This is a genomic window from Paenibacillus ihbetae (assembly GCF_002741055.1).
Classification (GTDB): domain Bacteria; phylum Bacillota; class Bacilli; order Paenibacillales; family Paenibacillaceae; genus Paenibacillus_AQ; species Paenibacillus_AQ ihbetae.
The window spans coordinates 288,357-403,699 of record NZ_CP016809.1 but is presented as its reverse complement, the minus strand read 5'-3'; the positions used below and the strand labels follow the sequence as shown (position 1 = coordinate 403,699).

Genomic DNA, 115,343 nt, shown 5'->3' with positions numbered 1-115,343 from the left:
GGAGGCAGCTATGAGTTTTAAGGAGCAGTACGAAGAAATTGCGCAAATCGCCCGGACGATATTCGAGCATCCTGAGCTCGGGTACAAAGAATTCAAGACAAGCAAGCTGGTTGAAGAATTTTTGAAAAAAGTAAATCCGGAAGTCGAGCTTCAGCCGTTCAGCACGACAGGGCTGCGGACCTCGCTCGGGGCCGGGAAACCGCTTAATATCGCATTTATTGCAGAGTTGGATGCGGTGTATGCACCTTCCCACTGGCGTTCCGATCCGGCAACCGGTGCTGCGCATAATTGCGGGCATTATACTCAGGTGGCAATTGCGCTGGCATTGTACAAGCACTATGTGGAGACCAAGGCTTATGAAAACCTTGACTATACGCTGACGTTCATTTTCGTTCCTGCGGAAGAGTATCTGGATCTTGCCTACCGGGACGAGCTCCTTACGAAAGGAACGATCTCGTATTACGGCGGAAAACCCGAAGCGATGAAGCTTGGGGTCTTCGACGATATTGATATCGGACTGTGCGTTCACGCCATGGGCGGGGAGTTCGATAAGCGGACGATCGAAATCAACTGCGACCTGGCAGGTTTCTTGTACAAGCAGTATACATTTAAGGGCAAAGCAACGCATGCCGGGTTCGATCCATTCTCCGCCAAAAATGCCTACAGCATGTCTACGCTGTTCAATGTTGCGCTTGGACTCAGCAGGCAGCAGATGAGAGACAGCGAGAAGGTCCGAATGAACCCGATCGTTCTTGAATCGGATATGTCGACGAATGTCGTTCCGAACCGGATCACGGTCGGAAGTGATTTGCGGACCCTTTCCGTGGAGTATATGAAGGAAGCCGCAGACAAGATGGACGATGCGGCGAGGGGAAGCGCGCTGGCGCTGCAGGGCGAGGTTGACATCAAGACGCAGATGGGATATCTGCCGTTCGTTCAGGATCGATATTTGTCGGAATTTGTAATGGAGGCATTCCAGCGCAATGATGAAATCGAGGCGATCTGGAACAACAATGCCATCAGCGCGGCAGGCGATATTGGAGACCTGGCGTTTATGATGCCATGCATACAGATCGGTTACAGCGGCTTTACGGGAACGATTCACGGGGATGATTTCAAAGATATCGACCCCGAGTATATTTATGAGGTGTTCCCAAGATTCCTGACCCAGGTGCTGGAAGGGATGAGCGGCCGAATCGATCGCTCGAAGCTGTACCGCAGATCCTTTGCCGAGTACGAGCAGCTGCTGGCGTCCATTGTGAAGGTAAAGTCGATAAACGGAAATGAGGTCAAGTCATGAAGTCGAAACAATCATTCCTCTATTTACTCGCATTCGTGCTGATCGTCATTGCGGTTTCCGAGTTTATCGGGATTCAAGCAGTGAAGGTCGGCTCTGTAAAAATAAGCTTGCTGCCGCTGGTGTTCGCGATACTGATTACGATGATCCTTGGCTTGTCCATCTTCCGGAAAGGCTTCATGAAGAAGATCTACAGCGAGGCGAATGTCGGCTTCTCCAGCAAGTACCTGATCTTTATCATGCTGCCGCTGATGGCAAGATACGGAGCCGATGTCGCTCCGAGAATCGAAGAGATATTGAAGGTCGGCTGGGTGTTTATCATCCAGGAGATCGGCAACCTGGGGACGATTCTGCTCGGGCTTCCAATCGCCATCCTGCTCGGCCTCCGGAGAGAAGCGATCGGCTCGACGCTGGGTCTCGGGCGCGAAGGCGAGCTGGCCTACATATCCGAAAAATATACGCTCGACTCCGACGAGGGACGGGGCGTGCTATCCCTTTACATTATCGGCACATTGTTCGGAACGCTGTTCTTCAGCATCATCGCACCGATTATGTATGCCACCGGATTCTCGATTGAAGCGCTGGCCATGGCTTCCGGTGTCGGATCCGCCAGCATGATGACTGGCTCGTCGTCAGCTCTGATCGCTACCGCGCCTGATATGGAACAAACCATCAACAGCTATGCCGCAGCGAGCCAGCTGCTTACAAGCTTCCTGGGAACCTACACGATGGTATTCCTGGCCGTGCCGCTGCAGCGGTTCATGTACAAATTGTTAGTCAGAGGTGATAAATGATGAGCACCGGCATGAATAAGTATGCGAAATACGCCCTCGTCCTCCTGCTCAGCGTCAGTCTTATCCTGTTTACGGAACAGATGAAGTTCATTAAGAGCGGAGAAGGCCATATTACATTCGGAACGATTACAGGCTTGGCCGTATTGTGGCTGTTTTCCTTTATCGGGGTCGTCATCTCAACGTTAATGAAAAAAGTGCCGGTAAAGTTCTTGCAGGAGTTTCCGGTCCTCGGCTGGGTATCCATCGTGTCGCTCATCTGCTGCCTGATCTCGGACGTATTCGTTGACGCTATTGCCAATGTCAATTTCCTCTCCATCACGACGCCTATTCTGGCTTTTGCGGGCATCTCCGTTGCCGACCGGTTGGCCGATTTGCGCAAAACGTCATGGCGTGTCGCTATCGTTGCGGTCTTTGTATTTACAGGAACCTATGTGGGGAGTGCTCTTTTGTCGGAGCTCGGTCTTTACTTATCTGGAAAATAACATCCATAGGACTTAAGAACAACCCGGCTTATCCATCGATAAGGCGGGTTGTTTGTGCTTGCAGCGGGCAGCAACATGTCCTTATTCCATTTCCTTCGGTTTGTCGCCGATCAGACCCAGCAAAAACATTTGGGAGTAGGCGTAGCCTTTATAGATTTTGGTTACGCACGAAGGGATGGTCAGATCGAGATCCATGTAAGTCGTCAATATTTGCTGCGTGAACTCTTTCTGGTCCGTCAAGGAATATTCCTGCAGCCGTTTGGCGAAATCCTTGCTGACATGTGCTCTTCCGCCAAGCGCTTGCTGCAATCGGTATCCTGCCAGGTATAACTCTGAAGCGACCGCTTCATCCGTGCCCCGATGCTCGGCAACATAGCTTCCGATCCAGTCACGAACCAGAGAGGAAGGGTCCGTGTTATTCTCCTTCGCAATTTGTTGGAAGCTCTCTTTCAGCTCTTTGGAGATTCGGATATGCAGATTGGTATCCATCGTCAAAGCCCTCCTAGTGATAGTGAGGCTATTGTATCTAATTTATGATGATAATGTCAACACAACGTATACACAAATGTTCAAAAATGAGATATAGGCTAGGCATAAATAGCAATCTATAGTGAAGGTTCGACTCACTGCGGTGGAAGCAAGCAAAATCATAGGCAGGGCTTTTTTTGTTTTTTAGGTACATTGGTTCGATCTGGATACGATTTAACCTCTTTGGGATATGCTAACTTCATCCACAATCGAAATTTGGAATTCAATATGTCCGAAATAGGGTATACATGAGTACATTCCAAGTTTGTACAGGAGGTTGGCGAAGTGAGATCATCGACCATTGCGATCTTGGGGATGGGGACTTCCCTGCCCGTCCACTCGGTTTCACAGTCCGATATTGCGGATATGATTGCCGCATCTATACAGGATCGACCGGATTTGGCCCGATTTGCGAAAAGGGTCTTCAAGTCATGCGGCGTAGAGAGACGGTATACCTGTGAACCCAGTTACCTAGGGCGGCTTGAGGATTGCCGTTATTTGCCGCTCCGCGAGGGATCGGCGGTACCGACCACGGAGGAGCGCATGCGCACCTACCAGCGAGAGGCGCTCCCGCTTGGATTGGAGGCGGCTGAGAAGGCACTGAACGATGCCGGCATCCCCCGTGAAAATATCTCGCATATCGTTACAGTCAGCTGTACGGGGCAATTTCAACCGGGCCTGGATATCATGCTGATTCGGCGCTTGGGTCTATCGCCACGGGTCAATCGGCTGCCATTGATATTTCAAGGGTGCGCCGCGGGGCTGAAGGCGATTCAGATGGCGCGGGATGTCGTTAAGGGTGACCCGGGAGCCAATGTGCTGGTTGTATGCGTGGAGCTGTGTACGCTTCATTTTCAGCCGGTGAAAGAGAGGGAGGCATTGTTTGCCGCTTCGTTCTTCGGGGACGGAGCGTCCGCCTGCGTCATCGGCTGCCCGGAGGCTTGGCATCAGCATGTTCTGGAGCTGGGCTGCGGTTATTCGGTACTTCTTCCGGATTCAACGGAGGACATGACATGGGAGGTTGGGGATATCGGCTTTGATCTTTATTTATCCCCCCGGATTCCTAAGCTGCTGGCCGCTCATCTTGAGGAAGAGCTTCGGCTCCTGCTCGATGGGGACCAGCAGCCTGATTTGTGGGCGATCCACCCGGGCGGAAGAGGCATCGTTGATGCGGTGCAGGAAGTGATGCGTCTAAGTGATGAACAGACACGATACAGCAGAGAGATTTTAAGAGAGGCCGGCAATCTCTCTTCCGTCACCATTATGTTCGTGTTGAACGCGATGCGCCTGGACATGAAAAACCGGCATGAGGCCGCTGCAGAAGGGGTTGCCATGGCGTTCGGCCCCGGACTTACGGCCGAGCTTATGCGCTTCAGCTACGTTCCGGCATATTCTTCATCCACAAGCGAGCAAGAGCATGTCCTTCTTTAGACCATTGTCCATGCGGGCACAGGAAGAGGAACTGATGGATGATTTTTCCCTCGGCGGTAATGATTTAAGCGAGGCGCTCAAGCACTTAAGACGACTGAACAAACTGTTTGCTGCGCCGGGACCGACGCTGGCCGGGGTGGATCAATTATGGAAGCGCATCGGAAGTCCAGGCAGCCTCAGCATCCTGGATGTAGGGGCAGGCTCGGGCGATATTAACCGGAAGCTGATCCGATGGTCTGAACGTAAGGGGATCCGGCTGACGATAACCCTGGTCGATTTGACGGAGGAAGCATGCGAGGAGGCTAGGCGATTATTTTGCCGGGAGCCAAGGGTGCGAGTACAGCGGGCGGACGTGAGAGATCTCCCTGAAGCCTCCGCCGATATTGTGACAGGCTCTCAGTTCGTCCATCATTTTGACGGCGAGCAGCTGGCCGAAATCGTATCTCACATGCTGCGGGCCTCCATTCACGGGGTCGTGATCAATGACATCCATCGCCATCGGGTGTCTTATACAGCCGTATGGTTGGCAACGCGTCTCATTTCCCGCAACCGGTACATCCGGCATGATGGTCCGTTGTCAGTCGCCAAGGGCTTCAACGGCAGCGATTGGGAGGAGCTGAAACGGCGATTGGATCATGAGACGATGACCTATGAATGGAGACCGTTGTTCCGCTATTCGGTTATTATCCCTAAGATATGAGGTGCCAAGCGACTCCAATATTGCAGGAAGCGAATCCTTCGGTTTATGCGCATGACGAAAGGTGGTGTGTACCCATGGCGGTAGAAACGGACGTTATCGTTATCGGAGCTGGAGTTTCGGGCACCAGCTGCGCGCTGCAGCTCGCCAGGAAGGGCCACCGCACCCTCCTGCTGGACCGTCAGCATTTCCCGCGCCATAAAACTTGCGGCGAATTCTTGTCGCCCGAAACAAGGGAGATGCTTGAATACTTAGGCATCCGGCCCGATAAGCTAGCGCTGGGAACGAGTATCATGGATCACGCCCGAATTATTATGCCTCACGGCGGCGAGATCACAGCTCCGTTACCGGGGCAGGCATACGGCATTAGCCGTTATGAGCTGGATCGGCTCCTGCAGCAGCATGCCATGAGCGCGGGCGCGGATATTGTCACGGGAACGACGGTGACGAACATTCGGCAGCTGGCTGACCGTCGGTACGAAGTAGATGCGAAGCAAGGGAACGAACGCGTTCGATATGCTGCGAAGGCTGTTATCGGTGCACACGGGACCAAAAAGCCGCGCGGCGTTCCTTCCCCTGATGTTGAGGGGGATGTCACCGTATTCGTCGGAATAAAGTCCCATTATCAAGGCGTGACGCTGCATCCTCGGGTTGAGCTGTATTTTTGCGAGGGAGGTTATGTCGGAATTTCTCCGATTGAGAACGGGAGGGTCAATGTGGCTGCGCTGATGACCTTGAAATCGGTGCAGGGAAGCGGGAAATCGGTGCCTGAAATTCTCCGATCCGCTTCGCGCACGAACAAAGGGCTGGCTTATCGGTTGGCAGAAGGAGAGCCTGTTCCGGGAACTCAGGTTTCGATTGCCCCGATTCGTCTATCCGACCTGCCCGAGCCATGGTCGCAATATCCCCACATTGGGGATGCCATGATGATGCTGCCTCCGCTTTGCGGGGACGGAATGTCCGTTGCGCTGCGCTCCTCGCGACTATGCGCTGACTGGACCGGCAAGTATTTGGACGGAGACATTCAGTTCAATGAATGGAAACATCAATATTCGCTCGAAGCCAATGCCGCGTTTACCCAGCTCCTTAGAAGAGCGAGGAGAATTCAGAGCCTAGCTTTTGCCAGAACCAATCGCTTCTATCCGGCCATTGCTAGAATGATTCCAGGACTGGCAGCTTATTTGGTAAAAGCGACCCGGCTGTCCGAATCGGGGATCGGCACAAGGTAAAAGCCGTTATCATACGGCTTTTTTTAATTTGCGGCTTTAGCCAGTTGAGATCGCGAAGCGTGCGAAACCTAAAACCATCCGTTGAGGACGGACCTTCGAACCTGACATGCTTCTTGGTAGGCTCATTAGATTTTCTATGCATTATGCCTGCGCTAGACTTTCGTTCGGATTATCTATTGACATATAGACAAACATTACAATAATATGTTTGTTAATGCATAGATTTTATGTAATGTTGTTTGTTATTTGAAAGAAGGTGAATCGTATGGCTGGTACCCATCCGGCAAATCCAAGTGGCATGATTCGCAGCACGCTCGATTTTCAGTTCCAAATGGCTTGGCAGCTGCTCGATATGCATCTAACCGGGCTTGAAGACGAGGAGTTTCATTGGCCACCTGGCTCGAAAGGGCTTCATGTGCACCAAGACAACGGAATATGGCGTGCGGATTGGCCGGAATCGGAAAATTATGATATCGGTCCACCGAGCGTAGCTTGGCTGACCTGGCATATTACCTACTGGTGGTCGATGGCACTGGACCATTCGTTTGGCAGCGGAACATTGGCTAGGGAAGAGATTCTTTCGAGCGGCGGCATACAGGAGACCCGAGACAGGATCAACCAATTGCGAAGCGAATGGAACCGGGAAGTATCGGCGCTCACGGATGAAGAGTTCCTGTCTTCGGAACGAACGCGGTGGCCGTTTGCGGAGAGACCCTTTCATGAACTGGCGGCATGGCTGAACGTCGAGCTGATGAAAAATGCGGCGGAGATCGGCTATTGCCGTTTCCTGTACGCCGTTAGAGACAGATAATCTTATCTTGCTAATATGTGTGAACCCATTGCCCGCTTTGGCCGCTTAGCCACGCGCCTTTGTTTCCGATACGTTATTTTTTGCGCCAGGCGGGTGCATAGGTCGTCTTCGGGGCGGGAAACTGGTGGATCCAGTTAATGATCCTTGTCGACATCCATTGGCATCCCACGGCAAGGATTATAATTTTCCAATCAATCACATAGGCGGTCAGGGCAAAGATGATGCCGTTCATCCAGAACAACGATGTTCCGGGGTTGATCCCCTTGTATTTATAGATCGCCAGGGCTACAAAACCGATTCCTCCGTTCGAGACCCGCTGCCTGATCAGCATGGCGACGCCGGTACCGAGAATGACTGAACCGAAGAGCAGATCAATCCACACATTTTTGAACGGCGGATCTACAAACACCTCGAAGAAATTGACGGATACGGAAGTGACCGTTATGACATACACGGTTCCGAAGGCGCTGATGCTGCCAAGATATTGGACGGTGAAAACAAGAAAAATCGTATTGGCAAACCACAGCCCGAAGCTCATCGGGAGGCCGAAGGCATGGTTTAGCAGCACCGCGATCCCCGCGCCTCCTCCGGAGGGAATGGCGTGAGGAAACAAGAATACGGCCATGGCGAAGCCCTGTATGACGGCTCCGGCCGTAATGAGGAGAAACCTTATCGCGGTTCGACGAGTAAACAGCAGTCTCCATCGGTAGGGAAAGAACGGAATGCTCACACTGAAATCTCCTTCATTAGTTGAAGTGACAAGCCTATCCTGATATTGTAGTGTATGCTTGTCAGTTGAAGGGGATGCCGAGATTTCGTAAAAGGCTATGCCGCATGAGCTCCTCTTCGATGTGCCATCATGCTGCCGAACGTATACCAAATGGGCAGCCCGGAATCAATTCCGGGCTGCCCTTATTCGTAATCGCCGAGATTTCGGCTAAAGGTTAAATGACATAACAAAACCGATCCGCTTCCTGCGCTCTTACCCCAAGTTCAAACGTATCCTGACGAAGCCCGCGGCGCATCGTTTCCAGCGCGAGAACCTCGGAAGGCGGAATATTCCCTAAATGTACATTGGAACCGAACTTGCGCAAAAGCATGGCCTGCTGGTGTTTAAGTGGCGCTTCCCAGATCAGCTTTCTTGAATCCGGAATGAACTTAATGATATCGTCAATCACTTCTTCCCGACATTCGCCTTGCTTATCGAAAATGCCGACACCCATTCCCGATTCGCGGGCTTCAATCGTTATAAACTCGGCGCCTGCGGACAAATCCGTTTCCATCGTTTTGGCAAGCATGGCGGCATCTATAAGGGAACCGGACAGCTTCTTGCCATACTCCGTAAAAACGCGAAATCCCCGTTGTTTGCCTTCCCGGATCAGTGCCGTCCGTTGTTTGCGGGACAGCTCGATGGTACCGTCGGATACTTCGACGGCATTGAAGCCGAGGCTGCATATGGAATTGAAGAAAGCAGGGACAACATCCTGCTGCACGGCGGTCTCGAGAAGGGTTCCGCCCGGCATGACCATGATCCCGTGCTGTTTGGCCAGACTGATTTTATATAGCAGCATATCCATTTTATACAGCGGAGCCGTACCGAAACCGAACTTGATGCAATCGATGTAATCCGAAGAGGTTTCGATCAGATCGGTGAACGCATGACGGCCAAGGCCCTTATCAATGACCATCGTAATCCCGCGGCCTGTGCCCCCATAGGCGTCGCGGTCTTTTTTTCCCATTGCGGGATTGCTGCGCTGCCCGCTCGGGTCACTTAACTCCGTGGGCCAAACTGCACGCAGGGAATTGTTCATGTTAAAATCTCCCCAATTCATTTTTGATTTGTCGATATTCCAGCTGACACTGGTATCATATGCGCAACCCTAGAGACAGGTGCCCATCTTTAACCATATTGGAATGCCGATCAGGCGATCTTGCGTGGGGGCTTAATCAAGAAGAACACAAGACCTAATGTCACCAAAGAAAGGGAAGATACCGTGATAAACACCACATGATCGGATTTGTCCATCATCCACCCGAATAAAGGGGGGCCCGCTGCCACACCCAAAAACCGCAAGCTGTTATACAGCGATGTAATCATACCCCGTTCACTCTTCTCGACGGCGCCGGTAATGATGGTATTCAGGCAGGGGAGAAGCAGTCCGGTTCCAATGCTGCTAACCGTCAGCAATGCAATGAATACATAGATGTTCTTCAGAAAGAACAGGGTAGCCGCTAAGGAAACCGTCATGGCAACTAAACCGATGTTCATTAACCAGCGCATGAGCAGCCCTTTTTTCTTGATCAGGCTCCCGGTCGTATAGGAAGTTATAACCATGCCCAGCAGCGGAATGGCTAGAATTAACCCCTTCATCACGCCATCGATATTGTAGGGCTTCTCCTCAAGGATGTTGGACAGGTAAAACAGGATACCGAACAAAATAAACAGCCCCAACGAGCCGGCAAAGAACGCAGTGATGAGCCAGCGGCCTTTCTCTTTGAAGATATCCTTGATATTCCCCAGATATTTCTTGAGCTCCTGCTTTTGGTTACGCTTCGGCTCTTTAATCAAGAAGATCACGGCCAGCAGCGATAAAGCGCAGAAAACGGGAAAAGCGAAAAAGGAAGCATACCAAACGATCAGCATCAGCAGAGAGCCTATTATGGGGCTAAGCACTTTGCCTGAGCCGTTGGATGCCTCGATGAGGCCCAGTGCTTTACTTTCGGTTCCGCCCTCGTATAAATCGCCGACGAGCGCCATTGCAATCGGAGCGGTCCCGGCAGCTGCGAACCCTTGAATTGCTCTGGCGGAAATAATGACCGCATAAGAATTCCATATCGCGCCGAACCCGGCCAGGATTCCGGCTCCGCCGTATAGGATCAAGGCGGGAATGATGATCACCTTGCGGCCGAACCGATCCGACAGATACCCGATCAGCGGAATAAACAGGCCTGCCGCCAGCGAGAAAATGGTGATGATCAAGCTGCTCTGGAATTTACTGATGCCAAGCTCTCTTTGCATCTCGGGCAGCCCCGGAACCAGCATCGAATTGCCGAATACCAGCACGATCGGAATGGTCGCCAGCGCAATGAATTCCCAGACCTGTCCCTTGGAGCTTCCTGCTGAATTGGATTTGGACTTGGAGTCTTCGTCTTTTGTTTCCGGGGAGTCCTCCAGGTCGATATCGCTTTGGAAGCTGATATTCAGTTTTCGTCTTTTTGTTTTTTCCATGATGTAGCTCCTCGATGTGGAGATTTAAAGGACACAATTACAGGTTGTGCAGATGGCGTACATATCATCCTAATTATGACCACAATCGGATTATATATTCCGCCGCTACTTTCGAGTCACGGATACGATGAGCAGCGGTTTGCGAATAGACGAATCACCTCTTATGCTGGCGAAAATATACTGTTTATTAAACTGCCTGTATTCGGGTAAGGGGGAACCAACATGAAGATTCGAATAATGCAGGGACACAACCGGCCGCCCGAGCCGGCGCAGATCAATGTAGTCATTGACGTAATTCGCGCATTTACGGTGGCTCACTATGCATTTCTAAACGGGGTCCAAGGCATCATTCCTGTAGCTGGAGTCGATGAAGCTATGAAATTAAAAGAGTTACACCCTGATTTCATATTGGCCGGCGAGATTAAGGGGTTGTTGATTCCGGGATTTCAATTGGATAATTCGCCTGTTCGCTTGCAGCAGTTCGATCTCCAAGGGGAATTTCTGATCCAGAAGACAACGAACGGGGTGACTGCAGCTTTAAATGCCATGAATGCAGAGCATGTTCTTGTTACAGGCTTCTCGAATGCCAGGACAACCGCACAATTTATTAAGGAGCGGTTGCTTGGCCATGAAGAGATGAGCATAAACATCATTGCCTCCCACCCAACGGGGGATGATGACCTGGCATGCGCGGAGTATATCGCAGATATCCTCCGGCAGTCAGGCTATGTAACGCCGGAGTTGACCATTGATCGGATTCGAAGCTCAGAGGCGGCCATGAAGTTTTACGATACGGGGCAGCCTGAGTTTTTGGAGGAGGATATCTCGCTGTGCACCCTGGAGCTACCGTCCGATTTTGTGATGAAAGTGAACATTCGAAACGGGATGCCGTTGATTGAAAAGGTGAAGGCGGGTTCCATTCATGCACATGCAAGATGAAGGGTTCTAATAGCGGCCCATGGTTATACCAGCAGGATTCGAGCGGATAAATTCCGCCAATGCCGTCTTTTTCAGGAGGCCCCACTTCTTGGCGTTTCGGAGTTTACGCAGTCCAGCTTGACGAGCAGGGAATATTTGGCTATAATCTTTTTATTCTGACCGTACAGTATAAATAAACGGGAGAGATAAGGTTATGCCAAAGATCGGAATGGAACCGAAACGCCGGGCGGATCTCATCAACGCTACGTTAACCTGCATCAGCAGGCATGGTATAGACGGCATGACGCTGGATAAGGTTGCCGAGCAAGCGGGCTGCTCCAAGGGGGTTGTGACGTATTATTTTCAGAACAAGGAGCATTTGACGATCGAAGCCTTCAAGACGTTCCTTGCTTTCTACGGGCTCAAGATTGAATCGGACATCAGCAGCGGCATGACAGCCATGGAGATGATGGACGTGACTATGAAGCATCTATTGCCCCCTTACCGTGAAGAAGAGGCGACGAGCATTAACGTATCGCAGCTGGATGGGATTGAGAAGATGCATATTCCTCATATCGATCAAGCCAGACTGTTTGTTCAATTTTTCTCGAAAGCCGCATTGGACCCGAAATTTCAGGAAGTCGTAGCCGAGAGCTACAGCAGGGATTTCCATGGAATTGCCAAGATTATTGCGTACGGCAATCAGACAGGGGAGATGTCCGTAGCAGATTCCTACAACGCAGCCTACGGACTCCTCGCGATGGTGATCGGTTTAAGCTTCTTTAGAGTTGCTGACGTACCGCCGATTCATGGGGGAGATAACCGGACGATTGGGGAGGATTTCGTGCGAGCATTTACCAGTCACAAGGGGATGTAGGAATTTGCAGTGCATGCGATTTAACACCTACGTCCAACGACGTTGAAAAATACGATCCCTTGGGGAGGGCTAAAAGATGAAGATAACGAAACACGAGGCCGGCAGCAGGGACATTGCCGTTGTAACCGGCACTGATGTAATAATTGATGATGTTCAGTCCGCACTGGATCTGATGGCAACCGTACAATATGAGACGGGCAGCGATCGGATTGTTATACATAAATCATTGATCAGCGAGCGTTTTTTCGATTTAAGCACACGCCTGGCCGGCGACATCCTGCAAAAGTTCATGAATTATCGAGCAAAGCTTGCCATTGTCGGGGATTTCTCCGTCTATTCTAGCCGAAGCCTTCGCGATTTCATTTATGAAAGCAACAATGGCAGCGATGTTTTCTTTATGCCGACTGAAGAACAGGCGATCGAGAAGCTGAGCTCCATTAAGTAAAATAGGGGGATCCAAGGATGACGCAGCTCCACCCACACGAAGAATCTTACCCTATGGTAACGATTCCTGCGGGGCAAGTTAACTTAAGGGACGACCGAATCAAAAAGACATGGACGGTGGAGCTGGATTCTTTTTGCCTTGCAGCCGTGCCGGTTACTGTAGCGCTTTATGCTGCGGTCGTGCATACGACAGACCAAGCGGTTCGCGGCTCCACGATCCCTGTCACTAATATATCTTGGTATGATGCTATTCGTTTCTGTAATGCATGGTCACGGACATCCGGCCTGAAGGAATGCTACTCGATAGCCGATGGTGGTGAACAGATTCATGTTGATCGCGAAGCGAACGGCTACCGTCTTCCTACTGAAGCGGAATGGCAATATGCATGCCTTGCAGGAACGATCGGCTACAGATATGGCGAGCTCAATGAAATCGCTTGGTATCAAGGCAACTCCGGAGGGAGAGCGCATGCTGTCGGTACTAAGGAGCCGAATGCTTGGGGGCTGTTCGATATGATCGGCAATGTGTGGGAGTGGTGCTGGGACCAATATGATCCCCTGGTATACGGCTCTTATCGATCATTTCGGGGAGGGAGCTGGGCCGAGGAGGCCAGGGGCTGCGGCGCGACATGCCGCCGTCGAAGTCATCCTACGTTTAAAATTGACGATCTGGGCTTCCGCTTAGCAAGGACGAGATGAAACGATGGAGCATGCGATGACGAAGACAACGGCTTCGCGGTCATCGAAGCCAAATGATAAATCTACATAACCTAAATTAGCGAAGCTGCCGGGTGACCGGCAGCTTCGCTTCCGTTAAAACTCGAAATTTCCTCCTTGCAACCTTCAATCCTACAGAATGAGAGGGGCTGCTTTAAGCCACAAGCTGTTTGTTTGACAAAGGCGTACCGGCTTCTCTATAATTTAAATGAACAACTGTTCAATAAATATGTGGAGGGATCGTTATGCGGTTGAAGGATAGAGTGGCTGTCGTTACAGGTGCTGCGTCGGGGATGGGCAAAGCCATTGCGGAGCTGTATGCACAAGAAGGAGCCAAGGTGATTGTTTCCGATTTAAATAAAGAAGGCGCGGAAGCGGTTGCAGCCGGGATCAAGGCCTCGGGTGGAGAAGCTATCGCCATAAGAACGAATGTAGCGGAGCTGGAAGATATCAACGCGATGATCGATACCGCCGTTCAACAGTACGGAACCCTGGATATTCTTGTGAATAATGCCGGGATCATGGATAACATGGCGGCAATCGGTGAAGTGGACGATGAGAAATGGGACCTGATTTTCGATATCAATACGAAAGGCGTCATGCGTGCCATACGCAAAGCGATCCCTATTTTCCTTGAAAAGGGGAAAGGCGTGATCGTAAACACAGCTTCGACGGGCGGATTCAGCGGGGCGCATGCCGGAGCAGCCTATACGGCTTCGAAGCACGCGGTGATCGGTATCACGAAGAACACCGGATTCATGTATGCCCAGAAGGGGATCCGCTGCAATGCCATTGCTCCGGGTGCAACGATCACCAATATCGCCTCGACGATGAACAATGTGGACGAGTTCGGTGCTTCCCGCACGAAAGTGACCCAAGGGGTCATTCCGCGGACCGGCCAACCGGAAGAAATCGCTCAAGTTGCTTTGTTCCTGGCATCCGATGAATCCAGCTTTATCAACGGTGCCGTGATCGCCGCAGACGGAGGCTGGACGGCCGGCTTCTAATCGATTGAGAATAACCCTAACCTTATATCGGTCAAAATACGAAGAGAGCTTCCCCAATTGTAGATGCTTCTACTGCGGGACGCTCTTTTTTTCTTGGTTGTTGTTTACGGACGTTAATTGGTATGTTTGTCCTCATCCTTTGATCAGCATACGGATATAAGTGTACGGAACGAGAAACGGCTTCATATAGGTGGGAGCATTTAGTGGAACAATCCGTGGGACGTATAGTGTACTTTTTGCGGCAATCGGTTTATAATTCTTCTCATTATCCCCGTTATTGAACAGATTATCGAGTGAACGTTCATTAACAATACGAGGAATGCATGCATAGGTGTGTGCGGCGAGAGGGTGAACAAGCGATGAACGAAAATGATTTAAGGGTCATCAAGACCAAGAAAGCACTGCATCAAGCATTATTGGGTCTATTACGGACGAACACGTTGGAATCGATCTCGGTGTCGGCGCTTTGCCGTGAAGCGGGCGTCAATCGGGGTACCTTCTATTTGCACTATAAAGACGTCGGGTCACTATTTGACGAGCACCTCCATCATTTGCTTAAAGATTTGGAAGAATCCTATTATGAGCCTTATCGGCATGTAACCATGCTGGATCCCGACCATCTTGATCCTTCGACGATCCGCATCTTCCACCATGTGAAGAAATACCAGCCGTTCTATGAGATCGTGTTTGATAAGAAATCCTCATTGTCTTATTACTATTCGTTGTTTGAAAAGATCAAAGGCTTAATGCTGGAAAGCACATCCGCACATCATCCGGACTCCATCGACATCCCGCTGGTCATCGCGTATCAGGCCAATGCCATTATGGGATTGCTGATCCAATGGTCAGAAGACGGCTTCACCCGCAGCCCGGAATATATGAACGAGCAGCTCACGAATTTCCTGAAGCTTAAAAATAGGCAGCATTAGCAATCGCCAGCTCGGCCAGCAAGGCTCTGTTCTTCTCCTTATCCGGCTTCTCATCCGGGCGTCCTGACCATTCTGATTATTCGAACAGCCACATAGAATGTATGGACAAGCGAATTCAGAAATGAACAAAGGATGGGGAGGAAGCATTGTGAAGCTGGATCAAATCCATGTCAGCGGAATGACTTGCGCGGCTTGCGCAGCGCGGATCGAAAAAGTCCTTCGCAAGTTGGACGGCGTACAGTCGGCCCGCGTCAGCCTCGCCTTGTCGCGGGCAACGATTCATTATGAGCCGAAGCGGGTCGGCATGAATACCATCCTGGAAAGGATCGAAAAGCTTGGCTATGGTGCGACCGACCAGCTGTCGAATCCGCATACAGGAATCGAAGCGGAATCGGGAGCGTACCGCTTCCGCTTCATCATCGCCGCTTGCTTGTCCCTCCCGCTCTTATGGGCGATGGTGGTCCATATCGTCGACTTGCCGATGGGGTGGACGCCGGCTTTGCTGATGAACCCTGTATTTCAATGGGTGCTCGCTACGCTGCTTCAGTTCGGTGTAGGGTATCCTTTCTATTATGGCGCCTATCAGGCGTTGGTTCACCGTACGGCCAATATGGATACCCTTGTGGCCTTAAGCACCTCCGTAGCGTACTTTTACAGCCACTATGTGATGTTCCGATCCATGCACGATCAGGCGCATACTATGCTGTATTTTGATACGATCGCCATGGTCATGACCACGGTTCTGCTGGGGAAGTGGCTCGAAACGGTAGCGAAAGGCAGAGCGCTGAAGCAGCTAAGCGCCCTGTACGAGCTTCAGGTTAAATCGGTGAGAGTCATTCGCGGTCATGGAGAGGAATGGATCTCCATGGATCAGGTGCAGACCGGAGACCGAGTCCGCGTGAATCCCGGGGAATGGATTTCCGTTGACGGGTACGTACATGCGGGAACCGCCGATGCCGATGAATCCATGCTGACGGGGGAAAGCGCGGCAGTGGCCAAAAACGCAGGCGATCGGGTCTATGCCGGAACACGCTGCCTCATCGGAAGCTTGAACATTGTCGTCGATAAACAGCATGAGAATACCCGCTTATCGCAGATGATCGGACTTATTGAGTCCGCGCAGCAGGGCAAGCCGGAGATTCAACGTGTCGTTGATCGAATCGCGGCGATATTCGTTCCTGCGATGATCGCGATTGCTGCCCTTACCTACGCAGGATGGCTGATGCTGTCCAATGGCCATGATGCTTCCGAAACCGCCATGCGCCACGCACTGTCCGTATTACTGATCGCATGTCCTTGTGCGCTTGGCTTGGCTACGCCGGTGTCCATCCTGATCGCTACCGGTTCCTCCGCCCGAAGCGGAATTCTATTTAAAGAAGGCAGCTCTCTGGAGAGACTTCGACAGACCGATGTCATTTTGATGGATAAGACTGGCACGTTGACGGAAGGGTGGCCGCACCTCAACGGGATTCACGCTTACCGGGGTGGCAGCGCATACGTGCTTTCCACGGCGGCAGCGCTGGCTGTTCAATCCGCTCACCCGTTAGCGCAAGCCATCGTAAGAGCCGCGCGGGACAGGGGAACTCTTCTGCCCGAGGCGCAGAATTTCCATGAGCGGGCGGGGAAAGGGATGGAGGGCGTTGTAGAAGGTAACCGCATTCGTGTAGGAAATCGAAAATGGCTGCAGGAGCATGGGATCCATGTGCAGCGCCATGAAGATCTGCCGGGTCATACAAGACTATATATCGCCGTGAACGAGGCGTGCGCCGGATCCTTTGTATTGAGTGACAAGCTGCGCCAGGATGCAAGGAAGGTTGTACGAGAACTGAAGAAGAGGGCGGATGTGTGGATGGTTACCGGGGACGAAGAGCCTTCTGCAGCAGCGGTAGCTGCAGCGGCGGGGATAGATCAGGTTCGTGCGGGGATGCTTCCCGAAGACAAGCTGGCGTTTATTCAAGAGCTTCAAGGACGCGGCTTGAAGGTAGCGATGATCGGCGACGGCATCAACGATGCGGCAGCCTTGGCTGCAGCCGATGTCGGCCTGGCGATGGGGGGCGGAACGGATGCGGCGAAACAGTCCGGTGATGTCGTTTTGACCGGGAACAGGCTGACCAGCATCATCGGGGCCTACAAATGGAGTCGACTAACCATGCGGAATGTTCATCAGAATCTGCTGTTCGCCCTGCTGTACAACGCGGTAACCGTACCTTTAGCTGCCCTGGGATTTCTGGACCCGCGCATCGCTTGCATCGGAATGGCCGCAAGCTCGCTACTTGTGGTCGGAAATGCGCTCAGATTGCAGCATCAAGCCGAAAAAAGCGTATCGCATCGATGAATGGTCGCTGATCCCCCTATCGGGATCAGCATGACGTGAGCGGAGAAGATGCTTCCTCCTGGCTGTCCGGATTGGAATCGTCCGGCCGATATGTAAAATACGTCTGGGCGGGATGATCCGCATGTAAGGCTAGAACCGCCCTAATAAATGCCCGTACCGATATCCAGGCAGCCATGAGCGAGATTTCGTTCGTACGCGCTGCCTGGATTTTTTATGACAACAGATGAAGCTTTCCCCATTCACCTGCTTGTAGATATGATAAGATTTATCATAGAGAAATTTTAGGCAAGCAGACTAGAAGGAGAGTGACCCTTGTGCGTGAAACCTGTGTTCCTACTGGCGTTAACCCCCGAGACACCGGCTTTGGATATACGCTGTCCTTGATTGGCGGTAAATACAAGATGATCATTCTGTATTGGCTGGCCGAAAAAAAGGTGATGCGGCATAATGAGCTGAAGCGAAGCATCGGTTCGATATCCTTCAAAACGCTGAGCATCATGTTAAAGGAGCTGGAGGAGGATGAGCTGATCGTGCGCACGGAATATCCGCAGGTCCCGCCAAAGGTGGAATACACGCTGTCGGAACGGGGGCTTTCCCTCATTCCGGTGCTGCATATGATGTGCGAGTGGGGAGAGAACCACATGCCCGCCCCCGAATCCGTACCGCAAGAGGCTTGACGTTAGATGGATTCAAAAAAAAGAAGTATTCCTTAAATGAGGAAATACTTCTTTTTATCATTTATCCCGGTACCCGGATCACAGGTTGTCGATGAACTTCAAATAATCGCGTGCGCTCGCTTCCAATGCCCTTTGAGCATGGCTAAGCTCCATGCCAGGGACGTTCCCGCCGGGTTCATTTTCTTGGCCGTAAAACGCATAGAATGATCGGTAATCCGCATCGCAGTATCGGAAGGTCGTCTCAAACGGCGTCAGGAGCTGTTCAAGTGTATAGCGATACCTTCCTTCTTTCCGGTAGTCTTCTTTTCTAATGCCGGCGGATACCGCCAGTGCAACCTTACGCTTCTTTAATTTATCACCGCCATTGGAACCATATGCCCACCCGTAGGTAAAAACATCATCAAGCCATTTTTTGAGAAGCGGCGGGCAATTAAACCAATAGATGGGGAACTGCAGCACAAGATTGTCGTGCGCTTCAATGAGCTGCTGCTCTTGTTTTACATTAAGGATGCCGTCCGGATAAACCTTATGCAGCTCGTGAACGGTGTATTTTTCGGGATATTGCCGGAGCTCTTCGACCCATCGTTTATTAATGACCGAAGCTTCCAGATTAGGGTGAGTTACGACGACTAGTGTTTTCAAAGCATTGTCCTCCTTGCAAGATGAATTGTTTTGAGTATAAAGCGATAGACGGAATCATGTAAGTATGCACTTTTAGTTCAGGTACTTACCAAAAGGTAAGTGTTGTGATACCCAAATTTTGATATATAATTTGGATTGGCTGTATTGGAAGCCCCCCGCTTGGGTACATATTCTCTAGATGTCTCTAACACAAGCCGGCATATACAAGCAGGGATTAGATGGGGAAACCCTATCTTTCATTAGCATAATCACTTACATAAAAAGGAGCTCATCCATAATGGTAGATGTATTTATGAATTTGAATCCCATTGTCCAAGCACTGCTCGCTACCTTGTTTACATGGGGAATGACCACATTAGGGGCGACGCTCGTTTTTGTGACCAAAACCTTGAACCAGCGCTTATTGGACAGCATGCTGGGGTTTGCGGGCGGCGTCATGATCGCGGCCAGCTACTGGTCTTTGCTGGCTCCGGCCATCGAAATGTCGGAAGGCAATCCGATCGGGAACTGGTTTCCGGCTGCCTTCGGATTTTTATTAGGAGGAGTCTTCATTTGGGGAATCGATAAGATTTTGCCGCATCTTCATCCTAATGCCCCAATTGGAGGAGCGGAAGGATACAATCACAAAATGAGAAAACGAAGCACGCTGCTGGTTCTGGCCATCACCCTTCATAACATTCCGGAAGGGCTGGCGGTTGGGATCGCATTTGGCGCGCTAGCCAACGGGGGGACCGAAGCTTCTCTTGTCGGCGCGATGACATTGGCGCTTGGCATCGGCATTCAGAACTTCCCGGAGGGCGTTGCGGTATCCATGCCGCTGCGCGGTGACGGGATGTCGCGGAGAAAGAGCTTCTTCTATGGGCAGTTCTCCGGCATGGTTGAACCGATCGCGGCGGTCATCGGCGCAGTAGCCGTATCCGTTATTGAGCCGATGCTGCCTTATGCATTGAGCTTTGCAGCCGGAGCGATGATCTTTGTTGTCGCCGAAGAGGTTATTCCCAGCTCTCAGGAAAAGGGCAATCGAGACTTAGCCTCGATGAGCCTAATGTTCGGTTTCGTATTGATGATGATCCTGGATGTAGCACTGGGATAATGTTGAAATTTGTCATTTTCCAATATACGGATTAGCAAATATCGGATAAAATAGGAAAGGATCGGGCCTGGTTGCAGGTATTGGCCCAATAAGCTTATGGGAGGAAACGATGGAAACAGAGAGAAAAAATGTGTTGGATGAAGTAACAAAAACAATGAAGCAGGTGGATGGCTATTTCATCCTGAATCTGCTGAAGAATCCGTTGAACGGCATCCATTTGACGGAAAAGCACTTCATTTACGGGATTCTGGGGCTTGCTAGCTCGCTGGTAGGATTTCTTTTATGGGTGCTGCTGATGGGGAAACGGCTCTCAGCGCTGTTCTTCGGGATGTTCGGCTTCGGAGGGGGAAGCATGTTTCGGGAGCTTCCATCCTCTGTGTTTGGTGAAGTGTTCGGCAGAATGCTCTTGCTCGGGCTGCTCTCAACCGTTGCCCTGCTGGCGGCTGTCTGGCTGATCGGCTGGTGGAGAAGCGGGACGCAGCCGGCGCTGAAGCTGTTCATTACGCGTGTCGGCGCTGCGCATTATATAGGGGCTGTCGGCTTTATTTTGGCAGGCATTCTGTCCTTCAGCTTTAATCTTTCCTTCTTATTGCTGCTCATAACGCTGTTGTCGCTCCTTGCTTTAACGCTGCAAGCGGGTATGGAAGCGAGCGGAGTCGTGAAGGAGCGCAGCGCCGGCTATTTGATTTTATCCGTGTCAGCCTATGTCTTGCTGATGAGTATTCTAACCAAATTGATCATGTAATTGTTTTGAAACAAGCATCTACATAAGGCAATTTCCAGTAAATGCTGTACATAATGAGAAGCGATTTCAAAGATCAAAGAAAGGAACGGTCCCCGAGGTGATGTTCGGCTTGGGGGCGGTTCTTTTTTTCGTGTTTTGTTCCAAAGGACATATCATATCCCCATCCGGTGTCGGCGGCAAGCCTGGTGCTTCCCGTAAGTGTGCAGACGCGTCAGCGACTCGGGCGGCATGTGCGTACTGGACTTAAGTCGGGGTTTCAATCATTCGCGGGACTAATGTTCATGCTGCTCTTGCGTGCTATACTGAACAGGAATCGGAAACCTGGAAAGATAGAGAGAATATGGAATGACGGAAGGAATGAAGGTAAACGAAAATGAAGAGACGTACTGGTGTGTGGATCGTGGTGGCGGGCGTGTTGCTGTTGATTTTTACGTGGAATCCCCTGAATATCTTCTCAAATGTTAACTTTGGCTTCTCCTTCTCTACGAAGGAAATTCACGAGGAACAGGCGGTCAGCCCGGAAGAGGTCCAGAGGTTGGATATTCGAACGGGAAGCGGCGATATTGAGGTCGTTCAGGGAAGCTTGGATGAGATCGTGATCAGGCTGGATGGGAAAGTGAGCAAGCAGATTGCGGACCAAGTCAAATTGAAGGTGGAGACGAAGGGCGAAACGCTGAGCGTGGGGATCGATGCACCGGATCATATCGGTTTCGGCGTGCGGATTATGGATACGGATTTAACGGTGGAACTGCCTGAGAAAATGTGGTCGGCAGCCGACATTGAAGCAGGCAGCGGCGATATAGAGATTGCGGGATTGCAGGGAGAGGATATCTCCGTCAAAGTGGGCAGCGGTGATATTCATATCGAGGATATTGATGCGGTTACGATCGGCTTGAAGTCGGGCTCCGGCGATATATCGGCTGAACGCTATAAGGCTTCCTTGATGAAGTTCGAGGCAGGCAGCGGCAGCGTTGATCTGCAGGATGGAGAAGCTGAACTGCAAGGCGAGGCGAGTTCCGGCAACATTCAATTGGAAGCGGATGAGCTGCTGCAGGATGCCGACCTGCGGGTGGGCAGCGGCGATGTGACCGTTGATTTGGATCAGGAGCCATCTTCCCTGACCGTTGATTTTAAAGGCGGTTCCGGCACCGGTAAGGTTAGCTGGGACGGATTCCAATCCGAGGAGAAAGACAAGGATAAAGGCGTACTCAGAGGAACGTTCGGAAGCGGCGATGTGCTGCTGAAGGTACGCACGGGCTCCGGTGATTTCAACCTGGAATAATAATGGGATTATGCTTCTTTAATATTTGTAAGAACGACCGCCATCCGGCGGTCTTTTTTCTTTGGGTGAAGGAACTTCCAACCCAATCATCAATTACATCATGTTGACTTAGCCGCGCTCACGGAGCATTTTGTTTGAATAACTTAAGTCGATTCTTATAACAATAAACCTTGGACTCCATATTTGAACTTCAGATAAGGAGCTATTCCGAACAGCCATAATCCGGCTATCAAGTTGATGCATTGGAAATAAGGCTAAAATATGAGGAGGTTATACGCATGCAATTCCAACAGCCGCAAAATCACCAAAACATTGAAACCGGTATGGTTCCTCCGCAATTGAACCATGGCGGTCACGAAATGTTCGATGTCCACGAAGTGTTGGCCGGGGCCATCAATACGATCGATACTTATACGATGCTGAGCGGGCACGTACAAGATCCGGAGCTTCGGGATATTATGCAGCGCCAGAAGCAATTTATGGCTGATGAATACAACATCACCCTCGAGTGCTTCAAATCAGGACAAGACCCATCCAAGCCGACCCAAAGCTATAAAATGAAGCAGGGGAATGATTTTACTTACGGGATGAAGCCATCCCAGCCGAAGAAACCAATGCAGTCGACGGCAGAAATAAACGATGAGTTCATTTCCCAATGCATGCTGAATGCGGTTAAAGCCGGTGCTACCGTAAAAACAAATGCCGCCCTGGAATCCACCAATCCCGTCGTGCGCCGGGTACTTGCAGATTCTCTGCCGAACTGTATTGAAATGGCTTATGAGATCTCCCTTTACCAGAACAAGCATGGTTATTATCAAGTTCCGCAGCTCCCGAAGCAGGATATGACGCAAATGCAAAACAGCTACGCTCCTGCCATGGTGCCTCCGCAAGCACCAGGTAGCATGATGCCACACTAAGGTTTTTTAGCGCCTTATCCCGAAGGGGATAGGGCGTTTTTTTGACGATAACCGCATCATTCTTAGCCCACGCTATGATCAGCCATAGGTGAGAGGGGGGCTTTTCATTACGTTCGCTTATGGAATACATATAGGAGGCAGACGTGTTCGTTCTCGGGCATGGAAAGGCTTGACACCTCGTCATGTGGAATGGTAATTTGTATGCACAACAAAAAAGGAGTGTATCGAATGGAACACTTTCAAGACCACTTGCTCAAGGGATGTCTATACTTCACGGCCAATCAGTTGGCCCGCTCCATAACCAAGTTAGCCGAGGATGAATTCCGCATAACAGGCTTGTCTCCGACCTACGCTTTCCTGATGATTGCCGTGAATGAGAAGCAAGGCATTTCTCAGAAGGAGCTTGGGGAGGTTTTACACATAACCCCTTCTACGGTGACCCGTTTTATCGAGAAGCTGCAGGCTAAAGGCCTGGTGTACGCTGAACAAAAAGGCAGAATGTCCCTGATTTACTCCACAGACAAGGGGAAAGAGCTTCAACCGGATATCGAAAAAGCCTGGCTTAATCTATATGATCGGTATTCCAATATCATAGGAGAACAAACCGGGATAGAATTAACAGAGCAGTTGTTTCAGATAAGCAATCAATTGGAAGATAAGCATAAGTAGGGATGTACGGCATAAAAAACGCCGCTGCTCTCTTGCGGGAGATTTGAGCGGCTTTATACGTTAAAAGCAAACCTTCAGCGTTCTCAGCAAGTTACTTAAACCTTCCCATAAATGCTACGCGATTTAGGGAAGAGGATCGTAAGCTCTGTATATTGGCCTGCTTCTGACCGCACAGACAGCCGGTGCCCCAACTTGACGGCCATCTGGCTGGCCAGGTACAATCCCAAACCCGTTGATTTTGCGTCATTTCTGCCTGTTGATCCGGTGAAACCTTTATCAAAAATTCTTCCGAGGTCTTCCGGGAGGATTCCGATGCCGGTATCCCGGATCAAAAGCCGCTTCTCGCTTGTATTGTCCTCGAGGGAACAGGTAACGGCACCCCCTTGGTTTGTATATTTCAAGGCGTTGGTGATGATTTGGTCGATGATAAATCCAAGCCACTTGGCGTCACTGTGAACCGCGTGTTCTTCTTCCCACATGGTAAAACGGATCCGTTTGGCAACGAATAGCTTGGCGTACTTGCGGACACTGGCCCGCATGATCTGGTTCAATGAAACCTCGGCGATCAGATAATCCCTCGAAAATGAATCGATCCGGGAATAATAGAGCGCTTGTTCAACATAATGATCGATTTTATTCACTTCATCCTCCAGCTTATACACGAGCTCCTCAGCAGACTTGCCGGCACTGTTTCTCATCAACAGATGGGCTGCCGTGATGGGAAGCTTCACCTCGTGAATCCAAGACATGATAAAGTCATGATAGTCCTTCCGTTCCTCATGGCACTTCCGAAAGGTATCCAGCTTCGCTTGATGAAGCTTTCTCGCCAAAGCTGTATACAGCCGCTGCTCATAACTGAGCGGTTTTGGTACGGCAGCGACCATAACGTCATCGCCGTTACCGGTTATTTCATTCAAGGCATGATAATGCGCGTAGCGACGGGCATATCCAAGGACCAGATAGGCGGCCGTTAAGATCAAGCATCCGAGTAACGTGTAGAAAATATCTCCGGCATCGTACGTTCCGGATGAACTAATCACCATCATTAAGGTTACAAACAGCATCATCGAGGCGGCCAATACGATCACATAACGTTTATCTTCCAAATATCGAACAAAGCTCATTTGATCATATACCCTTCACCCTTGATCGTTGTGATGAACCGGCTTTTACCCAAATCATCCAGTTTTTTTCGAATCCGCGTCATATTAACCGTCAAAGTGTTGTCATCCACAAAGCTTTCATCCTCCCACAAACGACGCATGATGGTTTCTCTGCTAACGATGCTTCCTTTACGCTGCAACAGCAGATTCAGGATTCGGAATTCGTTCTTCGTCAGCTCCACCGATTGCTCCCCGCATAACAGCTTCCCATCATGCAGGTTCAGGATCAGGCCATCGTGCTCGATCACATTCGGGGCGGGATCGATATAGGAATAGGTCCTGCGCAGCAGCGCTTTGATTTTGGATATCAGCACTTCGTCATAGAACGGCTTCTGTATGTAATCGTCTCCGCCCATATTGATCGCCATCACCATATCCATCGGCGTATTGCGTGAGGAAAGAAAGATAATCGGCACGTTGGAGACATCCCTAATCCGGCTGCACCAATGGAAACCGTCATACACCGGCAGGTTAATGTCCAAAAGCACAAGATGAGGCTGTTCTACGGCATATCGTTCCTGCACCCGTTCAAAATCGTCACAAAGCACGGGCTCGAATCCCCATTTCTGCAAGGTTTCCCCGAGCATTTCCCTGATCGTAGCATCGTCTTCCACGATCATGATCTTCACATATGATCCCTCCGATCCGCGCGGTTCACGTCATTTCATTACATTATACCTTTGATACGGAAAGCAAACATCATCGCAATGGACAAGGTTACAAAAATGTAAGCCTGCACAAGGAATTCGTAAGTCAGGAGTAAGGCTGCGCGTTAAAAACGGTGGTATGATACCAGGGAATGATTACCTGGAGGTGGAGAACAGATGAAAGAGATCGTTAAAATACATCAATTACAAAAGTCTTACGGCGCGAAAGGAAATGTGATGCCGGTACTGCACGGGATTGATATGACTGTTCAGGAGGGAGAATTTGTCGGGATTATGGGGCCATCCGGCTCCGGGAAAACGACACTGCTCAATATCGTATCCACCATTGACGAGCCGACCTCTGGAGACATCGTGATCGACGGGGAACCGGTGCTGCAGATGAATGAAGCGCAATTATCGGAGTTTCGCCGAACGAAGCTGGGCTTTATTTTTCAGGACTATCATCTCTTAGATACGCTGACCGTCAAGGAAAATATTGTGCTTCCGCTCGCCCTTGCAAGGATGAACGTTGCCGAAACAGAACAGCGGGTGGCAGCGTTCGGGGAGCGCTTTGGCATCGGTCATATTATGGACAAATACCCGTATCAAATCTCCGGCGGCCAAAAGCAGAGAACGGCTGCTTCCCGCGCAATCGTGACCGATCCGAGACTGATTCTGGCGGATGAACCGACGGGAGCTTTGGATTCCCGCGCTGCAGCCGACTTGCTCGAGGCGATGAAGGATTTGAACGAGCAGGATTCCGTCACGATCCTGATGGTCACGCATGATGCTTACGCAGCAAGCTATTGCAGCCGTGTGTTATTTATTAAAGACGGCGGCATTTTTGCGGAGCTGGTCAAGGGAAGCATGGCCAGAAAGGAATTCTTCAAGAAGATATTGGATGTGCTGAACGTGCTGGGAGGAGATGCCAATGACGCTGTTTGATCTGGCCAAGAAAAACATACGGGGCAATTTCCGCCATTATTTTGTTTATTTCATCTCCATGTTTATAAGTGTCGTCATTTTTTATATTTTCGCTTCCCTGCAGTACAGTAAGGAGATCATGAACGCGATCGAGTCGTCCAGAAGCATGAAGTCCACGTTCTTCATTGCTTCGATTGTGTTAATCTTGTTCGTGTCGGTGTTTATCCTGTATTCCAACCAATTCTTCTCCAGAAAACGGAAGAGGGAAGTAGGGCTGTATGCCCTGCTGGGATTGCCCAAACGAACGATCGGCCGATTGCTATTTTATGAAAATCTGCTGATCGGTATAATCGTTCTCGCATTGGCAATCGGTGCCGGCTCTCTGCTGTCAAAGCTCTTCACCATGATCCTGGCCCGGCTGCTCGGCATTAGCGTGGATATCGGGATGTCGATCTCCTTTCCGGCGATCATCAGTACGGTTATTGTGTTCATGATTATTATCCTGATCACTTCAGTGCAGGCGTATAGGCTGATCTACCGATTCCGGCTGATCGAGCTGTTTCGAGCCGAGCAGGAAGGGGAGCGGGAACCTCAGGCTTCCATCCTTTCAGCGTTCGCAGCTATCCTCGTCCTATCGGTCAGTTATGGGTTCGGACTTCGCGAGTTTGCGAATAATGAGCAGATCCTGACCAATCTTGGGGTGATGTCGGTCGGGATTATAGCGGGAACTGGACTTTTGTTTTCATCGCTCATTATTTTTGTCCTGAGATTGGCGAAGCGCCGTAAACGTTATTACTACAAGGGGTTGAACCTGGTTGTTACGTCGAACCTGGTCTATCGCATGAAGGGGAATGCCCGCACGTTCAGCATCATCTCGATCTTGTCGGCTTTGGCGTTGTGCGCATTCAGCTTTGGCTTGAGCACCTACCATACCTACGAGCATTCCACGCGTTTGATCGCTCCCTTCAGCTATATGTTTGTCAGCCAGGATGAAGCATTTAACAAGCAAGTCGACCATATGATCCGAAGCGATGCGGCGCATCCTGTGACCGAGCAGGTTACGATTCCTGTTATTCATCTGAACGGACATTCTTCGAGCGATGAGATTATTTCGAAGAAACAGCTGGCATCTAACGAGCAGCCCATCAAAGTCATCTCCGTGAGCGGATATAACCGGGCAGCGGAAGCGCTCAGCATTCCCCGACTGGACGTGACGGAGCCGGGGGCAGCGATTGCGGTTCGCCCGATGTACACGGAGCATGCATGGTCGGATTATGACGGAGAGACGATCACCTTGGAGCTGCCTTCCCAGCCGTTGACTCTGGCATTTACTGATATGACGATTGAACGAATCGTGAACTGGAGCTATCCGGATATTATGGTCGTGGTCGCTGACGAAACCTACCGCGCGATCGAGCGGCAGAGTCCTTCTGTAGACTATGTCGGCTACACGGTAGAGGGGCAGAAAACAACGAGGGCTACGTCTAATGCGCTTGCCGCCATGGCCACGCCGGAATCAAAGCTGTCGTCGTATTATGCCGAATATCGTGTCGGAATCGAGAGCGCTGCGTTAAATGTATTTATCCTCGGGTTTTTGGGACTTGTGTTCCTCCTGGCAACAGGGAGCGTCCTTTATTTCAAGCAGTTGACCGAAGCGGCGGGAGATCAGGCCCGCTACGATGTTCTGAGGAGAATCGGTGTGAGCATGAACGAGATTAGCGGTTCGATCTTTAAGCAGAACGCTATGATCTTTATCCTGCCGCTGCTCGTTGGAGCGGGACATTATATTGTCATATTCAGCTGGCTAAGGAGGCTGTTCGGCGGATTAGGGGGCATCAGTCTTCTGGAGCCCGTCCTGGTCTGTATTAGCGTGTTTATGATGATCTATATGGTCTATTTTGTGCTGACCGTAGGTTCTGTCAGCAAAATTCTCATTGGGGAAGCCCCGCGTTGGATCCGTCTTTCGGTGCTGGTGATCGCGTCAGTAGCCATCGTGCTTGCCGGGCTCTTCGTATGGCTGGCCCCGATCCCGCAGGAAGAAGAAATTGCGAAGGGGCCAGGCGTCCAGCTCCACATTCCTGCACCTATGGGGAACTATCCGGTCGGCGTGACAGAGCTTCACTTGATGGATAAGGACAGAATGGATCCTTGGGTTAACGAAGGACAGAGGGAGCTTATGATCAGTATCTGGTACCCGGCCGAAGAAGAAAGCGGACAAAGAGCTAAATATATGCGGGAAGGTGCGGCTAAGCATTATGACGAATCGGAACTTCCATCCATCGGCCTGACCCCCGGCACGGTCAATCTGGCCGATATCGATACCCACGCATGGCTGGATGCGCCTGCGGCCGAGATTGAGGGAGGCTGGCCAGTGATTATCTTCTCCCCGGGCGGCTCCATTCCGCGAAGCTTTGGCACCATCCTGGTGCAGGAATTGGCAAGCCGCGGATATATCGTCATTACCTTGGATCATACGCATGAAGCATCGGTCGTCGAATTTCCCGACGGTCGGGTCGTGACGGAGACGTTGCCGGCATTCAGTGCGGAAACGGTGCTTAAGATGATCGATGTCCGCGTCAATGATGTTCGGTTTGTCCTGGATCAATTGACCGGGATGAGGGCAGGCAGCAATCCGGACACCGGCAAGAAGCAGCTTCCTCACGGTTTGGCTGCCCTCCTTAATCTTTCCAAGGTAGGCATTTACGGGCACTCTGCGGGGGGAGCAACGGCCGCTCAAACGATGTATGAGGATGAGCGAATCGATGCGGGGATCGATATGGACGGAACGATGGGGCATATGCCCAATCATCCCCTGCCCGTAGCACAGGATGGCCTGGATCGTCCGTTTATGCTGCTGAACTCCGGGTTCAACGACGAAGGTGAAGTGGACTCGCATTTGACGGCGGAGGACCGGGCCATGTTCTGGAACCATACAAGCGGTTGGAAATTGGATGTGGCCATACCGAACGGGGCCCATTTTACCTTTACCGATTATCAGTCTCTGTTGCCTCAGCTTGCAAGCGAGGTGAGCCTTTCCAGGCTTTCGGTCCAGCAGAGCATTGGAACGGCTGACCCTGAGCAAGCGCTTGACGCGCAGCGGGAATATGTGGCGGCTTTCTTCGATCATCATTTAAAGGGCTTGCCGCAGCCGCTTCTAGAAACAACGAGCTCAACGAACACGGAAGTTCGAGTTATGGAGTAGCGTTTGGGCATGAATGCGTTTGAAAATGGACGTTCTCTTCATGCGCTCACCTTCCGTAAAGCCTCGCCATTATCAGGGCGGGGCTTCTGGCGTTGAATTTACCGTTTGGATGAGTGGATTTATACGCGGCGGATGATGCATAACTCCATTTAAGGCAAATCTATGAATCGTTATCACGGCCTGCTATGAAAGCTTTGATAAAATGCAATACATTTGTTAAATTATAGAAGAACAACTTGCAAACATTCCTTAAAAAGGGAGGTGACCATCGAGTCGGATATGGATGATACGGGCAGCACTTGCCCATAGTTGACGGAAGGAGGAAGATCGCGTACTCCCGTTGTTTCGCGTATTGGAGACATCTCAGGTTGCAGGGACATGTGCAAGGATAAAGATTATAACAAATGGAGGTAATCCGTATGCTGCAAGTTCGAACGTGGAACCATTTGAAAAGGCGGTTGATAACCCTCGCCTCTGCACTTCTTGCCATTTATATTTTCAGTATGTCAGCTCTGCCCGCGTTTGCGGCAACCCCCGATAAGACTGTAAACGCCTCCGCAACCCTCGCCTACAACCTCAAGGGACTTCAGCATAATGTGGTGGTGCAGAAAGCTTACATCGCTTCAAAATATATTTATGTAACGCAGCGGTCTGGAGGCAATTGCTATCTCTCAAGATTGCTGATCGACGGAAATAACGCCACGTTTGTTGATAAAATGACGATTACCAACACCGGCCATTGCCAAACGCTGGACATGTATACGTACAATGGCGAGAATTATTTCTACTTCAGCTCTAAAGCTGATCCATCCACGGACTATTATTGGTCACTCCAGGTAGCAAGAGTTCAGTATTCACCGGGCACAACCGTTGATTATACGGATCTTCGCAGGTTTACCTACATGAATTACGCCAATAAGACGGGTGCAAGATTGGGAGACACCTACCGTGTGGATGGGGGCGGAAACAGCACGCACACAGTCTTCCGCGTGCAGACGAAGGAAGGCACCGTGACCTGGTCGATCTATGACACGGTGGCTTTGAACAAGCTGCTTGACAGCAATGAAATGGTACGAATGGACAGCGCGGCAGCGGTAAGCGCCTGCGTGACCAGCTTCACCCAATCAGGCAGTGCCATTATTAGACCGAACGGCTCCTTCCAAGGGGTCGATATGCTAGGCAGCACCGAAATCTATACCTCAGGCGGAGCCGAGGGGGAAACGCCGCAGATTGCCATGATGTCTAACACAGGCGCGTATAAATCGCTAGTGAAGATAACCAATGTGGGCAACCGCGAAATCGAGGGTGTGCAGACCAAGAACGGCAATGTGTATTTCACGATTGTTACAGATCCGGTAAATAAGAAGGATACTCAGAAAATTTATTACGTTCCCGATAGCATTTTTTAACCACCGAAAGGCTCAGGAATATTGCAGCCATCATGAAGCTGTTTAGGCGGCTTGACACTGACGAAGTTATAATGGGACCAGCCAAGAACAAGTGAATACCGATTATCATGTACGCCTAAAAGCCCGCATTATGCGGGCTCAGATTGTCGAGAAACCCTGTACTTTTTTCTAAAGTGCAGGGTTTCTCAATTTCAAGTGGTCACTTCAAAAGTGAAAACGGGGAGATTACCCCCGTTTTTCCAGGCGATCCAGGTGGATCGCCATCTTCTTCATGTTCTGTACAGCTGCTGTCATCAGGGCCTGTTCCCTGACGTTTTGCAGCCCGCGCAAACGGCAATAGCGAAACCCATGGAGCTCTTTGGCATCCGCGAAGCTTCGCTCAATCGTTTCTTTTCGTTTTCGGTAGAGATATTTCCCGGATCGACTCAACCGGTTGCCTCGCACCCACTCTTTGCTGTCCTCCCAGACATGACGAGTTACCACCTTTCGGTGGTTGCGAGACCGCGTGCATTCATTTAATAACGGGCAGTTCTTGCAGTGCTGTGGATCCGAAGCGTACTGTCGGTATCCCTCACGGTTGGTCGTCTTGTATGGTAATTCGTGCTTTGCAGGGCAAACATAAAGATTGCGCTCCGCATCATACGTGAACTTCCATTTAGGGAATAAACCCTGGGTCGGGTGAAATCTTCGGTGAGCAATAACGGCAAAAATGTTTCGGCTTTGCAGCCCTTTGCAGATGGGTGAAGTCAAGTACCCGGAGTCCAGAGCAACGGCTTCGACTTTAAAACCAAATCGTTCTTGTTGACGATCCAAACGGGACAAATACGGTACAGAATCATGGACATTTCCGGCGGTGACATGGACATCCGTAATCATATTATATTTCAGGTCCACGGTACGGTGGTCTAAATAGAAGAATCCTTCCGGTTTCCCATCACGAATCATATAACCGCTGTCGGGATCTGTCATGCTCACTTTAACTTCCTTTTCCTCGATCACGTCCTCTCTTGGCTTTAGCGCTTTTTTCCATGTGCATTCCGGTCAGCCCCTACGGCCGCATTAAGTTCACTCACATAACCACGAGTGTTTTGCAAAACCTGTTCTTTTGTGTATTTATGCTTGTTCGCATTCGCTTTGACGTGGGTTGAGTCGGTAACTAAGACACGTCCGCCCACCATACGGTGCTGGATAGCTTGAAGCACAATCTCATCGAAGATCTCCTGAAAAATCTCGGTGTCTTTAAAGCGCGTGCGACGATTCCAGCTAATCGTAGAGTGGTCCGGCACTTTGTCGGTTAAACCTAACCCCAAAAACCAGCGGTAAGCAAGGTTGGTTTGAATTTCACGTTCGAGTTGGCGTTCGGAACGGATGCCATAAAAATAACCGAGGAAAATCATCTTAAATAACACGACAGGGTCGATAGCAGGCCGCCCAGTATCCGCACAGTAAAGCGGACGAACCTTTTCGTCGATGAAAGAGAAATCGATATACTTGTCCACTTTACGGAGCAGATGATCTTGAGGAACCAATTCTTCAATCGAAACAAATTCGTAAGCCTGCTGTTTTTCTCGATTCGAACGCAACATATGTAACACCCTTCCGAACGGTTTATTTACTATTATTATACAACATTAACGCGGTGTCGTGTTGAATTAAATTCACAAGAAAATAGCTGTCGAGACTTTCTCGACAGCCTGAGCCCGCATTATGCGGGCTTTTTTCGTCATTAGAAGAATACAACTCTCTTTCCGGGAATGCGGATCAGGCCAGCCGGAAGTCCAAGATAGCTGATGCTTGCTTTGGATTCGGACCAGGAGGTTGGATTTTGTTGGTGGGGCGCCGGGGAACCGCAATTTTCCATCCGGAAGACGGATCTGCTTGCAGGGAAATTTACGCATACCTACTGCTCCCTGTACTCAAGCTAGAAGGGCTGCAGAAAGGGAGACACCTCTCTGTTAACCTTAGCAGTTTAACCTTCCGGATCCCGTTCCGGGAGTTTATTCGTATCTTTTATTTCGGATGATACCTTTTTAGGCAGAAGTGCGTATAAAATGGTGTTATAGGGAACAAATGGTTTGGGATCGCGGGGGGAATGGGATGAGCATTTGGTTGTGGGTTCTTATTGGAGTCGTCGTCTTGTTCATAATTCTGGTGCTGGTGGTGGGTTGGATCGCATCCAAAATGGATGGGAACATGGGTATCGAGAGCAAGCATGATGAGCATGGAAACATCATCTTGCTGGACACTCCTGCGATGCGTGAATCCGCTATGCTTGCCTATGACGGCAGCATTCAGATGGAGAAAAGAGGGCATATCATGTCCAACGGGCAAAGCTGGAATGAAGTATGGCTCCGTACGATCAAATCAGTAAGGAAGAATACCGAGAATTCGGAATGGTATGTGCGTTACATTATTGAGAAGCGGAGAGAAGCCGGGCTGCCGGAGCTCGAAGGTCTAGACGAGCCGAACGAGCCGAAGTGAAGGCGAAATAGCTTTTTCTGCGTTAAGTCGCTTGAGCGGAAACCACGAAACAAAGGGATTGGTGCACCTGCTGCTCGGATTTTTACAATTTTCACATGGCTTTGTTATACTGAGACCGAGTTGAGGATAGGGGGAGGGTTTACCATGAAAGCGGTACAGATCATTCATGTTCGCATAGCAACCGAAACCGGAGTCATCGAGAATGGATCGCTGCTTGTCGATAAAGGGCGCATTACTGCCATCCGGAGGGAAGCGTCTGAAATTGCCGGAGAGACGACCATCATCGATGGGGAGGGGAAGCTGCTCATTCCCGGCATGATCGATGTTCATATTCATGGAGCGAACGGTTATGACATGATGGACGGAACGACAAGAAGCATTCAAGCGGTTTCTCAAACCTCTGCGGCCACCGGCTGCACCTCTTTCCTGGCGACATCCGTTACATCCGATTTGGAAACGCTTCTTCGCATGATCGACAAAGTGAAGGAGGTTGCAGGTCAAGAAGTGGGGGCGTTGATCGCCGGGATCCATGCGGAGGGCCCGTATCTAAACGTAAAACGTAAAGGAATGCAGAACGAAACGCATCTGCGGCATCCGGATTTGTCTGAAATGGGGCTCATCCTCGAGAGAGCCGGTTCCTTATTGAAAATGGTTACGATCGCTCCGGAGCTGCCCGGAGGTATGGAACTGGTTTCCTGCCTACATAAAAAAGGCATTGTTGTTGCGATTGCCCACTCGGATGCAACGTATGAGGAAGCCAAAGAGGCATTCCGTCTCGGGGCCAGCCATATTACGCATTGCTTTAATGGAATGCGGCCGATTCATCACCGCGATCCGGGACTTATCGTTGCCGCGATGGAGGAACAAAAGGTAAGCTTGCAGGCCATTGTAGACAATGTGCATCTTCATCCTGCTATCGTCCGGCTTATGCACCGAGTGAAAGGTCCTGACGGCATCGTGCTTGTTACGGATGCGCTTCAGGCCATGGGGCTCGGGGATGGAGAGTATGTGTTTGGCGGACATCAGGTAACGGTCCGAAACGGGATTGCACAATTAAAGGATGGAACATTGGCGTCAAGCACCGTTACGATGAACGAAGCTTTGAGAAATACGGTAGAACTGGGGATACCGCTTCAGGATGCGGTTATGATGGCAAGCACGACGCCGGCGGATGTGCTGGGTCTGACAAACAAAGGGCGCATCGCCGAAGGAGCGGATGCCGATCTGGTGCTGCTGGATGATCAGTTTGAAGTCGAATGGACGATGATTGGCGGGAAGATTATTTTTGAGAAGGAAAAAGAGGGCAATCATCCATAGAAAAGCGATCCTTGAGGAAGGCATATGCTGGTTGGGCCAGGTCGACTTCTTCCACATACAAGCTCCTTACTAGAGAACTTCTTACTCACTATGGCCACAGTCTTGCGTAACCCTAACCTATTCAGTAGCAGCCCGAGGAAAACATGTCACACGTTGTGACAGACAAAGGAGGGATTCCCATCGATAAGCTTGATGAAAAATTAAAAGCTCTGCATGAAAGAGCACACCTAGCCATACTCCGAAATTTGCTGAATTCTGTGAAACAGCATGATACGGCAGTGAAGGAGCCGTCTGAGCAAGAGCAGTCAGACCGATTGTATGAGCTGCTTGGCAAGCATATCGATGCTGTGTACGAGCAGCATATGGAAATCGAGAGGCTGCAGACGCATGTCCATGTGGTGTTCAGTCTATCGGATGCAGGTTCATTAAAAGTAGCCCTCAGTAAAGTTGGCAAACGTCAACAAAGCCGGGTACTGGCGTTTAATAGTTGGTTCTCGGTCGGCCCGATCGCGGATTTGGACACGCCAGAAGGACAGCAGCGCAGGCAAAGCTGGCTCTTGGAGCATGTCCAGGATGACTATTTCTTCGACACGATTAACCGGGATCACCAAATTGCGCAATTGATGAAGGAGTTAAAGGCCATCCCCGAGCATAAAACCGTTGTGATCTGGTGTGCCGATAATGGCCATGATCAAACGGGGCTTCGATTCGCGCTCTACCTGTTGAAAGACAGGAAACAGCCGATACATATCGTCAATGTGACGAAGGTTTCCCAGGCACTGGGGTTTCGCCAGAATGGAGGAGAAACTCCTTATGCGCAGGCATTGATCGACCGGGAGAACTATGTAGAAATCGTTCGGGACTATGCTGAGGGGTTCCCGCTGGACTCGGATACCAGGAAGCGGTATGAAACCGAATGGATCGAGTTGGCGGGACAGAACCATTGGCTTCGTTTATGGGAAGATGGAAAGCTAATAGGCTGCGATGAAGACAAGCTGGATCCGGTTATAATCCAGTCGGTCATCGATCTGCAAGGGATTCATGGAGCCGGTGATTATGTGCATGCAGGTGAAGTCATGGGCAGAGTTCTTGAAGCTTCACGGCAGCGAATCAGTATGTCCTTTCTTACTTACAGAATCTTAAGGTTAACCAGTGATGGTGTTCTGAACTTCAAGGGAATACCGGGGCTCTCGCTTCAATATTCAATAAGCTTGTCGAACAAACGAGGAACAACCAAGCTCGGAAATTCGGAGGAAGCTGCGAATGAATGAACAGATACTTGCACAGAAGCTGGATCTTGCGGAAGCTGAATTAGCAGAACTGTGAAGTAACAATGCAAGCATTCGTGAAGAAGCAGCTCAATAGGGCTGCTTCTTTCTCTGGTTGAAGCTGAAATCAGAGTGCAGCGGTCACCAATAAATAAAACACAAAGAGTATTGACATTATAAAGATAAATGCGTAGAATAATCTCAAACCCAAATATCTTTAATTAAAGATAAATGAATTACAACCAGCAGCCCAATCGGTTTGAAGCGAAAAACATTCATCTATTTACAAAAACTGGTTTGCCACATTTCGTTGCCGGCACGTCAACTAACAGAGGAGCGATATATCATGAGAACACAAGGAATTCATCACATTACTGCCATTGTAGGGCATCCGCAAGAGAACGTTGATTTTTATGCCGGTGTATTAGGACTCCGCTTGGTCAAACAAACGGTAAATTTCGATGATCCGGGCACATACCATTTTTATTTCGGCAGCGATGGCGGCAAGCCTGGAACGATCATTACATTCTTTCCTTGGCCTGATGCCTATAGGGGAAGAATCGGCAGCGGACAAGTGGGAGTAACATCCTACGCGATTCCGAAGGGGGCGATGACATTTTGGCAGAACCGCCTTCAGAAATATGATGTTTCATTCACGATGAGTGAACGCTTTGGAGAAACTTATTTGCAGTTTGATGATCCTCATGGCCTCCATCTTGAGCTCGTGGAGCGAGAAGAAGGTGAGTTCAATACCTGGAATTTCGGCGGAGTCACTCCTGATGTAGCGATTAAAGGTTTTGGAGGAGCAACCTTACTCTCCACGAGACCGGAAAGAACCGCCGAATTGTTGGAACAAGTGATGGGACTGGAATATGCCGGACAAGAAGGAGAGCTTGCACGGTATCGTTCCTCCGCGGATATTGGAAATACGGTTGATCTGAGGCTCTCTGGAGCTGGATACGGCCAGCTGGGTGTCGGTACGGTTCACCATATTGCATGGCGTGCTAAAGATGATAAGGAACAGCTCCGGTGGCAGCAATATATTGCAGACCAGGGCTACCAGGTAACACCGGTGCAAGATCGTCATTACTTTAATGCGATTTATTTCAGGGGTATGGCAGCATTCTCTTTGAAATCGCTACGGATCCTCCAGGCTTTGCGCACGACGAATCGCATGAAACAATGGGGCAAGCATTGAAGCTGCCGTCGCAATATGAGCCACACCGGTCTGAAATCGAAAAAGTATTGCTTCCGTTCGAAGTGAGAGAGCTGGAACCCAATGCGGGAGGAGCGTCTTGATGCAGTCCATCGATCCATTGAACCTTACCGAGCGGGAAAATTATAAGCTGCTGATCGGCAGTATTATACCGAGGCCGATTGCATTTGTTACGACGCTTTCGCATGAAGCCGTGTTAAACGGAGCTCCGTTCAGTTATTTCAATATCGTATCTTCGGACCCGCCGCTCATCTCGCTGTCCATCCAGCGCTTCGGCGGGAAGGCGAAGGACACGGCCCGCAATATGAAGACGAGGGGCGAGTTCGTTGTTCATATTGTGGATGAAGACAATGTCCATCAAGTGAATATGACGGCTGCCAAGCTTCCTCCCGATCAGAGTGAAGTCCAATTGGCCGGTTTAACACCCGTCGACAGCGTTAAGGTTACCGTTCCAGGGATCGCGGAAGCTAAGATTCGCATGGAATGCGTAGTGGAGCATGCGTTGGAGTTTGGAGGACATGGTAAGAACGGATGCGATTTTATTATCGGAAGGGTCGTGCAGTTTCATATCCAGGATCATATTTATGAAAATGGAAGAATTGATCCTGTTGGCTTGAAGGCGGTTAGCCGGTTGGCGGGCCATCATTATGCCAAAATCGGAGACATCTTTGAGATTGAACGCCCGGAGTAATCCGGAACCTTAGGAATAAAAATTTCTGTAAGGCAGAGACATCAACTTTAAGAGAGCTGCGTAGGTTTGTACAAACTAAATCTATGAATAGAGGTAGCCGTTCTTATGATTGGCTGCTTTTTGTTTGGTAAAAAACAAGATACGATGAACACGAACCAAACACTTTGATATTCTTGGCAAAATCGCTTTGTGTTATAATGGCTATTTTGATACCTTTGCAAGAGATACTTTTAGCGGAACATGCGAATCCAGTAAAAAACCTTAGTTATTACTGTAAATGAAGCCATTACCATATTCAGCCTAGCCATATGAAGGATGTATACTATAAAGTATGGTTAGAAATCGAGACTTTCAAAAAACGGATCTCTTTGGGAGCAAGAATAAGAAGGGAGACCTCTGTTCATGCTGTAAGCTCTTCTGACGACTCTATTAAAACTATGCTAACAGGAAACGGGAGGTTTACTGTGAAAAACAAATATGTGTTGCTGTTGGCAGTGATTATTCTATTGGTTGTTATATTAGGCAGGTGTGACACAGACAATGAGGTGACGGTTAATCAAGTGGAGGTTATGGCCAAGATTATGGCGGATGGAGACTTGTATGTGGAAGAGTTATTTACCTATACAATACAAGGAGAGTACGAAAAAATCCCCAGATATATGGACAATTTCGGGGAAGAAAATATTGAATTTTTTGAAGCTTATGTACCACCGAGCGACCGAGAGCTTGGTAATTTTGGCTATGCTCACTTGGAGCGTTACCCCGTCACTTTTAAATGGAAAGCAGGTACATATTATATTCAATTAGACGCTAAAGATGAAACAAGGCAGATATATTATCGTTATAGGCTGGATCGAGAAGCTGTGAAATATGACGATCGTGGAGAGCTGGATTGGTCTGTACTTAAAGCTGACAGGATGGATCATCACAACGTAACCGTAACGGTTTATCCAGAGCAGCCTGCAAAAGAGACTTTATCCGGCTTTACCTACGATCGCTCAGGTGGCAGCCTGACGGAGATAAACCATCGTTGGGTCAAGTACGAAAACGCGCTACTACCCGAAGGAGACCGTGCGAGATTAAAGTTATTTTTCCCCTCGGAGGTGCTGTCGAAAATGGAATCAGCAGAACCTTCAGCCACTCTCTCGGAACGACTGTTAGAAGAACAGAAGCTTCAGCAAAGATATGAAGATCGTGAGCGTTTTCTGAAAGCAGGGCAACATATCAGCCGCTGGCTCACCTATGCAGCTATAGTGGGTATTTTTTATTTTGCACTTTCGCTGCGAAGAATCTTTTCTTGGTGGAGTGGGAGGCGGATCCGTTTCGAAGACCTTGCAGCTATGGATCCAATTGATCTGATGTACTATTTCCGAAAGGGAACGTTCCGGTTTGCCGATACGCTGGCCGGCGTATTTTCGTTGCACCGTAGGGGCATGGTGAGTGTTTCCATCGTGCAATCAGGTACGCGATTCCAAGAAGATTCGCGAGCGCCGAAAAGGCTTCCAGAATTTACAATCAAGGGTAATCGAACAGATCTAAAAAAGTCGGATCGTTACTTGCTTAGCTGGCTGTCTCACGGCACGGCAGTTCTAAAGCTGGAGAATTTCTCGGGCCCAACCAAAACAGAACGCAAAAACAAAAAGTTTATGGGTAAATACATAGAACGAAAGAGAAAACTAAAAGAAGGACTCCGTCGCTGGCAGGAGCTTTTGGACTCTGAGAACAGCAAGAGGATCCAGTACAGGGAATACACGGCGAGAAAAGTAATTATCCCTGCTATGGCTCTTATACATCTGGTTTTGCTCATCTACATGTACATTGCAGACGTAACGCCTTGGGGATGGGTAGTCGTATTGGCCGCTATTTTGGGGGGCGTAGTCGTATTGGCTTCTATTCGCTGGCGCCGAAAAAAATACATGTTTACTTTTTTGGTCGTTTGCTTTTTTGTTGCGGCTCCAATTTTGTATGATCCACTGGTCGATGAATATTTGAATTTCGTCATTCTTTCATTTTTACTTGTCGGGTTTTTACCACGAGGAGCATTAGATCGGCGTTCGGCAGCATACCGAAGCGCTATTAAGCGGTATCGACGAACGCTGGCTAGAGGCGGACATGACGTAGGAAGGGCTGGAAATGACCGCAAATGGCTGGAAAAGATGAGGGAGGATGCGCTCTTGCTTGGTGTTGGGGAACGTTTTATGAGAAATATAAGCAAAGCAAACCCGGAATTTACTTTCTCCGAGGCTTCTCCTCTGTTTGATAACGATATGGATGCTGCTCTCGATTATGTCTTTATTCATTCTTGGAAGGGAATAAATGAGGAGACAACTTTAGGGAGAACTTGGAGAAGCGATAGTGACAGTGGAGCAGACAGTGGAGCAGACGGCGGGAGCTCATATGACTACAGTAGTGACGGTGGCCATGATGGAGGTTCGGGAGATAGCGGTGGGGGAGGGGATTGACTAAGCTAAGCCGTATTCTGCTTAAGGCATTTGTTGTTTAGAAATAAAAAGAGACTATAAGAGAAGAAAGGCGGGATTGATAACCATGAACGTACTAATCATCGGAGCAAATGGCCAAATCGGCCAGCATGCTGTGAGCAAGCTTCAATCCTCGAAGGCCCATCGCGCCATTGCGATGGTTCGGAAGGAAGAGCAGCGAGCGAGGTTCGAGGAACAGGGGGCCCAAACGATCCTTGTCGATCTGGAAGGAAGCATCGAGGATATCGCCCGTGCGGCGAAAGAGGCTGATGCAATTGTATTTACTGCAGGCTCAGGAGGTCATACGGGTGCGGATAAAACCATGATGATCGACTTGGACGGGGCCATTAAATCCATGGAAGCCGCCAAGCTGGCCGGGGTGCGTCGATTCGTTATGGTCAGCGCCATCGGTGTGCATCATCGTGAAAAATGGATGGAGAGCGCACCATACTACAGCGCGGCAAAACATTACGCGGACGTTTGGTTAGCCCAGAGCGGGCTGGATTATACGATTCTTCGCCCAGGGCGGCTGACCAACGAAGCGGGTACCGGTAAGGTTACCGCTGCGGTTGATCTGGATACCGGCAGCATTCCTCGGGAAGACGTTGCATCGACGATTGTCGCTTCATTGGAAAATCCGCATACCATCGGCAAGGCATTTGACCTGGTTAGTGGAGACACATCAATTGAAGAAGCACTTCGTTCCTTATAGGGGACGAAGTGCTTCTTAAGTGAATACCCAAAAACCGAGAATCATGCAGGCATGGTTGCCGTGTCGGCGTGATTCAATGACGTCCGGAGGCAACACTTTGTTTTATTTCTTCACTCGAGCATTGCCGGCATTCGTTCCAAAGTTGATCGGCGAGCTACCTTCCGCCTTCCACACGGTGCCTCTTCGTTCATACTCGAATAACCTTTCGATCGCATGCGCGATTTGCGGCCCTAATTCTCGCTCAACTAAATACAGGGCGACGTCAAGTCCGGAGGTCACTCCTCCACCGCTTACTAAGCGGGGACCATCTTCAACGACTCTTGCCTCGACCGTTTTCACACCAAGAGCTGCGAGCGCGGGCATGCCGATTGAATTCGTGACGGCATACCGGTCTTTCAGCAAACCGTCCATTGCAAGCAGCAGCGAACCGCCACAAACAGTTGCCACCGTCACTTCCTTATTGTTCAAAGCTTGTTTCATCAATTGGTTCAAACCGGTATTCTTAGCTTGTCTAAGAATATTGGGGATCGAATCTTCCGATTGTCCTGCAGGCTTACCTGAAGCCCCGGGAACCACAATGATTCCCGAACGTTTCGGATCTAATGCAGCCTGCGCTTCAAGGGAGGGGCCTTTCAATCCGCTCGGAACCACTCGCTTGCCTTCTGCGGACACCAATTCCACCGTAACTTTTCCGCCGGTATACAATTCTGCGGCAGCAAACACTTCATAAGGTGCGGTAACGTCAAGCAGATCGAAACCGTCGAATAATACGATTTGAACATGGATATTTTTGTCCGCTGCTGGATCTTGATTTTCTGTAGGATTTGCACTTGCAGCTGCAGTAGGGACAACAAGGGATAGCAGCAGGGTAAACGACATAAGTAAACCGAGGATTTTTTTCATAATAACTTGTATCCTTTCGTTTTGCTCAAGGGCAACAGCGTAAATGAGATCCGCTAGCCATTGAGTGATTGATTTTCAAAATGAAGAGGTGTTTAGGAAGCGAAGTATAACGGAAGTGGATAAGGCCCCTCGTTTAGGAAGTAAACGAATAAACACCATTCGATTGACCGATAGACCTTATAATAATGTTAGGAATAATGAGCAGCAGCGCGATAGAGCCGTAAACGCCAATGGTGTAGCTTGTGGCATAAACAAGGCCGAATCCCTGAAAGAGGGAAGTGATGAGATGAATCAACAGATTGGTAAAACAAAAGGCGTAGCTCCGGATCATCCAGTTCCGGTGGCGAATGATCTGCTTTCTTTTGATATGCACAAGAGCGGCAATTGTAATAATCAGCCATAGGATATTCAAGGCATTGAAGCCCATGCTGGTTATTTTTCCGCCGGTGGCGTAGGGCGCCATGTAACCTGATGTCAGCACCACAACAAGGACGGACACGATGTACACATAGCCGTTGATACGATGGAACAGGCGTTTATGCTCGAATATCCGTCTTGAAAAGTTGATCAGCCCAGACGCCATCGCTATACAAGCAAAAGCAACATGTACATACATCACATTCAGCCAAACCGGGAGATTCAGCTGGCGCTTCAGCCCGGTTTTATGGCTCAAGAAGGACGCCGCTCCAGGATCGATCATAAAGTTTTTTACCAAGGCGTAGAGAATAAATAGAATGCTGACACCAGCCAACAATCCGTATAACGTGATCCGTTTCTTCATATTAACCGCAACCCCCGAGGCTCTATATTTGTTACCCATACCTATAGCCGGGCTATGTAACCCGTCTTCCTGATAATTTGGATGCCGGCAGGATTCCCGCCTTGGCGATTCCAGACATTTGATCGCCATCGACGAAAACTTCGAATCTTAGATTCAGCCGCATCGGCTTCGTAATTTGAAGGGACCAGGCAAGATGGCTGCCCCGAAACACTGGATTCAAAAATTCGACCGTTTCCTCTCCTTGGGTAGCCGTGCCTCGGATCCGACCCTCACTCGTAGAAATGGAGAGCTTGACCTGCAGCTTCCCGACGGGCGTGGCAAGGGTCGTATCCCATTCGCCATCAAAGGCAGATGTCTGCTCCGCATGGAAGTCCGGCTTATCGGAAGGGATAGGCGTTCGGTCCTCCTTGAGGCCCGTCTCGTCTCCTATTGGTTTACTTGCACTGCGAGGCGCCATTCCGGATTCCTTCCAAACGGTCCCCCTCCGTTCAAACTCGAACAGCTGCTCCACGGCGTGGGCCATCCGCGGTCCGAGCTCGCGCTCCAGCAGGTATAGCGCAACATCAAGCCCGGAGGTTACACCGCCTCCGGTAACCAGATTGCCGTCATCCACCACTCGAGCGGAGATCGGAACAGCCCCGGTTGCAGCGAGTACATCCATGCCCAGATGATTCGTTACCGCTGGTCTGCCTTCCAAAAGCCCGCCCATGGCCAGCACGAGTGAACCGCCGCAAACCGTGGCGATCACGCTGTCCTTGCTGCCAAGTGCCTGACGGATCATCTCCGTCAAATCTGTGTTCACAGCCCGGCCGAGTATAGCAGGGACCGTATCCGGGCCATCTCCTTCCACGTTTCCGGAGGCGCCAGGAACAACGATAATCCCCGAACGATTCGGGTCGAGTGTGCCGCTCGCCTCAATCATCAGCCCGTTGATGCCGCTGGGGACGGAACGCGGCCCTTCTGCGGTGACCAGTTCAACGTTTAACGCGTCTTCAGCATATAGCGCAGCAGCACAGAAAACCTCATATGGCGCAAGGGCATCCAGGAGGTCAAAGCCATCAAATAACACAATTTGAACATGCAGCATACGTGGATTCTCCTCCTTGTCGTTTTTTATTCAACAGATCACTCAGCCTATAATATTCCTTCTCATCGATTTCATTTCTGCATGGTCTGGAATGACTGAAGTGTTGCAAGGAGAATCATAACAAAGGAATATCTCGAACGAAGCAGCGAAATGGTCACAAAAGTATAAACAAATCATCACAAAATAACGGCTCCCGCCTGTTCCGGCTGTTATCATGATAAACTAGGTGGTGAAGGTGGGATAATCATGAGTGGACTACATACGATCCTCGTTGTAGACGATGACCCGAGTATCGTTGATCTATTGAGGGATTTTTTAGAAAATGAACATTTTCAAGTTATGACCGCATGTGACGCTGACCAAGCGTGGACGATAATTCAACAGACTCCCATTCACTGCATCGTGCTGGACATCATGATGCCGGGACAAAACGGGTTTGAGTTATGCCGGCGGATTCGGTCAGAAAGCAATGTTCCGATCCTGTTCTTGAGCGCCCGCAGCGATGATGTGGACAAGATTCGGGGCTTCACGCTCGGCGGCGATGATTATATCGTCAAAACGGCTTCACCTGGAGAGATTGTAGCCAGGGTAAAAGCCGTATTGCGGCGTACCGACTCTAATTGGCAGAAAAATGAAAGGATCCTGGATTATGGCCGCATCAAGATTAACCTCTCCTCGAGGGAGGTTGTCGTGGAAGGGAAGCATGTCGTGCTCACGCCGAAGGAATATGAGCTGCTGCGATTATTTGCGGAGCATCCAAGGCATGTCTTCTCCTATGAGCAGCTATTGGCAAAGTTTTGGGACGGGATCGGGGACAGGCATACGATTCGCGTCCATCTCAGTCGGCTGCGTGAGAAAATCGAATCTGACCCGAATCACCCGAAATATCTGCTCAATGTATGGGGAGTAGGGTATCGATTCGAAGGAGGCTAAAGATGAGGAAGCTCCGCATTCGTACGTTTACTTTGCTTTGCTTCGCCCTGATCCTCGCGCTGCCCTGGAATTTCTATGTTGCCGCTCATTTTATGGAGAAGCAGACGCTCAGCTTCGAACAAGGCCGGCTGCAAAATGAGACGCTGCAAACCAATATAGCGAAGATGACTCGGCGTATTGAATCGGACACGGACAAGTGGGCGGATCCCGATTGGCAAAACCAATTGCAAGCAGCGCTCCGTCAAGCGAAAATGGATGTGCTGATCCAGTCCGCCGGAGATCGGGAAATTTACCGGTCCAATCCGGAGCGTAGCGGTACAACGTTATCAACGGAACGGTTTTCCGTCATCAAAGACGGTCAATTACTGGGACGCGTTACCCTTTATCTGCCTCAATCCAATCAGGTTCAAGTGATGGCGGCATTCATCGGACTGCTGCTCGCTATCTTTATCGTCGGGATGACGATGAGACGATTCGTGCTTGCGCCGCTTGAGAAGATGAGTCTCGCAGCTAGACAAATTGCAACAGGAGACTGGGATGTCCGGTTACCCGCGTCCAGGGTCACGGAAATTGCCGAGGTCCGCGACGGATTCGATGTTATGGTAAAGGGGCTTGAACGATCGTACCGGAATCAAGCCCAATTGGAGGAAGAACGCCGTTTCGTCATTACGGCCGTAGCGCATGATTTGCGGACCCCGTTGTTTGCCTTGCGCGGGTATTTGGACGGTCTGGAGCAAGGGATCGCTCAATCCCCCGAGAAGATGGCCCGGTACGTGGCGGTTTGCAAGGAGAAATCGGCACAGCTGGATCGTCTTGTTGAGGATTTGTTCACTTTTACGAAGATGGAGTATGTCGAAACGGAATTAAACGACAAGAAGGTGGATTTCCGTCAAATTCTTCAGAACTCGATAGACAGCTTGAGACCGCTGGCTATGCAGAAAGGCATCTCCCTCTCACTTCAAACGGCAGATGCCTGCATCATCAACGGGGATATGCATTTATTAGAGCGTGCGATGAACAATCTTCTGGATAATGCCGTCAGGCACACGCCTGCGGGTGGTGCGATCGTGGCCGATTGTTATCGGCATGCCGATAAGCTAACGTTTACGGTACGTGATACAGGACCGGGCTTCTCCTCGGAAGAGCTGGAACGGGTATTCGAACCTTTATATCGCGGAGAAGCTTCCCGAAATCGTGCAACCGGAGGCAGCGGATTAGGGCTGACGATTTCGCAACGAATTATTCGACAGCATGGAGGAGACCTTACTGCAAGCAATCATCCGGAAGGTGGAGCGCTGCTGGCAGGATGGGTCCCATTGCTAATCGAAACTCTCTGAAACTGCAAAGCCGCTCGCTACTGCATTGTTTCAAACGGATCTTGGGGAATATACATTAACGATGCATCCTAATAAACCGGGTACAGCCAGCTTCCATAAACCGGGTGAGCCTTACATTCACATATCGTATAATGCTTCAGGAGAGATCTACTTATGGACAATCAATGACGCAGGCCTTTCCCGTTAAAGGAAAGCCAGAAGGAAGGATCTATGAAAGAATTGCCGACAATTCAATTAGAGAGGCTTACCTTACGACCTTTTGATTTAAAGGATGCACCGGTAGTCAAAGAACTCGCCGGGGATCCATATATTGCTGAAACGACATTATACATCCCGCATCCCTACGAGTATGGAATGGCAGAAGAATGGATAAAAACACATGCCGTTAATTATCATGAAGGTCGATCGCTTGAATTAGCGATTGTACATACGGTAGAACAACACATTATCGGTGCGATCTGTGTTGGATATAACCGGAAGTTCGATCATGGGGAGCTTGCGTATTGGATTGGTAAAGCGTACAAGAATAATGGATATTGTACGGAAGCAGCAAGAGGGATCATAAGCTATGCGTTTGAACAATTAGAATTAAACAGGGTATATGCACGATACTTAGGAAAGAATCCTGCATCGGGAAAGGTCATGGAAAAACTGGGCATGAAATATGAAGGAACCTTAAGACAGCATGTTAAAAAATGCGGAAAATATGAAGACCTTATCTATTACGGCTTATTAAAAAATGAATTCTATTTAGAGACTAAGTAACGGATATACAAACTCGAAGAATAGCTCGGAGACAACTACGCTCTCTCTGCTTCCAATCAGGAAGCAAGGGGGCCTTTTTATTTCAACCGTTGATAATGGATTAAGAAAAAGTGTCTTGTTAACCTAAGGAGTACATGCTAACATAATTAGTAAATAATCATTTACTAATGGGGGCTTTTATGGGCAGACCACGAGAATTCTCCGATGAGCACATCTATTACGGCGTATATCAATCGCTATGCAAAAAGGGGTTCGCGCAAACTACCCTCGCGGATATTGCGAACGAGATCGGTGTATCTCCTGCAGCATTGATCAAACGATTTTCTTCAAAGAAGGGCATCTTCCTTGCTTACAGCAATTATGTCATCCAATTGACCGAGGCGAAATTTAATGAAGCAGATCAGAGCGACGCGCCGCCGATCGAAGCGTTAAAATCCGTTTATAAAGAGGCGGTCCGGTTAGGGAACGACCCGGTATCTCTGGCCCGTCACACCAGCTTTTATCTGGAAAGCACGACCGATCCTGATTTGCTGGAAATATCGAGACATCGTCTTGCGATTATAGATGCGGGAACGAGAAGACTGTTAAGCAAAGCGGTTCGGGACAAATCCATTCAAGCATGCGATATCGAGCTGGTCAGCACCGTTCTGCAATCCGCAATCGGCGGTGCGCTCCTGATCTGGATCCGGGATGCCGGGAAGACGTTAGATGCTTTAATCGACGATTGTTTTCGCGTCATTATCGGACCGCTAAGAATAGGGGGGAATGAGCATGCCAACGATGACTAGCCACCATGCGGAGCTATACTACGAGGTGCACGGGGAGGGTCGACCGATCATTTTCACCCATGGCGCTTCCTGGAACCATAAGCAATGGGAGCCCCAGATTCGTTTTTTTGCCGAGAGATATAAGACGATTATTTGGGATGTCAGAGGGCATGGTTACTCTTCACTTCCCGAAGGGAAGGTTGATTCGGAAACGTTCAATAAAGACTTATCCGCATTGATGGATCACCTTGGAATAGAGCGAGCAGTTCTATGCGGCTTGTCCATGGGTGGTCATATCTCTCTGCAAACCGCAATCCGGTTTCCTCAAACGGTAGAGGCTCTTATACTAATCGGTACTCCGTTCACCAACGCATTTAACTGGTTTGAAAAATGCTTTGTACCCTTTAACCGCTGGTGCTCCCGCATAATTCCGATGCGAATAACCGGCAAGCTTCAGGCATCCGTCCTCTCAAAGTACAATCCGGATAACCGAGCATACATCGAGGAAGCTTTTAATATGCTTACACAAGACCGGTGGCTGCGCTTATGGGATGCGGTCACCCGTATGGAGAGCGGTGAGCATTTAGGCCATGTACAATGTCCCGTTTTGCTGCTTCAAGGCGAGCATGACACCATGGTTAAAAGGCAGCAGAACTATATGCACGCGAAAATAAGAAACTCGGAGCTGCACATGATTCCCGGCGCTCACCATGCGACGAATCTTGATAACCCGGATGCCGTGAATGAGCAGATATTGAGATTTTTACTCAAGCATCATTATGAATAGTGATCATTCCTCTTTCCCCCGCCTAGATTAACGCTTAAATTTCTTACCCAATTGAATTTTTTATAGTAAAATAACATTTGCCGGTTTAATTTAGGAGTAGAGTCCAATGACTCTATCGGATGAGGAGTTATAGAGCACGTGAAAAAATTATATGCATCATGGTTCGGAAGCTACTGGAGCCCTTATCTGGTCATGGCTCTGGCAGGCATCCTGAGCGCGGTTTATTTTGGGATTACCAACACGGTTTGGGCCGTAACCGGAGAGTTTACCCGTCTTGGTGGCCATATCCTTGAATTCTTCGGGGTGGACGTATCGGACTGGGCGTACTTCGACCTGGTCCACATGAACGGAACGACCTGGACCCGAACCGACGGCTGGATCGTGTGGGGCATGTTTATTGGAGCCCTGATTACGATTTTGCTTAGCAGCAACTTCAAGATCCGGATGCCGAGACAGAAGCGGCGGTATGTGCAGGGCTTCGTCGGCGGCATCATCGCCGGCTTCGGCGCCCGTTTGGCCCTTGGCTGCAATCTCGCGGCATTTTTTACCGGAGTGCCTCAGTTCTCGCTGCATTCCTGGATCTTTATCGTTGCCACGGCCGTGGGCACGTTCCTGGGTGCCAAGCTGGTTAATACAAGATGGTGGAAAGGCAAGCCTGTTCTAAAAATGGGCGGTACAGCGCCGACAGTTAGAACCGGGAAAAGCCGGCAGCCCCTTCTTGGAGCGCTTCTCGGTCTAGCCTACATTGCGCTCATCGCATATTTCTATGCCACCGGCCGCACCATGCTTGGAACCGCCGCACTCTTCGGAGCGGCATTCGGAATCCTGATTGAGCGGGGGCAGATCTGCTTCACTTCCGCCTTCCGGGACCTGTGGATCAGCGGCCGGGCGACGATGACGAAAGCGATTGCCGTCGGCATGGCAGTCAGCTCCGTCGCTACGTTGATCATTATCCTCGTGTACGGCCTAGATCCCATTACGAAAATTGCGGCACCGAGCACTTTTATCGGCGGATTGCTGTTTGGTCTTGGAATCGTCATGGCCGGCGGATGTGAAACCGGCATGATGTACCGGCTGATGGAAGGGCAGATCGTGTTTTTGCCGGTGTTTATCGGCAACATTATCGGAGCTACCGCTCTGGCGTTTGCATGGGATCACATGGGGGTATACAACCTGCTCGTGAAGAGCGGCGCGCCAGTCAACCTGATCACTGAAATGGGCCCGGCGGCTGCATTACTTGTGACGCTGCTAGTCTTGGGGGCCGGGTTTGCCGTCGCCGCGTATTGGCAGAAAAATTACCGCTTCGGCGTTGGATTCAAGAAAGGAGACACAACTCATGTCGGTTGATTTCACATTGGACCTCCGGGGGGAATCTTGTCCTTACCCGGTCATTTACACCCTTGAAACTTTGCGCGATATGAAAAAAGGGCAGACGCTTCAGGTCATCTCGGACTGCCCGTCCGCTTTCCGGAACGTGCCGGAAGAGGTCGTCAAGCACGGTTACAGCATGGCGCAGGAACCGATTAAGAACGGCCAGGAATTCAGCCTGTTTATCCAAGTTTAAGGCAATCACTCGAAGTCATCGTACAATAACGGAGAAGGCCCCACGCGTTTCGGCAGGGGGCTTTCTCTTTTTATTAGCGGGTGCAAAGCTCCGGGCGAACCGTCCCACCGATCCGATGAAGACATTGATCAAGCAGATTGAGGAGAAATGGTATAGCAGAACTCCTCAAAGCCCTCGCTTCTTAAGAGCTCTCCAATTCGTAAGCCGGCGCCGGTCCTCCACCGGTGCCGGCTTTTTTGATGCTGCAGCAAGTAAGATCAGCGAAGGGAACGGGCATCCCGGTCCAGAAGCAATCCCAACGTCAAGCGCTTTCTTTCATGCTGTACGGCAAGAAGGTGCCGGATGTATACTTTAGAGAAAAATTAGTTGGAGGGAGGTTGCAGGAGGAGATGAAATCCAGAATCAGTAGTGACCGTCTTTACTTACGCCGAAAGGGGGGAGCTCATGAAGCTGCAGGCGTCCGGCAAATCTTCCACATGGTTTGTGTATCAAAAGATCGTGATCGTATTTATCGTATTATTGCTTCCGCTCATTACCATGAGTCTCTGGCTCAACTTCAAAGGAATGTCCATTTCCAAGGACGCGATCCTGGATTCTTCATTCGCAGGGGCTTCTTTTTACTCCAAACAGCTGGATGATGAAATGTACTTCATCCGGAATTTGCAGCTTGAGCTGCTCAATGACCAGGATTTGCAGAAGCTGGGCTTTCGGGGCGGGACCCTGGATAATTATGAAGAGGTAGCGCTGATTGACCAGATCCGGGAACGGCTTGCCACTTTGATGGTATCGAGCGAATATGTTCTGAATACCGGCGTTTACGTGGAATCCGTGGGGAAAACCATCTCAACCACCTCCGGAGTAACCAATACGCCGAATGCTGAAATGGAGCTGATATCGTCGCTGCTTTCCATAGAAGGCATGCCTTCGTTCTATCGAAGCGGTGACCGCATCTTTTTTATCGAAACGGAGAACAACGGCAAGATCTGGTCTTATATCGAAATAGCCAGGCCTAAGCTCCTCGAGGCTTTAAAAGAAATCGCCAAGCTCTATCCCGAATCCGAGGTGCTGCTTGGCAGTCCGGACCTCGGCTCCGTTCTGGCAACCGAAGAGGAACCGGCGGAGGCGGCAGGCATCCTCGGTCTCGCCGTCAGCGAATACATGCAAAGCCCGGAAACGCCCACGATGGGAAGCATGCACGGGGTGGACTATTTTATTATTCAAAATGACGTCAGCTCTCTGGGGGTAAAGCTGATCATGTACGTCAACCAGAATGAAATCACGCGCCCGTTAAGCCAGTTCATTACCTGGTTCTATACCTTGTTTATTATTGCCCTCATCGTGCTGATCCTGTATTCGTTCTCCGTCAATCTGATGATTCACAGGCCGCTGTCAAAGCTTGTCAAGGCATTTCATATGTTAGAGACCGATAATCTGGATATTACGATCGAATCCAAATCCAAGGACGAGTTCCACTATGTCTTTAACAGCTTTAACAATATGACGCTGAAGCTCAAGCACTCCATCGAAGAAAATTATGAGCAAAAAATGGCGCTCCAGCTCTCCCAGCTCAAGCAGCTGCAATCCCAGATCAATCCGCATTTTCTGTACAACAGCTTCTTTAATATTTACATGATGTGCAAAGTGAACGACGCTGAAAGCGCAGCAGAGCTGTCGCAGAAGCTGGGCAGCTATTATCAGTATATTACGAGAAGCGGTTCGGACGAAGTCCCATTCGACAAGGAATACCGCCATGCCCTCGACTATTGCGACATTCAATGCATCCGTTTCTCGAACCGGATTGCGTACGAGTATGGAGGGCCGTCCGGAATTCCGCCAGCCTTGTCGGTTCCGCGGCTCATCATTCAACCGATCGTGGAAAATGTGTTCGAGCATGCGTTCGCGGACGGCATGGACGATGGGATGATTTATATCAACGCGGATTATCGGGATGGCAGGCTGCGGGTTACGGTGGAGGATAACGGGAGAATGGTGACGGATGAGCGGATCGCGCAATTAGGCGAAAGGCTGGGAGACGATTCCAAGCAATTGGAGAAGACGGGATTGATCAACGTGCATAATAGACTTCGCCTTAAATACGGGCCCGAGAGCGGGCTGTTCATTTCGCGGAGCGACTATGGCGGTCTCAAAGTAGAGCTGATCATAATCGAGGTAAGGGAGGAGGCTTCGTAATGTATCGACTGTTGATCGTAGATGATGAACCGGTGATCACGAACGGTCTGGTTCAGTTATTTGAGGAAAACCCGGAATTTGAGCTGGATGTCCATAAAGCGTATTCAGCCAAGGAGGCGCTTGCGATCGCCAAAAAGATGAAGCTGGATATCCTTGTCAGCGATATTCGAATGCCGCAAAAAAGCGGGCTTCAGCTGGTGGACGAGCTGATGTATTACTGGCCGAAGTGCCGAATGATCTTTTTGACGGGATACAGCGATTTTGAATTCGTGCAGGAAGCGCTGCGTAAAAATGCGGACAATTACATCCTGAAAACCGAAGGCATCGATCCGATCTTCCATGCTGTCCAACAGGCCTGCCGGAAGCTTGATGAGGAGAATCGCCGCAGCGTAGAGGAAGAAAAGATGAAACAGCATGCAAAGATCGCCGAGCCTCTGCTGAAAAACGAACGGATAGAGCGAATCATCGACGGAGAACCGATTGCAGCACTATTAACCGACACGCGTTATGATGGTTTGGACTTTGGCATTTGTCCGGACCTGCCTTCGTTATTTGTGCTGGGATGTTTGGACGAATCGGTTCAGAAGGCATCCCGGGAGATGATCCGCTCCATACAGGGGATTTTTATGAAGGATCTACCCTTCTCGTTCACTTGCGAGCAAGCCGTTTACGAACGATCTCTCCTTTGGCTTCTACAACCGGATGCGGAATTATTGGGCCGCTTTCAAGAAGGGGAGAGCGAGGGGGCGCTTTCGTGGAGCGGAGTTACGGGCTATATGATAGGGATACTCGAGTCCGTGCAAAATGAATGCGCCGAACTGCTCGGGGTGCCGGTATCCTTCGGAATCTCCGGAAACCTGAGAGAAGGATGGCACACGATCTGGGAGCAGTATGAAACACTGCGGATGGTCCTGAAGCAAAAGCAAGCATTGGGGCAAAGCATGGTGATCACCGACATCGCAAAAGTCGGCAGACCGGTTGGGAGCACGGACGGACAAGAGAACAACCGCGAGAGTGATATGAAATCACTGGTTATTACCCAGATTCATAAATACATACAGGAGCATTTGGCCGGGGATGTCTCCTTGACGGCGATCGCGCAGGAGGTGCATTTTAATCCATCCTACTTGTCCCGCTATTACAAGCAGCTGACGGGTCAGAATTTGAACGACTATATCCAGGGCAAGCGCCTCGAAGCAGCCATCGACTATATGCGGAATACGGACTTAAAGCTCCAGGAGATCGCTGCCCGGGTCGGTTTCGATTCGCATTCGTACTTCACGACGTTTTTTAAGCGAAAGATGGGCATGTCGCCTCAGGAATTCCGCAGCTGACGGGTCCGGTTAACCGACAACGTTGAAATAAGTAAATAAATCGAAAGCCATGTAAAAAACTTGAAATTGATAGCGCTTTCTTCCGGCAATTATAATTGGACCCAAGAAGTAAAGAGCAAGACAGCCTACAAACGATCCGAAGGGGGAAAGCCATCGACATGAAGAGAATCAAGCCATGGAAAATGATTTTGCTTGCCGCGTTGTCGCTATTTGTCATATCTGCTTGTTCAGGGCAAGGAAAAGAGCCCGCAGGTAACCAGCCGCAAGCCGCGGCCAAAGAAGAGGGCGGTACGGCAGCTCCGCCTGATCCGTTGGGGAAATATCCCGAGACGGTAACCGTAACGGAGGTAATGGGCTTTAATCCGCCGGAAGATCCCCGGACGCCGAAGGGCATTACGCCTGAGCAGAATGCTTATCTTAAAGATTTGAAAGAAATGCTGAACATTGAAGTGAAATACAAATGGACGGTCCCATCCAGCCAGTTTAGTCAAAAGTTTTCGCTTGCCTTGGCTTCCGGCGACCTGCCGGATATTTTGGAGCTGGACGGTAAAAATTTCGAAAAGCTGAAGAAACAGGGGATGCTTGCCGATCTGACCGAAGCCTACAACGATTACGCATCGCCGACATTAAAGAAGTATATGGAGTCTGACGGCGGTTTCGCGATGAAGACCTATTCCCAGGACGGCAAACAGTTAGGAATCCCGGCTTTTGAGGACCCTTTCTTATCGACGCAGCTGCTCTGGATTCGCAAGGACTGGCTCGACAACCTGAAGCTTGAACCTCCTAAAACCATGGACGAGCTGGAAATGGTCGCCAAAGCATTTGTCCAGCAGGATCCGGATCAAAACGGTAAGAACGACACCTACGGAGTCGTGCTGCAAAAGAATTTGTTCTTCTGGGGCTTTGACGCAAGGGGGTTCTTTAACGGATTTGGGGCTTATCCGTCCATGGGCGACGGTCAAACGGCCTGGATTCAAGACGGCAGCGGGAAGCTGCTTCCGGGTCTGATCCAGCCGGAAGTAAAGACAGCGCTTGGCAAGCTGCAATCCTGGTACAAAGAAGGCATCCTGGATAAAGAGTTCGCGCTCAAGGATGAGAACAAAGCGGTCGAAGACATCACAGCAGGCAAAGTCGGCATTTCCTACGGGGAATGGTGGTATCCGAACTGGCCGCTGAACCTGAATGTGGATAAAGATCCAAACGCAGACTGGATCGCCATTCAAATTCCTGGCTTAGACGGTCCGGGCAAATCGCTGGTGCCTAAAATCCGGGGTGACAAGGTCTATGCGGTCAATAAGAAGATGAAGAACCCTGAAGCTGCTATTAAAATGATCAATTTTTATATTGAAATGGGAAATAAGGAGTATTTGAATCAGAACCAGGCGGAGAAGGGCTATGTATACAACTGGTTCAGTCCGCGGATCTACAACCCTGCCCAGATCGAAACGATTTATACCGAAGTGAACAAAGCGCTCGAAGCGAATCAGACGGAAATTACGCTGGATGATGAAAATTACAAGAACGTCGCCGACGTCTTCAAAGCCACCAAGGATTACTTGGCAGGCGATACGTCAAACGCGAGCAAAGGCGTGAATTGGGGACAATATTTCAGCCGCGCAGCGAAGGACGGGGGCTGGGGCTTGACCCGCCAAATCAAAGAAAACCAGGCGTTTGTCAACCATGAGTTCTATGGTCTTCCAACGGCCACGCAGGTGGAGAAGGGGGCCCAGCTGGATAAGCTTATGCAGGAGACCTTCACCAAAATTATTATGGGGTCTTCCGTGGATGAGTTCGATAAGTTTGTTGCCAGCTGGAAGTCGCTCGGCGGCGACGAAATTACGCAAGAGGTCAACAATTGGTACAGCCAGCAAGCCGTAAAATAGCCATTTTAAAGACGGGGAGGAAGCGCTGCCGGTTACCGGCGCCTCCCCCCGTTTTACAAATTTATCATGCTTTCGTTGCCATATCCTGAAATGTCCGGGAGGTCCAGCTGTGAGAACGCTGAAAAAAGAATATTTGCTCCACTTGATGTTGCTGCCCGGTGTTATTGTGACACTGATATACGCCTATGGGCCGATGGTAGGCCTGGTTATGGCGTTTCAACAATTTGAGCCGCTGTCCGGCTTTTTTCACTCCGAATTCGTTGGATTTGAAAATTTTCAGTACGTGTTCGGGCTGCCGGATTTCAAGCAGGTCATGTGGAATACGCTTGTCATTTCCTTATTTAAGATGGTCCTGCATCTGCTTGTGCCGCTAATACTTGCCCTGCTGCTTAACGAGGTCACCCGAAAGTGGTTTTCCCGGTTTGTGCAATCCGCTATTTTTCTGCCATTCTTCCTATCCTGGACGGTTCTCGGCGGTGTCATTATCGAATTATTCTCGCTTAGCGGTCCGGTGAATGGGTTGCTGACTGCCTTTCACATGGAGCCGATCATGTTCATGCTGGATAATGACTGGTTCCGCGGGATCATCATCGGCTCGGACGTCTGGAAGGGCATGGGCTATAACATGATCGTGATGCTCGCTGCCATCGCGGGGATCAATGCGAACCTTTATGAGGCTGCTGAAGTTGATGGTGCGGGGAAATGGAAGCAAATGCTCCATATCACGCTGCCGGGCATGGCTCCGATCGTCATTCTTCTTGCCGTGCTAAGCCTGGGGGGAATCCTGAATGCGGGCTTCGAGCAGATCCTGATTATGTATAATCCGACGGTTTATGAAGGCTCGGATATTATCGACACGTTTGTGTATCGGCTCGGCATGTTCAGCCAGCAGTTCGGACCGGCGGCCGCCGTCGGGCTGTTTAAATCGGTCATTTCGCTTGTCCTGGTGTCCGTGACCTATTATGCGGCCTACAAATATAACAATTACCGGATCTTTTAGGCTGGGGGGAGAGAAATGCACAGACCAACGATGAGCAGAAGGCTGTTTGTTTTGTTGAATACGCTGCTGCTTACGACGATTACTGTACTTGGCATTATTCCATTCATTCATTTGCTTTCGATTTCATTAAGTTCGAATACCGCCGCCATGGCCGGTGAAGTGAAGCTGTGGCCGGTTGGTTTTAATGTAGATGCTTATCGGTATCTTGGAGAGAAGGTGGAATTTTTCCTCTCGTTCGGGGTGTCGCTGGAGCGGGTCGTCCTGGGAACGGCCGTCAATATGTTCTTGATATTCATTACGGCATACCCGCTATCGAAATCGAGGGAGCAATTCAAGCACAGGACGCTTTATGTATGGTTTTTTGCCATTACGATGTTTTTTGGAGGCGGATTGATTCCGACCTACATTACGGTTAAAAATACGGGACTCATCGATTCGATCTGGGCTTTGATTCTCCCAGGCGCGCTTAACGTATGGAACATGGTGCTGATGCTGAACTTCTTCCGGACGATCCCCAAAGAGCTGGATGAAGCGGCTACAATTGACGGGGCCGGACACTGGAGGGTGTTATGGAGCATTTATCTGCCTGTATCCCTTCCGTCCATCGCGACCATCGGCTTGTTCACCATCGTGGGTCACTGGAATTCGTGGTTCGACGGCATCCTGTATCTCAACTCGCCGGAGAAATACCCGCTCCAGACGTACCTGTCGACATTGATCATGTCCATAAACTCGCAAATGACGTCCATCTCGATCGAACAGCTCAAGGCGATGGAGAATTTAAGCGAGAAAACGCTCCGAACGGCCCAAATCTTTATGGGTGCGCTTCCGATTATGCTCGTCTATCCATTCCTGCAGAAATATTTTGTTAAAGGAATAACCGTCGGCAGCGTGAAGGAATAAAGGAACGAGCAAGCGGGAAGGGGAGAGCTATTATATGAAAAAAGTGTCGGTTGCATTAATCGGAGCCGGGCTTCGCGGAATCAATTATCTGGAGTATGCATTGCAGCACCCCATGGAGCTCGAAGTCGCCGCCGTGGCGGAGCCGGTTCGGGAGCGAAGAGAGAGCTTTAAGCATAGGCATTGGATCGATGATGCCCATTGCTTCGAGGATTGGGACGCATTTTTTGCCGCGCCCAAGATGGCTGACGCCGTCCTGATCTGCACCCAGGATAAGCAGCATTTCGAGCCGACGATGCGCGCGCTTCAGGCGGGCTATCATGTGCTGCTCGAGAAGCCGATGTCGCCGGATCCGGAAGAATGCATACGGATGGGGGAGATGGCTTCGAAGGCGGGCAAGGTGTTTTCAATCTGCCACGTGCTCCGGTATTCGCCGTTCTTCCGGACGCTGAAAGAGCTGCTGGAAAAGGGCGTGATCGGCCGCCTGATGTCCATCCAGCATAATGAAAATGTGGGGTACTGGCATCAGGCACACAGCTTTGTAAGAGGAAATTGGCGCCGCAAGGACGAATCCAGCCCTATGATTCTGGCAAAATCCTGCCATGACCTGGACATTTTGCTTTGGCTGGCGGATGCGGACTGCGTTCGGGTATCCTCCTTCGGTTCACTCACTCATTTTACGGCTGCCGAAGCGCCGGAAGGAGCACCGCTGCGTTGTCTCGACGGGTGCCCGGCAGCGGATGAATGCCTGTACTATGCGCCGAATTTATATCTAACGGCGGATACGAACTGGCCGACCTCCGCCATCAGCGACGACATGAGCTACAGTGCGCGGTATAAGGCGCTGCAGGAAGGGCCGTACGGCCGATGCGTTTACCATTGCGATAACGACGTGGTTGATCACCAGGTGGTGAATTTAGAGTTTTCGAACAGCGTCACGGCAGCATTTACGATGAGTGCCTTTACAAGGGACGTGAGCCGGACGATCAAGCTGATGGGAACGCGCGGTGAGATCCGGGGAGCCATGGAAAAAAACGAAATCGAGATCATTCATTTTGGCAGCGGGAAGGTCGAAAGGATTTCCTTTGAGGATATGGGCGGTCATGTCGGTCATGGGGGCGGGGACATGCGGCTGATTAAGGATTTTCTGAAGCTGGTCCGCGACGGGGGTCATACGCAAGGACTCACCTCGGCGGACCGATCGGTGCAGAGCCACCTGATGGCCTTTGCGGCCGAGCAATCCCGAATCGAGGGATCGGTTATTCGTCTTGATGAATTTCGACAGCGATATACCGCCAAATGATTCACAAAGAAATGACAAAAGAATAGACAAAATGCCGGTCTTTCAAGATCGGCATTTTCATTATTAATCGTTGCTTAATCGTCTATTGACATGGATTGGTTAATCAATCGTAAGTGACGGGTTCGTCAAGGATCGAATCCAAGGGATCGCACTTAACATCGTCCATCGCATGACCGGATTTTTCATCGGAATCGTTTCATCATGGTCTTTGATGCTTCAACCTCGCGGAACGCATATTTACTCATTTCATGATAATAATCGGCTATCGCTGTTTCAAAATCCTCTTCCTGCTTCATCGCAGTCTCAAGCTTGTCGGCGAGGAGACGTGCATCACGCAAGGCCGTGTTGCCCCCATGCGCTCCGGTAAGAGGCATGGCATGGACCGCATCACCCATAAAAATAACGCGTGCGTTCGGCCAAACGGAGGGTTTTCTTCCAGCCTTGAATGTGACTCTCATCGTATAATCTACGTCCGCATGCTGGATCAGACGCTGGATCACCGGGTGAAAGTTTCGCGAAATGTTTTGGGCCACCCGAAACAGCAAGTCGGGGTCAGAGGTTGTTTGATATTGTTGGAACCGTTCTTTGGGCATGAGAACAGCCCACATGGTATAATCATCAACCAAGGGAGGCGGCTGCGCGACTCCCATTCGGGAGAAAGCTGCATGCGGAGATTCGCGAAAGGCCATCGTCGTAAAAAAGATGCCGTCGCCTGAACGGCCGATAGCGTGGATACCGCTTGTTTTCAGTACTTCAGGCATCAATGGCCTATCCTTTTCATGAACCAATCTTGTGCGGCCATAAATCGCCCAATGGTTCACGAGTAGATTTGCGGTTTTCTTATTCACTAATCGGACTTCCCAATGTATCAACCCCATGCTACAATCTAATTAGATGAACGTTAAATTTAATAACCATCAAAACATATGCATTGGGAGGAGTGTTGGAATGAGCACGGGCTTTTACCTGGTTAGACATGCCGTAAAGCAGAAAGGAATTGGAGATGTGTCCATTTCCCCCTTAGGGATACAGCAGGCTCGGATGACAGCAGCCTATTTTCGTAATGTGCCCATAAGCAGAATCTGCTGCAGTCCCCTTAATCGAGCCAAGCAGACCGCTAAAATCATTGCTGAAGCTGTCAATAAACCTTTCATGGTAGAGATTCGGTTAAGGGAGCGGGCAAACTGGGGAGATCTACCCGGACAAACATTTCAAGAGTTTATCGGGATGTGGAATCGCTGCACCCGGGAAAGAGATTTTGTCCCCCCGGTCGGAGATTCAGCTCGCAAGGCAGGCGAACGGTTGTCTTCATGCTTAGTGGAGCTTTCGGCACAACACCCAAATGAGAAGATCGTGATCGTGACCCATGGCGGATTAATTACGGACTTTATGGTAAACGAATTTTCCCAAGATGAGTTGAATGCGTATCACCCGGACTTTGTTCAAGCGCAGAGTCGACTGGTCCCTGAGTGTTCTATTACTCATATAAAATACGTTGATGGGCGACCTGTATTAATCGATTTTGCAACTATAACGCACTTACTCCTTTTGGGATAAAGCTGTTGGAGTTCTACTATACACTGATAACAGGCAGCCCTACATTAGGCGGCTTGTTCGTCGAGCGGCCCTCTAACCCTTGATGATTGCAATATGATGGCAAACGCAGTCCTAAAACGAACTATTGACATTCGGAGCATGCAGCTGTATTTTTGTGAATATAAAATAAAATCATTCATAAAATCATAATTAGATTCATGAAGGATGTGAACAGCTACATGCCAAAAAAGTTTTCCGAGCAGGAACGCGAATGGATCCGTCAGAAATTGCTTTCGGAGGGGCGGCACCAATTTGAAACGGCAGGTCTTCGCAAAACGAGCGTGGAGGATTTGACGAAGGCTGCCGGTATTGCCCAAGGTTCGTTTTACATGTTTTTCGCCTCGAAAGAGGAATTGTATTATGAACTGCTGCTGGAAGAGGAACAGCGTATCCGCAATGCTGTGCTGGATTTATTCCCTCCGGAGAAGGTTAACAGCAAGGAAGGCATCCGGCGATTCCTTTCCTATTCAATAAGAATGATGGATGAAAGCCCGCTCCTCCGGAAAATGATGGATCGTGGCGAGTTGGAAATGTTATTCAGGAAGTTGCCCAAGGCGCAGCTAGAACGCAACTTTAGGGAGGATCAAGAAGCGCTCTTGCCGATCATTACGGCCTGGCAAAGAGCGGGCATTTTATCCGGTATCCCTTCCGAATCGATTGTGGGGATGATTCGATCCTTGGCCTTGCTGTCACTTCACAAGAATGACATCGGAGAGGCCCAATATGCGGCATCGATCGAGCTGCTGGTCGAATTGTTATCGGCTGGTATGCTTGCGGTGTCAAGGCCTGCTGAAGGAGACGAGCCGGTATGATCGAAGTAAAAGGTCTTCATTTTACCTATCCGAACCGGAGCGAGCAAACACTGTGCGGACTGGATTTTGTGATCCCTGCCGGAGAAATCTTCGGATTCCTCGGTCCTTCCGGCGCGGGTAAAAGTACGACTCAAAAGCTGCTGATCGGCGTGCTGAAGGGCTACCAGGGAAGTGTAAAAGTAATGGGCAGCGAGATCAGGGATATCGGTCCCGACTATTACGAACGAATCGGGGTTGCCTTTGAATTCCCGAACTTCTACAGCAAATTTACGGTTCTTGAGAATTTAAAGCTCTTTCGCTCCCTCTACAAGGGAAAAACCGAGGATCCTATGCGTCTGCTGGAGCAAGTCAATCTTGCAGATGCCGCAAACATGAAGGTGTCCCAGCTGTCCAAAGGGATGAAGATGAGGCTGAACTTCTGCCGGGCGCTGCTGCACGATCCGGATATCCTTTTTCTGGATGAGCCCACCTCCGGCTTGGACCCGGTGAACGCGAAACGGATGAAGGAATTGATACTGGCGAAAAAGGCGGCGGGGAAGACCGTCCTGATCACAACGCATAATATGCAAGCGGCAGAGGAGCTTTGCGATCGGGTAGCCTTTATTGTCGACGGTGAAATCAAACTGATCGATTCGCCAAGAGAATTGAAGCTGCGCAAGGGAAGGAAGGAGCTTCGCGTCGAATATCGCAAGAACGGCCAGTTAAAGGAAGCCTTATTTCCTCTTGACGGAATCGGCGGGAATGATCAATTTCTTAAGATCATTAAGAATGATATGCTCGAAACGATTCATTCGCAGGAGGCATCCCTTGAACAAATTTTTATCGAGGTGACGGGGAGGCAGCTGATATGAAAGGCTTATCCCTGTTGATATTCGACCTGCGATTCCAATGGCGTCATGGATTCTATTTCGTTTATGTATTCGTTTGTGTCTGCTATTGGATTCTGCTTCGGTTCATTCCAGAGACATATAAGGAGACGACGGCAATAGCGCTGACCTTCAGTGATCCTGCAGCTTTAGGACTTATCATGGCAGGCGGGATGGTTTTGTTGGAGAGGGACCAAGGCGTCCACGATCCGCTGTTCGTCACGCCGGTTCATATTCGGGATTATTTGCTGGCGAAGGCCGGATCGCTGTCCGTCTTGTCCCTTGCGGCAGGATGGGCCATTCATGCGGCGAGCGGCAGCCTTCCGCAGTCACCGCTTGCTTTTTCTGTAGGTATCGTCCTGACGTCAACCTTTATGACCTTGCTATCGATAGGCGTGGCGGCACGACATCGTACCATCAATGGTTTTATTCTGATGGTGCAAGTCTACGCTTTGCCATTTGTCCTTCCATTGCTGGGCTACTTTCATTTATGGCATACGGATCTGTTTCTCCTGCTTCCGACCGAAGGAACACTCCGATTACTCGGTTCTCCTTCTGGCGGCCTGTCCGTAAATCCCCTTCTTTACGTATTCATCCTATTGATCTGGAATGCCGCAGCATATATCTGGGCACAACGCTCATATTCACGAAATGTGCTGATGCAGATCGGTGAAGGAGGGGATGGCAGTGGCAAAATATAAAGCCCTGATGACGAAGGATCTTCAGCACGCATTGAAAGACCCTGTGCTCATGGCGGATATGATCGGTCCGCTGGTGCTTATCTTCCTGTCCAGGTTCGGTTTTCCTATAGCCGTTCATTGGCTTGACATGAATTATTCGTTTAATCTTGAGCAATATCGTGGCTTTGTTGCATCTTTGTTGGCGGTGACGATCCCGATGTTGACAGGGATGCTTACGGGGCTGCTTATGCTCGACGAACGGGATGAGAACATGATAGCCTATTACGCGGTTACGCCATTGATGCACAAGGGGTATTTACTGTATAGATTGGCGCTTCCAACCCTGCTGTGCATCGTGTTGTCCGCTATCTATTTGCAATGGTCCACAATGACGGAGTTTCGATGGGAGACGCTGTATGCTTTGCTGCTGCTGGCATTGGAATCGCCGATGTTTTCACTCTTTCTCGCCGCATTCTCATCAAATAAAGTGGAGGGGCTGGCCTTATCCAAAATAGGAGGATTGTTCATTATAGGTCCTGTGGTGGTTCATTTCGTTCCAGGAGCTTGGCAGGCGCTTGGGGCTTTGTTTCCTAGCTATTGGCCGGCAAAGGTCCTTGATCTGACCATGCATAACGAGCCTTTGCCCGTATTTGTTTACTTCTTGATGGGCTTGGTGTTACATCTTGCTTGTCTTTATTTTATGGTCACTGTGTTCAAGAACAAGCAAGAATAGATCGCTCTTGTTAGATAAGCTGCAGAAACAGCCGGCCCGGGTGGATAGATCCCATTTATGGTAAACTTCTAGTTAAGAAGTAATGGCAAGTAAGGAGTGGAGCAGTTGTTTGCTGAACAGCGGCATCAAATCATCATTCAGAAATTGAATCAGGACAAATCGATTCGGGCGTCAGAGCTCATGGAGCATTTCGGGGTTTCGTTCGAGACGATTAGACGGGACCTTGAATACCTGGAAAGCGAAGGCTATCTGCGCCGGGTGCACGGCGGGGCGATTCCGAGAGATCCGGATTACAGCCACGAAATTCCGCTTCCGATCCGTGAATCGATCTTTATGGAAGAGAAGAAGGAGCTGGCTCAAATCGCGGTTCGTTATGTGACCGAAGGAATGTCCGTCGCGCTGGACCCAAGTACGACAAACACGGAGATTGCTAAGGTGCTGAAGACGAAATTCGACCGACTAACGATTATTACCAACTCGCTTCCGATTGTGAATGAGCTCGTCACGATGCCAGGATATACGGTAATCATGACCGGGGGCGTCATTCGTCATGAAGAGCTGAGCATCATCGGCGATCTGACGGAGGAATTTACATCCCGCTTTCACGCGGATTTATTTTTTATGAGCATGAGCGGGGTTACGTTAGAAGCGGGGATTACGGATAACGCCATCGGCGAGGTTCAGGTGAAAAAAATCATGCACGCCAACGCCAAGCGAACCATTGCCCTCGCAGACAGCAGCAAGTTCGGACAAAACTCGTTGATCAAAGTATGCGGGGCAAGCGAAGTCGAACGGTTTGTAACGGATTCGAACATCGATAAGAAGCTGGTTGATCAATTCAGCAAGAGTGGCATCGATATCGTATATAAATAGGTAGAAGCGGCAAACGATTCCTGGTTTTTGGCAAACCCGGGATCGTTTTTTCATGTGTGATTGATTGTATTTATGTGGTATTATTTGTATTGATCAATGCCATTAAACTCGATTGCTTTTCAAAGGAAGGAGAGCGTACAAATGAAGGTTCATTTTCTTGGAACGGCTGCTGCGGAAGGATTCCCTAATCCGTATTGCCGCTGTGACGCCTGTCGCAACGCAAGATCGCTTGGAGGAAAAAACATTCGAACGAGAAGCTCTGTATTGATTGATGGCATGATCAAGGTCGACTACTCCGCAGATTCCCACATGCAGGCGCTGCGTGACGGGATCGATTTGGGGGCGGTAGAGCATCTGTTACTCACGCGTACGCATTACGATCATTTCCAGCCATCGGATCTGTACAACCGAGTAGACGGGTTTGCCCATGGCATCGATCAACCCTTACATATTTACGGCAACGATGCGGCGGTTAGCCAAAGCATATCTGCGATTGGTCCGGATGCCGGAGACAGGTTCGCCTTCGGCTTTATGCATGATGAGTTTGAGCGTGCCTTTGAGCCTTCCGGCATCAAGGTTGCCTATGATGGCTTGATCGTCGATTTATGACGGGCGGGGACGGCGCCAAAGAACGGCGACAGATTGTGATTGTCGGTATCGTTACCGCACTGACTCTCTTCGGTGATTCGATGCTGTATATCGTTTTGCCGGTATATTGGAAGGAAGCGGGACTGGACGCGCTTTGGCAGGTCGGCGTACTGCTATCTGTCAATCGTCTCGTCAGGCTCCCCCTTAACCCCCTGATCGGGTGGCTGTATCACCGCATGTCGCTGCGTACCGGTCTGTTTATGTCCGTCGGGCTGGCGGCGCTTACGACAGCGGGATACGGCATGTTCGAAGGGTTCGTGCTATGGATCGCCCTTCGTGCCGTGTGGGGGATTGCATGGTCCTTGCTGCGAATGGGCGGATATTTGACCGTCATCCGCTATTCCGACGATTCGAATCGGGGGCGCTTGATGGGTACGTATAACGGATTGTGGCGACTTGGCAGCTTGGTCGGCGTACTGTTCGGAGGGGTGCTTGTGCCCATGATCGGATTGCAATCCGTCTCCATACTATTCGGGATCATGGCTTTGATCGGGCTTCCGCTCATCGCCGTATCCATAAGCGAGGGAAAAGCTTCGGGGACGCATCGGATGGATTCACCTCGCGGTGCGGGGGACTCGGTCTGGTCGCTGCAAGTCAAAAAAATCGTGATTAGCGGATTAATAATATCGCTGCTGCACGCCGTGTTCGGCGCGACGCTTACGTATCTCATCGACACAAGCCATCCCGGCGGGATCCCTTGGTTCGGGTGGATGATCGGAAGCACCGCTTTAGGCGGCGTATTGACGGCACTACGCTGTGCATGGGAGCCGTTCCTGGCCAGCTGGTTCGGACATCATACCGATGGGCCGAGAGGAAGGCTTCCTCTGTTTATGGTATCGCTGGCGGGCGCTGCGGCAGGTTATGCTTTGCTGCCGTGGCAGCTGCCGATAGGCATATGGATCGGTATCGTTATTTTCGTTATGATTACCAGCACAGCACTTGGCACCGTGATGGACGCTATGGCATCCGACGCAGCGAAGAAAACATCGGTCATTACCGTCATGACCGCTTATTCCGTATCTACCGATTTAGGAGCTGCAATCGGCCCGACGCTGATATACTGGGTGGTCGGATTGCAGTATGGCATGACTTCCATGTATCTGGCATGCGCAGCTGTATTTATTGGGATCGGATTATGGTACTGGCAGGATGGTACGAGGAAAGGGAGGAGAGTCCTTGGAGAAGAAGCTGACATTTCGTGAGGACGGCACGTTTGTTATCGTACAGTTTTCCGATGTTGAGTTTATAGATGCGGAGGATCTGGATCCGGAGACGCCGCTGCTCGACTCAATGACGAGGGCGGCGATGGACAGGATCATCGCTCTTGAGCAGCCGGATCTTGTTGTATTCGCGGGAGATTTGATTGCAAGCGCAAGGAGCAAGGATCCGCTCCAATCATTCCGCAGCGCGGTTGCTGCTGCTGAAGAAAACCGCGTGCCGTGGGCGGCGGTGTTTGGCAATCATGATTCGGAGGGAAATGTTCCCCGAAAGAGGATGCATGAGGAGCAGCTACGTCATGCATATTGCGTCGCCAAACCGGATCCTCCGGGGTTGAGCGGAGCGGGAAATTATGTGCTGACGGTTGACGATCAAGCGGGGAAGCCGGCTGCTGCGTTGTTTTTCCTTGACAGCGGCGATTACTCCGCGACAGAGGCAGTGGGTGGATACGACTGGATCCGCCGTGATCAAATCGAATGGTACGTCTCCCAATCCCGGCGATTGGCCGAACAGAACGGCGGGACGCCTTTGCCGGCACTGGCATTTTTCCATATTCCGCTGCCGGAATACAAGAAGGTGTGGGAGACCTCTGTGTGCGAGGGCCATTGCAGCGAGTGGATCAGCTCACCTAAAGTGAATTCAGGCTTGTTCGCGGCGATGGTGGAAATGGGGGATGTGATGGGCACTTTTGTCGGCCATGACCACTCGAACGATTATTCCGGAATGCTGCACGGCATCCGCCTTTGTTACGGCAGGTCTACGCGTTATGTCAGTTATGTAGACGGTGTACGGATGGATAAATTCCCGACGGGCGCACGAATCATTCGAATCATAGCGGGCGAGCGGCAGCTTGAGACGTGGATTCGCCAGAGCGACGGATTGATCGGGGAAATGCCCCTACATGAGCCGGGTGCTCGGCAGAACCATCAATAAAGTGTCCTTATTAGTAAAGCTTCTATCCAAGAGCAGTTGCCCTGGCAGCTGCTCTTCATCTATATTTAAAAGGAACTTCCCTGCTAGAAAATCGAATCGGTTCATACTTAATAGGAGGCATATTGATGGTCGGAACGATTATCATCTGTTTTTTGGTATTACACATCATCATGGCTGCTATCATGGCGGTTTTTCCTAGAGATGAAGGTATGAGAAACACAATCGGATTCCAAGCATACACCCCCGAGCCGAAATCCGCTGGAGATTACATTTTTAATGGGCTGTTCTTTCTTCTTGCGGCCGGGGCTTATTATATGGAGTCTATCAACGAGCGGATTGCGAAAAAGTATTGGCTGGCCCGTATTGGTATCCGAATTGCGGTTTTATCGGTAGCGGTGGTCGTCGTTTTCATACTGGCGCTCATCGGTTCCGTTATTAATGAGATCTGAGCCTTTCGGGAAAAGACCACTTTTAATAGAGAATGTGGCAATCATAAATACTTTATCCGGATACAAGGAGAGCTAAAGAAACCGCCGATTGGCGGCTTCTTTGTTTGGTGAGGCATAGGTACGATCTGTAACTGTCAAGTTCTGAAATCATGCTTGCCGGATGCCGGTTATGCCCTTACAAGTCCTTGGAAAGTCGGCAAAAGTCAACGAAGAAGTCGGATAAACGGTAGATCGCACGGAGGAAATGGGGGTAGAATGTCGTCACCAAAGAAGCATTAAGGAGAGAAGCATATTGATATGGAAGATTATAAAATGGATGCTGTCCATCATCGTTTTTGTTATCATAGGAGGGCTTCTGCTTGTCAATCTAACGCCCGTTCCCTTCATCTATTGGCTGCGCAGCCAGCCCGAAGCATCGCCCGCAGCACCTTTGAATTGGGCGGAGCTTCAGCAAGTGGTAGAGGTTCATCAAGACCTCCCATACCCTTCAGCATTTAAATCCAACAATATGGACATATACCTTCCCAAAGACCGTGCCGGCAAACTGCCCACGATTCTATGGGTGCACGGGGGCGCATTTGTGTCAGGAGATAAATCGGGTACCGCCCATTGGTGTACGATGATGGCCAGCGAAGGCTATGCGGTCGTCAGCATGAACTATGAGGTGGCTCCTGAGGCACGATACCCGGCACCGGTCCTTCAAATGACGGAGGTTTATCTGCACCTGAAGGAGCTTGCGGATTACCCGTCCTTGGATTTGGACCGTCTCATTGTCGGCGGAGACTCCGCCGGTGCCCAAATTGCCTCCCAATTCATCGCCATTCAGACCAATGCCGACTTGGCGCAGCGGATGGGAATTGAACAAGCGGTTCCGATGGATTCCCTGCAAGCCGCCCTCCTGTATTGCGGTCCGTATAACGTCAAACAGCTGGCGAGCGTAACCGGCAGATTCGAGAAGTTCTTTCTGAATCAGCTGGGGTGGGCCTATATTGGAACGCGGGATTGGAAGGATGGCGCCGAAGCGGAAGAGGCTTCAACAACAAACCATGTGACCGGCGATTTTCCGCCAACCTTTATTACGGACGGCAACACGGGCTCTTTTGAGCATCACGGCAAGGAATTGGAGGCGCGGCTTCAAGAGGCCAGCGTGCCCGTAACATCATTGTTTTACCCGTTGTCCTATGGCGAGGTGCAGCACGAGTATCAATTTCAGCTTAACACCAAAGAGGCCATGGAATGCTTTGAGATGACGTTAACGTTTTTAGAAGAGCATTTGTTAGAGCGGTGATCCATGCTGACAAAGACTGGTGCTTCAACTCTTATCGGGAGAAGAGTAAGATGGGGATAGCTCAATACCAAGGAGAGGAGTCTCATCATGTTTAGCCATATCAAGGCAATTCCTTGGAATTCGATTCGCGTCAAGCTGGTGCTTGGCCTTTTGGGCGTGGCAATCCCTTTAATCGCTTTACTGATTTATATGAGCTATTACAGTGTGAACGTCATTCATAACCAGGTGGCGGTTTCCAATAAAAATATGATCTCCATCCAAATGCGGCAGATCGATAACCAGCTATCGGAGATCGAGCGGCATCTGGTGAATCTGTCCAGGTCGGAGGTCAGTGTGCTGACGATGAAAGATGCCGTGCCGGACAATACGTATATGATGGCCAAAAGCGATGTTTCCCGGAAGCTGTCCTCCGACCTTTCGGTATATCCTTACATCGACGGGCTTTTCGTATATTCTTTGCCGCGGCATGATTTTGTGGAAGCATACAAAGGGCCCATGAATTATAACGGATTGTTGAAAATGCGAGAATACCTGCAGGAAAGCAGCACAAACCAGGACCGTTTCTACGGAATGGAGGCGAACTGGCAGCTGCAAGTGATCGAAGGGACCTATTATGCGATCAAGGTACTAAGGGATGACCATATCAGTATCGGGTCCTGGGTATCCCTTAAAACCTTGATGTCGCCGTTGTCGGTTCTGAACACGGGTGAAACGGGAGCTATGCTGTTCGTCGACGACCAAGGGAAGCCGCTCTACAGCACGAAGCCCCTGCAAGATGAAGCGTTGGATTTCACTCATGGTTTCAACAGCTATTACATGTCAGGCAAGGATAAAGACTATCTGATCGTAGGAGAGACATCAAAGAAAGCGGAGCTTAGCATGGTCGCCGTCATTCCGGACAAGCTGACCCTCGAAAATCTGCCATATCTGAAAAAAACGGCTGCCTTCCTCTCGGCATTCGCTATTTTATTGCTGCCGGTCAGCTTGTGGTTCCTGCGGAAAGTGCTGCTTCGGCCGCTGCAGAAGATCGTTCAGTTAATGCGAAGAATCGGGGAAGGGAACTTCAATTTGCGAATCGAGAAGATGCCGTCCGCCCCCGAGGAGTTTCAGCTGGTATACCGCACCTTCGATCAGATGGTGTCGCAAATTGAAAAGCTGAAGATCGACGTCTATGAAGAGCAATTGAGCAAGCAGCGGGCAGAGCTGAAGCAGCTTCAGCTCCAGATCAACCCGCATTTTTTCATGAATTCCTTGAATATTTTGTACCACTTGGCACAGGTGAAGCGGTACGAATTGATCCAGGAGATGACGCTCTGTCTGGTTCAATACTTCAGATATATGTTCCAGAGCAATAACCAGTCGCTGGTTCTATTCAAGGATGAGCTGCAGCATACGAGAAATTATTTGCGGATTCAACAGCTGCGGCTCCCTTATCAATTCGAAAGCGAGATTCATGTTCCGGAGTATCTGCTCGAGACCCCGGTTCCTCCGCTGATGCTGCAGACGATTGTAGAGAACACGATCAAGCATGCCGTAAGGGCCGACGTGCGGACAACGCTGGTCATTGAAGCGTTCCTTGACGATTTGGCGGAAGAGCCGGTCATATGTCTGACCGTTCGGGATACCGGAGAAGGCTTTACAGATGAAGTGCTGGAGGCGGTCCGCAGCGGACAAGCGGCAGAGGCCGGGAGAGAGCATATTGGCTTGTGGAATGTACGGGAACGGCTGCGCCTGCAATACGGGAATCGGGCAAGGATGGACTGCTATAACGACGATCCGCACGGGGCGGTCGTCGAGCTCGTCATTCCGGTAAGCCCTGTGCAGGATGGGAAGGAGTTGAGCGACGATGCGTCATTTACTGATCGTGGATGATGAAGTCATTGCCGTGGAGGTGCTCAAGCAAGGCGTCGAATGGGCAAAGCTGGGCATTTCTGCGATTTTCACTGCGCACAGCGCCGGGCAGGCTATGGAAATCATCCGGCGGGAGCATGTGGATCTTCTGTTATGCGATATTGAAATGCCGCAAGGGTCCGGTTTGGAGCTGCTCGAGTGGGTACGAGAGTACAATCCGGAAATCGTTGCGATTTTCCTTACCTGCCATGCCGATTTCCAGTATGCTAAGCAGGCGATTCAACTGGGAAGCTTTGATTACTTACTAAAGCCTGTCCCGTTTGCGGATCTTGAATCCGTCATGCGGAAAGCGATCGGGAAGCTCGAGCAGGAGCGCGAGCAGTCCGAATTCAGTCAATACGGCAAGTACTGGATGCAGCATCAGCCTCTGCTGGTCGAGCGTTTTTGGCTGGATATTCTGAATCAGTCGATTCCAAGCGACCCCGCGGTCATTAAGAAGGAGGCCGAAAGTCGCAATATTCCGTATTCGGAGGATATGATTTTTACTCCCATCCTGATTCAGGTTCGGAGATGGTATAAGGAAATCACGCGGCGCGATGAGAAAATCATCGAATACGCGATACGCAAATCCGCCGAGGAGCTCATCCAGGAGCGGTCCGAGCATGGCATGCTGGTGCCGCTGGACAAAGGACGCTGGCTCGCCTTGATCAACCGGGATCCGGCATCGGCGGATGATGATACAAGCAAGGACAGGTGTGAAACGTACATCGAAGCTTGCAGGAAATACTTTTATGCGGGGGTTTCCTGTTATATCGGGGAGCCGGCACACGGCCATGAGGTTGCCTCGATGTATATTCAATTGGATCGGATGAACGAAAGCAATGTGGCTTACGATCATCATGTCTTTATGTTGAAGGACGAGAAGCCGCTAACCGGCCATCAGTCGAATCTGCCCGATATGAGCATGTGGGCGGTGCTGTTAAAAGAAGGGGCGAGCGGGCTGGTGCTGAAGGAGGCGGAAGCCTATATCCGAGCTCAGGTCGAAGCCAGCCTGCTTACGTCGGATTTGCTGAATCAGTTCATACAGGATTTTCAACAAATGATCTACTATGTTCTCCAGCTGAAGGGCATCCAGGCGCATCAGCTTCTCAGGGACAGCCGTTCCTTGGAGCTTTATGCAAGATCGGCGCGCTCGGCTACGAATGCGCTGGCTTGGATCCGCCATATCGTTGAAAGGGCGATGGATTTTGCATCTTCAGTGGAGCATTCGCCAAATGTTGTAGAGGAAGTCAAAGCTTATATCCGCGAGCATCTGTCCGAGGATTTGTCCCGGGAGGATATTGCAAGCCATGTGTTTTTGAACCCGGATTATTTGACCCGAATCTTCAAGAAAGGGACCGGCATGTCTATCTCGGACTATTTGCTGCAGCAGCGATTGAGTATGGCAGCCGGGCTGCTGGCCAATACCGAGCTGTCCGTCAGTTCGATTGCGACCCGGATCGGCTATGCCAACTTCTCGCACTTTTCCCGCATATTCAAAAAATACATGGACAAAAGTCCGCTGGAATACCGCCAGGAGCATGCCGGGACCTCAGGCTCCGGATGAAAGTCGGCAAAGTGACAGTGAAAAGTCGTGATAGGAGCAGTGCAAGAAAGCAACCCCTCTTACAATAGAGCTAGAAACACAACATTCACAAAAGGCGGGGGAACAAATGAAAAAATCAATTGTCGGACTAACCTCGATGCTCTTGAGCGCCGTTCTTGTCATGTCAGCCTGCGGAGGCGGTAAAGCAGCCGAGCAAGGCAGCGAGGCGGCAGGTGAACAAAAGGACCTCACGGAGCTGACGGTCGTGCTGCCGGTGGCAGGCTCCATCCCGAAGGACATGCAGCAGGTCGAGGAGGCCATTAACAAGATCACGGCCGAGAAGATCCAGGCCAAGGTCAAATTTGAGCATATCTCGGTTGGAGACTGGGAGCAGCAGACCAATCTGATGTTTGCAAGCGATGAGAAAATGGATCTGCTATACTTATCCGGCTACAACTTCAGCAATATCGTGGCGAAAGGTCAGCTGAAGCCTCTGGATCAATTGCTTGAGCAGCATGGCCAGGGGATCGCCGACGCCTTGGGTAAAGATTATTTGCAAGCCACGCGCATCGGCGGCGAGATATACGGAACGCCGACGGTGCGGGATTTGGCGGCCAGCTATGGGCTGACGATGAGCAAGGAGCTGGTTGATAAATACAAAATCGATGTTGCCTCGATCAAGACGCTCGATGACGTGGAAGCCGTGCTGCGGAAGGTCAAGGAAGGAGAAGGTCCTACCATGACACCGCTGGTTACCGGTGCTGCGGGGCAATCGTTCCGAGAGAATTATGTCAACTACGATAGTCTGAATGACACGATCGGTGTTCTTCCAAATTATGATAACGGCCTTAAGATTGTCAATTATTACGAAACGAAGGAATATGCCGACTTTGTCAAGAAGATTCGCGGTTGGTATCAGGACGGGCTGATTCCACAGGATATGGCCACTACGCAGGCAACGCGGTTTGACATGATCAAGGCTGGCAAAGCCTTTGCCTATATGGCTATGCAAAAACCCGGCTTCGCGGAAAGCGAGAAGAAGCTGTCCGGGCTCGAACTGGTCACTGCAGAGCTCGTACCTCCTGTAGCTACGACGAGCACCGTAACGGGCGCGATGTGGGGCATTCCGGTCAATTCCGAAAACCCTGAGAAAGCGATGGAATTTTTGAATCTGATGTACACCGACAAGGATATCGTGAACCTGTATGACTGGGGAATCGAAGGGACCCATTATGTAAAGGTGGACGGCTTTGACAATGTGATCGATTATCCGGAGGGTGTTGATTACAACTCGGTGGGTTATAAAATGCCGCTTGGCTGGCTGTTCGGGAATCAGTTCCTGTCTTATGTCATGAATGGCGACGATCCGGAAATTTGGTCCAAGATGGATGAATTCAACAAGAGCTCCAAGCGCTCGAAAGCGATGGGCTTCCTGTTTGATGCTTCTCCGGTGAAGACCGAGTATGCAGCCGTAAGCAACGTCATTACGCAATATAAAATGCCGCTGGAGACAGGCAGTGTAGACCCGGAGGAGATTTTGCCGGAGTTCATTTCCAAATTGAAATCGGCCGGAATCGATAAGATTATTGCGGAGAAGCAGAAGCAATTGGATGAGTGGGCTAAAACCAACGGCGTAAAGTAAAACATCATGTGTTCGGTCACGGGTTACCCCGTGACCGTTTCTATTTTATATAGTGAAGGGGACATGTTATTAAGCTCATTGATCAAGTAAAGCATGAACGGCAGGCTGCGCAAGGCTATATCCTTGGCAGCCTGCTTTTTTCTTGCTGGCATAGCGCATCCAAGGGAACAGGGATGATCCAGCGCCGTTTTCTGTCCTTGGTTCAACTCAACTGACGCTGAAGTCGGGAAAGCACAAATGTGAAGTCGTTTAAGCGGTAGTGACCCGGCTGTCCGCTCTTTAAAATGAAGGTATAGATACGGCTATAAAGCCGCAGAAGGGGGGAAGTGCGGTGACAAGTACAACACGCCGTAAGGGACGCAGATCCCTACGGAAGTACATTCCGCTATACATCATGATGTTGCCGGGGCTTATCTACCTGCTCATTAACAATTATTTGCCGCTGTTCGGTCTAAGCATTGCTTTCAAGGACGTGAACTACAGCAAAGGGATATGGGACAGTGACTGGATCGGCTTCAAAAACTTTGAGTACCTGTTCAAGACCGATGATGCGTTCATCATCACGAGAAACACGATTCTATATAATGCTGCGTTTATCGTGCTCGGTTTGATCGTTTCGGTCGGCATCGCGATTTTGCTGAACGAGATCCGAAATAAGGTGGCATCCCGCTTTTATCAAAGCGTCATCATCTTGCCGTTTCTCATCTCCATCATTATTGTCAGCTACCTGGTGTACGCCATGTTCAGCGTGAACACCGGAATGGTGAACAAGACGCTGCTGCCGGCGCTTGGGCTTGACCCGATTTCATGGTATGCCGAGCCGAAATATTGGCCGTTTATTCTGACCTTCGTCCATATCTGGAAGGCAGCGGGATATTCCTGCATCGTATATCTTGCCGCCATCATCGGCATCGATCCGGAATATTACGAGGCCGCTAAGCTGGACGGGGCCTCCAAATGGATGCAGATCCGCAAGATTACGCTGCCGATGATTACGCCGGTGATTACCATCTTGACACTGCTAGGCATCGGGCGCATCTTCTATTCCGACTTCGGATTGTTCTACCAGGTGCCGATGGATTCCGGAGCTTTATTCTCCACCACCAACGTCATCGATACTTACGTATTCCGCGGGTTAATGCAGCTCGGCGATATCGGGATGTCCTCGGCGGCGGGGTTCTATCAGTCGCTGGTCGGCTTCGTTCTCGTACTGGTGTCCAATTATGTCGTGCGGAAAATTGATATAGACAATGCTTTGTTCTAAGGAGCGATCCATATGAAAAACGAATCCCGCGGCCTGCAATGGGCTGCGCATATCATTCTGATTGTTTTTTCCCTGGCGTGTATTCTTCCGTTCGTCCTGCTGTTTATCTCTTCAATCACGGATGACCACACGATTGCGGTTGAGGGCTACTCGTTCTTTCCCTCCAAGTTAAGCCTTGGCGCTTATGAATATTTATGGAGAGAATCGGCACAGATCCTTCATGCATACGGGATTACCATCCTGATTACGGTGATCGGCACGAGCGCAAGCCTTGTCATGACTTCGCTGCTGGCCTATCCGCTATCCCGCAAGGATCTTCCCGGCGGCGTCGTGCTGTCGTTCATCGTGTTCTTTACGCTGCTGTTTAACGGGGGACTGGTTCCGACCTATCTGGTCTATACCCAGCTGTTCGATTTGAAAAACACGCTGCTTGCCCTGTTGATCCCCTGGCTGCTCATGAATGGCTTCAACGTGCTGCTGATGCGGACCTTCTTTGCCACCACGATCCCTTCGGCGGTGCTGGAATCGGCCAGCATGGACGGTGCCGGGGAGTTCAGGATGTATTACAAGATCATTCTGCCGCTGTCGCTGCCGATTATGGCGACGGTCGGCATGTTCCAGGGGCTGGCATACTGGAACGACTGGAATAACGGATTGGTCTTTGTAACGGATCCGGAGCTGTTCAGCCTGCAAAATCTTCTGAACCGGATAATGAGCGATATCCAGTATTTGACCCGCAACAGCAGCATGAATTCAGGGAATGCACTGGAGCAGCTGCCAAGCGAGACATTCCGGATGGCCGTGGCCGTCATCGGCGTCCTGCCGATCCTCGTCGCCTATCCGTTCTTCCAGAAATACTTTGTTAAAGGCATGACGATCGGTGCGGTAAAGGGCTGAACCAGAACGTATAAAACAAGATGACCAAGGACAGGAGTGAAGTCGAAATGATAGGAAATTGGCATTGCATCATCGACAAACCGCGAATGAAAATACAGTTTAAAATCAGCAAAAAAGCAGACTACACCCTCGATGCCGTCATGGAGCCCCTTCCGGTACCGCTCTCATTCCCCGACGTTACGGTGCAGGGCAGCCAACTACGGGGACTGGGGAAAGTGTTTTGGAAGCCGGATGAGGATCTTTCCGTCCAGCTGTCGTTCGACGGGGATTCGTTCACCGGCGAGCTTCGCATCCCCTCGTTCGGGAGCTTCCCCCTTCAAGGTGAAAGGGGGCGGGGTCCCTATCTAGCGCAATCCTTGCTGGAGGAAGCAGCGGTGCATCGAAAGAGCGGGGTACGGGAGCGTACGGACGAAGAGATTGCAGAGGCAGTGGAAGCATTGCTTGCCGACATGTCGCTGGAGGAGAAGGTTGGTCAAATGTGCCAGTGCCAGGCCTCCAATTTCTCCTTCGGGAATGCCGTGGAATCCGACCCGCCCGAGAAGCTGATTGCCGAGGGCAGGGCAGGATCGGTACTGGGAGCGTTTGACATTACAAGAGTATATGAATTGCAGAGAATAGCCGTCGAGCAATCGCCGCACGGCATTCCGCTGCTGTTTCATGCGGACGTCATCCACGGCTCGCAGACCATTTTTCCAATTCCGCTGGCATGGTCCTGCAGCTGGGACATGGAAGCGATCCAAGAAGCGTGCGCGATCGCCGCTAAGGAGGCCAGCGCTTCCGGTACGATATTCAATCACGGCCCGATGATCGACATTACCCGTGATGCCCGCTGGGGCAGAGTATCGGAAGGAGCCGGCGAGGATCCGTTTTTAGGGGCGTTAATTGCCAAAGCTCAAGTTGCAGGGTACCAAGGAGCGTCTCTGCATAACGAAGAGACGCTGGTCGCCTGCCTGAAGCACTTCATTGCCTATGGTGCAGCAGAAGCCGGCAGGGATTATAACAGTGTGGACATCTCGGAGGGCACGCTGCGAAACGTGTACCTTCCGCCGTTTAAGGCTGCACTGGAAGCGGGAGCCGGCTCGGTAATGAACGCCTTTAATATTTATCAGGGCGTCCCGGTTGCGGCTAATATGTTCGTCCTGAAAGAGCTGCTGCGGGAAGAGCTGGGCTTTGACGGAATCCTGATTTCCGATTACGGCTCGGTTGACGAGATTCGGATTCACGGACACGCGAAGGATACGAAGGAGGCTGCGCTAAAAGCAGTTCATGCCACGATGGACATCGAAATGGTGACGCGTGCTTTCGATCATCTTCCCGCGCTCGTTAAGGAAGGCCAGGTGAGCGAACGGCAAATCGATGATGCTGTTCGCCGCATTTTATATGTGAAGTACAAAACCGGTATAATGGACGACCCATATCGATATATTCGCCCTGAGAAAGAAATGGAATACCACTTTAACGAAGCGCATCTGCAAGCAAGTCTGGAGTTGGCGCGCAAATCGGCCGTTCTGCTCAAAAATAACGGGGTGCTCCCGCTGGCAAAGGATACCGGCAAAATTGCGCTGATTGGCCCGTTTGCCGATAGCAAGGACCTGCTCGGACCGTGGCAGTTCTCCCGGTACGGCCATGAAACGGTGACCCTGTACGAAGGTCTGCTGGAGAAGGGCATCCCCGCGGAGCGTCTCCTCTACGCTCAAGGCAGCGGCGTGAATAAAGCGATTGACGGCGGAATCGAGGCTGCAATCATGCAGGCGAGAGAGGCCGATATCGTCGTCCTGGCGCTGGGTGAGAGCAGCGATATGTCGGGTGAAGCCGCTTCCCGCATGGATGTCATCATTCCCGAGGCGCAGCAGCGGCTGGCGGAAGCCGTGATCGCGGAAGGCAAACCGACGGTTCTTGTCCTGACGAACGGACGTCCGCTGGTCCTGGACTGGTATGACCGGCATGTCGATGCCATTCTGGAAACCTGGTTCCTAGGCTCGCAGGCAGGTCACGCCATCGCAGACGTGTTGACAGGAGATTACAACCCGTCAGGGAAGCTGACGATGAGCTTTCCTGCCCGCATCGGGCAGGTGCCGGTATACTACAACAGCTTTAACACCGGCAGACCGGTAACTGATACGAATGGAAAGGATAAATTCATATCCAAATACTTGGACGGACCGAATGACCCGTTATATCCATTCGGATATGGGCTGAGCTATACGACTTTCGATATATCGGATATCACCCTGGACCGACGCGAAATGACGGCGGACGATACGATTACGGTCACGGTGAATGTGACGAATACGGGCGGTGTTTCCGGGGAGGAAACCGTTCAGATGTACATTCAGGACTGCTGCGGGAGTATTGTAAGACCGGTTAAAGAGCTGAAGGGCTTCCAGAAAGTATGGCTGGAACCGGGAGAGAGCCGGGAGGTTACGTTTACGATTAAAGTCGAGCAATTGACGTTCTGGTCGCCGGCTTCCGGCTACGCGGCTGAGCCCGGCACATTCAAGGTATACATCGGCTCCAGCAGCCGGGATCTATCGGATGAGTTAGAGTTTGAATTGCTGGATGAATTGAATCATAACGGGGAGGAATTGAATTGAGCGATCAGCGGGATTTGAAGGCACTGGTTTCGCAGATGACCTTGGAGGAGAAGGCTAGTCTTTGCTCCGGTAAGGACAATTGGCATACGAAAGGGATCGAGCGGTTGGGCATTCCATCCGTTATGGTGACGGACGGACCGCACGGGCTTCGCAAGCAGCGGGCCTCGGCCGACCATCTGGGCTTGTTCGACAGCGTGCCTGCAACATGTTTTCCGTCGGCGGCGGGCGTAGCGAGCTCATGGAACCGTGACTTGATCTACCGGATGGGCGAAGCGCTGGGCAGAGAATGCCAGGCGGAGAACGTAGCCGTACTGCTGGGGCCAGGGGCTAATATCAAGCGTTCGCCCCTGTGCGGACGAAACTTTGAGTATTTCTCTGAGGACCCTTATTTATCATCCGAGATGGCGACTTACCATATCAGAGGGGTGCAGAGTCAAGGGGTCGGGACCTCACTCAAGCATTTTGCGGCCAACAACCAGGAGCATCGGCGGATGACGTCGGACTCGGTGGTCGACGAGCGGACACTGCGTGAAATTTATTTGGCGAGCTTTGAGGGCGCCGTCAAGCAAGCACAGCCGTGGACGGTGATGTGCTCCTACAATAAAGTGAACGGAGAATTTGCTTCCGAGAATGAGACGCTGCTGACCGATATTTTGAAAAACGAATGGGGCCATGACGGCTTTGTCATTTCGGACTGGGGTGCGGTTAATGAGCGGGCCAAGGCACTTGCTGCCGGAATGGAGCTGGAGATGCCGTCAAGCCACGGCGAGGGGGATGCGAAAATTGTAGAAGCCGTAAGAAACGGCCAGCTGCCCGAATCCAAGCTGGACGCTGCGGTGGAGCGTCTGCTTGCCGTGATCTTCAAGGCCGTAGATCAGCGAAAGCCTGATGCGGCCGTAGATCAGGCGGAGCATCACCGTCTGGCTCGCGAGGTGGCTCAAGAGAGTATGGTGCTGCTTAAAAATGAAGGCGGACTGCTGCCTTTGGCCCGAAGCGGCCGCATTGCCGTCATCGGCGAATTAGCTAAAGAGCCGCGCTATCAGGGCAGTGGCAGCTCCAAGATTCGTCCGACCCGGCTGGACGATATCTTAGAGGAATTAGAGGCATCGGCTGGCGATGCGAAGATCCGTTACGCGCCCGGCTATAAACTGAACGAAGAGGACATTGACCCGCAGCTGCTTCAGGAAGCGCTTGCCCTCGTATCCGAGGCTAGCGTTGCCGTAGTCTTTGCCGGGCTGCCAAACCGTTATGAATCGGAAGGCTTCGACCGGAAGCATCTGCGGATTCCGCCGAATCAGATCGCTCTGATCGAAGCAGTAGCAAAGGTGCAGCCGAATCTGGCAGTGGTGCTCAGCAACGGCGCACCAGTGGAAATGCCGTGGCTTGGAGAAGCCAAGGCGGTGCTGGAGGCGTATCTGGGCGGGCAGGCGCTTGGCGGAGCAATCGCCGACATTCTGTTCGGTGACGCGAATCCGTCCGGAAAGCTGGCCGAGACGTTCCCGGTTAGGCTGAGCGACAATCCCTCGTACTTGTTTTTTCCGGGGGAAGGCGACCGTGTCGAATACCGTGAAGGTTTGTTTGTCGGGTACCGCTATTATGACTCGAAAAAGCTGGCTCCCCTGTTTCCTTTCGGGCACGGGCTGAGCTACACCACATTCGAATACTCGAATCTGACGGTTGATAAAAAGCAGCTGAAAGATCGAGAGAAGCTCACCGTTACCGTTGATGTGATGAATACGGGAGCCCGACTTGGCAAGGAGATCGTTCAGCTCTATGTGCATGATATGGAGAGCAGCGTGATTCGGCCTGAACAGGAGCTGAAAAGCTTTGACAAGGTGGAATTGGCGCCGGGTGAAGCAAAGACCGTTACCTTCGAGCTGGATCGCAGAAGCTTCGCCTATTATGACGTTGAGCTGAAGGACTGGGTCGTCGAGAGCGGCAAATTTGAAATTCGAATCGGCAAGTCCTCCCGTGACATCGTCCTTACGGAGATCGTTGAAGTACAATCCACAACCGTGCGAAAGATCGTATTCCATCGCAACTCTACCGTATCGGACTTGAAAATGACCGCCAAAGGCGCGGCTTTCGTAGAGGATTTTATCGGCAAGCTTCCGTTTGCATCCGCCATTGAAGACAGTTCCCATGCGGAAATGTTCCGGGCGTTCCTGGATGCCCTGCCATTGCGCGGCTTGTTATCGTTCAGCGGCGGCAAAACAACAGAAAAGCAGCTGAATGACCTCATTGACTTTCTGAATAGCTGATTGGTACAGCCATCATATGAAATTGCTCCTCGCGTGGTCGAAAGAGGGAAAGGAAGTGTCATTGATTCGATGAAACAAGAGCAACTCATGCCGCTGTATCCAATGCCGCGTCTGGTGAAATGGTTGGGTGGACAGAGAAGCTGGTCAGCCAGCGTTACGTATGACATTCAGGAACGAGCCGTTGCAGATATGGAGCGGGTGAGACTGAATGGTCGATTGGAACAGGCACTGGCAGACTCTTCCCGGCAAGCTGCTTACACAGATACGCCCGTTCATATAAGGGTCTCTTTAAAGGAAGGATTACACCAAGAAGGCTATGTGCTGCAATGGGATGAAACGGGTCTCCATATCGAATACAGTCAACCGGCCGGGTTGAATTATGCGGTGGTTACCTTGGAGCAGCTTCTTTCTCGCCAAGGCCTTACATGGAGTTGCTTCCGAATAGAAGATGAGCCCGATTACCCGGTGCGCGGCTTGATGCTGGATATCGGACGGAGCAAAATTCCGAAGCTGACCGAGCTGTTCCAGCTGATTGACCAGATGGAGAGGTTAAAGCTGAATCATCTGCAGCTGTATATGGAGGGATACTGTTTCGAATATGAACAGCATAAGACGGCGTTCCCTGAAAGCACGCCAATGACTGCGGAAGAATTCCGGAGATTGGATGCATACGCTGCGAGTCGATTTATCGATCTCGTGCCGAACCAGAATTGTCTGGGTCACATGGGAGACTGGCTGAGCAAACCTGCGTACCGTGAGCTTGCGGAGCATCCGGACGGAATGCCGATTGAAGCTCCGTTTCGGTTGACGTTCCCTCCCACCACTTTGAATCCGGTTGACCCGCGTTCCCTAGATTTAATCCGGGGGATGTTTGACGAATTGCTGCCGGCGTTCACATCCGATTGGGTGAACATCAATTTGGATGAGCCGTTTGGTCTTGGGTCCGGCAAAAGCAAGGAGCGCTGCGCTGCAATCGGATTGGGTCCGCTGTATATGGAGTATGCAGAGGGCGTGATTGAGATCGTTCGAAGCCATGGAAAGAGAGCGATGATGTGGGGAGATGTATTGACCCGCCATCCGGAAGCAGCCAGACGGATCCCGGACGATGTGACGATCCTCGATTGGAATTATGACAGCAGCATTTCCTTTGCCGAGCATTGCAGCATGCTCCAAAAGAACGGAATCTCCTATTACGTCTGTCCCGGAACGAGCTCCTGGTCCTCCCTGTCGGGACGAACCGACAACATGCTGAACAATATCGCCGACGCAGCAATTCAAGGCCGGAAACACGGAGCCGGTGGGCTTATCGTGACCGACTGGGGCGATAACGGACATTGGCAGGTGCCGGCGATCAGCTATCCGGGGTATGCCTACGCAGCCGGGTTAAGCTGGTATACGGAGGGTAATCTGCAACGGGAAAATGAGTTGGAGAGCTATCTGTCGGAGTACGTATTTAAAGACGCCAGCGGTGAGATCGGGCATTTCCTGATGGAATTGGGACGGTACTACCATTTGGAGAACAGCTCGCTCGATAACGGTACCTATCTGAGTGCTTTGCTGACCCGCGGATTAAAGAGCCGGGAGCAGCTGGTGAAAGAGCTTAGCTTGTTTTTGCGGATATTTGCAGAGCTTAATGGTGAGACGGCCAACCCGTTTCAGCTGGATTTTCAATACCGTGACATCCTGGATTGGCTGGAGAAGCGTAAAGAACAGCTGGAAAGACTTGATCTTCAAGCTCCCGATGCCAATGTCATTACAGACGAGCTGAGGAATACCCTGAGGTTGATCGAACAGGCGGTTGGGATTCACCGATATATGTGCCGGATCGATATGACTGGAGCTGAGGATGAGCGGCGCTGCCTGATCGGGCTGAAAGCTGACCTCGAGACAGCGCTCGATGAGTTTAACAGACTATGGCGGATCCGCAATAGGGAGGGAGGGCTGGCAGCAAGCAATACAGCACTGTACAGACTGCTTGCCCAGTATGAAGAGATTTTGACGGCTCAGTAAATAATTGTTCGCAGAACCTATGAATATTGTTTGTGAATTGGAGTGGAATGCCGCTGGATAATGAATGTAATAAATTTCTTGAAAAAGCCGCCAATTGGCGGCTTTTTTGTATTATAGGCCAGCTAGAATTCGCCGGTGGACCTCTTAAACACGAGTGACGGTTGGAGTTGATTGTCAAATACTGATGAAGGTTATAAGTATCTTTCGACGCTCTATCGGATGGCAACAGAGCTTTTCAGACCGATGGCCCATGATATTTTTGCATACAAGATGATTGACGAACGTACTAACAAGAAAATGAAGCAAAGGGAGGCGAGTCAAATGGTGAGCATGGCAAGCATAGTTAAGGAAAAACTGGATTTCAGGAGCGGCGAAGCTGCGTGCCTCGGTTATTTGTACCGCAAACCATCGGCAAGTCCGAAGCCTTGTATCATTATGGGGGCAGGCTTCGGCGGGACGCAGGATACGCCAAGTATGATTGCGGTCGCAACGGCTTTGGCAGAAGCGGGGTATCACGCCTTTACCTTCGACTATCGCCATCTTGGGGAAAGTGAAGGCGAGCCAAGGCAGTTGGTGAGCGTTCCGGGGCAGCAGGAGGATTTTCTATCAGCGATACGTTTCATTAAGGAGCATCCGCAAGTGGACAAAACTCGCTTAGGATTATGGGGCTCATCGCTCGGAGGCGGGCATGTCATCTCGGTAGCTGCTAAGTCGAAGGAAATCGCTGCAGTCATTGCTCAAATCCCGTTCAATGGATTTCCTAAACAAAGCGGGCGTTCCTTATGGCAAACCTTGAAGCTTCTGCACATCATCCGCAAGGACTGGAGGCGTGGACAGAAGGGGCTCTCCCCGCTGTATATTCCCGCTGTCGGATCAAAAGGGGAGCTCGCAGTGATGACAGGGGATGAAGCGGCCAAAACGATTGCCGGCATGCAATCCAAAACCTGGCGAAACGAAGTCGCTCCACGCGGGATTGTTGAAATGATCAAATATAAGCCAAGCCATGCTGCGAATAAAATCGAAGCCGCTGTTCTAATTTGCTATGGCGAGTACGATCGGGAAACACAGGGCCCCCAAACGGAAGAGCTTATTAGAAGCATCCCCCATGCTGAGGTTAAGGCCTACCCCGTTTCGCATTTCGAATTTTACGAGCCTGGTATCCGGGAACAGATTATTGCCGATCAGATCGATTTTCTCCGGCGAAGCTTCACGTGAAATTGCTGTATTTATTTGCAGATTTCAACTGGTGAATGCAAAGGTTACGGCAAGAAATCCAGAAAACGTTTGGAAGCAGCAGAAAGTGGTACGCCTCTTAGGGTGGCTACACCAACGTGTCGTACGGGGATTGGTGGATCCAGTGGGATCTCAATGAGTTTTCCCAATGTCAATTCCTCAGTGATAAACTCACGAATCATGAAAGTAAGACCAAAGCCTCTTTGAGCGAACTGGACCAGCAGATCGAGGCTACCCAGCTCAAACTCTGGAATCAGCTTAACGCCATTTGATAACGCGTAATGATCAAGAAATGTGCGAGTATGACTTCCTGATTCCAGGAGTAACAGCGGGTAATTTCCAAGCTCAGGTAATGTAATCGTCTTTTTGGCGATATCAGAATACTTCTGATTTCCAACAAGACAATCTTGAATCGCCGTACTTGTTCGAATATTAATATGCGGGTCTGTCCCTGGTAAATTTACGATTCCGAAGTCGATCTTCCCCTCTTTCAATAGGGTAATCGTTTCAGGCGTCGTTCGATTGGTAACATGGATTCGAATGTCCGGATATTGTTTATGAAATCTCTCCAGATGCGGGAGTAAATAGTACTTACACAACGTATCGCTTGCCCCAATGCTGATTGAACCAGAGGATAATTCGTGCATTTCGGAAATTTTCTTTTCCCCGGAATCGATTAAATGAAATGCTTGTTCAATGTAGTTGTATAAAACCTTTCCCTCGGATGTTAAAGTTACACCTTTCGCTGTTCGAAAAAATAACGGGCCACCAAGACTCCCCTCCAGTTGTTTGAGCGTATGACTAATCGCAGGTTGTGTAATGTGGAGCTTTTGAGCGGCCTTTGTTAAACTGCCCAGCTTAGCAGTCCAGTAAAAAGCGCGGTACCATTCCATATTGAATTGCAATTTATATTACTCCTTCTTATGCCTGTCATTATTAATATCAATTTTATTTATGATCATACGGGAGATTATAATGATTACCGTAAAGAAAAACAAGTGTGAAGGAGATAAACGATGGCGGTTACGGTTATTGTTGGTGCGAACTGGGGAGATGAAGGTAAAGGTAAAATGACCGATGTGCTTGCGGCAAAATCATCATATGTCGTTCGGTATCAAGGCGGGAGTAATGCAGGGCACACAATTATTAATGACTACGGCAAATTTGCTCTACACATGCTGCCATCTGGCGTTTTCAATCCCAATGTTATGAATGTTATTGGTCCTGGAGTTGCTTTAGATGTTGAATCGTTTTTTAAAGAACAAGAAGAGCTGCTTCTAAAAGGTGTTCCAGAGCCAAAGTTATGTATATCGGATCGGACACAAATCGTACTTCCGATTCACCGCTTGTTTGATCAATTAGAAGAGGAGAGACTGGGCGAACGAAGTTTTGGATCAACGAAGAGAGGAATTGCACCCTTTTATTCAGACAAATATGCAAAACTGGGGATACAGGTATCGGACCTATTCAATGAATCAAGACTTCGGAATCGATTAGAGCACATACTAGAAACGAAGAACATCCTTCTTGAGCATTTATATCACCATCAACCGATCCAGATGGATGTAATGATGGATGAAATCTTAAACCAAGCCGAAAAATTACGGCCCTTTATCAGGGACACATCCAGAATGCTTCATGATGCTCTTGCCAAGGGAGAAAGTATATTGTTGGAAGGGCAGCTTGGGGCACTTCGCGACCCGGATCATGGAATTTATCCATATTCCACTTCTTCGTCAACGTTAGCAGGCTTCGCCCCTGTAGGTGCCGGCCTGTCGACTTATGCCATTACAAATATAATTGCAGTTGTAAAAGCCTACTCAAGCTGTGTGGGTGCTGGTCCGTTTATATCGGAATTGGATGGACCAGCTGCTGAAGAATTGCGCAGACGAGGCGGAGACGCCGGAGAATATGGAGTTACGACGGGGCGTCCGAGACGAGTAGGTTGGTTTGATGTGGTCGCAACTCGTTATGGATGCATGGTGCAGGGAGCTAATCAGGTCGCATTGACGAACCTGGATGTACTCGGGTACCTGGATCAGATTCCGGTCTGCGTTGGCTATAAGCTGCAGGACGGTACGATCACGGATCAGTTTCCGGTGAGTGCACAGCTGGATCATGTCCAACCGATATTTGATTACTATCCCGGGTGGAAATGCGATATCTCTGCTGCAAAGTCTTTTGATGAGTTACCTCATAATGCCCAGCAATACGTCGACTTCGTTGAATCAGCGGTCAATGTGAAAGTAACTTATGTTTCCGTAGGACCTAAGCGGGAGCAATTAATAGCAAGAGATGTATAGTACGTTCGCCCCGCAACTAATCCATTTACCCAATATAAAAATCATCAAAAGTCGCCAATGCAGGCGACTTTTTGTTTTACACGCTAAGAAACCTTTTTCTTTACGTTAAATAATGAATCAATACTTCAACCTGACACATTGTGATGAAATAATAGTTGCATAAACCAACTAAATACAGTTATTATGTATGTAGTTGGCAAATAAAACTAATGGAGTCGAAGTACATGAAACCTGAAGTTCTTCAACATGGAGCATACGGAAAAGAAGTTACAGCACTTAATCGCCATTTGCAATTATTGCTTTCTCCACGGCTCGCTGCTCTTCAGCTGGGCTTTGGTCAGCATATGTTTTTATTGATGCTGTCCCGGAAGGAAGGGATGAATCAGAAGGCGCTGAGCGAGCAGCTGCTGCTAGACAAGACCACGACGGCAAAGGCGATCCGTAAGCTGGAGCTCGAAGGCTATGTTCGCAAAGAGATGGATCCCGCGGATTTACGCAACCATCAACTTTTTCTTACGGATGCGGGAAAGGCTGTCGTGCCGAAGATTGAGGAGGCATTAGCGGAGGTGATGGAAATTGGCATCGAAGGGATGTCCGTAGAGGAATATGGCGAATTCATGCGGCTGCTGAAGATGGTGTTGAACAATTTTGACAAGCACGCTCAATCCAATCGTTAATCATGCTTGAATGATATGGGGGAAGCATATGCGTATAACCGTAATCGGCTCAACGAGTCCAACCGGACTGGAGGTTTTAAGGAACGGCATCGCCAGAGGATATGAGCTGGTCGCGTTCACAAGACGGCCGAGCTTGTTAAGCACGAATCCAGGTATAAACCAGATCGTCACCGGAGATGGAGTCCATCTGTCCGACCTCCAGCAAGCAATCAGCGGTAGCGATGGAGTGATTGCGATCGTAGGCGGGAAAGCCAATGTCGCCAAAGTCATGCGAAATATCATTAAGGCTATGGAAGTAGCCGAGGTCGGGAGGCTGGTGTTTGTCAGTTCATACCTGCTTGAAGCCAAGCGACCATGGCCTACCGTTCCCGTAGCGAGATGGATCTTTCGCCGGGAAATGGGGCAGCTGAACGAAGCGGAGCACGTGATCCGGAATTGCAGCTTGAACTGGACGATTTATCGGCCGACGCAGCTAAACGACAAACCCGCCACGGGTCGTTGGCGAATCCAGGAACGTGGGAACGATTTTACCACAGGCCCGTATCAAATTTGCCGAGCGGATTTAGCCGCTGCATTGGTGGAGGCCGTAACGCAGGATACAAACGATCGAGGTATTTATAGTGTAACTTGGGGCAAGTAACAAGGAGGAAACGAAATCGCCATGGATTACCTGTATCTATCCCTGTTAGTCATTCATATTTCTTCGGCCATCTTCGGTGTTGGTCCGGTGTTCTTATTCAATATGATTCTGAGAAGAGCGAAGACGGCTGATCAGCTGCGGTATGCTCACCACATCGTGGAGAAGCTGAACAAAAATGCGAATCTGTCCTTCGGCATCCTCCTCGTCACGGGCTTGATTTTGGGCTGGATGAGCCCCTACTTGTTTCGGCAGATGTGGTACATTGCGTCGATTGTGCTGTTCCTAATCTCAGGCTTTTACGCGATTCTGGTCGTTGAACCGATCTTAAAAAGACTTCATCAGATCGCGAGCCAGTCAACCTCGGGAGAAGTTTCTCAGGAATACAAGCAGCTGTTCCGGAAGAAACAAGCCCGCGATATGCTTGCAAATCTAATGGCCATCGCAATCATTCTTCTTATGATCATTAAGCCCGTATTCTAGAGATGCAAGGATATACCCGGATCAAGTCGCGAAACCTCGCGGCTTTTTTTATTTTGACTGCTGGTTAACCATAATTGCTCTAGGCTTGGCTTTATTATTCTATGGTGCCGGTATAGGTATCATCCGATATTGACTACATGACTCATGATGAATTGACAAGGTGATCCAAAGTGTATATGTTATATATATACAGTATATACTCAATTAACGGAAATGAGGTGAGCGGTCATCAACATTATTTTGTCTAACGCATCGAGCGATCCGATTTACATACAGATCATGAATCAGATCCGCCAGAGCATCCTGAACGGTGAATTGAAGGCCGGCGATAGCCTCCCCTCGATACGGCAGCTGGCCAAGGATCTGCAGGTTAGCGTAATTACAACTAAGCGCGCTTATGAAGAGCTCGAGAAGGAGCAGCTCATTGACACGGTTGTAGGCAAAGGATGCTTTGTATCCGGGGCAAATAAAGATTTTATACGGGAGCAGCGAATGAAACGATTGGAAGAGAAAATGATGGAAGTCATTCGGGAAAGCAAGGAATTAAGCATGAGTCAGCAGGATGTCATTGATCATCTGACATTATTGTTTGAGGAGGAACAGACGCCATGAATGCCATAGAAATACGAAACCTAACCAAAGCATACCCGCTATTCACCGTCGATGATGTATCTTTGGATGTTAAGCAAGGATATATTACCGGCCTGATTGGTCCGAACGGCGTAGGCAAGAGCACTTTGATCAAGATGATGCTGGGCATCGTCCGTCCGGATTCCGGAAGCGTGAAAATACTAGGCTGCGAAATGCCTAAACAAGAAATTGACATCAAGCAGCGGATCGGGATCGTATCGGATGACTGCTTCTACTATGAGCATCTGACGATTCATGATACGAAAAAGCTGGTCGCTCCTTTCTACCACAAGTGGAATGACAGCAAGTTTAAGGGCTATCTCGACCAATTCGAGCTGTCTCCCAAGAAGAAGATCGGGGATCTATCCAAAGGAATGAAGATCAAGTTTGCCCTTGCCGTTGCTCTATCGCATGAGGCCGAGCTTCTTATTATGGATGAGCCGACTTCTGGTCTCGATCCGGTCTTTAGGAGGGAGATGCTTGATCTGCTTGCGGATATGATGCAGAACGAGAGGAATTCCATCATTTTCTCGACCCATATCACGACGGATCTGGACCGAATCGCGGACTATATTACCTTCATCAATCGCGGGAAGATTGTATTTAATGAAGCGAAGGAAGATGTGCTTGAGCGATACGCGCTCGTAAAGGGGGATATACGGCTGCTTGATTCGGATATTCGAAAAGAATTTATCGGGATTCGAGAGACAGCCGTCGGTTTTGAGGGGTTAGTCGATAACAGGCACAACGCTTCACAATTGTTCGGGACTCACGCAGTATTGGAAACCCCGTCCCTGGAAGACATCATGTATTTCACGGCCAAAGGAGGGCGGGTTCATGCTTAATCTGCTGCGCAAGGACTTTATCGCCTTAAAAAGCTCCTTATGGATGACTTTATTTTATCTGGCGGTGTTCAGTGCTGCCCTTATACCACGGAGCGAATTCTCGCTTTACTTTGTCGGAATCTATACTGCATTCGCCTCCGTTAGTCTTGTGACGATGATCGATATCAAGAACAATAATCATCATTTTCTGGTCACGCTGCCGGTCAGCCGCAAGCATATTGTACAGGCGAAATACATCACGGCGATCCTGTTTATGCTGTTCGGCGTCCTTGGTTCCTTGGGTATTCACTGGTTTGTAAAGCTTGCATTCCCGCAGCTTAACAAGCCGGATTATACGGTGTTGGACATCCTGGTCCCAATGGGGATACTGCTAGTATTAACTTCCATATACATGCCTCTTTTCTATGCACTTAGTAAAAAAGGAGCCGGCATCATTAACGCTGTCTTTTTAATCGCGCTCATTATTATGGCACAGCCCACTGCGTTCATGATGACATTGCTGAACGAGAATCACATGATGAGCAATAATGTATTGTTTATGGCTGCAGCCGGTATCTTGCTGCTATTCATCGCTTCCTATTATGTGGCGGTCACCCTGTTCTCGAGAAAGGACATGTAAGAAGCTGTGCCATGCCATGCCTTCGCATTGTCCCGGCCTTTTTTTGCCGAACCTAGCTTTTGCTGCAAACGGCGGTCAACTTTTTACTTTTAAAGGAGATTACGCATTATGAAAGATACATCACATACAAGCCGGTCTTATCGCAGAAAAGAGTGGATGTTTATTCTTGCAGGACTTGTTGTTCTGCAGCTGCTATTCATCGCCTTCGATCATGCTTCGTGGACGCCGGTTAAAGTGAAGGAAGGGTCCTTGTTTGAAGACCTTTCGCAAGCCAAGCTATTTACGGAATGGTTCACGCCTTATAGAACAGCTTCGCATAATCTATTCACCGCAATCATTGCCGTTACGCTGCTTCCGGCAGGCCTAATAGGGGCCGTGAAGGATCTATCAACCAGAAAATGAACGCGCTGCAAGAGAAGGAGCAAGTGCTCCAGTTCTAGGTCAATATGGGGGGGCTTCTACTTCTAGTACATCATCTATATCCCGATTTTCAAAGGTATTATGAAAGGACATTCCAGGAGGTTGTATGGGTGTCCTTTTCTCATTGCGAGGCCTAGCGGCTTTGATATCCTTGAAAAAATGTGCGTATAATAGGCTGTATGAAGGGAGGAGCAGCATATTCGCTACCTTTATGAATTTATAGAGCATCAGGAAGATCTGCCGATCAAGCTCTTCGTGAACAGCGTGAAGCATATTCATTTTCACTGGCATAAAGAGGTGGAAATCGTCTATGTTCTCCAAGGCTCCGTCATCATGTACCTTGATCAGAAGCAGTATACGCTCCATGAGGATGATGTCATTGTCGTGAACAGCATGTCGGTGCATCAAATCGAGCGGACAAGCCAAGATAATGTGCTGCTAACGCTGCAGTTTGGTCCTGAATGGTTGAACAATCAAGCGTTTATATCGTGCAATTCTGCTGCGGATCCGGAGCAGAACCGGCAGCTGCAGGTCATCAAGCAAAATCTCGCGCAGATGGTATGGGAGATCAACAAGAAGGCACCGGGTTACCAAAGCTACACGATGGGAACCTTGCAAACGTTGTGCGGCGGTCTGCTGCGGTATTTTGCGGATGGAACGAATCCCGCAGCCGAAGAGGGCAGCAGAGAGTACGACTATAAGAGGCTGAACAGGGTCCTTACGTATGTAAACCAGCATTATAATGAGAAGATTACGCTTCAGACCATGGCAGATCTGGAGCATTTGAGCCTGCATTATTTCTCGCACTTCTTTACGGATAAAATCGGCATCCCCTTCCAGAAGTATTTGACGTTGGTTCGCCTGGAGAAGGCGCTAGCCCAGCTTGCCGGAAGCGAGAAAAGCATAACGGAAATCGCGCTCGATTGCGGCTTTGCCAACGTGAAGCTGTTTAATAAATATTTTAAAGAAAAGTACGGCTGCACCCCGAGCTCCTATCGTGATGCCTTGCTTGCCGAAGCAGCCGATCGGCCGGACCGCAAGCCGTTAACTTACGATGAATCCTCAAGCGGCGACTATTACGAGATGGATACATGGAATGCCATGGGGACGTTATATCGGTATCTGGATGCTAGAGCGGACACGAAGCTCGATGCGCTAAACCCATCATCTCGGCTTGCGCCGGAGCGGCAGTTGATCGAGATCCAAGCCGATGGGCCCTCGGCAAGATATGAACAGCATTGGAATGTCACGACAACCGCAGGCAGGGCAATCGAAGGGTTAAGGGAAGACTGGCGCCGGCAGCTGCGTGAACTAAAAGGGCATATTCCGTTCCGGTATATCCGTTTCCACGGCGTATTTAACGATGAAATGATGGTGTACAGTGAGAAAGAAGACGGAGCTCCTGTATATAATTGGTCATATGTCGACAAGCTGTATGATTTTCTCCTGGAGCAGGGAGTGAAGCCGTTCGTCGAGCTCAGCTTCATGCCGAGCCAGCTTGCCCGTTCCAAGGAAACGATATTCTGGTGGAGAGGAAATATTTCACCGCCTGCCGATCAAACCAAGTGGGACGCGCTGGTGCGGGAGTTCGTGCGCCACTGCCTGAATCGATATGGGGCGAAGGAAGTGGAAAGCTGGTACTTCGAGGTATGGAATGAACCGGATTTGTCCGGGGTGTGCTGGGCCGGAAGCAAGGAGGAATACTTTGCTTTTTATGCATCGACGGTTCGGGCGATCAAATCGGTCTGGCCTCAGCTGAGGACAGGGGGACCTGCGATGGGCTATGGATCGTTATGGAATGATCCTTGGGCGGATGAGTTTATGGATTATTGCAGGGAACAGGAAGTGCCTCTCGACTTTTTTTCGTTCCATATTTATTCGGAATACCCTCGGCTTAAGGAAGAAAGGGAGCATCTGACCAAGATCATGCCCCCTTCATTTTATAGGGAAAGCATTGACCGCTTGCGGGGGAAAATGGAAGCCGCCGCCTATGGCGACGTGGAGCTTCATATCACGGAATGGAATTTCTCCATGTACGACCGCAACTTGCTGCATGATACGATGTTTATGGCCCCTTTTGTCATTTATCATGCGATGAACACGCTGGGCGCGGTGAAAGCATTGGCCTTCTGGTCCTTTACCGACGTCTTCGAAGAAAGCACGGTGCCGACTTCACCGTTCTACGGAGGATTTGGCTTGATCAACCGGGACGGGCTCAAAAAGCCGAGCTATTATGCCTTAGAGCTATTGCAAAAGCTGGGCGATGAGCTTCTGGTGCGAGGGGATGGTTATGTGGGAACGCGAACCAGGGATGGCAGCATGCAGTTTCTGTTCTATCACTACGTACATGTGGATCCCCTGTTTTCAAGCGGCGACTGGTCCGAACTGTCCAGCACGAACCGTTACGATGTGTTTGAGGAAAAAGGAAACCGAAACTTCGAGCTGTCGCTAAGCGGGCTTACCGGAACCTTTAAATGTACCAGTTATTGGTTGGACCGGCAGCATGGATCGGTGTTTGACGAATGGATTGACATGGGAGCTCCCGAATTCCTCTCGGAGGAAGAGCTCGCCTATCTTAATAAACGAAGCGGGCCTGTCATTCGGACAGAGCTCCTCCAGCAGGATAACTGGCGTAAAGAAATTGTACTTCCGCCCCATGGCGTCATGCTGCTAACATTGGACCGGCAGTATTAGTTTGAATCGAATCTTGGATCAACAAGACATCCCTTTTTATTAAAAGGGGTGTTTTTTGCTGTTTATTTTCAAGAGTGATACACAAGCTAGAACGGAAGAGACGAACTAGGCAAAATATGCCCCCCTTCACGACAACTTAAAACAAGAAAGCGTTGCCACGGAGGCCCTATACTAAAGATACAGCCGCACAAGAATGACAGGAGGGAAAACAAGATGAAGCGTTTCATGAAATGGATGACAGAATCGTTTGCGCCTCGATTGGAGGCGTTTACGAACAATGCTTGGGTTTCATCTATTCAAGACGCCATTATGGTCGCGATTCCGATGATATTTATCGGCTCGATGATTACGTTGATTTCGATATTAAAGGATTTCTTTCCGGGGATGCCGGATCTATCACCGATCACGACATTTAGCTTTGGTCTGCTAGGTTTATTTATTTCGTTCTTAACGCCTTATATGGTCATGGAAAAGAGGGAGCGCCACAAAATCAAGCTGCTGGCAGGTATGACCGGCTTATCTTTATTCATCATGCTGCTTAACCCGACCATGAACGAGGATGGGACGGTCAAATTTATCCTTGAACGCTTTGGCGCGACGGGCATGATTACAGCACTGCTTGTGGGCGTCTTCGTAGCGGTGATCATGAATGTCTGCGGTAAATACTCCTTCTTTAAAACAGAGAGCTCGCTTCCTGAGTTCATTAAGGAATGGTTCGATTTTCTCATTCCGATCGCGATCATTTTAACTACAGGATGGGTCCTGGTTTACCAGCTCCACTTTGATATTTTTGCACTCATCGTAAATGCATTTGAACCTCTTAATGCTGTGGGGCAAAGTCTCATCGGGTTCGTATTGTTTAACTTTATCGGCGTTGTTCTGTACTCCTTCGGGGTCAGCCCGTGGGTGTTGATGCCGATATGGTATACCATTTGGATTCCGGCTATCGAGGAGAATGCCGCTCTAGTAGCAAAAGGACTGGACCCGGTCAATATCAATACCTTTGAAACCTTTTTCTCGGGATGGCTGGGCATCGGAGGTATGGGAGCTACTTTGCCGCTCGCCGTCTGGTTCCTGCTTGCCAGATCGAAAAAGCTGAAGTCCGTCGGTAAAGCGACGATTATCCCCTCCCTGTTTAATATTAACGAGCCGGTCGTCTACGGAGCGGTTGCTTTCAACCCGCTGCTCATGGTTCCGATGTGGATTAATGGTCTTATAACGCCGATCATTGTGTATTTGGCGCTCGATATGGGGCTGGCGAGAATTCCAAGCCAAATCTTTCAATTGTGGTATACCCCGATCGGGCTGTCTACCTACATGATGTCCGGACTCGGCGGTCTTGTTCTTCTGGCCGTTGTCTTATTGATTGTATTCGCGGTATGGTTTCCGTTCTTCAAGCTGTATGATGCGCAAGAACTTAAGAAAGAGCGGGAAGCAAGCTCAACAAGTCATGTATAAAGGATGGATACCAAATGAACCGATCAATTCATGAATTAATTCAAGAAATGACGCTTACGGAAAAAGCATCCCTCTGTGCGGGATTGAATATGTGGATGACCAAAGGCATCGAGCGATTGAACATTCCGGCTGTGCATATGTATGACGGAACCAACGGGATCCGGAAAACGAACAGCGATGAAGAAATGGGCATTACGTCCGAGAATGTTCCGGCAACCTGCTATCCTACCGGTTCCGCCATCGGCTCCTCCTGGAACACCGAGCTGCTGCATGAAGTCGGGGTAGCGCTTGGACAGGAATCCAAGGAAATGGGCGTGGAGCTGCTGCTTGGCCCGGGCATTAATATGAAGCGGACGCCGCTTGGCGGCAGAAACTTCGAGTACTACTCGGAGGACCCCTGCTTAACAGGCGAGCTTGGCGCAGCCTTCATCAACGGGCTCCAAAGCGAAGGCGTGGGCGCTTCCCTCAAGCACTTCGCTTGCAACAATCAGGAGAACGAAAAAATGGTGACGAGCTCGGAGGTCGACGAACGGACGCTGCGCGAAATTTATCTTAGCGCTTTCGAACGGATCATTAAGAAGTCCGATCCCTGGACCGTCATGTGCTCATATAATTTGCTCAATGGCAGTTATACAAGCGAAAACGAGCATTTGCTTCATGATATACTGAGAGAAGAGTGGGGCTACGAAGGTGTCGTGCTGTCGGACTGGACCGCCGTCAATGACCGGATTCGCGGGCTTAAGGCCGGTCTTGATCTTGAAATGCCGGGGCCGGCTCACTACAATACGAAGGCAATTGTGGAGGCTGTGGAGGGCGGAGACCTCTCCGAAGAGAAGCTTGATCAAAGCGTTGCCCGTATTCTAAAGCTTGTAGAGCGAGCGACAGCCCCGAAAGAAACGGTCTCGGGCACTGTTCAAGACTACCACGCGCTTGCGAGAAAAGCAGCAGCCGAGAGCATCGTGCTGCTCAAGAACGAGAACGGTATTCTCCCTATACAGCCGGAATCCGCACCATCGATTGCAATCATCGGCCGTTTTGCGAAGAAGCCAAGAATCCAAGGGGCCGGCAGCGCAGAAGTTACGCCAACGCGGGTCGATATTCCGTGGGATGAAATTAAGGAGCTGGCGGGAGAGTCGGTCACGCTAAGCTATGCTGAGGGATATCCCGCAGATGACTCCATTCGCGAGGACCTGATTAAGGAAAGCGCGTCGTTGGCGGCGACATCCGATCTAGCCGTATTGTTCGTCGGCCAGCCGGAATATGCGGAATCCGAGATGCATGACTTGAAGAGCATTAACCTCCCAGAGCACCAAGTGAAGCTCATCCAAGCCGTTGCAGCCGTTCAGCCGAACTGTGTCGTGGTAACAAGCAGCGGGAACGCGCTTGCGATGCATCCATGGGTGCAGCATGTGCCTGGGGTCATCCATTCCTGGTTGACGGGGCAGGGTATGGGCAGAGCCATTGCCGAAATCCTGTTCGGACACACGAACCCTTCCGGCAAGCTGTCGGAGACCTTCCCGGTCAAGCTGTCGGATAACCCATCGCATATGCGGATTCAGGGAGAAAACGGCAAGCTGTATTATCGTGAAGGACTGTTTATCGGCTATCGTTATTACGACCGTAAGGAAATGGCTCCGCAGTTTCCGTTCGGACATGGTTTGTCGTACACAAAATTTAAGTACACGGATCTTCAAGCGGTACAGCATGAGAAGGGAATTACCGTTACCCTCCAATTGGAGAATACCGGAAAGCGCTCCGGGAAGGAAACCGTTCAATTGTATGTCCATGATGAGGAATGCAAATGGGTGCGTCCCGAGAAGGAGCTTAAAGCTTTTGCCAAAATCGAGCTCGCGCCGGGCGAGAAGGAGAAGATCGTCTTTGAGCTTGAAGAAAGAGATTTTGCCTATTACAACACGAAATACAATCGCTGGGTAGCAGAAAGCGGATATTTCCAACTCTGCGCAGGCAGCTCGTCCCGCGATATCCGAGTGACACACCGACTGTTCTGCGACTTCGGCAAGGAGGAAATCACGTTCCATAAATTCAGCTTGCTTAATGAGTGGGTGAGCGACCCGATCGCGAAGAACGTGCTGGAAGAGTGCATCGATGAAATGAACAAGCATGTTAAGGACAAAGTATCTCTCCAGGATGAATTCCTGGGATTTTGGGAGGACTTCCCGGTCATTAAAATCTTCCAGATGTTCGGGCAAAGCTGGATGATGGAGCGGTCTCCGGATGAGGTCGTCAGCGAGCTTATCGGACGGGTTAACGAGAAACGGCTCGAGGCGCAGCAAGCTAAACCATTATAACCTTATCTTGCAGAAATAAATGATATAGCTGTGATAATAAAGAAGGATGTCACTCGATGACATCCTTCTTGTTTATTGTGGAGGCATATGCGGCATATTTTGCGATCTAAATACCTTTGGAGGTGTGTCATGGATATACGGCGGTGCGGGCGGCAAGTGAGGCTCAGGAGCATGAGGCTGAGGGTTGGCAACATACTGAAAGGTGGCGCCATCCGGGCTCGGACCATGAGCCCAGGGTCCCTGTGCACTTTCCTGGCCTCGAGAAAAGTTAAACAGCACATGGGATACTTCTTGGATTTCACGCTCCTTCGGAAACGTAGTAGGAACGACTACCCCTTCTTTCGCTTCCAATTCTTTTATCGCGACGATCCATTGATTTTGGTGCATGGTATCTCTGGCTAGCAGCCAGGCCAACATATCTTTGACACCACGATCATCTGTCATTTCATACAGGCGGGCCACCTGCAGTCGGCCTTGCGATTCAGCCGCCAAATTATGTCTGAAATCTGCAAGAAGATTACCGCTGGCGATGGTGTAGCGGGAGTTCCAAGGGTACCCGTTGCTATCGGTTGGAGCTGCTCCCAAACCTGTTACAATGGCATGCTGTGGATTGCTGCCTCCCAGTATAGCTGCTATTACAGGGTCTTTCGCTGCGTCCTCCAGCGTTTCCAGGGGGGCATTATTAAGCAGTCGGGCGATCATAGTGGCCAACATTTCAACATGCGCCAATTCCTCTGTACCCGTATCCAACAGAAGATCCTTGTACTTTCCGTCCCCGCGGACGTTCCAGCCCTGGAAAAGATACTGCATGGCAACGGTTATCTCACCGAACTGTCCTCCGAGCACCTCCTGAAGCTTTCTGGCATAAACGGGATCGGGGCGTTCAGGTTTTGCATGAAATTGTAATTCCTTAATATGAAAAAACAAATGATCACCTCACGGAACAAGATGCTGATATATATTCAAAATGCTTTGAAAATCTGCCTGTACCGCACAAGTAGTGCTAAAAATTCCAACATAATGGATATACTGCCGATTCCTAAGGACATATCGAAGAATATGGAATCAAGGGAATAATTTAACCTCTGAGTCCCCATAATACTGGATAGCAAAAAGGGGGGGACTGTCATGCTGATTCGGTTACTGCAAAAAGCGCTCAATCGAAGCCGTTCGAAGAACAAAACGCAGGTTCGAACTGATTCACCTACCTCGATTAGCATGACTCTACAGGAGTCTATTCAAACCTTAACTCATATCATGGGGAACAGTACGGACTTTGTGGTCCGATATATTTCAGGACGCGACGATCTGCCGGAGATTGCCATTTGCTATATTGAAGGGCTGATTGATGCCAATCAACTCAATCGGATTCTGGAATCCTGGTTAACCGTTACGCTGGAAGCCGATCCTATGCCCGGCATAGAATCGTTGTTGAGAAAAATATTGCCTGCAAGTCCTGTCAACAAATTACATACTACGCAATCCGTCACTTCGGCTGTTTTAGAGGGGAAGGCTGTCCTACTAGTAGATGGGATGAAAGACGCCTTTTCGACTTCGATCGAAAGCCTGGAAAAGCGCGCAATCGAAGAGCCAAGCTCACAAACCGTCATTCGGGGACCGAAGGACGGTTTTACCGAAGATATTTCGACGAATGTGTCACTCATCCGAAGAAGGCTGCGTACCCCGGACTTACGGGTCCAAACGATGGTCATCGGCAGCTATACCCATACCAAAGTAACTATGGCTTACATTGAAGGCTTAGCTGATCAAAGTGTCGTATCGGAAATAAAGTCTCGGTTGCAAAGCATCGAAACCGACGGCGTTCTGGAAAGCGGGTATATTGAAGAGTTTATACAAGATACTACCTTGAGTCCATTCCCTACATTGATCAATACGGAGCGCCCCGATGCGGTAGCAGGCGGTCTGCTGGAAGGACAAATCGCGATTCTCGTGGATGGCACCCCCTTTGCTTTACTGGCACCCGTCACCTTTTTCAGGTTCCTCCATTCCAGCGAAGACTATTATCAGCGGTATGATCTAACTACTTTCTTACGTGCGATCCGATTTTTCTCCTTCGTTGTATCCTTGCTGCTGCCATCACTGTATATAGCCATTTCAACCTTTCATCAGGAGATGATTCCAACCACCCTGTTGATCAGTCTGGCTGCACAAAGGGAAGGAACGCCACTGCCGGCACTCGTTGAAGCCATCATGATGGAGCTTACGTTCGAAATTATCCGTGAGGCAGGAGTGCGGATGCCCAGGGTGATCGGGCCGGCCATTTCCATTGTCGGGGCGCTTGTGCTGGGCCAGGCTGCAGTACAGGCAGGACTCGTGTCGGGGGCAATGGTCATCGTGGTGTCCTTTACCGCCATCGCCAACTTTGCGATCCCTGCATTCAGCATGGCTGCGGCCATCCGGCTCATTCGATTTGTGTTGATGTTACTGGCGGGGACCCTCGGTTTATACGGGATATTGGCGGGGCTCATTCCGATATATGTTCATCTCGTTTCTTTAACTTCATTTGGCATCCCTTATCTTTCACCCGTTAGCCCGCTCCGTTTCTCCGATCTGAAAGACCTGTTTGTGCGTTTGCCGTGGCCCTTCCTTAAGACGAGGCCTAAGGAGATGAATCGTCGTAACGTTGTAAGACAGGGGATGAGTGGATCGCAACAGGGAAGGAAGTGACCCTATATGAACTGAGGTGCGATATGCGTAGATTAGGTATATTCTCACTGCTGTTCGTTCTGGCATTATCGCAGACAGGCTGCTGGAACCGAACGGAATTAAATGAAATCGGTCTGATTGCAGCTCTAGGCATAGACCGGGGCGAAGCAGGATGGATCGTAACCTATCAGTTAATTAATCCTTCCGCCATTTCGGCGGGGACTGGCGGAGCAACCAAAGGAGGGGGTGGGGAATCCCCCGTCCATGTTTTCTCTTCCGTAGGCCCTACGCTTCGCGAAGCGATTGATGTAAGCTATACGGAATCGCCGCGACGTCTTTATTTCCCTCATGCGGATATTCTCGTGCTCGGCAAAGAGGCTGCAAGCAGAGGAATTCAGGATATCATCGACTTTTATTGGAGGAATGCTCAGTTACGGGAAAATGTCAACGTGCTGGTCGCGAGCGGGCAAGCAAGCGAGATGCTGAAGCAGCTAATCCCGCCTGAACGATTGCCCGGGGCAGCCATCGCCAACATCTCAAGGCAAACGGATCATTTCAACAGTAATTATCCTTCAATTAAGATGTATGAGTTGACGCGAAATCTGGATGCTGAAGCCCGTGCTGCCGGGGTCCCTCAGGTTGAATTGGTGGGGGAATCGCAGGCAAGGCTGGAATCCATGGATCAGCTAAATAGAACCTCTACTCCTGCTAAGGTTCGAATTACAGGATTGGCCGTGTTTCGAAAAGACCGGAGAGTCGGGGCATTAAACCGGAATGAGAGCATCGGAATATCATGGTTAACGGGCAAAGTCCGGATCAGTACCTTATCCGTATCCTGTCCTGGCTCCAATAAAGAAACGGAGAAATTCTCCTTTCAAACGATATCCGCCAAAACGAATGTAAAGCCCCGTAAGCAAGGGGACGAGTATACGATGCTGGTCTCCGTTAAAGCGAAGGGCAGGATTACAGAGTCCAATTGTTCCATAAATTTAGGGAAACTATCCAACCTCCATGCTGCGGAAAAAGGGATCGAAGAGGTCATTAAGGAACATATGAGGGAGGGGTGGGCTGCCTCCAAAAGGCTTCATGCCGACTTGCCTCACTTTGCAGACGATATCCATCGCAAATATCCGAAGGACTGGAGGAGCATCAAGGATCAGTGGGAAGCAGACGGGATGAATTCCATTAAGCTTGTCCTGCAAGTCAACGTAACCATCAGTCAAACGGGTATGACCCAAAAAGCGTTTAAATCGGGCGTACGATAATTTGCTCCATATTCAGATGGATGTTGATTGAAGAAGGGAACAATGGAAATGAAGCAATCCATACGAGTTACCGATCTGGTATGTTTTCTTGCGGTGTTTGAAGTCGGAAGCACGACATTGTTCTTCTTGGGGGCTGAAGCGAAACGGGATGCATGGATCGCCATGGGCATTGCTGCCTTGATTGGTTTGTTCCTGCTAGCCATGTATCTTTTAATCTACCGTTCCAATCCCCAACTTGATTTATATGGCTTGTGCAGACAGCACTTCGGCAAAGTCATCGGCACTGCGGTTAACTTAAGCTTTGTAGGTTATTTTGCATATGAAGCATCCCGTAATTTAAGAGATCTGGGTGAGCTTACGATCTTGACGTTATTAGACCGTACGCCTCTGCTGTTTATCATGTTGACGGCAATAATCGTAGTGGCTAATACCGTTCGGTATGGACCCAAGGTGGTGATTTGGATGTGCGCCGGATTTCTGCCGATCATCATTTTGAGCTATCTCACGATCTATACGCTGCTTGTTTCTTCAGGACTGGTCCGATTTGAATTGATGCTGCCGGTTCTGGAAGAGGGGTTCCGTCCGGTTTGGACAGCCGCCGTGCCGGAAATCGTGTCCTTCCCGTTCGGGCAGACGTTATTGTTTCTGCTCTTTTTTCCTCTTGTCCAAAAAAGGGATAAGATAGGGATGGGCGTGGTGATCTCATACACGATTACGGCGATTTGTTTAATCATGATTAATCAAATCAATATCCTCGTGTTAGGGCCGACTCAGGCAGCCAACAGCACGCTGCCGCTTCTGCAGGTGGTTCAGCTTATAGAAATCGCTGAAGCCTTTGAACGTTTTGATGTATTGTTTGTATTTGTGTTAGTGCTTGGCCTGGGCACCAAAATGGCAGCTTTTTTTATGGGAGCTGTCATGGGATTGCATAAAATAACGGGCCTATCCTACCCTATGTGGACGGTGATCACTGCTGCATGCATCTTTGCATTAGCGTTCATATCCCCCAACTATCCTCATCATATTTGGCTAGGAATTAAAGTAGTGGTTACCTACGTAACTCCGATCTTTCAAATTATTCTGCCTCTGATTCTTTTGCTGGCGATATGGATTCGAAGCAAGTGGGCGAAGCAGCGTCAATGAAGCTATTGAGCGTCCGTAATATCGAACAGGTTGTTTATACTTGTTCTGATTTAGAAAAAATTGATTAAAAAATTGAACCCGAGGTGTTACCCAATTGAGTAAATATCAGGATCTAAAAAATACACTTTCTTATATTCATTCCGAGCTGAATCGAGTTGAAACTATGGCTGGAACCTTGTCTTCTATTGAACGTGATCACTACAATAGGCTTGCAAATTTCGACCATCGTGAAATCCTGGATATAGCAGTTGAAGAACAGATTGCCGCCAGGCAGCTTGGAACCATGAAGCATATGTGTCTGGCCATGGCTGAAAAAATTGAAGAAATAAAGAATGCCATTGACCGCGGGGAGCTTGTGGAGGGTACTCATCGTGATGAAGCCCATTGAAAAATTTCTCCGCTCCATTATTAACGAAGCCGTAGATAAAGCGATCATACGAGCTATCAGAGGCCAATATACGGAGAGCTTGTATGGAATGATTCCATCAACGAAAAAAGTTGGAATATCCAACCTCATGGAAATAGCCATGCGGGGGAATCAAGGAACCCCAATCTCCCGTCCTCTTGGAACTCCCGTCCATTTATCTCCATGGGAGAAGCTTCTGTTCAATCCGGTTCATCTCTTTCGCTTCCCGACGCAAGAGAATGTTGGAATACGAACTTCGATTACGATCGGGCACCGGGCCAAAAGACCCATGACTCTCTCCATTCCGATCATGATTGCGGCCATGTCTTTTGGCGGTGCGTTAAACAAAAGCACCAAAATCGCTTTGGCAAAGGCTGCGACCGCTGTCGGAACGGCCTCGAATACGGGTGAGGCGATCCTGCATGAGGAACGGAAATCAGCCCAATTACTGATCGGACAGTATAATCGAGGGGGCTGGATAAATACCCCTGACCAATATAAGCAGCTGGATGCTATAGAAATACAGTTGGGGCAGGGTGCACAAGGATCCGCTCCCCAGAGGACTTCAGCGAAAAATATCGGTGAGGACTTTCGGGAAGTGTATGGCCTGCGGGAAGGGGAGGATGCATTGATCCATTCCCGACTTCCAGGAATCAATACGAAGGATGACTTTATCCGGTTAGTAAGGCGCTTACGTGATGAAACCGGTGTGCCCGTCGGTTTGAAAATTGCAGCCACGCATCATCTTGAAAAAGAGCTGCAAATCGCAATAGAAGCCGAGGTTGATTTTGTAACACTGGACGGCGCTGAAGGTGGAACACATGGCGGGTCGCCGACCTTACAAGATGATGTTGGTTTGCCTACATTATTCGCCATTACAAGGGCTACGGAATATTTCACACGGAAAAAAGTGATCCACGACATAAACTTAATCGCAACAGGGGGGTTAGTAACACCCGGTCAAATGCTGAAAGCCATCGCATTGGGAGCGGATGGAGTCTACATCGGTTCAGCAGCCCTAATGGCACTGGTAAGCGAGCAAATGGTAGAGGTGCCTATAGTGCCTCCAACAAGGTTAGTTGTCTATACAACTGAGCAGACTGACCAATTAGATGAAGACATGGCTGCTATGAATTTAGTTAGATACCTGAATGCTTGCGTCCTGGAGATGGAACAAGTCGCGGTAACCCTCGGCAAAACAGCACTAACCGATATTACCAAATCCGATTTATGCACAATGGACCCTTTCCTGGCTAAAGCCAGTGGAATCCAGCTTGGATATGTCGCTCCTGAACATCAAGGCCGGTTCTTCGATGAAACGAAACCGTTCTTACAAACTTACGAAGAACATCTCCAGTAAAACGGGGATGTTTTTTTGTTGATCAGCCCGTATTCGGCAAATATATATCGGCAAGCGGATCAAAACCGAGGAGCCAAGCGGATCGCGGTCTGCTCGGCTTCGGCATCAGATCAGTGCATATGAAGCTTTAGTCTTGGAAAAAGATGTTATTTCAACGCCGGAAATATTATAATGGATTAGAATGACATCCTACGCTGGCAGGAGGGACCTTCTTGAAATTAACCGAGCTGATTCGGCCCTTAACCATTGCCCAAATCCAAGGGAATGCTGACGTTGAGATTACTGGGATCAGTATGAATTCGAAATTCTTGCAGCCTGGCGAGCTGTTTGTTTGTATACCCGGGATTCCGGGCTTACAGGAAGACCGGCATCTCTACGTGGAGGATGCCGTGAAGGCGGGCGCAGCCGCTATCGTTGTCGAACGCGATGTGGTATCGTCTGTACCGACAATTAAGGTACCAAATGCCAGATTTGCGCTAGCCCTGCTGTCTGCACATTTTTACGGGTATCCGAGCCATAGTCTCAAGCTGATCGGGGTAACGGGAACGAAGGGAAAAACGACGACAAGCTATATGATGGAATCGATTTTTGCTCATGCCGGCTTCCGGACGGGATTGATGGGCAATATCGGCACGAAGATCGGTTCGACGATGCATAAAACCGACATCAACACCCAGGATCCTCCGCATCTGCAAGCGAATCTACGCAAGATGAAGGAGGAATCGACCGATTATTGCGTCATGGAAGTAAGTTCCCAAGGTCTGCATATGGGAAGAGTGCTCGGTTGTGATTTTAGAACCGCTGTATTTACGAATTTAACGCATGATCATCTGGACTATCACAAAACCAAGGAAAATTATCTTGCGGCAAAAGGAATGTTGTTCTCCGGTTTAGGCAATTCGTATGCGCCGGATCCCGCCAAACGAAAATTTGCCATTTTGAACGCGGATGACGAGGCTTCCCGATATCTAAGCGAGATAACCGCCGCACAGGTTATTACATACGGGATTAACACCACTGCAAATGTCATCGCTAAAGATATCCGGCTGACCCCGAAAGGAACGACATTCACGGTCGAATCGTTTGCGGGAGATGCCGAGATCGAGCTGAAGCAGGTGGGGATGTTTAATGTGTACAATGCCCTTGCCGCCATGACTGCAGCGCTTGCCGAACAAGTTCCATTTCATGTCATTCAGCAAGGGCTGCATGGTTTGAGCAATGTTTCCGGTCGAATGGAGGTCATTGATGAACAACAGGATTTTCTTGTCCTTGTTGACTACGCCCATACTCCGGATAGCTTGGACAATGCGCTGTCCACCTTACGCGAATTTGCAGATCAGAGGATCATCACCGTGTTCGGCTGCGGCGGGGACAGGGATCGAACCAAACGTCCCGTGATGGGGAAGTTGGCGGCCAAGCACAGTGATCATGTAATCATCACATCGGATAATCCCCGTACGGAAGATCCGCTCGGAATCCTGAAAGATATTGAGCATGGCGTGCTGGAATACGGGATGTCGTCTGAATCCTATGAAATGATTGCCGATCGGCGGCAAGCGATCATTCGGGCAGTGGATATGGCCCGCTCCGGAGATATCGTCATCATCGCGGGGAAAGGCCATGAAACGTATCAAATCCTGAACGATCAGACGATCCATTTCGATGACCGGGAAGAGGCCAAAGCGGCGATTCGTAACCGGAATCATTAGCATCTGCATGTCAAGGTCCCTATCCAAAGAGCGGATGGGGGCTTTTTGATATATTAAAACACAACCGAAACTTGCCAATGACGATATAATTCAACCAATAGATTCACAGGAGAGATACAAATGACCAAATCAAAGGATCCTAACTGGGCCCGCTTAGGCTTTTCTGAACCTCCTGACTTCCATGAAGCAGGGAAGGATATAGGGATTGTCATCATCGATAAAATTACCCCTCATCCTACAATTCGACATTTAGGCAATCGCATTCAAGTTGTCACTGTTCATGACGACTACTCGATTACATGCCGCGATATCGCTAATGAAGCGCCTGAGCAAAATCATGATGGGGATGGCGAACATGGTTTAATGACGGTACTCGCATTGTCTCACCTCCCTTTTGTTGTGGATGGACAAATACATACCGGCATTTCACCGGCAGCTCAATTGATCGTACTTGATCATGGTGCATTCAAGACCGGCGAAGGAAAAAGATTGAGCGCAGGTATATCATGGATCATGCAAAAACGTCAAGAATGGAATATAAGAATCATCCTAAGCACAGGTTGGCATGCGCTTGATCATCTGATCCTTCTGAGAAGCACAAATGAAAACTCCACGGTGCAGGCATTAGCGTCAGCGGTTCAAGCCGGAATATTGGTTGTTTGCTCGAACGGGAATACGAGGACAATTAATATGTTGCCGCCATACGAATATCTGGCAGTGGGGGGATATCATGACCGAGGATTCGCGGATCGTCAAAAGCATTCCGTATTTCCGGATGAACCGTACGGACGAAATGCGGACGGCCACTTCAGGCCGGATGTCCTTGCACCAAGAGTTTATCTAACCCTGCCGTTTTGTGAATCCCATGAGGAAGGGGGCGAGGTTTCCTATTATTGGGGAACATCGGGAACTGCAGCATTAGTAACGGGTGTCGCTGCATATTTGTTGTCCAAATACCCAAGTCTAGATGCGAATATGCTGCGCTATGCATTAACTAATTACGGAGATCCCATTCATGGGTACGAGAATCCCGCTCCTAGAATAAATGTCCACAAAGTCGAGTCAGCCATTGAAGCTGGTTTAACAATCCATGATCCGGGGAAAAAGTTGCCCTCTCTCAATGCAAAAGACCCTTCTGTAGCCTTACATTCCCAAGATGAAATGGAAAAGGCGGTGGCCCTGTCGAAGCTTGTGCGAAATCAACTTTGCTCTCGAGAGCTCCTATGGGAATATTTAAACGATCATTCACCGGTCATTAGGAAAATTGCAGTTTCAACATTGGAAAAACCGTTAAATGAACAAGAGAGAGAGGCTTTCTGGGAGCGGCTCAAGAAGGAATCGGAGGGGGGCGTCCGTGGCTTGCTTGCCTCTGGATTGCTGCAAGACATTAGAGAAAATGAAGCTTCGAAATGGATACCATGGTCAAGGGATATCAATTGGTCTGTTCGTTGGTGCGTAAGCGAATATCTTGCGAAATTTCCTGAATCTCACCCTCAGCTTGAAATGACCCACGACCCGGATTCCATCATTTCAAAGGCAGCCCCTTTAATCCAATGGTTAAAGGAAAGACAAAGTTAATTCCCGCGTTTTGTTGCTTGCAAATTTGAGCGGAATCAATTATCATGGATTTCATAGGTCCATGATTACGATAATATAAGGAAGGGAGGGTAGACATCATGCAGTTCTCGAAAAGCACGGATTACGCCCTGCACGCATTAATTCATTTGGGTCTTCCAGAGCGTCACACCAACGTCGGAATCAAGGAATTATCCGCGGCGCTTGGAGTTTCCGAAAGCTACTTGTCCAAGATTATGTCCAAGCTGAGGCAGGATGGAATCGTTCGTGCCGTCCCTGGGGTGAACGGCGGTTACGAGCTTGCAAGACCTGCCGATCAGATTACATTTCTCGATGTGATTCAAGTGATTGAAGGACGACAGCAGCTGTTCGAATGCTCCAATATGAATTCGCGGCAGCATCAGTTGTTAGCCCAAGAGGGAGCACCTCAGCAAGAACAACCGGCGAGAAACGGATGTCTGGTGGAGAAGGTGATGGAAGGTGCTGAAGAGCATCTGCACCAATACTTACGGGAGCATACGATCCAGACGGTACTGGATGAGGCTCTCAAGCACGGCAACCATGAATCGCACAAGAAGTGAACCACTTCTTGTGGCCTAATTATGGACATTACAGATCTATGGAGGTAATTAATAATGACAACAAAACAGCTTCTTGATGTAGCGATCATTGGCGGCGGTCCGGCAGGCTTGAATGCTGCTCTTGTACTGGGGCGGGCAAGAAAACATGTAATAGTAATCGATGAAGGCCGTCCCCGCAACGCAGTGACCCATGCGACCCACGGATTCCTGACGCGCGATGGAATAAGCCCGGGTGATTTCCGGCAAATTGCCAGGGAAGAGATCAGCAGATATCCTTCCGTATCTTTCACTCAGGATACGGCCGTAGCAATAACGGGTTCGGATGGCCATTTTATAATTAAGACTGCTCAAGGAAACTCTATTTCCAGCAAAAAAGTGCTGTTTGCCGTCGGTATGAAGGATCGGCCCCTCGATATTCCAGGATTGGTTGAGGTTTATGGAAAAAGCGCATTCGTATGTCCGTATTGCGATGGGTGGGAGTTAAGAGACCAGCCGCTTGTCATCATTGCCAAAGGAGCGGATGCCATGCACTTGGCTCCATTGATATCCGGCTGGACCAGCCAGTTTACCATCTGCACGAATGGCCCCGATGAGCTGACCGAGGCTCAGCGCGAAGAGCTGCAGCGGCATCATGTACCTGTGTTTGATTCACCGATTCGGTTCATCGACGCAAGCGAGGGAATCGTGCGGCAGGTCGTTCTCGAAGATGGGGCGGCCATTCCATGCAGGGGAATATTTTTCAAACCGACGCTTGTCACGGGATCGGATCTTCCGCAAGCCATGGGGTGCAGCATGACGGAGATGGGGGCCGTAGTCGTGGATGACTTTGGGAAGACGAGTGTCCCGGGCGTTTATAGCGCTGGGGATGCAGCATCCAGGCTTCACCAAGCGGTTGCTGCTGCCTCCATGGGAGCCTTAGTCGCCGCGGCTATGAACAACGAGATGAATTTGGAGGCTTGGAGAAGGAATGGTTAATGCCACACTCATCGGTATATTCCATTCTATAATGAACAACAGAACCGACGGGTGAGCATCGTAACAAAAACAGACTATTGACAATCCTTAACAGGTAATGATAAGCTACGAAAAAGTCCGATAATTCCAATTGGAATTATTAAATTACACAGTTGAAAAACATAAAGTCGACCATACCATTGGAGACGTAGGAGAGCTGCAGCATTTCAGCTATTCCTGCGTTTTTTTGTTTTTCACGTACAAGAGGAGAGGAGGCTTAATTCGAGAAAAGCGTGAGGATGAATACATATTTGAGGTGAAAATACCTGCAGCTGTAGATAGAAAAAATCTTACAAAATCAATGATTTACTGAGTCAGATCCAAGAAGCTTTTATAAACATGAAAAGGGTGGTTTATATGAGAAAGCAACGGGTTTCAGGTTTGATCGGGCTATGGTTATTGGCGTTGTCCGTCGTACTGGCGGCTTGCTCCTCCAGCACGGAAAGCACGCAGACGGAGACTGCGGCTACTCCCTCATCGACCCATTCCGCGAATGAATCGTCGTCGCAAGCGAATCAAGGAACGGGAGAACATTTACTTCAAGAGCCATTGGCAGCGCAAGATATGTCCAAACTCCCGCATCGAGCCAAGCAAAGGAATGATGCGATAATCGTCACACTGACGAATCCGAGCGGTGCGTTTACTCCCTATTTCACACAGGTCGGGTATGACGGCAATGTAAATTCCGTGCTGTACACCCCGCTGGTCAAGGTTGATACGAACGGCTTGCCGGTTCCGGGACTTGCCGAGAAGTGGGAGGTTTCCGAAGATAAGCTGACTTATACGTTCCATCTTCGTGAAGGTCTGAAATACAGCGATGGATCGCCGATGACGACTGAGGATGTCGAATTTACGTGGACCTTGCTTCACGATCCATCCTACGATGGGCTCAACAGCGTAGTGGAAACCAACATCAAAGGCGGGAAAGCATACAAGGAAGGTAAGGCCGATTCCATCGAAGGTATTCATGTGGTCGATGAGAAGACGATATCCGTAACGCTGGAAGAGACCAATGCGACAGCACTGACGGTGCTGGGCGGACCGATCTTATCCAAAGCCTACTATGGAAAGGACTATAAGTACGGCAATCTGGATTACATTAAAAACCTGCACGCAAACCCGATCACGAACGGGCCATACAAGCTGGAGAAGTTCATTCCCGGCCAAGAAGTGCGTTTTGTTGCGAACGAACACTATATATTCGGGAAGCCGAAGACGGAGTATTTCATCTATAAGACAACCGAAGGAGACACTTGGCAGTTTATTGAAACGGGAGAGGTGGATTACGGCAGCTTCTCTGCTACGACGGATAATATCGAGAAGCTTAAGGGCCTCGGATTCTTGAATTTGATCCCAAGCACAGCGAGCAATTACGGTTACAATCAATTCAATCTGGAGCGGGACCATCTGAAAGACAAGCGCGTCCGCCAAGCGTTGACTTACGGGCTGAACCGCCAGCTGATCTATGTCGATTCCAGGCAAGGTGCGGCATCGCTTGCCAATATTCCATCTTCTCCGATTCTATGGTCCTATACGGAAGAAGGTATCAATCCATATCCATACGATCCGGAAAAAGCAAAGCAATTGCTGGATGAAGCCGGCTGGAAGGTCGGTGCGGACGGCATCCGCGAGAAGGACGGGAAGAAGCTGCAAATCAACTATCTGGGATCGAAAAGCCCGAACACGGATATTTTTATCGCTGTTGCCAAGGAGAACTACAAGGAAATCGGCGTCGATTTTATCCCTGAGCAGTTCCCGGATTTCAACACGCTCGTTTCTAAGGTGAACAGCGGCGATTTTGACATGGCCTCATTCTCTACGACGATTATCAGTGACCCTTCCCAGGGCGTTAGCAGCTTTATTAAAGGGGAGACAAAAGGCTACAACAATCCTCAAATCGACGAGCTTTATGCGAAAGGCTTAGCAACAAGCGACGTAGAGGAGCGCAAAAAGATCTACCATGAAATGTTCAAAATCCTTAACGACGAGCTGCCGGTGATGTTTACCAACTATACCAAATCGGTGATCGCCATCAACGGCCGTATTGACGGGTTCGAGCTAAACCCGCTGGCCGGGATCGCCCACAGCTTGCCGAACTGGGAGCTTAAATAAGCTGCTGCTTCAGGCAGCGGTACCTCTGACCGCTTGATAACAATAACGTCTTCAGCCTGAGCTTCCTAGGCGGGAGACGCTTGATTGAAGGAGAGAACATGAGAACCTATTTGCTCCGAAGATGTATTTATATGCTCTTAATATTGACTGGCGCGTCCTTATTAATTTTTTTTCTGTATTCGTTAACGCCCGGCGATTACGTCGACAACAATTTGAGCTTAAGCGAGGAGCGCAAGGCTGAGCTCAGGGAAATACACGGGCTGAACAAGCCGATTCTCGAGCGATACGTGAACTGGATGGCCAATATGTTCAAGGGCGATTTCGGGTATTCCCTGGCCCAGCAGCGGCCGGTCCTCGATCTGTTTCAGGATTACATATGGAATTCCTTTTTGCTGGCGGTGGTTTCAACGTTCTTTACCTGGTTCTTTGCGGTTGTCGTCGGCGTGCTGACGGCCTACAAGCAGTATTCGCTGCTCGATACGCTGGTCATGATCGGGATATTCGCGGCTATGTCCATTCCTTCGTTCTTTATCGGGCTGTTCCTGATCAAGGTATTTGCCGTTGATTTGAAAATTCTCCCGCCGGGAGGAATGATTACGACCGGCAGCCGTGCTGCAGGCTTGGAATATGTCGCGCAAGTTCTGCATCACATGCTGCTTCCGGTTGCCGTCATGGTGCTGCTCGGCGTAGGCTCGCTGACCCGGTATTTTCGCAGCAACATGCTGGAGGTCATTCGGCAGGATTACGTCCGGACCGCGCGGGCCAAAGGGTTGAAGGAGAGGACGGTCCTTTATCGCCATGCGTTGAAAAATGCAATGCTGCCCGCAATTACATTGATCGGTTTCGAACTGCCGGGATTGTTCGGGGGCTCCATCATTATCGAGAAGATATTTAACTGGCCGGGAATCGGTCAGCTGTACATGCAGTCGTTTACGGTCCGGGATTATCCGCTGCTGATGGGCTTCACGATGTTTCTCGCCATCTTGACGGTCGTCGGTACATTCATTTCCGATATCCTCTATCATACCTCAGACCCGCGGGTCAGGCTTTAACGAAAGGAGGAGCTCTACATGTCTATTCCAACGACGGCAGGACGTTCGGAAAAAGCCATCCGCGCTCTGGATGCATCCGATTCGTTATGGCGGCAATCGATCCGTCAATTGGGCACAAATAAGCTGGCGGTCGCCGGCTTCGCTTTTATTGTGTTTATGTTTCTGATTTGTTTTATCGGCCCGTTATTCTCGCCTTATGCAGACGGAAAGATCAATCCCGGCAGTATGCACCAGCCGCCGAGCTCCAACCACTGGCTGGGAACGGATCTGCTCGGCAGGGACGTGCTCACAAGGCTGCTGCAGGCCGGCAGGATTTCGCTTACGGTAGGTCTCGCATCCATGGCGCTGTCGATGACCATCGGAACGGTTCTCGGAATCGTTTCGGGGTATTATCGCGGTGTTGTGGATCAGATCATTATGCGGGTCGCCGACCTGTTGTTCACGATCCCCGGACTTCCGATCCTCTTCATCATGGGGGCACTCATGTCGGATTGGAAGATTCCGACCGATTATCGGCTTTATCTCGTGATGCTGATGCTGAGCATTATCGGATGGCCGGGCGTGGCCCGCCTTGTCCGAAGCCAGATGCTGACCTTAAGGGAAAGGGAATATATGCAGGCTGCCGACGTGCTCGGCCTCAGCGATAAGCGGAAGCTGTTCCGCCATTTGCTGCCTAATGTTTTTCCGCTTCTGATCGTAATCGCTACACTGAGCATTGGTGGAGCGATATTATCGGAATCCGCGCTCAGCTTCTTTGGGCTAGGCGTTATGCCGCCGACGCCGACCTGGGGGAATATGATCGATGCGGCCAACAACGTGATCGATTTCGAGAAGCGTCCTTGGCTGTGGATTCCTCCCGGGCTGGCCATCTTTTTGACGGTCATTGCCATCAATATTTTCGGCGACGGGCTCCGAGACGTTCTCGATCCTAAACAGAATACAAGCAGGTGAACGGAAGATGAATTCATTAATCGAGATTCATAACTTAAGCACTTATTTTGAAACTGGCGCCGGGACGGTCAAGGCGGTTGACGATATCAGCTTTCGGATTCGTGAAGGGGAAACGGTATGTATCGTAGGGGAATCCGGCTGCGGCAAGAGCATCACGGCGATGTCGATCATGGGATTGGTCGATGAACCTCACGGCAAGGTCGTAGGCGGTCAAATCCGGTTCGGAGACAAGGATCTCTTGAAGATCAGCAAAGAAGAGATGCGGCGCATCCGCGGCAATGACATCTCGATTATTTTCCAGGAGCCGATGTCCTCCCTGAATCCGGTCATCACGATCGGCAGGCAAATCATGGAGCCGCTCATGCTTCATCAAAAGCTGAACAAGAAGCAAGCCTATGCCCGGGCACTCGAACTGATCGAATTGGTCGGTATTTCCCGGGCTGAACAGATCGCGGCCTCGTATCCCCATCAATTATCGGGTGGCATGCTGCAGCGGATCATGATCGCGATCGCAATCTCCTGTGGTCCTAAGCTGCTGATTGCCGATGAGCCGACGACCGCGCTGGACGTAACGATCCAGGCCCAGGTTCTGGAAACGCTCCGTCAGAGCAAGGAGCAGTCCAATATGTCGATCATGCTGATCACGCATGACCTAGGCGTGGTGGCGGAGATGGCGGACTATGTGATCGTCATGTATGCCGGGAAGATCGTTGAAGAAGGCGATGTCGAGGAGCTGTTCGAGCGGCCGAAGCATCCGTATACGCAGGGACTGCTTAAATCCAAGCCGGTCATCGGTCAGCGCGCAGAAGAGCTGTACTCGATTCCGGGGCAGGTCCCGAGCCCGCTTGATTTGACGGAATCATGCTATTTCCACGATCGGTGCGAATCCTGCATCCCGATCTGCCGAACACGGCAGCCGAAGCTGAGCGAAGTGGCAGCCGGTCATTTAGCAGCTTGTTGGCTGTACGAAGAGGAGGCGCGAGCGTGAGCGAAGCATTGCTTGAAGTGAGGGGATTGAAGAAGTATTTTCCGATCCATGCGGGTCTGTTAAACCGGACAGTTGGCTACGTGAAAGCCGTGGACGATATCAGCTTCACCATCCAGCCGGGAGAGACATTCGGTCTTGTCGGCGAATCCGGCAGCGGCAAAAGCACCGTTGGGCGGACGATTTTGCGGCTGCATGAGAAAACCAGCGGGGACGTGCTTTTTAAGGGAATTCCCTTTCACGAGCTGCCCAAATCGGAGGTCCGCAAGCTTAGACCCAAGATGCAGCTGATTTTCCAGGATCCGTACAGCTCCCTCAACCCCCGTATCCGTATTGGCGACGCCATTGGCGAATCCTTGCTGGAGCATGGTTTGGCGGAAAAGGATGAGCTTCGCGACCGTGTACTTGATGTGCTCGAGGCTTGCGGTCTTTCTTCCTATCATTACAGTCGGTTCCCCCATGAGTTTTCCGGCGGGCAGCGGCAGCGGATCGGGATCGCCCGGGCGTTGGTGCTGAATCCCGATTTTATTATTGCGGATGAGCCGGTCTCTGCGCTCGATGTGTCTATACAGGCCCAAATTATAAATTTGTTCCAGAAGCTTCAGCGTACCCGGGGATTGACCTATTTGTTCATTTCCCACGACTTGAGCGTAGTCGAGCATTTGTGCAACCGAATTGGGGTTATGTACCTCGGCTCGATGATGGAGATGGCACCACGGGATGAATTGTTTAGCCGGCCGCTTCATCCTTATACAAAAGCGCTGCTCTCGGCAATTCCTGTGCCTGTGCCAAGGCTGAAGCGGGAGCGAATCGTGCTCAAGGGCGATATTCCGAGTCCGGCCAATCCGCCTTCAGGCTGCAAGTTTCATACCCGCTGTCCGCTCGCCACAGCCCAGTGCAAAGAGCAAGCGCCCGAATTCCGACATGTCGGCGACGATCACTATGTTGCCTGTCATTTGGTGTAACGGATGGGGAGTTGTAGCAAAGTCTGTTTTGATTAACGGCGGTTAAACGAAATGCTTCTTGCGATGAATAAGGAAAAAATAATCGACTCCAATGTATCAACGAATGGGAACGGGATACCTCCGTTCATTTACTCGCTTTCAATTTAAAGCCGCGGTAATCGCGGCTTTTCTTCGTTTCACGTACGTTCTCGGTTCCGCGGATAACCAGTTTTTTACTTTGTACATCCGTTTCGTCATGATAGAATATGGGCTTCAC

General features: G+C 50.1%; 102 protein-coding genes and 1 pseudogene. 89 read left to right on the top strand and 14 right to left on the bottom strand.

What is annotated here, in order from left to right; all coding sequences use genetic code 11:
• The first annotated feature begins 10 nt into the window (after positions 1-10).
• Genes BBD41_RS01755 through BBD41_RS01745 form a run of 3 tightly spaced genes read left to right on the top strand, consistent with a single transcriptional unit; the run spans position 11 to position 2,573 of the window.
• A complete protein-coding gene (locus tag BBD41_RS01755; protein ID WP_099476511.1) occupies positions 11-1,300 on the top strand; it encodes a M20/M25/M40 family metallo-hydrolase in 1,290 nt (429 codons plus the stop codon).
• Positions 1,297-2,091 (top strand): DUF3100 domain-containing protein, encoded by a 795-nt coding sequence (locus tag BBD41_RS01750; RefSeq protein ID WP_077565819.1) that lies wholly within the window; start codon positions 1,297-1,299, stop codon positions 2,089-2,091. The genes BBD41_RS01755 and BBD41_RS01750 overlap by 4 nt, the downstream gene beginning before the upstream one ends.
• Positions 2,091-2,573, top strand: a complete 483-nt coding sequence (locus tag BBD41_RS01745; RefSeq protein WP_077565820.1) for a hypothetical protein — start codon at positions 2,091-2,093, stop codon at positions 2,571-2,573. The genes BBD41_RS01750 and BBD41_RS01745 overlap by 1 nt, the downstream gene beginning before the upstream one ends.
• Positions 2,574-2,654: 81 nt before the next feature.
• On the opposite strand, the gene BBD41_RS01740 is transcribed toward BBD41_RS01745, so the two are convergent.
• Entirely contained in the window at positions 2,655-3,062 is a 408-nt protein-coding gene (locus BBD41_RS01740; protein WP_077565822.1) for a hypothetical protein, read from the bottom strand.
• Positions 3,063-3,386: 324 nt separating this feature from the next.
• Between BBD41_RS01740 and BBD41_RS01735 the strand changes: the two genes are divergently transcribed.
• The 4 genes from BBD41_RS01735 to BBD41_RS01720 all read left to right on the top strand — a co-directional run bounded on the left by BBD41_RS01735 (position 3,387) and on the right by BBD41_RS01720 (position 7,269).
• Positions 3,387-4,532 (top strand): type III polyketide synthase, encoded by a 1,146-nt coding sequence (locus BBD41_RS01735; RefSeq protein WP_269467200.1) that lies wholly within the window; start codon positions 3,387-3,389, stop codon positions 4,530-4,532.
• Positions 4,519-5,232, top strand: a complete 714-nt coding sequence (locus BBD41_RS01730; RefSeq protein ID WP_077565824.1) for a methyltransferase domain-containing protein — start codon at positions 4,519-4,521, stop codon at positions 5,230-5,232. The genes BBD41_RS01735 and BBD41_RS01730 overlap by 14 nt, the downstream gene beginning before the upstream one ends.
• A gap of 74 nt (positions 5,233-5,306) precedes the next feature.
• Positions 5,307-6,458, top strand: coding sequence for an NAD(P)/FAD-dependent oxidoreductase (locus BBD41_RS01725; RefSeq protein WP_099476510.1), 1,152 nt, complete (start codon positions 5,307-5,309; stop codon positions 6,456-6,458).
• Between the two features lie 265 nt (positions 6,459-6,723).
• Positions 6,724-7,269 (top strand): DinB family protein, encoded by a 546-nt coding sequence (locus tag BBD41_RS01720; protein WP_099476509.1) that lies wholly within the window; start codon positions 6,724-6,726, stop codon positions 7,267-7,269.
• Positions 7,270-7,342: 73 nt separating this feature from the next.
• Here the strand turns inward: BBD41_RS01720 and BBD41_RS01715 are convergent, their stop codons facing one another.
• The 3 genes from BBD41_RS01715 to BBD41_RS01705 all read right to left on the bottom strand — a co-directional run bounded on the left by BBD41_RS01715 (position 7,343) and on the right by BBD41_RS01705 (position 10,498).
• Positions 7,343-7,999 (bottom strand): YitT family protein, encoded by a 657-nt coding sequence (locus tag BBD41_RS01715; protein WP_099476508.1) that lies wholly within the window; start codon positions 7,997-7,999, stop codon positions 7,343-7,345.
• A gap of 214 nt (positions 8,000-8,213) precedes the next feature.
• Complete coding sequence (comA, locus tag BBD41_RS01710; protein WP_077565830.1) at positions 8,214-9,080, bottom strand: phosphosulfolactate synthase; 867 nt, start codon at positions 9,078-9,080, stop codon at positions 8,214-8,216.
• Between the two features lie 110 nt (positions 9,081-9,190).
• Positions 9,191-10,498 (bottom strand): MFS transporter, encoded by a 1,308-nt coding sequence (locus BBD41_RS01705; protein WP_077565832.1) that lies wholly within the window; start codon positions 10,496-10,498, stop codon positions 9,191-9,193.
• Between the two features lie 222 nt (positions 10,499-10,720).
• On the opposite strand from BBD41_RS01705, the gene BBD41_RS01700 reads away from it, so the two are divergent.
• The 8 genes from BBD41_RS01700 to BBD41_RS01665 all read left to right on the top strand — a co-directional run bounded on the left by BBD41_RS01700 (position 10,721) and on the right by BBD41_RS01665 (position 18,402).
• The gene (locus tag BBD41_RS01700) at positions 10,721-11,437 is read left to right on the top strand and encodes a 2-phosphosulfolactate phosphatase (RefSeq protein WP_099476507.1); all 717 of its coding nucleotides are present in this window, start codon (positions 10,721-10,723) and stop codon (positions 11,435-11,437) included.
• Between the two features lie 193 nt (positions 11,438-11,630).
• Positions 11,631-12,293: a TetR/AcrR family transcriptional regulator gene (locus tag BBD41_RS01695; RefSeq protein ID WP_099476506.1), complete on the top strand. Its 663-nt coding sequence runs from the start codon at positions 11,631-11,633 to the stop codon at positions 12,291-12,293.
• A 76-nt stretch (positions 12,294-12,369) separates the two neighbouring features.
• Complete coding sequence (locus BBD41_RS01690) at positions 12,370-12,738, top strand: DUF4180 domain-containing protein (protein ID WP_077565835.1); 369 nt, start codon at positions 12,370-12,372, stop codon at positions 12,736-12,738.
• A gap of 17 nt (positions 12,739-12,755) precedes the next feature.
• Positions 12,756-13,436 (top strand): formylglycine-generating enzyme family protein, encoded by a 681-nt coding sequence (locus BBD41_RS01685; RefSeq protein WP_099476505.1) that lies wholly within the window; start codon positions 12,756-12,758, stop codon positions 13,434-13,436.
• A 263-nt stretch (positions 13,437-13,699) separates the two neighbouring features.
• Positions 13,700-14,461, top strand: coding sequence for an SDR family oxidoreductase (locus tag BBD41_RS01680; RefSeq protein ID WP_077565838.1), 762 nt, complete (start codon positions 13,700-13,702; stop codon positions 14,459-14,461).
• Between the two features lie 359 nt (positions 14,462-14,820).
• Positions 14,821-15,390 carry a TetR/AcrR family transcriptional regulator gene (locus tag BBD41_RS01675; protein ID WP_077565839.1) on the top strand — a complete coding sequence of 190 codons (570 nt, stop codon included), beginning with the start codon at positions 14,821-14,823 and terminating at the stop codon, positions 15,388-15,390.
• Between the two features lie 148 nt (positions 15,391-15,538).
• Positions 15,539-17,725, top strand: a complete 2,187-nt coding sequence (locus tag BBD41_RS01670) for a heavy metal translocating P-type ATPase (RefSeq protein WP_099476504.1) — start codon at positions 15,539-15,541, stop codon at positions 17,723-17,725.
• A gap of 314 nt (positions 17,726-18,039) precedes the next feature.
• Positions 18,040-18,402 carry a winged helix-turn-helix transcriptional regulator gene (locus BBD41_RS01665; RefSeq protein WP_077565841.1) on the top strand — a complete coding sequence of 121 codons (363 nt, stop codon included), beginning with the start codon at positions 18,040-18,042 and terminating at the stop codon, positions 18,400-18,402.
• Between the two features lie 78 nt (positions 18,403-18,480).
• Here BBD41_RS01665 and BBD41_RS01660 read toward each other — a convergent pair whose 3' ends face one another.
• Positions 18,481-19,044 (bottom strand): NAD(P)H-dependent oxidoreductase, encoded by a 564-nt coding sequence (locus BBD41_RS01660; protein ID WP_077565842.1) that lies wholly within the window; start codon positions 19,042-19,044, stop codon positions 18,481-18,483.
• 277 nt (positions 19,045-19,321) lie between these two features.
• Here BBD41_RS01660 and BBD41_RS01655 point away from each other — a divergent pair, with 277 nt between their 5' ends.
• The 5 genes from BBD41_RS01655 to BBD41_RS01635 all read left to right on the top strand — a co-directional run bounded on the left by BBD41_RS01655 (position 19,322) and on the right by BBD41_RS01635 (position 23,750).
• Entirely contained in the window at positions 19,322-20,137 is an 816-nt protein-coding gene (locus BBD41_RS01655; protein WP_099476503.1) for a ZIP family metal transporter, read from the top strand.
• 109 nt (positions 20,138-20,246) lie between these two features.
• Positions 20,247-20,882, top strand: a complete 636-nt coding sequence (locus BBD41_RS01650) for a hypothetical protein (protein WP_099476502.1) — start codon at positions 20,247-20,249, stop codon at positions 20,880-20,882.
• 373 nt (positions 20,883-21,255) lie between these two features.
• Positions 21,256-22,164 carry a DUF4097 family beta strand repeat-containing protein gene (locus BBD41_RS01645; RefSeq protein WP_099476501.1) on the top strand — a complete coding sequence of 303 codons (909 nt, stop codon included), beginning with the start codon at positions 21,256-21,258 and terminating at the stop codon, positions 22,162-22,164.
• A 278-nt stretch (positions 22,165-22,442) separates the two neighbouring features.
• Positions 22,443-23,081 (top strand): spore coat protein, encoded by a 639-nt coding sequence (locus BBD41_RS01640; RefSeq protein WP_077565849.1) that lies wholly within the window; start codon positions 22,443-22,445, stop codon positions 23,079-23,081.
• 228 nt (positions 23,082-23,309) lie between these two features.
• On the top strand, positions 23,310-23,750 hold the full coding sequence (locus BBD41_RS01635) for a MarR family winged helix-turn-helix transcriptional regulator (protein WP_099476500.1): 441 nt from the start codon (positions 23,310-23,312) through the stop codon (positions 23,748-23,750).
• Positions 23,751-23,845: 95 nt separating this feature from the next.
• On the opposite strand, the gene BBD41_RS01630 is transcribed toward BBD41_RS01635, so the two are convergent.
• Together BBD41_RS01630 and BBD41_RS01625 are read right to left on the bottom strand one after the other, a co-directional pair.
• Complete coding sequence (locus BBD41_RS01630) at positions 23,846-24,874, bottom strand: sensor histidine kinase (RefSeq protein ID WP_099476499.1); 1,029 nt, start codon at positions 24,872-24,874, stop codon at positions 23,846-23,848.
• Positions 24,871-25,542: a response regulator transcription factor gene (locus BBD41_RS01625; protein WP_077565855.1), complete on the bottom strand. Its 672-nt coding sequence runs from the start codon at positions 25,540-25,542 to the stop codon at positions 24,871-24,873. The genes BBD41_RS01630 and BBD41_RS01625 overlap by 4 nt, the downstream gene beginning before the upstream one ends.
• 195 nt (positions 25,543-25,737) lie before the next feature.
• Here BBD41_RS01625 and BBD41_RS01620 point away from each other — a divergent pair, with 195 nt between their 5' ends.
• The 3 genes from BBD41_RS01620 to BBD41_RS01610 all read left to right on the top strand — a co-directional run bounded on the left by BBD41_RS01620 (position 25,738) and on the right by BBD41_RS01610 (position 31,095).
• Positions 25,738-26,505, top strand: a complete 768-nt coding sequence (locus BBD41_RS01620; protein WP_099476498.1) for an ABC transporter ATP-binding protein — start codon at positions 25,738-25,740, stop codon at positions 26,503-26,505.
• Positions 26,492-29,686 carry an alpha/beta hydrolase gene (locus tag BBD41_RS01615; RefSeq protein WP_077565858.1) on the top strand — a complete coding sequence of 1,065 codons (3,195 nt, stop codon included), beginning with the start codon at positions 26,492-26,494 and terminating at the stop codon, positions 29,684-29,686. Before BBD41_RS01620 ends, BBD41_RS01615 begins: the two co-directional genes overlap by 14 nt.
• 419 nt (positions 29,687-30,105) lie before the next feature.
• Positions 30,106-31,095: a phage baseplate protein gene (locus BBD41_RS01610; protein ID WP_077565859.1), complete on the top strand. Its 990-nt coding sequence runs from the start codon at positions 30,106-30,108 to the stop codon at positions 31,093-31,095.
• A 225-nt stretch (positions 31,096-31,320) separates the two neighbouring features.
• On the opposite strand, the gene BBD41_RS01605 is transcribed toward BBD41_RS01610, so the two are convergent.
• A protein-coding gene (locus BBD41_RS01605; protein ID WP_099476497.1) for an IS1182 family transposase occupies positions 31,321-32,681 on the bottom strand; the annotation gives its coding sequence in 2 pieces (ribosomal slippage) (positions 31,321-32,114 and positions 32,114-32,681; 1,362 coding nt in all).
• A gap of 204 nt (positions 32,682-32,885) precedes the next feature.
• Between BBD41_RS01605 and BBD41_RS30500 the strand changes: the two genes are divergently transcribed.
• From BBD41_RS30500 to BBD41_RS01565, 8 genes and pseudogenes are all read left to right on the top strand, one after another.
• On the top strand, positions 32,886-33,020 hold the full coding sequence (locus tag BBD41_RS30500) for a DUF1963 domain-containing protein (RefSeq protein ID WP_099476496.1): 135 nt from the start codon (positions 32,886-32,888) through the stop codon (positions 33,018-33,020).
• Positions 33,021-33,192: 172 nt separating this feature from the next.
• Positions 33,193-33,576 (top strand): hypothetical protein, encoded by a 384-nt coding sequence (locus BBD41_RS01595; protein WP_099476495.1) that lies wholly within the window; start codon positions 33,193-33,195, stop codon positions 33,574-33,576.
• A gap of 144 nt (positions 33,577-33,720) precedes the next feature.
• Complete coding sequence (nagA, locus tag BBD41_RS01590; protein ID WP_099476494.1) at positions 33,721-34,893, top strand: N-acetylglucosamine-6-phosphate deacetylase; 1,173 nt, start codon at positions 33,721-33,723, stop codon at positions 34,891-34,893.
• 278 nt (positions 34,894-35,171) lie between these two features.
• Positions 35,172-36,164, top strand: coding sequence for a DUF1835 domain-containing protein (locus tag BBD41_RS01585; RefSeq protein WP_237086993.1), 993 nt, complete (start codon positions 35,172-35,174; stop codon positions 36,162-36,164).
• Between the two features lie 343 nt (positions 36,165-36,507).
• Positions 36,508-37,460 (top strand): annotated as a pseudogene (locus BBD41_RS01580) (ring-cleaving dioxygenase).
• Positions 37,460-38,068 (top strand): flavin reductase family protein, encoded by a 609-nt coding sequence (locus BBD41_RS01575; RefSeq protein ID WP_099476492.1) that lies wholly within the window; start codon positions 37,460-37,462, stop codon positions 38,066-38,068. The pseudogene BBD41_RS01580 and the gene BBD41_RS01575 overlap by 1 nt, the downstream one beginning before the upstream one ends.
• Positions 38,069-38,532: 464 nt before the next feature.
• Positions 38,533-40,530: a DUF2207 domain-containing protein gene (locus BBD41_RS01570; protein WP_237086992.1), complete on the top strand. Its 1,998-nt coding sequence runs from the start codon at positions 38,533-38,535 to the stop codon at positions 40,528-40,530.
• A gap of 85 nt (positions 40,531-40,615) precedes the next feature.
• A complete protein-coding gene (locus BBD41_RS01565; RefSeq protein WP_099476491.1) occupies positions 40,616-41,260 on the top strand; it encodes an SDR family oxidoreductase in 645 nt (214 codons plus the stop codon).
• Between the two features lie 102 nt (positions 41,261-41,362).
• Here BBD41_RS01565 and BBD41_RS01560 read toward each other — a convergent pair whose 3' ends face one another.
• From BBD41_RS01560 to BBD41_RS01550, 3 genes are all read right to left on the bottom strand, one after another.
• A complete protein-coding gene (locus BBD41_RS01560) occupies positions 41,363-42,163 on the bottom strand; it encodes a DJ-1/PfpI family protein (protein ID WP_099476490.1) in 801 nt (266 codons plus the stop codon).
• Positions 42,164-42,296: 133 nt separating this feature from the next.
• Positions 42,297-42,944: a DUF2306 domain-containing protein gene (locus BBD41_RS01555; RefSeq protein WP_099476489.1), complete on the bottom strand. Its 648-nt coding sequence runs from the start codon at positions 42,942-42,944 to the stop codon at positions 42,297-42,299.
• 52 nt (positions 42,945-42,996) lie between these two features.
• The gene (locus BBD41_RS01550; protein ID WP_099476488.1) at positions 42,997-44,031 is read right to left on the bottom strand and encodes a DJ-1/PfpI family protein; all 1,035 of its coding nucleotides are present in this window, start codon (positions 44,029-44,031) and stop codon (positions 42,997-42,999) included.
• Positions 44,032-44,277: 246 nt separating this feature from the next.
• On the opposite strand from BBD41_RS01550, the gene BBD41_RS01545 reads away from it, so the two are divergent.
• The 13 genes from BBD41_RS01545 (at position 44,278) to BBD41_RS01485 (ending at position 58,794) form a co-directional block, all read left to right on the top strand.
• Entirely contained in the window at positions 44,278-44,964 is a 687-nt protein-coding gene (locus tag BBD41_RS01545) for a response regulator transcription factor (protein WP_077565874.1), read from the top strand.
• 2 nt (positions 44,965-44,966) lie between these two features.
• Positions 44,967-46,301: a sensor histidine kinase gene (locus BBD41_RS01540; protein ID WP_099476487.1), complete on the top strand. Its 1,335-nt coding sequence runs from the start codon at positions 44,967-44,969 to the stop codon at positions 46,299-46,301.
• Between the two features lie 210 nt (positions 46,302-46,511).
• Entirely contained in the window at positions 46,512-47,066 is a 555-nt protein-coding gene (locus tag BBD41_RS01535; protein WP_099476486.1) for a GNAT family N-acetyltransferase, read from the top strand.
• Between the two features lie 179 nt (positions 47,067-47,245).
• Positions 47,246-47,854, top strand: coding sequence for a TetR/AcrR family transcriptional regulator (locus tag BBD41_RS01530; RefSeq protein WP_077565880.1), 609 nt, complete (start codon positions 47,246-47,248; stop codon positions 47,852-47,854).
• Positions 47,838-48,620 (top strand): alpha/beta fold hydrolase, encoded by a 783-nt coding sequence (locus BBD41_RS01525; RefSeq protein ID WP_077565882.1) that lies wholly within the window; start codon positions 47,838-47,840, stop codon positions 48,618-48,620. Before BBD41_RS01530 ends, BBD41_RS01525 begins: the two co-directional genes overlap by 17 nt.
• Before the next feature lie 138 nt (positions 48,621-48,758).
• On the top strand, positions 48,759-49,967 hold the full coding sequence (yedE, locus tag BBD41_RS01520; protein WP_077565884.1) for a selenium metabolism membrane protein YedE/FdhT: 1,209 nt from the start codon (positions 48,759-48,761) through the stop codon (positions 49,965-49,967).
• Entirely contained in the window at positions 49,957-50,184 is a 228-nt protein-coding gene (gene yedF, locus BBD41_RS01515; RefSeq protein ID WP_099476485.1) for a sulfurtransferase-like selenium metabolism protein YedF, read from the top strand. Before yedE ends, yedF begins: the two co-directional genes overlap by 11 nt.
• 444 nt (positions 50,185-50,628) lie before the next feature.
• Positions 50,629-52,374: a histidine kinase gene (locus BBD41_RS01510; protein WP_099476484.1), complete on the top strand. Its 1,746-nt coding sequence runs from the start codon at positions 50,629-50,631 to the stop codon at positions 52,372-52,374.
• Positions 52,374-53,708 carry a response regulator transcription factor gene (locus BBD41_RS01505; RefSeq protein WP_099476483.1) on the top strand — a complete coding sequence of 445 codons (1,335 nt, stop codon included), beginning with the start codon at positions 52,374-52,376 and terminating at the stop codon, positions 53,706-53,708. The genes BBD41_RS01510 and BBD41_RS01505 overlap by 1 nt, the downstream gene beginning before the upstream one ends.
• A gap of 158 nt (positions 53,709-53,866) precedes the next feature.
• Positions 53,867-55,591: an extracellular solute-binding protein gene (locus tag BBD41_RS01500; RefSeq protein ID WP_099476482.1), complete on the top strand. Its 1,725-nt coding sequence runs from the start codon at positions 53,867-53,869 to the stop codon at positions 55,589-55,591.
• 109 nt (positions 55,592-55,700) lie between these two features.
• Positions 55,701-56,591: an ABC transporter permease gene (locus BBD41_RS01495; protein ID WP_077565891.1), complete on the top strand. Its 891-nt coding sequence runs from the start codon at positions 55,701-55,703 to the stop codon at positions 56,589-56,591.
• A 15-nt stretch (positions 56,592-56,606) separates the two neighbouring features.
• On the top strand, positions 56,607-57,494 hold the full coding sequence (locus BBD41_RS01490; RefSeq protein ID WP_077565893.1) for a carbohydrate ABC transporter permease: 888 nt from the start codon (positions 56,607-56,609) through the stop codon (positions 57,492-57,494).
• Between the two features lie 34 nt (positions 57,495-57,528).
• Entirely contained in the window at positions 57,529-58,794 is a 1,266-nt protein-coding gene (locus BBD41_RS01485; RefSeq protein ID WP_099476481.1) for a Gfo/Idh/MocA family protein, read from the top strand.
• Between the two features lie 182 nt (positions 58,795-58,976).
• On the opposite strand, the gene BBD41_RS01480 is transcribed toward BBD41_RS01485, so the two are convergent.
• Positions 58,977-59,642 (bottom strand): FAD-dependent oxidoreductase, encoded by a 666-nt coding sequence (locus BBD41_RS01480; RefSeq protein WP_157929256.1) that lies wholly within the window; start codon positions 59,640-59,642, stop codon positions 58,977-58,979.
• Positions 59,643-59,742: 100 nt separating this feature from the next.
• Between BBD41_RS01480 and BBD41_RS01475 the strand changes: the two genes are divergently transcribed.
• The 20 genes from BBD41_RS01475 to BBD41_RS01380 all read left to right on the top strand — a co-directional run bounded on the left by BBD41_RS01475 (position 59,743) and on the right by BBD41_RS01380 (position 84,209).
• Positions 59,743-60,351 carry a histidine phosphatase family protein gene (locus BBD41_RS01475; RefSeq protein WP_099476479.1) on the top strand — a complete coding sequence of 203 codons (609 nt, stop codon included), beginning with the start codon at positions 59,743-59,745 and terminating at the stop codon, positions 60,349-60,351.
• 218 nt (positions 60,352-60,569) lie between these two features.
• The gene (locus BBD41_RS01470) at positions 60,570-61,202 is read left to right on the top strand and encodes a TetR/AcrR family transcriptional regulator (RefSeq protein WP_223260440.1); all 633 of its coding nucleotides are present in this window, start codon (positions 60,570-60,572) and stop codon (positions 61,200-61,202) included.
• Positions 61,199-62,053, top strand: a complete 855-nt coding sequence (locus BBD41_RS01465) for an ABC transporter ATP-binding protein (RefSeq protein ID WP_099476478.1) — start codon at positions 61,199-61,201, stop codon at positions 62,051-62,053. Before BBD41_RS01470 ends, BBD41_RS01465 begins: the two co-directional genes overlap by 4 nt.
• The gene (locus tag BBD41_RS01460; protein ID WP_099476477.1) at positions 62,050-62,769 is read left to right on the top strand and encodes a fluoroquinolone export ABC transporter permease subunit; all 720 of its coding nucleotides are present in this window, start codon (positions 62,050-62,052) and stop codon (positions 62,767-62,769) included. The genes BBD41_RS01465 and BBD41_RS01460 overlap by 4 nt, the downstream gene beginning before the upstream one ends.
• On the top strand, positions 62,756-63,481 hold the full coding sequence (locus BBD41_RS01455; RefSeq protein WP_077565905.1) for a hypothetical protein: 726 nt from the start codon (positions 62,756-62,758) through the stop codon (positions 63,479-63,481). The genes BBD41_RS01460 and BBD41_RS01455 overlap by 14 nt, the downstream gene beginning before the upstream one ends.
• 105 nt (positions 63,482-63,586) lie before the next feature.
• The gene (locus tag BBD41_RS01450) at positions 63,587-64,354 is read left to right on the top strand and encodes a DeoR/GlpR family DNA-binding transcription regulator (protein ID WP_077565907.1); all 768 of its coding nucleotides are present in this window, start codon (positions 63,587-63,589) and stop codon (positions 64,352-64,354) included.
• 141 nt (positions 64,355-64,495) lie between these two features.
• Positions 64,496-64,963: an MBL fold metallo-hydrolase gene (locus BBD41_RS01445; RefSeq protein ID WP_099476476.1), complete on the top strand. Its 468-nt coding sequence runs from the start codon at positions 64,496-64,498 to the stop codon at positions 64,961-64,963.
• A complete protein-coding gene (locus BBD41_RS01440) occupies positions 64,960-66,204 on the top strand; it encodes an MFS transporter (protein ID WP_099476475.1) in 1,245 nt (414 codons plus the stop codon). The genes BBD41_RS01445 and BBD41_RS01440 overlap by 4 nt, the downstream gene beginning before the upstream one ends.
• Entirely contained in the window at positions 66,179-67,153 is a 975-nt protein-coding gene (locus tag BBD41_RS01435; protein ID WP_099476474.1) for a metallophosphoesterase family protein, read from the top strand. Before BBD41_RS01440 ends, BBD41_RS01435 begins: the two co-directional genes overlap by 26 nt.
• Positions 67,154-67,278: 125 nt before the next feature.
• Positions 67,279-67,602 carry a hypothetical protein gene (locus BBD41_RS01430; RefSeq protein WP_099476473.1) on the top strand — a complete coding sequence of 108 codons (324 nt, stop codon included), beginning with the start codon at positions 67,279-67,281 and terminating at the stop codon, positions 67,600-67,602.
• A gap of 292 nt (positions 67,603-67,894) precedes the next feature.
• Entirely contained in the window at positions 67,895-68,890 is a 996-nt protein-coding gene (locus BBD41_RS01425) for an alpha/beta hydrolase (RefSeq protein ID WP_157929255.1), read from the top strand.
• A gap of 87 nt (positions 68,891-68,977) precedes the next feature.
• A complete protein-coding gene (locus BBD41_RS01420) occupies positions 68,978-70,762 on the top strand; it encodes a sensor histidine kinase (RefSeq protein WP_099476471.1) in 1,785 nt (594 codons plus the stop codon).
• Positions 70,737-72,347 carry a response regulator gene (locus BBD41_RS01415; protein ID WP_099476470.1) on the top strand — a complete coding sequence of 537 codons (1,611 nt, stop codon included), beginning with the start codon at positions 70,737-70,739 and terminating at the stop codon, positions 72,345-72,347. The genes BBD41_RS01420 and BBD41_RS01415 overlap by 26 nt, the downstream gene beginning before the upstream one ends.
• A 106-nt stretch (positions 72,348-72,453) precedes the next feature.
• Entirely contained in the window at positions 72,454-73,968 is a 1,515-nt protein-coding gene (locus BBD41_RS01410) for an ABC transporter substrate-binding protein (protein WP_099476469.1), read from the top strand.
• Between the two features lie 394 nt (positions 73,969-74,362).
• Positions 74,363-75,232, top strand: coding sequence for an ABC transporter permease (locus BBD41_RS01405; RefSeq protein WP_099480403.1), 870 nt, complete (start codon positions 74,363-74,365; stop codon positions 75,230-75,232).
• Positions 75,233-75,244: 12 nt separating this feature from the next.
• Positions 75,245-76,129 carry a carbohydrate ABC transporter permease gene (locus tag BBD41_RS01400; RefSeq protein WP_099476468.1) on the top strand — a complete coding sequence of 295 codons (885 nt, stop codon included), beginning with the start codon at positions 75,245-75,247 and terminating at the stop codon, positions 76,127-76,129.
• Between the two features lie 47 nt (positions 76,130-76,176).
• A complete protein-coding gene (locus tag BBD41_RS01395) occupies positions 76,177-78,723 on the top strand; it encodes a glycoside hydrolase family 3 N-terminal domain-containing protein (RefSeq protein ID WP_099476467.1) in 2,547 nt (848 codons plus the stop codon).
• A 35-nt stretch (positions 78,724-78,758) separates the two neighbouring features.
• Positions 78,759-80,984: a beta-glucosidase family protein gene (locus BBD41_RS01390; RefSeq protein WP_099480402.1), complete on the top strand. Its 2,226-nt coding sequence runs from the start codon at positions 78,759-78,761 to the stop codon at positions 80,982-80,984.
• A 69-nt stretch (positions 80,985-81,053) separates the two neighbouring features.
• Positions 81,054-82,994 carry a beta-N-acetylhexosaminidase gene (locus tag BBD41_RS01385; RefSeq protein WP_099476466.1) on the top strand — a complete coding sequence of 647 codons (1,941 nt, stop codon included), beginning with the start codon at positions 81,054-81,056 and terminating at the stop codon, positions 82,992-82,994.
• Between the two features lie 321 nt (positions 82,995-83,315).
• Positions 83,316-84,209 carry an alpha/beta hydrolase gene (locus BBD41_RS01380; RefSeq protein WP_157929254.1) on the top strand — a complete coding sequence of 298 codons (894 nt, stop codon included), beginning with the start codon at positions 83,316-83,318 and terminating at the stop codon, positions 84,207-84,209.
• A 44-nt stretch (positions 84,210-84,253) separates the two neighbouring features.
• On the opposite strand, the gene BBD41_RS01375 is transcribed toward BBD41_RS01380, so the two are convergent.
• The gene (locus BBD41_RS01375; RefSeq protein WP_099476464.1) at positions 84,254-85,132 is read right to left on the bottom strand and encodes a LysR family transcriptional regulator; all 879 of its coding nucleotides are present in this window, start codon (positions 85,130-85,132) and stop codon (positions 84,254-84,256) included.
• A 111-nt stretch (positions 85,133-85,243) separates the two neighbouring features.
• Between BBD41_RS01375 and BBD41_RS01370 the strand changes: the two genes are divergently transcribed.
• The 11 genes from BBD41_RS01370 to BBD41_RS01315 all read left to right on the top strand — a co-directional run bounded on the left by BBD41_RS01370 (position 85,244) and on the right by BBD41_RS01315 (position 97,302).
• Positions 85,244-86,530 (top strand): adenylosuccinate synthase, encoded by a 1,287-nt coding sequence (locus BBD41_RS01370; protein ID WP_099476463.1) that lies wholly within the window; start codon positions 85,244-85,246, stop codon positions 86,528-86,530.
• A gap of 224 nt (positions 86,531-86,754) precedes the next feature.
• A complete protein-coding gene (locus BBD41_RS01365; protein ID WP_099476462.1) occupies positions 86,755-87,207 on the top strand; it encodes a MarR family winged helix-turn-helix transcriptional regulator in 453 nt (150 codons plus the stop codon).
• A 28-nt stretch (positions 87,208-87,235) separates the two neighbouring features.
• Complete coding sequence (locus BBD41_RS01360; RefSeq protein WP_157929253.1) at positions 87,236-87,847, top strand: NAD(P)-dependent oxidoreductase; 612 nt, start codon at positions 87,236-87,238, stop codon at positions 87,845-87,847.
• A 21-nt stretch (positions 87,848-87,868) separates the two neighbouring features.
• Positions 87,869-88,327, top strand: a complete 459-nt coding sequence (locus BBD41_RS01355; protein ID WP_099476460.1) for a DUF2269 family protein — start codon at positions 87,869-87,871, stop codon at positions 88,325-88,327.
• A 228-nt stretch (positions 88,328-88,555) separates the two neighbouring features.
• A complete protein-coding gene (locus tag BBD41_RS01350) occupies positions 88,556-88,939 on the top strand; it encodes a GntR family transcriptional regulator (RefSeq protein WP_099476459.1) in 384 nt (127 codons plus the stop codon).
• Positions 88,936-89,802 carry an ABC transporter ATP-binding protein gene (locus tag BBD41_RS01345; protein ID WP_099476458.1) on the top strand — a complete coding sequence of 289 codons (867 nt, stop codon included), beginning with the start codon at positions 88,936-88,938 and terminating at the stop codon, positions 89,800-89,802. Before BBD41_RS01350 ends, BBD41_RS01345 begins: the two co-directional genes overlap by 4 nt.
• Positions 89,795-90,421: an ABC-2 transporter permease gene (locus BBD41_RS01340; RefSeq protein WP_077565944.1), complete on the top strand. Its 627-nt coding sequence runs from the start codon at positions 89,795-89,797 to the stop codon at positions 90,419-90,421. The genes BBD41_RS01345 and BBD41_RS01340 overlap by 8 nt, the downstream gene beginning before the upstream one ends.
• 108 nt (positions 90,422-90,529) lie before the next feature.
• Positions 90,530-90,823: a YfzA family protein gene (locus BBD41_RS01335; protein ID WP_077565946.1), complete on the top strand. Its 294-nt coding sequence runs from the start codon at positions 90,530-90,532 to the stop codon at positions 90,821-90,823.
• Positions 90,824-91,105: 282 nt separating this feature from the next.
• On the top strand, positions 91,106-93,535 hold the full coding sequence (locus BBD41_RS01325) for a GH39 family glycosyl hydrolase (protein WP_237086991.1): 2,430 nt from the start codon (positions 91,106-91,108) through the stop codon (positions 93,533-93,535).
• A 213-nt stretch (positions 93,536-93,748) separates the two neighbouring features.
• Positions 93,749-94,993, top strand: a complete 1,245-nt coding sequence (locus tag BBD41_RS01320; protein ID WP_099476455.1) for a PTS sugar transporter subunit IIC — start codon at positions 93,749-93,751, stop codon at positions 94,991-94,993.
• A 14-nt stretch (positions 94,994-95,007) separates the two neighbouring features.
• Positions 95,008-97,302, top strand: coding sequence for a beta-glucosidase family protein (locus tag BBD41_RS01315; RefSeq protein WP_099476454.1), 2,295 nt, complete (start codon positions 95,008-95,010; stop codon positions 97,300-97,302).
• Positions 97,303-97,374: 72 nt separating this feature from the next.
• Here BBD41_RS01315 and BBD41_RS01310 read toward each other — a convergent pair whose 3' ends face one another.
• The gene (locus BBD41_RS01310; protein WP_099476453.1) at positions 97,375-98,229 is read right to left on the bottom strand and encodes a manganese catalase; all 855 of its coding nucleotides are present in this window, start codon (positions 98,227-98,229) and stop codon (positions 97,375-97,377) included.
• A 201-nt stretch (positions 98,230-98,430) separates the two neighbouring features.
• Between BBD41_RS01310 and BBD41_RS01305 the strand changes: the two genes are divergently transcribed.
• The 14 genes from BBD41_RS01305 to BBD41_RS01240 all read left to right on the top strand — a co-directional run bounded on the left by BBD41_RS01305 (position 98,431) and on the right by BBD41_RS01240 (position 115,087).
• Positions 98,431-99,990: a spore germination protein gene (locus BBD41_RS01305; protein WP_099476452.1), complete on the top strand. Its 1,560-nt coding sequence runs from the start codon at positions 98,431-98,433 to the stop codon at positions 99,988-99,990.
• Between the two features lie 23 nt (positions 99,991-100,013).
• Positions 100,014-101,234 carry a Ger(x)C family spore germination protein gene (locus BBD41_RS01300; protein ID WP_099476451.1) on the top strand — a complete coding sequence of 407 codons (1,221 nt, stop codon included), beginning with the start codon at positions 100,014-100,016 and terminating at the stop codon, positions 101,232-101,234.
• Positions 101,235-101,276: 42 nt separating this feature from the next.
• Entirely contained in the window at positions 101,277-102,377 is a 1,101-nt protein-coding gene (locus BBD41_RS01295; protein WP_237086990.1) for a GerAB/ArcD/ProY family transporter, read from the top strand.
• A gap of 94 nt (positions 102,378-102,471) precedes the next feature.
• Positions 102,472-102,765 (top strand): hypothetical protein, encoded by a 294-nt coding sequence (locus BBD41_RS01290; RefSeq protein ID WP_077565960.1) that lies wholly within the window; start codon positions 102,472-102,474, stop codon positions 102,763-102,765.
• Positions 102,752-104,143 (top strand): FMN-binding glutamate synthase family protein, encoded by a 1,392-nt coding sequence (locus BBD41_RS01285; protein WP_237087140.1) that lies wholly within the window; start codon positions 102,752-102,754, stop codon positions 104,141-104,143. Before BBD41_RS01290 ends, BBD41_RS01285 begins: the two co-directional genes overlap by 14 nt.
• A 212-nt stretch (positions 104,144-104,355) precedes the next feature.
• The gene (locus BBD41_RS01280) at positions 104,356-105,852 is read left to right on the top strand and encodes a UDP-N-acetylmuramoyl-L-alanyl-D-glutamate--2,6-diaminopimelate ligase (protein WP_099476449.1); all 1,497 of its coding nucleotides are present in this window, start codon (positions 104,356-104,358) and stop codon (positions 105,850-105,852) included.
• 120 nt (positions 105,853-105,972) lie between these two features.
• The gene (locus BBD41_RS01275) at positions 105,973-107,430 is read left to right on the top strand and encodes a S8 family serine peptidase (RefSeq protein ID WP_099476448.1); all 1,458 of its coding nucleotides are present in this window, start codon (positions 105,973-105,975) and stop codon (positions 107,428-107,430) included.
• A gap of 98 nt (positions 107,431-107,528) precedes the next feature.
• Positions 107,529-108,008 (top strand): RrF2 family transcriptional regulator, encoded by a 480-nt coding sequence (locus BBD41_RS01270; RefSeq protein WP_077565968.1) that lies wholly within the window; start codon positions 107,529-107,531, stop codon positions 108,006-108,008.
• A gap of 54 nt (positions 108,009-108,062) precedes the next feature.
• Entirely contained in the window at positions 108,063-108,983 is a 921-nt protein-coding gene (locus tag BBD41_RS01265) for an NAD(P)/FAD-dependent oxidoreductase (protein WP_099476447.1), read from the top strand.
• Between the two features lie 396 nt (positions 108,984-109,379).
• On the top strand, positions 109,380-111,134 hold the full coding sequence (locus BBD41_RS01260; protein WP_099476446.1) for an ABC transporter substrate-binding protein: 1,755 nt from the start codon (positions 109,380-109,382) through the stop codon (positions 111,132-111,134).
• Between the two features lie 98 nt (positions 111,135-111,232).
• The gene (locus BBD41_RS01255) at positions 111,233-112,186 is read left to right on the top strand and encodes an ABC transporter permease (protein ID WP_099480398.1); all 954 of its coding nucleotides are present in this window, start codon (positions 111,233-111,235) and stop codon (positions 112,184-112,186) included.
• Between the two features lie 18 nt (positions 112,187-112,204).
• The gene (opp4C, locus tag BBD41_RS01250; protein WP_099476445.1) at positions 112,205-113,137 is read left to right on the top strand and encodes an oligopeptide ABC transporter permease; all 933 of its coding nucleotides are present in this window, start codon (positions 112,205-112,207) and stop codon (positions 113,135-113,137) included.
• Positions 113,138-113,144: 7 nt separating this feature from the next.
• Entirely contained in the window at positions 113,145-114,125 is a 981-nt protein-coding gene (locus BBD41_RS01245) for an ABC transporter ATP-binding protein (RefSeq protein WP_099476444.1), read from the top strand.
• Positions 114,122-115,087 (top strand): ABC transporter ATP-binding protein, encoded by a 966-nt coding sequence (locus BBD41_RS01240; RefSeq protein ID WP_099476443.1) that lies wholly within the window; start codon positions 114,122-114,124, stop codon positions 115,085-115,087. The genes BBD41_RS01245 and BBD41_RS01240 overlap by 4 nt, the downstream gene beginning before the upstream one ends.
• The last annotated feature ends 256 nt before the right edge of the window (positions 115,088-115,343 follow it).

What these genes read in the sequence shown, in the direction of transcription:
- BBD41_RS01295 (WP_237086990.1), top strand. Translation starts at nt 101,277, where the DNA reads ATGGAAATGAAGCAATCCATACGAGTTACCGATCTGGTATGTTTTCTT.
- BBD41_RS01500 (WP_099476482.1), top strand. Translation starts at nt 53,867, where the DNA reads ATGAAGAGAATCAAGCCATGGAAAATGATTTTGCTTGCCGCGTTGTCG.
- BBD41_RS30500 (WP_099476496.1), top strand. Translation starts at nt 32,886, where the DNA reads ATGCTTGCTTTGGATTCGGACCAGGAGGTTGGATTTTGTTGGTGGGGC.
- BBD41_RS01245 (WP_099476444.1), top strand. Translation starts at nt 113,145, where the DNA reads ATGAATTCATTAATCGAGATTCATAACTTAAGCACTTATTTTGAAACT.
- BBD41_RS01445 (WP_099476476.1), top strand. Translation starts at nt 64,496, where the DNA reads ATGAAGGTTCATTTTCTTGGAACGGCTGCTGCGGAAGGATTCCCTAAT.
- comA (WP_077565830.1), bottom strand. Translation starts at nt 9,080, where the DNA reads ATGAACAATTCCCTGCGTGCAGTTTGGCCCACGGAGTTAAGTGACCCG.
- BBD41_RS01485 (WP_099476481.1), top strand. Translation starts at nt 57,529, where the DNA reads ATGAAAAAAGTGTCGGTTGCATTAATCGGAGCCGGGCTTCGCGGAATC.
- BBD41_RS01465 (WP_099476478.1), top strand. Translation starts at nt 61,199, where the DNA reads ATGATCGAAGTAAAAGGTCTTCATTTTACCTATCCGAACCGGAGCGAG.
- BBD41_RS01260 (WP_099476446.1), top strand. Translation starts at nt 109,380, where the DNA reads ATGAGAAAGCAACGGGTTTCAGGTTTGATCGGGCTATGGTTATTGGCG.
- BBD41_RS01340 (WP_077565944.1), top strand. Translation starts at nt 89,795, where the DNA reads ATGCTTAATCTGCTGCGCAAGGACTTTATCGCCTTAAAAAGCTCCTTA.
- BBD41_RS01725 (WP_099476510.1), top strand. Translation starts at nt 5,307, where the DNA reads ATGGCGGTAGAAACGGACGTTATCGTTATCGGAGCTGGAGTTTCGGGC.
- BBD41_RS01525 (WP_077565882.1), top strand. Translation starts at nt 47,838, where the DNA reads ATGCCAACGATGACTAGCCACCATGCGGAGCTATACTACGAGGTGCAC.
- BBD41_RS01700 (WP_099476507.1), top strand. Translation starts at nt 10,721, where the DNA reads ATGAAGATTCGAATAATGCAGGGACACAACCGGCCGCCCGAGCCGGCG.
- BBD41_RS01650 (WP_099476502.1), top strand. Translation starts at nt 20,247, where the DNA reads ATGGAAACAGAGAGAAAAAATGTGTTGGATGAAGTAACAAAAACAATG.
- BBD41_RS01510 (WP_099476484.1), top strand. Translation starts at nt 50,629, where the DNA reads ATGAAGCTGCAGGCGTCCGGCAAATCTTCCACATGGTTTGTGTATCAA.
- BBD41_RS01690 (WP_077565835.1), top strand. Translation starts at nt 12,370, where the DNA reads ATGAAGATAACGAAACACGAGGCCGGCAGCAGGGACATTGCCGTTGTA.
- BBD41_RS01745 (WP_077565820.1), top strand. Translation starts at nt 2,091, where the DNA reads ATGAGCACCGGCATGAATAAGTATGCGAAATACGCCCTCGTCCTCCTG.
- BBD41_RS01675 (WP_077565839.1), top strand. Translation starts at nt 14,821, where the DNA reads ATGAACGAAAATGATTTAAGGGTCATCAAGACCAAGAAAGCACTGCAT.
- BBD41_RS01560 (WP_099476490.1), bottom strand. Translation starts at nt 42,163, where the DNA reads ATGAAAAAAATCCTCGGTTTACTTATGTCGTTTACCCTGCTGCTATCC.
- BBD41_RS01380 (WP_157929254.1), top strand. Translation starts at nt 83,316, where the DNA reads ATGGTGAGCATGGCAAGCATAGTTAAGGAAAAACTGGATTTCAGGAGC.
- BBD41_RS01475 (WP_099476479.1), top strand. Translation starts at nt 59,743, where the DNA reads ATGAGCACGGGCTTTTACCTGGTTAGACATGCCGTAAAGCAGAAAGGA.
- BBD41_RS01405 (WP_099480403.1), top strand. Translation starts at nt 74,363, where the DNA reads ATGATGTTGCCGGGGCTTATCTACCTGCTCATTAACAATTATTTGCCG.
- nagA (WP_099476494.1), top strand. Translation starts at nt 33,721, where the DNA reads ATGAAAGCGGTACAGATCATTCATGTTCGCATAGCAACCGAAACCGGA.
- BBD41_RS01270 (WP_077565968.1), top strand. Translation starts at nt 107,529, where the DNA reads ATGCAGTTCTCGAAAAGCACGGATTACGCCCTGCACGCATTAATTCAT.
- BBD41_RS01370 (WP_099476463.1), top strand. Translation starts at nt 85,244, where the DNA reads ATGGCGGTTACGGTTATTGTTGGTGCGAACTGGGGAGATGAAGGTAAA.
- BBD41_RS01395 (WP_099476467.1), top strand. Translation starts at nt 76,177, where the DNA reads ATGATAGGAAATTGGCATTGCATCATCGACAAACCGCGAATGAAAATA.
- BBD41_RS01420 (WP_099476471.1), top strand. Translation starts at nt 68,978, where the DNA reads ATGTTTAGCCATATCAAGGCAATTCCTTGGAATTCGATTCGCGTCAAG.
- BBD41_RS01390 (WP_099480402.1), top strand. Translation starts at nt 78,759, where the DNA reads ATGACCTTGGAGGAGAAGGCTAGTCTTTGCTCCGGTAAGGACAATTGG.
- BBD41_RS01655 (WP_099476503.1), top strand. Translation starts at nt 19,322, where the DNA reads ATGGTAGATGTATTTATGAATTTGAATCCCATTGTCCAAGCACTGCTC.
- BBD41_RS01755 (WP_099476511.1), top strand. Translation starts at nt 11, where the DNA reads ATGAGTTTTAAGGAGCAGTACGAAGAAATTGCGCAAATCGCCCGGACG.
- BBD41_RS01460 (WP_099476477.1), top strand. Translation starts at nt 62,050, where the DNA reads ATGAAAGGCTTATCCCTGTTGATATTCGACCTGCGATTCCAATGGCGT.
- BBD41_RS01255 (WP_099480398.1), top strand. Translation starts at nt 111,233, where the DNA reads ATGAGAACCTATTTGCTCCGAAGATGTATTTATATGCTCTTAATATTG.
- yedF (WP_099476485.1), top strand. Translation starts at nt 49,957, where the DNA reads ATGTCGGTTGATTTCACATTGGACCTCCGGGGGGAATCTTGTCCTTAC.
- BBD41_RS01610 (WP_077565859.1), top strand. Translation starts at nt 30,106, where the DNA reads ATGCTGCAAGTTCGAACGTGGAACCATTTGAAAAGGCGGTTGATAACC.
- BBD41_RS01300 (WP_099476451.1), top strand. Translation starts at nt 100,014, where the DNA reads ATGCGTAGATTAGGTATATTCTCACTGCTGTTCGTTCTGGCATTATCG.
- BBD41_RS01530 (WP_077565880.1), top strand. Translation starts at nt 47,246, where the DNA reads ATGGGCAGACCACGAGAATTCTCCGATGAGCACATCTATTACGGCGTA.
- BBD41_RS01430 (WP_099476473.1), top strand. Translation starts at nt 67,279, where the DNA reads ATGGTCGGAACGATTATCATCTGTTTTTTGGTATTACACATCATCATG.
- BBD41_RS01265 (WP_099476447.1), top strand. Translation starts at nt 108,063, where the DNA reads ATGACAACAAAACAGCTTCTTGATGTAGCGATCATTGGCGGCGGTCCG.
- BBD41_RS01565 (WP_099476491.1), top strand. Translation starts at nt 40,616, where the DNA reads ATGAACGTACTAATCATCGGAGCAAATGGCCAAATCGGCCAGCATGCT.
- BBD41_RS01365 (WP_099476462.1), top strand. Translation starts at nt 86,755, where the DNA reads ATGAAACCTGAAGTTCTTCAACATGGAGCATACGGAAAAGAAGTTACA.
- BBD41_RS01385 (WP_099476466.1), top strand. Translation starts at nt 81,054, where the DNA reads ATGAAACAAGAGCAACTCATGCCGCTGTATCCAATGCCGCGTCTGGTG.
- BBD41_RS01345 (WP_099476458.1), top strand. Translation starts at nt 88,936, where the DNA reads ATGAATGCCATAGAAATACGAAACCTAACCAAAGCATACCCGCTATTC.
- BBD41_RS01355 (WP_099476460.1), top strand. Translation starts at nt 87,869, where the DNA reads ATGGATTACCTGTATCTATCCCTGTTAGTCATTCATATTTCTTCGGCC.
- BBD41_RS01595 (WP_099476495.1), top strand. Translation starts at nt 33,193, where the DNA reads ATGAGCATTTGGTTGTGGGTTCTTATTGGAGTCGTCGTCTTGTTCATA.
- BBD41_RS01680 (WP_077565838.1), top strand. Translation starts at nt 13,700, where the DNA reads ATGCGGTTGAAGGATAGAGTGGCTGTCGTTACAGGTGCTGCGTCGGGG.
- BBD41_RS01620 (WP_099476498.1), top strand. Translation starts at nt 25,738, where the DNA reads ATGAAAGAGATCGTTAAAATACATCAATTACAAAAGTCTTACGGCGCG.
- BBD41_RS01535 (WP_099476486.1), top strand. Translation starts at nt 46,512, where the DNA reads ATGAAAGAATTGCCGACAATTCAATTAGAGAGGCTTACCTTACGACCT.
- BBD41_RS01275 (WP_099476448.1), top strand. Translation starts at nt 105,973, where the DNA reads ATGACCAAATCAAAGGATCCTAACTGGGCCCGCTTAGGCTTTTCTGAA.
- BBD41_RS01505 (WP_099476483.1), top strand. Translation starts at nt 52,374, where the DNA reads ATGTATCGACTGTTGATCGTAGATGATGAACCGGTGATCACGAACGGT.
- BBD41_RS01575 (WP_099476492.1), top strand. Translation starts at nt 37,460, where the DNA reads ATGCAGTCCATCGATCCATTGAACCTTACCGAGCGGGAAAATTATAAG.
- BBD41_RS01545 (WP_077565874.1), top strand. Translation starts at nt 44,278, where the DNA reads ATGAGTGGACTACATACGATCCTCGTTGTAGACGATGACCCGAGTATC.
- BBD41_RS01470 (WP_223260440.1), top strand. Translation starts at nt 60,570, where the DNA reads ATGCCAAAAAAGTTTTCCGAGCAGGAACGCGAATGGATCCGTCAGAAA.
- BBD41_RS01315 (WP_099476454.1), top strand. Translation starts at nt 95,008, where the DNA reads ATGAACCGATCAATTCATGAATTAATTCAAGAAATGACGCTTACGGAA.
- BBD41_RS01415 (WP_099476470.1), top strand. Translation starts at nt 70,737, where the DNA reads ATGCGTCATTTACTGATCGTGGATGATGAAGTCATTGCCGTGGAGGTG.
- BBD41_RS01720 (WP_099476509.1), top strand. Translation starts at nt 6,724, where the DNA reads ATGGCTGGTACCCATCCGGCAAATCCAAGTGGCATGATTCGCAGCACG.
- BBD41_RS01285 (WP_237087140.1), top strand. Translation starts at nt 102,752, where the DNA reads ATGAAGCCCATTGAAAAATTTCTCCGCTCCATTATTAACGAAGCCGTA.
- BBD41_RS01335 (WP_077565946.1), top strand. Translation starts at nt 90,530, where the DNA reads ATGAAAGATACATCACATACAAGCCGGTCTTATCGCAGAAAAGAGTGG.
- BBD41_RS01635 (WP_099476500.1), top strand. Translation starts at nt 23,310, where the DNA reads ATGGAACACTTTCAAGACCACTTGCTCAAGGGATGTCTATACTTCACG.
- BBD41_RS01540 (WP_099476487.1), top strand. Translation starts at nt 44,967, where the DNA reads ATGAGGAAGCTCCGCATTCGTACGTTTACTTTGCTTTGCTTCGCCCTG.
- BBD41_RS01490 (WP_077565893.1), top strand. Translation starts at nt 56,607, where the DNA reads ATGCACAGACCAACGATGAGCAGAAGGCTGTTTGTTTTGTTGAATACG.
- BBD41_RS01400 (WP_099476468.1), top strand. Translation starts at nt 75,245, where the DNA reads ATGAAAAACGAATCCCGCGGCCTGCAATGGGCTGCGCATATCATTCTG.
- BBD41_RS01740 (WP_077565822.1), bottom strand. Translation starts at nt 3,062, where the DNA reads ATGGATACCAATCTGCATATCCGAATCTCCAAAGAGCTGAAAGAGAGC.
- BBD41_RS01555 (WP_099476489.1), bottom strand. Translation starts at nt 42,944, where the DNA reads ATGAAGAAACGGATCACGTTATACGGATTGTTGGCTGGTGTCAGCATT.
- BBD41_RS01615 (WP_077565858.1), top strand. Translation starts at nt 26,492, where the DNA reads ATGACGCTGTTTGATCTGGCCAAGAAAAACATACGGGGCAATTTCCGC.
- BBD41_RS01360 (WP_157929253.1), top strand. Translation starts at nt 87,236, where the DNA reads ATGCGTATAACCGTAATCGGCTCAACGAGTCCAACCGGACTGGAGGTT.
- BBD41_RS01550 (WP_099476488.1), bottom strand. Translation starts at nt 44,031, where the DNA reads ATGCTGCATGTTCAAATTGTGTTATTTGATGGCTTTGACCTCCTGGAT.
- BBD41_RS01705 (WP_077565832.1), bottom strand. Translation starts at nt 10,498, where the DNA reads ATGGAAAAAACAAAAAGACGAAAACTGAATATCAGCTTCCAAAGCGAT.
- opp4C (WP_099476445.1), top strand. Translation starts at nt 112,205, where the DNA reads ATGTCTATTCCAACGACGGCAGGACGTTCGGAAAAAGCCATCCGCGCT.
- BBD41_RS01410 (WP_099476469.1), top strand. Translation starts at nt 72,454, where the DNA reads ATGAAAAAATCAATTGTCGGACTAACCTCGATGCTCTTGAGCGCCGTT.
- BBD41_RS01440 (WP_099476475.1), top strand. Translation starts at nt 64,960, where the DNA reads ATGACGGGCGGGGACGGCGCCAAAGAACGGCGACAGATTGTGATTGTC.
- BBD41_RS01695 (WP_099476506.1), top strand. Translation starts at nt 11,631, where the DNA reads ATGCCAAAGATCGGAATGGAACCGAAACGCCGGGCGGATCTCATCAAC.
- BBD41_RS01640 (WP_077565849.1), top strand. Translation starts at nt 22,443, where the DNA reads ATGCAATTCCAACAGCCGCAAAATCACCAAAACATTGAAACCGGTATG.
- BBD41_RS01750 (WP_077565819.1), top strand. Translation starts at nt 1,297, where the DNA reads ATGAAGTCGAAACAATCATTCCTCTATTTACTCGCATTCGTGCTGATC.
- BBD41_RS01305 (WP_099476452.1), top strand. Translation starts at nt 98,431, where the DNA reads ATGCTGATTCGGTTACTGCAAAAAGCGCTCAATCGAAGCCGTTCGAAG.
- BBD41_RS01630 (WP_099476499.1), bottom strand. Translation starts at nt 24,874, where the DNA reads ATGAGCTTTGTTCGATATTTGGAAGATAAACGTTATGTGATCGTATTG.
- BBD41_RS01730 (WP_077565824.1), top strand. Translation starts at nt 4,519, where the DNA reads ATGTCCTTCTTTAGACCATTGTCCATGCGGGCACAGGAAGAGGAACTG.
- BBD41_RS01320 (WP_099476455.1), top strand. Translation starts at nt 93,749, where the DNA reads ATGAAGCGTTTCATGAAATGGATGACAGAATCGTTTGCGCCTCGATTG.
- BBD41_RS01685 (WP_099476505.1), top strand. Translation starts at nt 12,756, where the DNA reads ATGACGCAGCTCCACCCACACGAAGAATCTTACCCTATGGTAACGATT.
- BBD41_RS01645 (WP_099476501.1), top strand. Translation starts at nt 21,256, where the DNA reads ATGAAGAGACGTACTGGTGTGTGGATCGTGGTGGCGGGCGTGTTGCTG.